Annotated in this window: 105 protein-coding genes, 6 tRNA genes, 4 other RNA genes and 1 riboswitch (1 of these 116 only partly in view); of the genes, 66 read left to right on the top strand and 49 right to left on the bottom strand. The window is 57.2% G+C overall.

Features of this window, described 5'->3' with window-relative positions; translation table 11 throughout:
- Nucleotides 1-197: the 5' portion of a citrate synthase gene (locus ABEH87_RS08055; protein WP_346575517.1), read on the bottom strand. 1,087 nt of this gene lie to the left of the window's left edge; 197 of the gene's 1,284 nt are visible here — the first part of the coding sequence; it begins with the start codon at nt 195-197; its stop codon lies off the left edge, out of view.
- A 634-nt stretch (nt 198-831) separates the two neighbouring features.
- On the opposite strand from ABEH87_RS08055, the gene sdhC reads away from it, so the two are divergent.
- From sdhC to ABEH87_RS07910, 29 genes are all read left to right on the top strand, one after another.
- Nucleotides 832-1,221: a succinate dehydrogenase cytochrome b556 subunit gene (gene sdhC / locus ABEH87_RS08050; protein ID WP_346575515.1), complete on the top strand. Its 390-nt coding sequence runs from the start codon at nt 832-834 to the stop codon at nt 1,219-1,221.
- The gene (gene sdhD / locus ABEH87_RS08045) at nt 1,215-1,562 is read left to right on the top strand and encodes a succinate dehydrogenase membrane anchor subunit (RefSeq protein ID WP_346575513.1); all 348 of its coding nucleotides are present in this window, start codon (nt 1,215-1,217) and stop codon (nt 1,560-1,562) included. Before sdhC ends, sdhD begins: the two co-directional genes overlap by 7 nt.
- Nucleotides 1,562-3,328, top strand: a complete 1,767-nt coding sequence (gene sdhA, locus ABEH87_RS08040) for a succinate dehydrogenase flavoprotein subunit (RefSeq protein WP_346575511.1) — start codon at nt 1,562-1,564, stop codon at nt 3,326-3,328. The genes sdhD and sdhA overlap by 1 nt, the downstream gene beginning before the upstream one ends.
- Before the next feature lie 15 nt (nt 3,329-3,343).
- On the top strand, nt 3,344-4,060 hold the full coding sequence (locus ABEH87_RS08035; protein ID WP_346575509.1) for a succinate dehydrogenase iron-sulfur subunit: 717 nt from the start codon (nt 3,344-3,346) through the stop codon (nt 4,058-4,060).
- A 234-nt stretch (nt 4,061-4,294) separates the two neighbouring features.
- Nucleotides 4,295-7,102 (top strand): 2-oxoglutarate dehydrogenase E1 component, encoded by a 2,808-nt coding sequence (gene sucA, locus ABEH87_RS08030; protein ID WP_346575507.1) that lies wholly within the window; start codon nt 4,295-4,297, stop codon nt 7,100-7,102.
- Between the two features lie 13 nt (nt 7,103-7,115).
- The gene (gene odhB / locus ABEH87_RS08025; RefSeq protein WP_346575505.1) at nt 7,116-8,333 is read left to right on the top strand and encodes a 2-oxoglutarate dehydrogenase complex dihydrolipoyllysine-residue succinyltransferase; all 1,218 of its coding nucleotides are present in this window, start codon (nt 7,116-7,118) and stop codon (nt 8,331-8,333) included.
- A 97-nt stretch (nt 8,334-8,430) separates the two neighbouring features.
- The gene (gene sucC, locus ABEH87_RS08020; protein WP_062748462.1) at nt 8,431-9,597 is read left to right on the top strand and encodes an ADP-forming succinate--CoA ligase subunit beta; all 1,167 of its coding nucleotides are present in this window, start codon (nt 8,431-8,433) and stop codon (nt 9,595-9,597) included.
- On the top strand, nt 9,597-10,469 hold the full coding sequence (gene sucD, locus ABEH87_RS08015; RefSeq protein WP_062748464.1) for a succinate--CoA ligase subunit alpha: 873 nt from the start codon (nt 9,597-9,599) through the stop codon (nt 10,467-10,469). Before sucC ends, sucD begins: the two co-directional genes overlap by 1 nt.
- A gap of 626 nt (nt 10,470-11,095) precedes the next feature.
- Nucleotides 11,096-12,664: a cytochrome ubiquinol oxidase subunit I gene (gene cydA / locus ABEH87_RS08010; protein WP_346575503.1), complete on the top strand. Its 1,569-nt coding sequence runs from the start codon at nt 11,096-11,098 to the stop codon at nt 12,662-12,664.
- Nucleotides 12,665-12,679: 15 nt separating this feature from the next.
- Nucleotides 12,680-13,819, top strand: a complete 1,140-nt coding sequence (gene cydB / locus ABEH87_RS08005) for a cytochrome d ubiquinol oxidase subunit II (RefSeq protein ID WP_346575501.1) — start codon at nt 12,680-12,682, stop codon at nt 13,817-13,819.
- A 15-nt stretch (nt 13,820-13,834) separates the two neighbouring features.
- Nucleotides 13,835-13,948, top strand: coding sequence for a cytochrome bd-I oxidase subunit CydX (gene cydX / locus ABEH87_RS08000; protein ID WP_346575499.1), 114 nt, complete (start codon nt 13,835-13,837; stop codon nt 13,946-13,948).
- Complete coding sequence (ybgE, locus tag ABEH87_RS07995) at nt 13,948-14,241, top strand: cyd operon protein YbgE (RefSeq protein WP_346575497.1); 294 nt, start codon at nt 13,948-13,950, stop codon at nt 14,239-14,241. Before cydX ends, ybgE begins: the two co-directional genes overlap by 1 nt.
- A gap of 239 nt (nt 14,242-14,480) precedes the next feature.
- Nucleotides 14,481-14,885: a tol-pal system-associated acyl-CoA thioesterase gene (ybgC, locus tag ABEH87_RS07990; protein ID WP_346575495.1), complete on the top strand. Its 405-nt coding sequence runs from the start codon at nt 14,481-14,483 to the stop codon at nt 14,883-14,885.
- Nucleotides 14,886-14,890: 5 nt separating this feature from the next.
- Nucleotides 14,891-15,568: a Tol-Pal system protein TolQ gene (tolQ, locus tag ABEH87_RS07985; protein ID WP_171148735.1), complete on the top strand. Its 678-nt coding sequence runs from the start codon at nt 14,891-14,893 to the stop codon at nt 15,566-15,568.
- A gap of 13 nt (nt 15,569-15,581) precedes the next feature.
- Complete coding sequence (gene tolR / locus ABEH87_RS07980; protein ID WP_062748479.1) at nt 15,582-16,010, top strand: colicin uptake protein TolR; 429 nt, start codon at nt 15,582-15,584, stop codon at nt 16,008-16,010.
- A gap of 29 nt (nt 16,011-16,039) precedes the next feature.
- Complete coding sequence (gene tolA / locus ABEH87_RS07975; protein WP_346575493.1) at nt 16,040-17,296, top strand: cell envelope integrity protein TolA; 1,257 nt, start codon at nt 16,040-16,042, stop codon at nt 17,294-17,296.
- A gap of 107 nt (nt 17,297-17,403) precedes the next feature.
- Nucleotides 17,404-18,696 carry a Tol-Pal system beta propeller repeat protein TolB gene (gene tolB, locus ABEH87_RS07970; RefSeq protein ID WP_346575491.1) on the top strand — a complete coding sequence of 431 codons (1,293 nt, stop codon included), beginning with the start codon at nt 17,404-17,406 and terminating at the stop codon, nt 18,694-18,696.
- Nucleotides 18,697-18,740: 44 nt separating this feature from the next.
- The gene (gene pal, locus ABEH87_RS07965) at nt 18,741-19,259 is read left to right on the top strand and encodes a peptidoglycan-associated lipoprotein Pal (RefSeq protein ID WP_062748485.1); all 519 of its coding nucleotides are present in this window, start codon (nt 18,741-18,743) and stop codon (nt 19,257-19,259) included.
- A 9-nt stretch (nt 19,260-19,268) separates the two neighbouring features.
- Nucleotides 19,269-20,072: a cell division protein CpoB gene (cpoB, locus tag ABEH87_RS07960; protein ID WP_346575489.1), complete on the top strand. Its 804-nt coding sequence runs from the start codon at nt 19,269-19,271 to the stop codon at nt 20,070-20,072.
- Nucleotides 20,073-20,236: 164 nt separating this feature from the next.
- Nucleotides 20,237-20,312, top strand: a tRNA-Lys gene (locus tag ABEH87_RS07955).
- Nucleotides 20,313-20,324: 12 nt separating this feature from the next.
- Nucleotides 20,325-20,438: non-coding RNA, RtT sRNA (locus ABEH87_RS07950), on the top strand.
- A 46-nt stretch (nt 20,439-20,484) separates the two neighbouring features.
- Nucleotides 20,485-20,560, top strand: a tRNA-Val gene (locus ABEH87_RS07945).
- A 4-nt stretch (nt 20,561-20,564) separates the two neighbouring features.
- Nucleotides 20,565-20,640, top strand: a tRNA-Lys gene (locus ABEH87_RS07940).
- Between the two features lie 12 nt (nt 20,641-20,652).
- Nucleotides 20,653-20,766: non-coding RNA, RtT sRNA (locus ABEH87_RS07935), on the top strand.
- A gap of 38 nt (nt 20,767-20,804) precedes the next feature.
- A tRNA-Lys gene (locus tag ABEH87_RS07930) sits at nt 20,805-20,880 on the top strand.
- A 12-nt stretch (nt 20,881-20,892) separates the two neighbouring features.
- Nucleotides 20,893-21,006: non-coding RNA, RtT sRNA (locus ABEH87_RS07925), on the top strand.
- Nucleotides 21,007-21,059: 53 nt separating this feature from the next.
- Nucleotides 21,060-21,135 (top strand) — tRNA-Val (locus tag ABEH87_RS07920).
- Between the two features lie 4 nt (nt 21,136-21,139).
- A tRNA-Lys gene (locus ABEH87_RS07915) sits at nt 21,140-21,215 on the top strand.
- Between the two features lie 31 nt (nt 21,216-21,246).
- Nucleotides 21,247-21,370: non-coding RNA, RtT sRNA (locus tag ABEH87_RS07910), on the top strand.
- A 341-nt stretch (nt 21,371-21,711) separates the two neighbouring features.
- Here the strand turns inward: ABEH87_RS07910 and ABEH87_RS07905 are convergent.
- A complete protein-coding gene (locus ABEH87_RS07905; protein WP_346575487.1) occupies nt 21,712-23,169 on the bottom strand; it encodes an AlkA N-terminal domain-containing protein in 1,458 nt (485 codons plus the stop codon).
- 167 nt (nt 23,170-23,336) lie between these two features.
- On the opposite strand from ABEH87_RS07905, the gene ABEH87_RS07900 reads away from it, so the two are divergent.
- The 3 genes from ABEH87_RS07900 (at nt 23,337) to pnuC (ending at nt 25,787) form a co-directional block, all read left to right on the top strand.
- The gene (locus ABEH87_RS07900; protein ID WP_346575485.1) at nt 23,337-23,843 is read left to right on the top strand and encodes a methylated-DNA--[protein]-cysteine S-methyltransferase; all 507 of its coding nucleotides are present in this window, start codon (nt 23,337-23,339) and stop codon (nt 23,841-23,843) included.
- A 156-nt stretch (nt 23,844-23,999) separates the two neighbouring features.
- A complete protein-coding gene (gene nadA, locus ABEH87_RS07895) occupies nt 24,000-25,061 on the top strand; it encodes a quinolinate synthase NadA (protein ID WP_346575483.1) in 1,062 nt (353 codons plus the stop codon).
- 27 nt (nt 25,062-25,088) lie between these two features.
- Entirely contained in the window at nt 25,089-25,787 is a 699-nt protein-coding gene (pnuC, locus tag ABEH87_RS07890; protein WP_346575481.1) for a nicotinamide riboside transporter PnuC, read from the top strand.
- 54 nt (nt 25,788-25,841) lie between these two features.
- Here pnuC and zitB read toward each other — a convergent pair whose 3' ends face one another.
- From zitB to ABEH87_RS07870, 4 genes are all read right to left on the bottom strand, one after another.
- Nucleotides 25,842-26,774 carry a CDF family zinc transporter ZitB gene (zitB, locus tag ABEH87_RS07885; RefSeq protein WP_346575479.1) on the bottom strand — a complete coding sequence of 311 codons (933 nt, stop codon included), beginning with the start codon at nt 26,772-26,774 and terminating at the stop codon, nt 25,842-25,844.
- On the bottom strand, nt 26,755-29,883 hold the full coding sequence (locus tag ABEH87_RS07880) for an ATP-binding protein (RefSeq protein ID WP_346575477.1): 3,129 nt from the start codon (nt 29,881-29,883) through the stop codon (nt 26,755-26,757). The genes zitB and ABEH87_RS07880 overlap by 20 nt, the downstream gene beginning before the upstream one ends.
- Nucleotides 29,880-30,470, bottom strand: a complete 591-nt coding sequence (locus ABEH87_RS07875; protein WP_346575475.1) for a response regulator transcription factor — start codon at nt 30,468-30,470, stop codon at nt 29,880-29,882. Before ABEH87_RS07875 ends, ABEH87_RS07880 begins: the two co-directional genes overlap by 4 nt.
- A gap of 115 nt (nt 30,471-30,585) precedes the next feature.
- Entirely contained in the window at nt 30,586-30,921 is a 336-nt protein-coding gene (locus tag ABEH87_RS07870; RefSeq protein ID WP_346575473.1) for a YbgS-like family protein, read from the bottom strand.
- A gap of 290 nt (nt 30,922-31,211) precedes the next feature.
- Here ABEH87_RS07870 and aroG point away from each other — a divergent pair, with 290 nt between their 5' ends.
- A complete protein-coding gene (gene aroG / locus ABEH87_RS07865; RefSeq protein ID WP_346575471.1) occupies nt 31,212-32,264 on the top strand; it encodes a 3-deoxy-7-phosphoheptulonate synthase AroG in 1,053 nt (350 codons plus the stop codon).
- 139 nt (nt 32,265-32,403) lie between these two features.
- Here aroG and gpmA read toward each other — a convergent pair whose 3' ends face one another.
- The 6 genes from gpmA to modE form a co-directional block, all read right to left on the bottom strand.
- Entirely contained in the window at nt 32,404-33,156 is a 753-nt protein-coding gene (gene gpmA / locus ABEH87_RS07860; RefSeq protein WP_346575469.1) for a 2,3-diphosphoglycerate-dependent phosphoglycerate mutase, read from the bottom strand.
- 157 nt (nt 33,157-33,313) lie between these two features.
- Entirely contained in the window at nt 33,314-34,345 is a 1,032-nt protein-coding gene (galM, locus tag ABEH87_RS07855) for a galactose-1-epimerase (protein ID WP_346575467.1), read from the bottom strand.
- Nucleotides 34,339-35,487, bottom strand: coding sequence for a galactokinase (gene galK, locus ABEH87_RS07850; RefSeq protein ID WP_346575465.1), 1,149 nt, complete (start codon nt 35,485-35,487; stop codon nt 34,339-34,341). The genes galM and galK overlap by 7 nt, the downstream gene beginning before the upstream one ends.
- A gap of 2 nt (nt 35,488-35,489) precedes the next feature.
- Nucleotides 35,490-36,533, bottom strand: a complete 1,044-nt coding sequence (galT, locus tag ABEH87_RS07845; RefSeq protein ID WP_346575463.1) for a galactose-1-phosphate uridylyltransferase — start codon at nt 36,531-36,533, stop codon at nt 35,490-35,492.
- A gap of 289 nt (nt 36,534-36,822) precedes the next feature.
- Entirely contained in the window at nt 36,823-38,292 is a 1,470-nt protein-coding gene (gene modF / locus ABEH87_RS07840; protein WP_346576186.1) for a molybdate ABC transporter ATP-binding protein ModF, read from the bottom strand.
- A 73-nt stretch (nt 38,293-38,365) separates the two neighbouring features.
- Entirely contained in the window at nt 38,366-39,145 is a 780-nt protein-coding gene (gene modE, locus ABEH87_RS07835; RefSeq protein WP_346575461.1) for a molybdenum-dependent transcriptional regulator, read from the bottom strand.
- 152 nt (nt 39,146-39,297) lie between these two features.
- Between modE and ABEH87_RS07830 the strand changes: the two genes are divergently transcribed.
- The 4 genes from ABEH87_RS07830 (at nt 39,298) to modC (ending at nt 42,147) form a co-directional block, all read left to right on the top strand.
- Entirely contained in the window at nt 39,298-39,462 is a 165-nt protein-coding gene (locus ABEH87_RS07830) for an AcrZ family multidrug efflux pump-associated protein (protein ID WP_346575459.1), read from the top strand.
- A gap of 167 nt (nt 39,463-39,629) precedes the next feature.
- On the top strand, nt 39,630-40,403 hold the full coding sequence (modA, locus tag ABEH87_RS07825; protein ID WP_346575457.1) for a molybdate ABC transporter substrate-binding protein: 774 nt from the start codon (nt 39,630-39,632) through the stop codon (nt 40,401-40,403).
- Entirely contained in the window at nt 40,400-41,089 is a 690-nt protein-coding gene (gene modB / locus ABEH87_RS07820; RefSeq protein WP_346575456.1) for a molybdate ABC transporter permease subunit, read from the top strand. The genes modA and modB overlap by 4 nt, the downstream gene beginning before the upstream one ends.
- On the top strand, nt 41,089-42,147 hold the full coding sequence (modC, locus tag ABEH87_RS07815) for a molybdenum ABC transporter ATP-binding protein ModC (protein ID WP_346575455.1): 1,059 nt from the start codon (nt 41,089-41,091) through the stop codon (nt 42,145-42,147). The genes modB and modC overlap by 1 nt, the downstream gene beginning before the upstream one ends.
- Here modC and ABEH87_RS07810 read toward each other — a convergent pair whose 3' ends face one another.
- Nucleotides 42,148-42,966: a pyridoxal phosphatase gene (locus ABEH87_RS07810; protein ID WP_346575454.1), complete on the bottom strand. Its 819-nt coding sequence runs from the start codon at nt 42,964-42,966 to the stop codon at nt 42,148-42,150.
- Nucleotides 42,967-43,109: 143 nt separating this feature from the next.
- Between ABEH87_RS07810 and pgl the strand changes: the two genes are divergently transcribed.
- Nucleotides 43,110-44,105, top strand: a complete 996-nt coding sequence (pgl, locus tag ABEH87_RS07805; RefSeq protein WP_346575452.1) for a 6-phosphogluconolactonase — start codon at nt 43,110-43,112, stop codon at nt 44,103-44,105.
- A gap of 144 nt (nt 44,106-44,249) precedes the next feature.
- Here the strand turns inward: pgl and ABEH87_RS07800 are convergent, their stop codons facing one another.
- From ABEH87_RS07800 to bioA, 4 genes are all read right to left on the bottom strand, one after another.
- Entirely contained in the window at nt 44,250-44,720 is a 471-nt protein-coding gene (locus ABEH87_RS07800; protein WP_346575450.1) for a kinase inhibitor, read from the bottom strand.
- Between the two features lie 55 nt (nt 44,721-44,775).
- Nucleotides 44,776-45,456, bottom strand: coding sequence for a type 1 glutamine amidotransferase domain-containing protein (locus tag ABEH87_RS07795; protein ID WP_346575448.1), 681 nt, complete (start codon nt 45,454-45,456; stop codon nt 44,776-44,778).
- A complete protein-coding gene (locus ABEH87_RS07790; RefSeq protein WP_346575446.1) occupies nt 45,453-46,499 on the bottom strand; it encodes an NADP-dependent oxidoreductase in 1,047 nt (348 codons plus the stop codon). The genes ABEH87_RS07795 and ABEH87_RS07790 overlap by 4 nt, the downstream gene beginning before the upstream one ends.
- 85 nt (nt 46,500-46,584) lie before the next feature.
- Nucleotides 46,585-47,877 (bottom strand): adenosylmethionine--8-amino-7-oxononanoate transaminase, encoded by a 1,293-nt coding sequence (gene bioA / locus ABEH87_RS07785; protein ID WP_346575444.1) that lies wholly within the window; start codon nt 47,875-47,877, stop codon nt 46,585-46,587.
- Nucleotides 47,878-47,966: 89 nt separating this feature from the next.
- On the opposite strand from bioA, the gene bioB reads away from it, so the two are divergent.
- The 4 genes from bioB to bioD are packed head-to-tail and all read left to right on the top strand — an operon-like array spanning nt 47,967 to nt 51,552.
- The gene (gene bioB / locus ABEH87_RS07780; protein ID WP_346575442.1) at nt 47,967-48,998 is read left to right on the top strand and encodes a biotin synthase BioB; all 1,032 of its coding nucleotides are present in this window, start codon (nt 47,967-47,969) and stop codon (nt 48,996-48,998) included.
- Nucleotides 48,998-50,149 (top strand): 8-amino-7-oxononanoate synthase, encoded by a 1,152-nt coding sequence (gene bioF / locus ABEH87_RS07775; protein ID WP_346575440.1) that lies wholly within the window; start codon nt 48,998-49,000, stop codon nt 50,147-50,149. Before bioB ends, bioF begins: the two co-directional genes overlap by 1 nt.
- The gene (gene bioC, locus ABEH87_RS07770; protein WP_346575438.1) at nt 50,133-50,891 is read left to right on the top strand and encodes a malonyl-ACP O-methyltransferase BioC; all 759 of its coding nucleotides are present in this window, start codon (nt 50,133-50,135) and stop codon (nt 50,889-50,891) included. The genes bioF and bioC overlap by 17 nt, the downstream gene beginning before the upstream one ends.
- Nucleotides 50,884-51,552, top strand: a complete 669-nt coding sequence (bioD, locus tag ABEH87_RS07765; protein WP_346575436.1) for a dethiobiotin synthase — start codon at nt 50,884-50,886, stop codon at nt 51,550-51,552. Before bioC ends, bioD begins: the two co-directional genes overlap by 8 nt.
- 66 nt (nt 51,553-51,618) lie before the next feature.
- Here bioD and ABEH87_RS07760 read toward each other — a convergent pair whose 3' ends face one another.
- The gene (locus tag ABEH87_RS07760) at nt 51,619-52,335 is read right to left on the bottom strand and encodes an ATP-binding cassette domain-containing protein (RefSeq protein WP_346575435.1); all 717 of its coding nucleotides are present in this window, start codon (nt 52,333-52,335) and stop codon (nt 51,619-51,621) included.
- A 914-nt stretch (nt 52,336-53,249) separates the two neighbouring features.
- On the opposite strand from ABEH87_RS07760, the gene uvrB reads away from it, so the two are divergent.
- Complete coding sequence (gene uvrB, locus ABEH87_RS07755; RefSeq protein WP_346575434.1) at nt 53,250-55,274, top strand: excinuclease ABC subunit UvrB; 2,025 nt, start codon at nt 53,250-53,252, stop codon at nt 55,272-55,274.
- Nucleotides 55,275-55,384: 110 nt separating this feature from the next.
- Here uvrB and yvcK read toward each other — a convergent pair whose 3' ends face one another.
- Entirely contained in the window at nt 55,385-56,293 is a 909-nt protein-coding gene (gene yvcK / locus ABEH87_RS07750; RefSeq protein ID WP_346575432.1) for a uridine diphosphate-N-acetylglucosamine-binding protein YvcK, read from the bottom strand.
- Nucleotides 56,294-56,458: 165 nt separating this feature from the next.
- Nucleotides 56,459-56,595: riboswitch (molybdenum cofactor riboswitch) on the top strand.
- Here yvcK and moaA point away from each other — a divergent pair.
- The 6 genes from moaA to ABEH87_RS07720 all read left to right on the top strand — a co-directional run bounded on the left by moaA (nt 56,586) and on the right by ABEH87_RS07720 (nt 60,411).
- Nucleotides 56,586-57,572: a GTP 3',8-cyclase MoaA gene (moaA, locus tag ABEH87_RS07745; protein WP_346575430.1), complete on the top strand. Its 987-nt coding sequence runs from the start codon at nt 56,586-56,588 to the stop codon at nt 57,570-57,572. It overlaps the preceding riboswitch by 10 nt.
- A gap of 14 nt (nt 57,573-57,586) precedes the next feature.
- On the top strand, nt 57,587-58,102 hold the full coding sequence (moaB, locus tag ABEH87_RS07740; RefSeq protein WP_346575428.1) for a molybdenum cofactor biosynthesis protein B: 516 nt from the start codon (nt 57,587-57,589) through the stop codon (nt 58,100-58,102).
- Nucleotides 58,103-58,588: a cyclic pyranopterin monophosphate synthase MoaC gene (gene moaC, locus ABEH87_RS07735; RefSeq protein ID WP_346575426.1), complete on the top strand. Its 486-nt coding sequence runs from the start codon at nt 58,103-58,105 to the stop codon at nt 58,586-58,588. It begins immediately after the preceding gene.
- Nucleotides 58,581-58,826 carry a molybdopterin synthase sulfur carrier subunit gene (moaD, locus tag ABEH87_RS07730; protein ID WP_346575424.1) on the top strand — a complete coding sequence of 82 codons (246 nt, stop codon included), beginning with the start codon at nt 58,581-58,583 and terminating at the stop codon, nt 58,824-58,826. The genes moaC and moaD overlap by 8 nt, the downstream gene beginning before the upstream one ends.
- A 1-nt stretch (nt 58,827) precedes the next feature.
- Nucleotides 58,828-59,286 (top strand): molybdopterin synthase catalytic subunit MoaE, encoded by a 459-nt coding sequence (gene moaE, locus ABEH87_RS07725; protein ID WP_346575422.1) that lies wholly within the window; start codon nt 58,828-58,830, stop codon nt 59,284-59,286.
- A 36-nt stretch (nt 59,287-59,322) separates the two neighbouring features.
- Nucleotides 59,323-60,411 (top strand): DUF1615 domain-containing protein, encoded by a 1,089-nt coding sequence (locus tag ABEH87_RS07720; protein WP_346575421.1) that lies wholly within the window; start codon nt 59,323-59,325, stop codon nt 60,409-60,411.
- A gap of 193 nt (nt 60,412-60,604) precedes the next feature.
- Here the strand turns inward: ABEH87_RS07720 and ABEH87_RS07715 are convergent, their stop codons facing one another.
- Complete coding sequence (locus tag ABEH87_RS07715) at nt 60,605-62,551, bottom strand: methyl-accepting chemotaxis protein (RefSeq protein WP_346575419.1); 1,947 nt, start codon at nt 62,549-62,551, stop codon at nt 60,605-60,607.
- A 248-nt stretch (nt 62,552-62,799) separates the two neighbouring features.
- Here ABEH87_RS07715 and ABEH87_RS07710 point away from each other — a divergent pair, with 248 nt between their 5' ends.
- Entirely contained in the window at nt 62,800-63,510 is a 711-nt protein-coding gene (locus ABEH87_RS07710; protein ID WP_346575417.1) for a Bax inhibitor-1/YccA family protein, read from the top strand.
- Between the two features lie 72 nt (nt 63,511-63,582).
- On the opposite strand, the gene ABEH87_RS07705 is transcribed toward ABEH87_RS07710, so the two are convergent.
- The 3 genes from ABEH87_RS07705 to ABEH87_RS07695 are packed head-to-tail and all read right to left on the bottom strand — an operon-like array spanning nt 63,583 to nt 66,535.
- Nucleotides 63,583-64,533, bottom strand: coding sequence for a lysylphosphatidylglycerol synthase domain-containing protein (locus tag ABEH87_RS07705; RefSeq protein ID WP_346575415.1), 951 nt, complete (start codon nt 64,531-64,533; stop codon nt 63,583-63,585).
- The gene (clsB, locus tag ABEH87_RS07700) at nt 64,533-65,777 is read right to left on the bottom strand and encodes a cardiolipin synthase ClsB (protein ID WP_346575413.1); all 1,245 of its coding nucleotides are present in this window, start codon (nt 65,775-65,777) and stop codon (nt 64,533-64,535) included. Before clsB ends, ABEH87_RS07705 begins: the two co-directional genes overlap by 1 nt.
- Nucleotides 65,774-66,535, bottom strand: a complete 762-nt coding sequence (locus ABEH87_RS07695) for an endonuclease/exonuclease/phosphatase family protein (protein ID WP_346575411.1) — start codon at nt 66,533-66,535, stop codon at nt 65,774-65,776. Before ABEH87_RS07695 ends, clsB begins: the two co-directional genes overlap by 4 nt.
- A gap of 181 nt (nt 66,536-66,716) precedes the next feature.
- Here ABEH87_RS07695 and ABEH87_RS07690 point away from each other — a divergent pair, with 181 nt between their 5' ends.
- A complete protein-coding gene (locus ABEH87_RS07690; RefSeq protein ID WP_346575409.1) occupies nt 66,717-67,106 on the top strand; it encodes a YbhQ family protein in 390 nt (129 codons plus the stop codon).
- Nucleotides 67,107-67,142: 36 nt separating this feature from the next.
- On the opposite strand, the gene ABEH87_RS07685 is transcribed toward ABEH87_RS07690, so the two are convergent.
- A complete protein-coding gene (locus ABEH87_RS07685) occupies nt 67,143-68,285 on the bottom strand; it encodes an MFS transporter (protein ID WP_346575407.1) in 1,143 nt (380 codons plus the stop codon).
- A gap of 271 nt (nt 68,286-68,556) precedes the next feature.
- On the opposite strand from ABEH87_RS07685, the gene rhlE reads away from it, so the two are divergent.
- Together rhlE and dusC are read left to right on the top strand one after the other, a co-directional pair.
- Nucleotides 68,557-69,999, top strand: coding sequence for an ATP-dependent RNA helicase RhlE (rhlE, locus tag ABEH87_RS07680; protein ID WP_346575406.1), 1,443 nt, complete (start codon nt 68,557-68,559; stop codon nt 69,997-69,999).
- 56 nt (nt 70,000-70,055) lie between these two features.
- Complete coding sequence (gene dusC, locus ABEH87_RS07675) at nt 70,056-71,024, top strand: tRNA dihydrouridine(16) synthase DusC (protein WP_346575404.1); 969 nt, start codon at nt 70,056-70,058, stop codon at nt 71,022-71,024.
- 73 nt (nt 71,025-71,097) lie between these two features.
- Here dusC and ppk2 read toward each other — a convergent pair whose 3' ends face one another.
- Nucleotides 71,098-72,015: a polyphosphate kinase 2 gene (gene ppk2, locus ABEH87_RS07670; RefSeq protein WP_346575402.1), complete on the bottom strand. Its 918-nt coding sequence runs from the start codon at nt 72,013-72,015 to the stop codon at nt 71,098-71,100.
- A 14-nt stretch (nt 72,016-72,029) separates the two neighbouring features.
- Entirely contained in the window at nt 72,030-73,631 is a 1,602-nt protein-coding gene (locus ABEH87_RS07665; RefSeq protein WP_346575400.1) for an inorganic phosphate transporter, read from the bottom strand.
- Nucleotides 73,632-73,828: 197 nt separating this feature from the next.
- On the opposite strand from ABEH87_RS07665, the gene ABEH87_RS07660 reads away from it, so the two are divergent.
- On the top strand, nt 73,829-74,857 hold the full coding sequence (locus tag ABEH87_RS07660; RefSeq protein WP_346575399.1) for a transporter: 1,029 nt from the start codon (nt 73,829-73,831) through the stop codon (nt 74,855-74,857).
- A 360-nt stretch (nt 74,858-75,217) separates the two neighbouring features.
- On the opposite strand, the gene ABEH87_RS07655 is transcribed toward ABEH87_RS07660, so the two are convergent.
- The 7 genes from ABEH87_RS07655 to ABEH87_RS07625 all read right to left on the bottom strand — a co-directional run bounded on the left by ABEH87_RS07655 (nt 75,218) and on the right by ABEH87_RS07625 (nt 84,335).
- Nucleotides 75,218-76,375: a L,D-transpeptidase family protein gene (locus ABEH87_RS07655; protein WP_346575397.1), complete on the bottom strand. Its 1,158-nt coding sequence runs from the start codon at nt 76,373-76,375 to the stop codon at nt 75,218-75,220.
- 181 nt (nt 76,376-76,556) lie between these two features.
- Nucleotides 76,557-78,374 (bottom strand): glycoside hydrolase family 15 protein, encoded by a 1,818-nt coding sequence (locus tag ABEH87_RS07650; RefSeq protein ID WP_346575395.1) that lies wholly within the window; start codon nt 78,372-78,374, stop codon nt 76,557-76,559.
- A 67-nt stretch (nt 78,375-78,441) separates the two neighbouring features.
- Nucleotides 78,442-79,209 carry an FCD domain-containing protein gene (locus ABEH87_RS07645; protein ID WP_346575393.1) on the bottom strand — a complete coding sequence of 256 codons (768 nt, stop codon included), beginning with the start codon at nt 79,207-79,209 and terminating at the stop codon, nt 78,442-78,444.
- A gap of 13 nt (nt 79,210-79,222) precedes the next feature.
- Nucleotides 79,223-80,038: an ATP-binding cassette domain-containing protein gene (locus ABEH87_RS07640; protein ID WP_346575391.1), complete on the bottom strand. Its 816-nt coding sequence runs from the start codon at nt 80,036-80,038 to the stop codon at nt 79,223-79,225.
- A complete protein-coding gene (locus ABEH87_RS07635; RefSeq protein WP_346575389.1) occupies nt 80,035-81,804 on the bottom strand; it encodes a dipeptide/oligopeptide/nickel ABC transporter permease/ATP-binding protein in 1,770 nt (589 codons plus the stop codon). Before ABEH87_RS07635 ends, ABEH87_RS07640 begins: the two co-directional genes overlap by 4 nt.
- Entirely contained in the window at nt 81,801-82,748 is a 948-nt protein-coding gene (locus tag ABEH87_RS07630) for an ABC transporter permease (RefSeq protein WP_346575387.1), read from the bottom strand. Before ABEH87_RS07630 ends, ABEH87_RS07635 begins: the two co-directional genes overlap by 4 nt.
- Before the next feature lie 15 nt (nt 82,749-82,763).
- Nucleotides 82,764-84,335 (bottom strand): ABC transporter substrate-binding protein, encoded by a 1,572-nt coding sequence (locus ABEH87_RS07625; RefSeq protein ID WP_346575386.1) that lies wholly within the window; start codon nt 84,333-84,335, stop codon nt 82,764-82,766.
- Between the two features lie 149 nt (nt 84,336-84,484).
- Between ABEH87_RS07625 and ABEH87_RS07620 the strand changes: the two genes are divergently transcribed.
- On the top strand, nt 84,485-85,138 hold the full coding sequence (locus ABEH87_RS07620) for a DUF1028 domain-containing protein (RefSeq protein WP_346575384.1): 654 nt from the start codon (nt 84,485-84,487) through the stop codon (nt 85,136-85,138).
- A gap of 74 nt (nt 85,139-85,212) precedes the next feature.
- Here the strand turns inward: ABEH87_RS07620 and ABEH87_RS07615 are convergent, their stop codons facing one another.
- Entirely contained in the window at nt 85,213-85,782 is a 570-nt protein-coding gene (locus ABEH87_RS07615; protein WP_346575382.1) for a DedA family protein, read from the bottom strand.
- Nucleotides 85,783-86,014: 232 nt separating this feature from the next.
- Here ABEH87_RS07615 and ABEH87_RS07610 point away from each other — a divergent pair, with 232 nt between their 5' ends.
- A complete protein-coding gene (locus ABEH87_RS07610) occupies nt 86,015-86,602 on the top strand; it encodes a Yip1 family protein (RefSeq protein WP_346575380.1) in 588 nt (195 codons plus the stop codon).
- A 169-nt stretch (nt 86,603-86,771) separates the two neighbouring features.
- A complete protein-coding gene (pbpG, locus tag ABEH87_RS07605; RefSeq protein WP_346575378.1) occupies nt 86,772-87,725 on the top strand; it encodes a D-alanyl-D-alanine endopeptidase in 954 nt (317 codons plus the stop codon).
- A gap of 59 nt (nt 87,726-87,784) precedes the next feature.
- Here pbpG and ABEH87_RS07600 read toward each other — a convergent pair whose 3' ends face one another.
- Nucleotides 87,785-88,312, bottom strand: coding sequence for an N-acetyltransferase family protein (locus tag ABEH87_RS07600; protein ID WP_346575376.1), 528 nt, complete (start codon nt 88,310-88,312; stop codon nt 87,785-87,787).
- 175 nt (nt 88,313-88,487) lie between these two features.
- Here ABEH87_RS07600 and ABEH87_RS07595 point away from each other — a divergent pair, with 175 nt between their 5' ends.
- Entirely contained in the window at nt 88,488-90,920 is a 2,433-nt protein-coding gene (locus ABEH87_RS07595) for a DUF3772 domain-containing protein (protein WP_346575374.1), read from the top strand.
- Between the two features lie 97 nt (nt 90,921-91,017).
- Here the strand turns inward: ABEH87_RS07595 and dld are convergent, their stop codons facing one another.
- The gene (gene dld / locus ABEH87_RS07590) at nt 91,018-92,739 is read right to left on the bottom strand and encodes a D-lactate dehydrogenase (protein ID WP_346575373.1); all 1,722 of its coding nucleotides are present in this window, start codon (nt 92,737-92,739) and stop codon (nt 91,018-91,020) included.
- Between the two features lie 187 nt (nt 92,740-92,926).
- On the opposite strand from dld, the gene bglX reads away from it, so the two are divergent.
- From bglX to idi, 4 genes are all read left to right on the top strand, one after another.
- Complete coding sequence (gene bglX / locus ABEH87_RS07585) at nt 92,927-95,224, top strand: beta-glucosidase BglX (protein WP_346575371.1); 2,298 nt, start codon at nt 92,927-92,929, stop codon at nt 95,222-95,224.
- A 46-nt stretch (nt 95,225-95,270) separates the two neighbouring features.
- A complete protein-coding gene (locus tag ABEH87_RS07580; protein WP_346575369.1) occupies nt 95,271-96,137 on the top strand; it encodes an oxygenase MpaB family protein in 867 nt (288 codons plus the stop codon).
- Between the two features lie 238 nt (nt 96,138-96,375).
- Nucleotides 96,376-97,485 (top strand): suppressor of fused domain protein, encoded by a 1,110-nt coding sequence (locus ABEH87_RS07575; protein WP_346575367.1) that lies wholly within the window; start codon nt 96,376-96,378, stop codon nt 97,483-97,485.
- Between the two features lie 130 nt (nt 97,486-97,615).
- Nucleotides 97,616-98,170 (top strand): isopentenyl-diphosphate Delta-isomerase, encoded by a 555-nt coding sequence (idi, locus tag ABEH87_RS07570; RefSeq protein ID WP_346575365.1) that lies wholly within the window; start codon nt 97,616-97,618, stop codon nt 98,168-98,170.
- A 45-nt stretch (nt 98,171-98,215) separates the two neighbouring features.
- Here the strand turns inward: idi and ABEH87_RS07565 are convergent, their stop codons facing one another.
- The 10 genes from ABEH87_RS07565 to ABEH87_RS07520 form a co-directional block, all read right to left on the bottom strand.
- A complete protein-coding gene (locus tag ABEH87_RS07565; RefSeq protein WP_004156777.1) occupies nt 98,216-98,320 on the bottom strand; it encodes a protein YohO in 105 nt (34 codons plus the stop codon).
- A gap of 73 nt (nt 98,321-98,393) precedes the next feature.
- Nucleotides 98,394-98,927 (bottom strand): DUF3833 domain-containing protein, encoded by a 534-nt coding sequence (locus tag ABEH87_RS07560; RefSeq protein ID WP_346576185.1) that lies wholly within the window; start codon nt 98,925-98,927, stop codon nt 98,394-98,396.
- 2 nt (nt 98,928-98,929) lie between these two features.
- Nucleotides 98,930-99,439 (bottom strand): hypothetical protein, encoded by a 510-nt coding sequence (locus tag ABEH87_RS07555; RefSeq protein WP_346575363.1) that lies wholly within the window; start codon nt 99,437-99,439, stop codon nt 98,930-98,932.
- Entirely contained in the window at nt 99,436-99,918 is a 483-nt protein-coding gene (locus ABEH87_RS07550; RefSeq protein WP_346575362.1) for a DUF2878 domain-containing protein, read from the bottom strand. The genes ABEH87_RS07555 and ABEH87_RS07550 overlap by 4 nt, the downstream gene beginning before the upstream one ends.
- On the bottom strand, nt 99,915-101,144 hold the full coding sequence (locus ABEH87_RS07545) for a cyclopropane-fatty-acyl-phospholipid synthase family protein (protein ID WP_346575360.1): 1,230 nt from the start codon (nt 101,142-101,144) through the stop codon (nt 99,915-99,917). The genes ABEH87_RS07550 and ABEH87_RS07545 overlap by 4 nt, the downstream gene beginning before the upstream one ends.
- A gap of 3 nt (nt 101,145-101,147) precedes the next feature.
- Nucleotides 101,148-101,864, bottom strand: coding sequence for a DUF1365 domain-containing protein (locus ABEH87_RS07540; RefSeq protein ID WP_346575358.1), 717 nt, complete (start codon nt 101,862-101,864; stop codon nt 101,148-101,150).
- Entirely contained in the window at nt 101,861-103,126 is a 1,266-nt protein-coding gene (locus tag ABEH87_RS07535; protein ID WP_346575356.1) for an FAD-dependent oxidoreductase, read from the bottom strand. The genes ABEH87_RS07540 and ABEH87_RS07535 overlap by 4 nt, the downstream gene beginning before the upstream one ends.
- A 3-nt stretch (nt 103,127-103,129) precedes the next feature.
- On the bottom strand, nt 103,130-103,846 hold the full coding sequence (locus ABEH87_RS07530) for an SDR family NAD(P)-dependent oxidoreductase (RefSeq protein ID WP_346575354.1): 717 nt from the start codon (nt 103,844-103,846) through the stop codon (nt 103,130-103,132).
- Nucleotides 103,843-104,274 (bottom strand): nuclear transport factor 2 family protein, encoded by a 432-nt coding sequence (locus tag ABEH87_RS07525; RefSeq protein WP_346575352.1) that lies wholly within the window; start codon nt 104,272-104,274, stop codon nt 103,843-103,845. Before ABEH87_RS07525 ends, ABEH87_RS07530 begins: the two co-directional genes overlap by 4 nt.
- A gap of 10 nt (nt 104,275-104,284) precedes the next feature.
- On the bottom strand, nt 104,285-105,016 hold the full coding sequence (locus tag ABEH87_RS07520; protein WP_346575350.1) for a MerR family transcriptional regulator: 732 nt from the start codon (nt 105,014-105,016) through the stop codon (nt 104,285-104,287).
- Nucleotides 105,017-105,166: 150 nt separating this feature from the next.
- Here ABEH87_RS07520 and ABEH87_RS07515 point away from each other — a divergent pair, with 150 nt between their 5' ends.
- The 4 genes from ABEH87_RS07515 (at nt 105,167) to ybiB (ending at nt 109,581) form a co-directional block, all read left to right on the top strand.
- Nucleotides 105,167-105,730, top strand: coding sequence for an XRE family transcriptional regulator (locus tag ABEH87_RS07515; protein ID WP_346575348.1), 564 nt, complete (start codon nt 105,167-105,169; stop codon nt 105,728-105,730).
- Nucleotides 105,727-106,257: a GNAT family N-acetyltransferase gene (locus tag ABEH87_RS07510; RefSeq protein WP_346575347.1), complete on the top strand. Its 531-nt coding sequence runs from the start codon at nt 105,727-105,729 to the stop codon at nt 106,255-106,257. Before ABEH87_RS07515 ends, ABEH87_RS07510 begins: the two co-directional genes overlap by 4 nt.
- A gap of 160 nt (nt 106,258-106,417) precedes the next feature.
- Entirely contained in the window at nt 106,418-108,580 is a 2,163-nt protein-coding gene (gene dinG / locus ABEH87_RS07505; protein ID WP_346575345.1) for an ATP-dependent DNA helicase DinG, read from the top strand.
- A 29-nt stretch (nt 108,581-108,609) separates the two neighbouring features.
- Complete coding sequence (ybiB, locus tag ABEH87_RS07500) at nt 108,610-109,581, top strand: DNA-binding protein YbiB (protein WP_346575343.1); 972 nt, start codon at nt 108,610-108,612, stop codon at nt 109,579-109,581.
- Nucleotides 109,582-109,652: 71 nt separating this feature from the next.
- Here ybiB and ABEH87_RS07495 read toward each other — a convergent pair whose 3' ends face one another.
- The 3 genes from ABEH87_RS07495 to hutH all read right to left on the bottom strand — a co-directional run bounded on the left by ABEH87_RS07495 (nt 109,653) and on the right by hutH (nt 114,185).
- The gene (locus tag ABEH87_RS07495) at nt 109,653-110,807 is read right to left on the bottom strand and encodes a M20 aminoacylase family protein (protein WP_346575341.1); all 1,155 of its coding nucleotides are present in this window, start codon (nt 110,805-110,807) and stop codon (nt 109,653-109,655) included.
- Nucleotides 110,808-110,931: 124 nt separating this feature from the next.
- The gene (gene hutU, locus ABEH87_RS07490; RefSeq protein ID WP_346575339.1) at nt 110,932-112,617 is read right to left on the bottom strand and encodes a urocanate hydratase; all 1,686 of its coding nucleotides are present in this window, start codon (nt 112,615-112,617) and stop codon (nt 110,932-110,934) included.
- A 23-nt stretch (nt 112,618-112,640) separates the two neighbouring features.
- The gene (gene hutH, locus ABEH87_RS07485) at nt 112,641-114,185 is read right to left on the bottom strand and encodes a histidine ammonia-lyase (protein WP_346575338.1); all 1,545 of its coding nucleotides are present in this window, start codon (nt 114,183-114,185) and stop codon (nt 112,641-112,643) included.
- Nucleotides 114,186-114,289: the final 104 nt, after the last annotated feature.

Here is a 114,289-nt window from a genome sequence, read left to right as displayed (position 1 = left end):
ATGCCTTCGTCACCGTCAATATAAGTAATTTTTGATTCGCAGGACGCGGTAGAGGTAAAACCTGGGTCGAAAGTGAAGTACCCTTTCGCACCGAGTGCCCGCACATCAATTTCTTCCGGGCCCAGTGTACCTTTGAGGACATTAAGCTCAATAGGATCTTCGCCATCTAGCGTTAGCGTTGCTTTTTTATCAGCCATTTAACAGTCTCCTTAGCGCCTTATATAGGGATCTTTATCACCGGGAAAGCCACATCTCCCCAGCCTCTTGCCTGGCGCAAAAGGTAATCATCTCTGTGGCATCTTGTTGTGTGCAGGGTACAGAGTGACGGGCGCGTGCCTGGCCGGGATGGCGCAATCCTGATGCGTACCATGGTCGTGTTAAAGATCCGGTCTGAATATAACGGAGTTATAACCAAAACCTGATGCTTTATGAGTCATCACGACCAATGTTACATAACTTGTGCTTAGGGGAAAGTGTATCCCCATAACTTTTGTGCATCATAGAACTTTTATTCGTCCGTTTGTAACAGGAATGTTGAACTTTTGTCAAATCAGATAATTAAAATTGTATGAAATATGAAAACCGTGAAGGGGATCACTGTTCCACTGAAATGTGACCAAAGAGTTTGTAGGGGAATTGTAATGAGATTGTGATCCACCTATACTGCGGCCAGGTCTCCGGAAACACCCTGCAGTAGGAGCCACCCAGCGTTTCATACGCGTCGTTTTTGACACTGGACGTTGCAGTTTTGGTGCCTGGCGCGAATGCTTGCCTTATTAACGCTGTCTGACCCGCCTTCAGGACCGGAGGAAGCAAAATAAGAAAGGCTGTGTGGGCAAAATCGTGAAAAAACAAAGACCTGTCAATTTGGATCTCAGTACGATCCGGTTTCCCTTAACCGCAATTGCGTCCATTCTCCACCGCGTATCCGGCGTGATCACCTTTGTGTCGATCGGGATTCTGCTCTGGTTACTGGGTCTGTCGCTCTCCTCTCCCGAAGGTTTCCTTCAGGCTTCCGCCGTCATGGATAGCTTTATCGCCAAATTTATCATGTGGGGCATCTTAACCGCACTGGCGTACCACATCGCTGGCGGTATTCGCCATATGATGATGGACTTTGGCTTCCTCGGCGAAACTTTAGAAACGGGTAAGTTTTCAGCGCAAATTGCGTTCGTTATCACTGTCGTGCTCTCAATTCTGGCTGGAGTCCTCGTATGGTAAGCAATGCTTCTGCACTGGGTCGCAACGGCATTCATGACTGGCTGCTGCTGCGTGCTGCCGCTATGGTTATGACCCTCTATGTACTGTATATCCTCGGGTTTATCGTGATGTCAGGGACCCTGACCTATGACATCTGGCGCGGATTCTTCTCCTCATCCTTTACGAAAGTGTTCACCCTTCTGACGCTGTTCTCCATTCTGGTGCATGGCTGGATTGGGATGTGGCAGGTACTGACAGACTACATTAAACCACTGGCGCTGCGCATGATGCTGCAGCTGGTGATTGTGGTAGCGCTGCTGGTGTATGCAATTTATGGAACTGTCGTAGTGTGGGGTGCGTGATGAAGTTGCCAGTAAGAGAATTTGACGCCGTTGTGATCGGCGCAGGCGGTGCAGGTATGCGCGCCGCGTTACAGATTTCCCAATCGGGCCAGACCTGTGCCCTGTTGTCAAAAGTTTTCCCGACCCGTTCCCATACCGTGTCTGCGCAGGGCGGTATCACTGTTGCCCTGGGTAATACCCACGACGACAACTGGGAATGGCACATGTATGACACGGTGAAAGGTTCCGATTATATCGGTGACCAGGACGCGATTGAATATATGTGTAAAACCGGTCCGGAAGCGGTGACCGAGTTAGAGCATATGGGCCTGCCATTCTCCCGTCTGGAAGATGGTCGCATTTATCAGCGTCCGTTCGGCGGCCAGTCGAAAAACTTCGGTGGCGAGCAGGCGGCACGTACGGCAGCAGCGGCTGACCGTACCGGACACGCGCTGCTGCATACGCTTTATCAGCAGAACCTGAAGAATAAAACCACTATCTTCTCCGAGTGGTATGCGCTGGACCTGGTAAAAAATGCGGATGGCGCTATCGTCGGCTGTACCGCACTGAACATTGAAGATGGTGAAGTGGTCTACTTTAAAGCGCGCGCCACGGTGCTGGCGACCGGCGGTGCCGGGCGTATTTATCAGTCGACTACTAACGCCCATATTTGCACCGGTGACGGTGTGGGTATGGCGCTGCGCGCGGGTGTCCCGGTGCAGGATATGGAAATGTGGCAGTTCCACCCAACCGGTATCGCCGGTGCGGGTGTGCTGGTCACGGAAGGGTGCCGTGGCGAAGGCGGTTACCTGCTGAACAAGCACGGTGAGCGCTTTATGGAGCGTTACGCGCCGAATGCGAAAGACCTTGCTGGCCGTGATGTTGTTGCCCGTTCGATGATGATTGAGATCCGTGAAGGTCGTGGTTGCGACGGCCCATGGGGTCCGCACATCAAACTGAAACTGGATCACCTGGGTAAAGACGTGCTGGAGTCCCGCCTGCCGGGCATTCTGGAACTGTCGCGTACCTTCGCCCACGTTGATCCGGTGAAAGAGCCGATTCCGGTTATCCCAACCTGCCACTATATGATGGGGGGGATCCCAACGCGGGTTACCGGACAGGCGCTGACCGTTAACGAGCAGGGGCAGGATACTGTGGTTCCTGGCCTGTTTGCCGTCGGTGAAATTGCCTGCGTATCGGTACACGGTTCGAACCGCCTGGGCGGTAACTCGCTGCTTGACCTGGTGGTATTCGGTCGTGCGGCGGGTCTGCACTTGCAGGAGTCAATTAACGAGCAGGGCGCACTGCGTGACGCCACCGAAGAAGAGATCGAGGCGTCGCTGTCTCGCCTGAACCGCTGGAACAACAACGTGACGGGTGAAGACCCGGCTGAATTGCGTAAAGCCCTGCAGACCTGCATGCAGCATAACTTCTCGGTCTTCCGCGAAGGTGATGCGATGGCGAAAGGCCTGGCAGAGCTGAAAGTGCTGCGTGAACGTCTGAAAAATGCCCGTCTTGACGACCGTTCACCGGACTTCAATACGCAGCGTATTGAGTGTCTGGAACTGGACAACCTGATGGAAACGGCGTACGCCACTGCCGTTGCGGCTAACTTCCGTACCGAGAGCCGTGGAGCGCACAGCCGCTTCGACTATCCTGAACGTGACGATGCAAACTGGTTATGTCACAGCGTGTATCTGCCGCAAAGTGAAAGCATGACGCGCCGTGAGGTGAACATGCAGCCGAAACTGCGTGCGGCCTTCCCGCCGAAAGCACGTACTTACTAGTTTGCGGAGATAAACATGAGACTCGAATTTTCCATCTATCGTTACAACCCGGAAGTCGATGATGCTCCGCGTATGCAGGATTATACGCTGGAGTCGGAAGACGGCCGTGACATGATGCTGCTGGACGCGCTGATGCGTCTGAAAGAGAAAGACCCGACGTTAGCGTTTCGCCGCTCCTGCCGTGAAGGCGTGTGTGGCTCTGACGGTCTGAACATGAACGGTAAAAACGGTCTGGCCTGCATTACCCCGGTTTCTGCGCTGGGTAATGGTAAACAGAAAATTGTCATCCGCCCGCTGCCCGGTTTACCGGTGATCCGCGATTTGGTGGTGGACATGGGCCAGTTCTATGCTCAGTATGAGAAGATTAAGCCTTACCTGTTGAATAATGGGCAAAAACCGCCAGCAAGGGAGCACCTTCAGGAACCTGAACAGCGTGAAAAACTGGATGGTTTGTATGAATGTATCCTCTGCGCCTGCTGTTCCACCTCGTGCCCGTCATTCTGGTGGAATCCGGACAAATTTATCGGTCCGGCAGGCCTGCTTGCTGCTTACCGTTTCCTGATTGACAGCCGCGATACCGAAACCGATGCGCGTCTCGACAATCTCAATGATGCTTTCAGCGTATTCCGCTGTCACAGCATTATGAACTGTGTGAGCGTATGTCCGAAAGGGCTCAACCCAACGCGCGCCATCGGCCATATCAAGTCGATGCTGCTGCAGCGGGGCGCTTAACGTAATCATGCCGGGGACCTTCACGGTTCCCGGCAGGTTACCAGGTCATCTTTGTAAGGTGTTTTCGACAGAGCGATGTTGTCGGAAACCCTTTGCAAAGGTTCCCTTACGGGCCGGTCGCTCGTAACGAAGAACCGTACCACGGTAAGCCGTTAACGCGGCGCGGGACTTGCAAAGGTTCCATTAAACAACCACGGCGAACAAAAAAAGCACAAATATGCTTAAGGGATCACAATGCAGAACAGCGCGATGAAACCCTGGCTGGACTCCACCTGGCTGGCCGGCGCGAACCAGTCCTACATAGAACAGCTCTATGAGGACTTCTTAACCGATCCTGACTCTGTCGATGTGGCCTGGAAAACTCTTTTCCAAGAGCTTCCTGGCACTGGGGTTAGACCTGAGCAATTTCACTCCACCACTCGCGAGTACTTCCGCCGTCTGGCGAAAGATGCTTCGCGCTACACCGCCTCCGTCAGCGATCCTGAAACCAATGCTAAACAGGTTAAGGTACTGCAACTGATCAACGCCTTCCGTTTCCGCGGACATCAGCAAGCAAACCTCGATCCGTTAGGCCTGTGGAAGCAGGAAGCTGTTCCTGACCTCGACCCGCTCTATCATGGCCTGAGCGAAGCCGATTTCCAGGAGAGCTTTAACGTCGGTTCTTTTGCCATTGGTAAAGAAACCCTGAAGCTGGCGGATCTGTTTGCTGCTCTGAAGCAAACATACTGCGGTTCGATCGGTGCGGAGTATATGCACATCACCAACACTGAGGAAAAACGCTGGATCCAACAGCGTCTGGAATCGGTGGTAGGGCGGGCTTCTTACTCCGTTGAAGAGAAAAAGGGCTTCCTCAAGCAGCTGACTGCCGCAGAAGGTCTGGAGCGTTATCTCGGGGCTAAATTCCCAGGTGCAAAACGCTTCTCACTGGAAGGTGGCGATGCGCTGGTGCCCATGCTGAACGAGATGATCCGTCACGCCGGTAAGAGCGGTACACGCGAAGTGGTGCTGGGTATGGCGCACCGTGGCCGCCTGAACGTGCTGATCAACGTGCTGGGCAAAAAGCCACAGGACCTGTTCGACGAGTTCTCCGGTAAGCATAAAGAACACCTTGGCACCGGTGACGTGAAGTACCACATGGGCTTCTCGTCTGATGTGGAAACCGAAGGCGGCATGGTTCATCTGGCGCTGGCGTTTAACCCTTCACACCTTGAGATCGTCAGCCCGGTGGTCATGGGGTCCGTTCGTGCCCGTCTCGACCGTCTGGATGAACCTGCCAGCAACAAAGTATTGCCGATTACGATTCACGGTGATGCTGCAGTCATCGGCCAGGGCGTGGTGCAGGAAACCCTGAACATGTCTCAGGCGCGCGGTTATGAAGTAGGCGGTACGGTGCGTATCGTGATCAATAACCAGATCGGCTTCACCACCTCGAATCCTAAAGATGCGCGTTCCACCCAGTACTGTACTGACATCGGTAAAATGGTTCTGGCTCCAATCTTCCACGTTAATGCGGACGATCCGGAAGCCGTTGCCTTTGTTACCCGTCTGGCCCTGGATTTCCGTAACACCTTTAAACGTGACGTGTTTATTGATCTGGTCTGTTATCGCCGTCATGGCCATAACGAAGCTGATGAGCCAAGCGCAACTCAGCCTGTGATGTACCAGAAAATCAAGAAACACCCGACGCCGCGTAAACTGTATGCTGACAAGCTGGAAGCTGAAAAAGTCGCCAGCCTGGAAGATGCCACGGAAATGGTCAACCTGTACCGTGATGCACTGGATGCCGGTGAATGCGTGGTGCCGGAATGGCGCCCAATGAGCCTGCACTCCTTCACCTGGTCACCGTATCTGAACCACGACTGGGATGAAGGCTATCCGGAATCTATCGAACTGAAGCGTTTGCAGGAACTGGCAAAACGTATCAGTACGGTGCCAGAATCCGTCGAGATGCAGTCCCGCGTGGCGAAGATTTATAACGACCGCGCTGAAATGGCTGCGGGTAATAAACCATTCGACTGGGGCGCAGCAGAAAACCTCGCTTATGCCACGCTGGTCGACGAGGGTATTCCATGCCGTCTCTCCGGTGAAGATATGGGGCGCGGGACGTTTTTCCATCGTCATGCGGTTATCCATAACCAGGCGAACGGTTCAACCTATACCCCGCTGCAGCATGTGCATAACGGTCAGGGCATCTTTAAAGTCTGGGACTCCGTCCTGTCTGAAGAGGCCGTACTGGCGTTTGAATATGGTTATGCCACCGCTGAACCGCGCACCCTGACTATCTGGGAAGCGCAGTTCGGTGACTTTGCTAACGGTGCACAGGTCGTGATTGACCAGTTCATCAGCTCTGGCGAACAGAAATGGGGCCGTATGTGTGGCCTGGTGATGCTGCTGCCGCATGGCTATGAAGGCCAGGGCCCTGAGCACTCCTCCGCACGTCTGGAACGTTATCTGCAGCTCTGCGCCGAGCAGAACATGCAGGTCTGCGTACCTTCGACGCCAGCGCAGGTTTATCACATGCTGCGTCGTCAGGCACTGCGCGGTATGCGACGTCCGCTGGTGGTGATGTCTCCGAAGTCACTGTTACGTCATCCACAGGCAGTATCTTCCTTAGAAGAGCTGGCCAGCGGTGCGTTCCAGCCTGCTATCGGTGAAATCGACGCGCTCGACCCGCAGGGTGTCAAACGTGTAGTGCTCTGCTCCGGTAAGGTTTATTACGATCTGCTGGATAAACGTCGTAAGAATGAGCAAACCGACGTGGCGATTGTGCGTATTGAGCAGCTCTATCCGTTCCCGCATAAAGCGGTACAGGATGTTCTGCAGCAGTACTCTCACGTGCATGATTTTGTCTGGTGTCAGGAAGAGCCTCTGAATCAGGGCGCATGGTATTGCAGTCAGCACCATTTCCGCGAAATCGTGCCATTTGGGGCTTCATTACGTTATGCCGGGCGTCCTGCATCGGCATCCCCGGCAGTTGGCTATATGTCCGTTCACCAGCAGCAGCAGCAAGATCTGGTTAATGACGCGCTGAACGTTGAATAATTAAGGAAAAAGAATGAGTAGCGTAGATATCGTTGTTCCTGACCTGCCTGAATCCGTGGCTGATGCCACCGTGGCAACCTGGCACAAAAAACCTGGCGACAGCGTCAAACGTGATGAAGTGCTGGTTGAAATTGAAACCGACAAAGTTATCCTGGAAGTTCCGGCGTCTACCGATGGCGTACTGGAAGCTATCCTCGAAGAAGAAGGCGCGACGGTCGTTTCCCGTCAGGCGCTGGGTCGCCTGAAAGAAGGTAACAGCGGCGGCAAAGAAACGTCAGCGAAAGTGGAAGCAAATGAGTCCACTCCGGCGCAGCGCCAGAGCGCCTCGCTGGAAGAAGAAAGCAACGACGCGCTCAGCCCGGCAATCCGCCGCCTGATCGCTGAACATAACCTTGACGCTGCTGCTATCAAAGGCACCGGTGTTGGCGGTCGTCTGACGCGCGAAGATGTAGAGAAACACCTGGCCAAAGCACCGGCGAAAGGCGCTGAGCCAAAAGCCGCTGCGGCTGCTCCGGCAACGTCACTGGGTAATCGCAGTGAAAAACGCGTACCGATGACCCGTCTGCGTAAGCGCGTCGCCGAGCGTCTGCTGGAAGCTAAAAACAGCACCGCAATGCTGACCACCTTTAACGAAGTCAACATGCAGCCGATCATGGCACTGCGTAAGCAGTATGGTGATGCGTTCGAGAAACGTCACGGCGTGCGTCTGGGCTTTATGTCCTTCTACATCAAAGCCGTTGTCGAAGCGCTGAAGCGTTATCCGGAAGTGAATGCCTCTATCGATGGCGAAGATGTGGTTTATCACAACTACTTCGACGTCAGCATTGCGGTATCCACGCCGCGCGGCCTGGTGACGCCAGTGCTGAAAGACGTTGATGCATTAAGCATGGCCGATATCGAGAAGAAAATTAAAGAGCTGGCGGTGAAAGGACGTGACGGGAAGCTGACCGTTGACGAACTGACCGGCGGTAACTTCACCATCACTAACGGTGGTGTGTTTGGTTCTCTGATGTCTACCCCGATCATCAACCCACCGCAGAGCGCGATCCTGGGCATGCACGCCATTAAAGATCGTCCAATGGCGGTGAATGGTCAGGTTGTTATCCAGCCAATGATGTATCTGGCACTCTCTTACGATCACCGTCTGATCGATGGCCGCGAATCTGTGGGCTATCTGGTGGCGATCAAAGAGCTGCTGGAAGATCCGGCTCGTCTGCTGTTGGATGTCTAAACCCCTGGGATGCGGCATTGAAAGGTGCCGCATCCAGTCCTAATGTGTAGCCGCCTCTGGCAGCTAAATCTTTTCAGACCTGAATGGATAGAACATCATGAATTTACACGAATATCAGGCAAAACAGTTGTTTGCACGGTATGGTTTGCCGGCACCAACCGGTTATGCCTGCACTACACCACGTGAAGCAGAAGAAGCCGCCTCTAAGATTGGCGCTGGTCCGTGGGTAGTGAAATGCCAGGTTCATGCCGGTGGCCGCGGTAAAGCGGGTGGCGTGAAAGTGGTTAACAGTAAAGAAGAAATCCGCGCATTCGCTGAAAACTGGTTGGGCAAGCGTCTGGTGACCTATCAGACTGATGCACACGGCCAGCCGGTAAACCAGATTCTGGTTGAATCAGCGACCGATATCGACCAGGAACTGTACCTGGGCGCGGTCGTTGACCGTGGCACCCGTCGCGTGGTGTTTATGGCCTCGACCGAAGGCGGCGTGGAAATCGAGAAAGTCGCGGAAGAGACCCCGCACCTGATCCACAAAATGGCGCTGGATCCGCTGACCGGACCACAGCCTTACCAGGGCCGTGAGCTGGCCTTCAAACTGGGTCTGACCGGTAAGCAGGTTGGCCAGTTCACCAAGATCTTCATGGGTCTGGCGACGCTGTTCCTGGAGCGCGATCTGGCACTGGTTGAGATCAACCCGCTGGTGATCACCAAGCAGGGCGATCTGGTCTGCCTGGACGGCAAACTGACAGCTGATGGTAACGCCCTGTTCCGTCAGCCTGAGCTGCGTGAAATGCGTGACCCAAGCCAGGAAGACTCACGTGAAGCACACGCTGCGCAGTGGGAACTGAACTACGTAGCGCTTGAAGGCAACATTGGCTGCATGGTCAACGGTGCTGGTCTGGCGATGGGCACCATGGACATCGTGAAACTGAGCGGTGGCCAGCCGGCTAACTTCCTCGATGTTGGCGGCGGTGCAACGAAAGAACGTGTTACTGAAGCCTTTAAAATCATTCTGTCTGATGACGCGGTGAAAGCGGTCTTCGTCAACATCTTCGGCGGTATCGTGCGCTGCGACCTGATTGCTGACGGCATCATCGGTGCAGTGGAAGAAGTGGGTGTTAACGTACCGGTTGTTGTGCGACTGGAAGGAAACAATGCCGAGTTGGGTGCCAAAAAACTGGCAGACAGCGGCCTGAATATTATTGCAGCAACCAGCCTGAGCGACGCGGCGCACCGTGTTGTTGCCGCAGCGGAGGGTAAATAATGTCTATTCTGATTGATAAAAACACCAAAGTTATCTGCCAGGGCTTCACCGGTGGTCAGGGTACCTTCCACTCCGAGCAGGCGTTAGCTTATGGTACGCAGCTGGTTGGCGGTGTCACCCCAGGTAAAGGCGGCACCGAGCATCTGGGTCTGCCGGTCTTCAACACCGTGCGCGAAGCGGTAGAAGCCACTGGTGCTACAGCTTCCGTCATCTACGTTCCGGCTCCGTTCTGCAAAGACGGCATCCTGGAAGCGATTGAAGCGGGTATCAAGCTGATCATCACCATCACTGAAGGCATCCCGACGCTGGATATGCTGACCGTGAAAGTGAAGCTGGATGAAGCCGGTGTGCGTATGATTGGTCCAAACTGCCCTGGCGTTATCACCCCAGGCGCCTGTAAGATCGGCATCATGCCTGGCCACATTCATCAGCCAGGCCGCATTGGTATCGTTTCCCGTTCGGGCACGCTGACCTATGAAGCCGTTAAGCAGACCACCGACATCGGTTACGGCCAGTCTACCTGTGTCGGCATCGGTGGAGACCCGATCCCAGGCTCTAACTTTATCGATATCCTGAAGCTGTTCCAGGATGACCCGCAGACCGAAGCCATCGTGATGATTGGTGAAATCGGCGGTAGCGCTGAAGAAGAAGCCGCGGCGTTTATCAAAGAGTATGTGACCAAGCCGGTGGTCGGTTACATCGCGGGTGTGACTGCGCCGAAAGGCAAGCGTATGGGCCACGCAGGTGCCATCATCGCTGGCGGTAAAGGTACAGCTGACGAGAAGTTTGCTGCACTGGAAGCTGCAGGAGTTAAAACCGTACGCAGCCTGGCTGACATCGGTGAAGCCGTGAAAGCGGTACTGCCGCAGTAACTCACTGCTGTCGCGAGTTTACTGTCGTAAAGGCCACCTGCGGGTGGCCTTTTTCATTTTCATTTGTCACACTTTTTACTGCCGATGCACTAACGTTAAATGACGCTTAAATAGTGCAAAGACTATTTAACGTTAAATTTCACTGCTATTCCCTTCATATTTTAACTTTCCCCTTAATAGCGCATACATTTTTTTAACAAATTCGGTTTGCTACCATAATGTATACGTTTAAAACCTTAATTTAGATCAATAAAAGCAGACTTATTTATTGGGTATATTACTGGAGTGTTTGCCTGTTTTTAGTTTAAATTGCGCTGTGTCAAATTCAGGCTGATATGCCTATCTCATTGAAAATTGATACAACCTGCTAAAAATAATACGGTCGTCACAAAACCCCTTTAAACCTGTGTGTATAAAGGCGTATTATAAAACACGGGATGTCTTTTCGGATCTTCCAACGCTGTTACTTACTATTTTGGTCAAATGAATGAGGTACCCTTTTTGTATCTCAGAGACCACTTTACGGGATAAAGTTTTCATTATTTATTGGGATATCTCCAGGTAATTCTGAGTCTTTTACTCGGATATTCTTCTGTCGGAACCCACTTGCGGAGCAAGGAGTCAAAATGTTTGATATTGTCGAACTGTCGCGATTACAGTTTGCTTTGACTGCTATGTACCATTTTCTGTTTGTGCCACTAACGCTGGGTATGGCGTTTTTACTGGCCATCATGGAAACGGTTTACGTACTGTCTGGTAAACAAATCTATAAAGATATGACAAAGTTCTGGGGTAAGTTATTTGGGATTAACTTTGCTCTGGGTGTGGCAACTGGACTCACTATGGAGTTCCAGTTCGGCACCAACTGGTCTTATTATTCGCACTATGTTGGGGATATTTTCGGTGCCCCGCTGGCCATTGAAGGCTTAATGGCGTTCTTCCTTGAGTCAACTTTTGTCGGGCTGTTCTTCTTTGGCTGGGATCGCCTGGGTAAAGTGCAGCACATGGCGGTGACCTGGCTGGTGGCATTAGGCTCTAACCTCTCCGCGCTGTGGATTCTGGTGGCAAACGGCTGGATGCAGAATCCGGTGGCCTCTGAGTTCAATTTCGAAACCATGCGTATGGAGATGGTCAGCTTCTCCGAGCTGGTGCTGAACCCGGTAGCCCAGGTGAAATTTGTCCACACTGTCGCGGCGGGTTACACCTGTGGTGCCATGTTTATTCTCGGTATCAGTGCTTACTATCTGCTGCGCGGCCGTGATACGGCTTTCGCCAAACGTTCCTTCGCCATTGCAGCCAGCTTCGGCATGGCCGCAATTCTCTCCGTTATCGTACTGGGTGATGAGTCCGGCTATGAAATCGGTGACGTGCAGAAAACCAAACTGGCAGCTATCGAAGCGGAGTGGGAAACACAGCCTGCACCGGCAGCCTTTACGCTGTTTGGTATCCCGGACCAGGAAGCACAGAAAAATCATTACGCTATCCAGATCCCCTGGGCGCTTGGGCTGATTGCCACCCGTTCTGTCGATAAGCAGGTCACCGGCCTGAAAGAGTTGATGGAGCAGCACGAAGTGCGCATCCGTAACGGGATGAAAGCGTATGAACTGCTGCAGGAGTTGCGTACGGGTAATAAGGATCCTGCGGTGCGAACTGCGTTCAACGCAGCAAAACAGGATCTCGGTTATGGCTTACTGCTTAAACGCTATACCCCTGACGTAGCGAATGCCAGCGAGGCCCAGATTCAGCAGGCAGCGAAAGACTCGATTCCAAGCGTTGCTCCGCTCTATTTCTCCTTCCGTATCATGGTCGCCTGTGGCGTGCTGATGTTGCTGATTATCGGTCTGTCATTCTGGTCAGTCATTCGTAACCGCATTGGTAAATGCCCACTCCTGCTGAAATGCGCGCTGTACGGTATTCCACTGCCGTGGATTGCGATTGAATCAGGCTGGTTTGTGGCTGAATACGGTCGTCAACCCTGGGCTATCGGTGAAGTCCTGCCAACGGCAGTGGCTAATTCATCACTGACGGTCGGCGATCTGCTGTTCTCGATGGGATTGATCTGTGGCCTGTATACGCTGTTCCTGGTGGCTGAAATGTATCTGATGTTCAAGTTTGCGCGCCTTGGCCCAAGCAGCCTGAAAACCGGACGTTATCATTATGAACAGTCCAGCATCGCTTCGCAGCCGGTACGATAAGACAGGAGTGCACAAATGTTAACTTATGAACTAATGCGTTTTATCTGGTGGCTGTTGATTGGCATCCTGTGTATCGGATTCGCGATTGCTGACGGCTTCGATATGGGCGTCGGGATGCTGTCGCGCATCCTTGGCCGCAGCGATACCGAACGTCGGGTGATGATCAACAGCATCGCTCCTCACTGGGACGGCAACCAGGTGTGGCTGATTACCGCCGGTGGAGCGCTGTTTGCTGCCTGGCCAACCGTCTATGCCGCCGCCTTCTCTGGTTTCTATGTGGCAATGATCCTGGTACTGGCATCGCTGTTCTTCCGCCCGGTTGGCTTTGACTATCGTTCCAAAATCGAGGATCCGCGCTGGCGTGGCATGTGGGACTGGGCAATCTTTATTGGTAGCTTTGTTCCGCCACTGGTGATTGGTGTGGCCTTCGGTAACCTGCTGCAGGGGGTTCCTTTCCATATTGATACCGACCTGCGTCTGTTCTACACCGGCAACTTCTTCCAACTGCTGAACCCGTTCGGTCTGCTGGCTGGGATCGTCAGCCTGATGATGTTCCTGACTCAGGGAGCTACCTATCTGCAGATGCGTACCGTGGGCGAACTACATTTGCGCGCCCGTATTGCTGCGCAGATTTGTGCGCTGGTAATGATGGTTGGTTTCGTACTGGCAGGTGTCTGGGTGATCTACGGAATTGATGGTTACGTGGTGACCTCCGCACTGGATCATAACGGCCCGTCTAATCCACTGGTGAAAGAAGTCAGCCACCAGGCAGGTGCCTGGATGATGAACTTTAAAAATGCACCGATCCTGTGGACTATTCCGGTACTGGGCGTGGTACTGCCGCTGTTGACTATTCTGTGTTCGCGGCTGGAAAAAGGAGCGTGGGCGTTTGTCTTCTCTTCTTTGACTATCGCCTGTGTGATCCTGACGGCGGGTGTAGCCATGTTCCCGTTCGTTATGCCATCCAGCACGGTGCCAAACGTGAGTCTGACAATGTGGGATGCCACCTCGACCCTGTTGACGCTGAAAGTGATGACGGTAGCAGCGATTATTTTCGTGCCAATCATTCTGGCTTACACAACCTGGTGCTACTACAAAATGTTCGGTCGTCTGACCAAAGAGCAGATTGAAAGTAACAGCCATTCTCTCTACTAAAGAAGGAGCGACAACATGTGGTATTTTGCCTGGATCCTCGGCACCCTGCTGGCCTGTGCCTTCGGTATCATTACGGCGCTGGCGTTAGAGCAGGCTGAAGCGTCGGCTGTGAGTAAAGAGAAACTGTAATGGGGGAGGGCATCGCTCGTCTCTATCAACTCATGGACAAGAGCCTGCTGCGGGCTCTTTCCCTGGTGGCCGCATTAGTGCTGGCGGGGTGCATGTTCTGGAACCCGTCGCGTTTTGCAGCCAACAGCAGTGAGCTGGCTATCTGGCAGGGACTGCTGCTGATGTGGGCAGTCTGTACCGGGGTGATTCACGGTGTCGGATTCCGTCCACGTCGTCTTCGCTGGCGCGGTTTTTTCTCTCCGCTCCCGGCCTTGTTGATAGCGCTCAGTGGCGTCATTTTCTTCTTTATGTAAAACGCGGGAGGCGGGTTCACCTGGCCTCCCGTTTACTCCATCTCCCCACCTGGCTTTTTAAGACCTCTGAATCTATTTTTAGCTGCGTTTTTGTCAATGATTGTCTAACAAATGTGCTGAAATTAGTGAAGTTGTTACCGTTCGATAATTATTTTCATCAGCCTCTGACAACCCATTCCCAATGCAGTAGGTCTTGCGTATAGTAGCAACGTTTTCCTGTAGCATTACCGGGATGTAGAGTGAGTACAACGCTGTTTCGATGGCCGGTTCGCGTCTATTACGAAGACACAGATGCCGGTGGGGTGGTTTACCACGCCAGTTATGTCGCTTTTTATGAACGGGCACGGACTGAAATGTTGCGTCAGCACCATTTTAACCAACAGGCTCTGCTGGAACAGCAGGTGGCTTTTGTCGTGCGTCGTATCACGCTGGATTACCTTGCTGCTGCGCGTCTCGATGATATGCTCGACGTGCAAAGCGAGGTTATTGGCATGACCAGAGCGACCATGACATTTGCGCAACGCATCGTTAATGCAGAAGGCCGTGTGCTCAATGAAGCAGAGGTCCTGATCGCCTGCATCAATCCACATCTAATGAAGCCGATAGCGCTTCCCAAGTCTATTGTCGCGGAGTTCAAGCAGTGACTGACATGAACATTCTTGATTTGTTCCTGAAGGCTAGCCTTCTGGTCAAACTTATCATGTTGATTTTGATCGGATTTTCTATCGCCTCCTGGGCCGTAATCATTCAGCGTACCCGTATTTTGAATGCGGCCACGCGTGATGCGGATGCCTTCGAAGATAAGTTCTGGTCCGGTATCGAACTGTCTCGCCTTTATCAGGAAAGCCAGGCCCGCCGTGATGAACTGGGCGGATCTGAGCAGATTTTCTATGCGGGCTTTAAAGAGTTTGCCCGCCTGCACCGTGCGAACAACCATGCACCGGAAGCGGTAGTGGAAGGGGCGACGCGTGCCATGCGTATTTCCATGAACCGTGAGCTGGAAGCGCTGGAAAACCATATACCTTTCCTTGGTACCGTCGGTTCTATCAGCCCCTACATTGGGCTGTTTGGTACGGTGTGGGGGATCATGCATGCCTTTATCGCGCTGGGCGCGGTGAAGCAGGCCACCCTGCAAATGGTGGCACCGGGTATTGCTGAAGCACTGATTGCAACCGCAATCGGTCTGTTCGCGGCTATCCCTGCGGTTATGGCCTATAACCGCCTGACCCAGCGCGTGAACAAGCTGGAGCAGAACTACGACAACTTCATGGAAGAGTTCACGGCTATCCTGCATCGTCAGGCGTTCTCAAGCGACGTAAGCAAGTAAGTCGGAGGTTAGCATGGCCAGAAGGCGTGGTCGCGGTCGCCGCGACGTTAAGTCCGAGATCAATATCGTTCCGTTGCTGGACGTGCTGCTGGTGCTGTTGCTGATTTTCATGGCAACGGCCCCGATCATCACCCAGAGCGTGGAAGTCGATCTCCCGGACGCTACAGATTCTAAAACCGTCTCCAGCGATGATAATCCTCCTGTGATTGTTGAAGTTGCCGGTGTCGGGCAGTACAGCCTGGTGGTCGATCACGATCGGATGGAGCAGTTGCCAGCGGAACAGGTGGTTGCCGAAGCGCAGCGTCGCATTACGGCCAACCCGAAAACGGTGTTCCTGATTGGTGGAGCCAAAGAGGTTCCTTACGAGGAAATCATCAAGGCGCTGAACTTGCTGCATCAGGCAGGCGTGAAGTCTGTCGGATTAATGACGCAGCCGATTTAATTCATTCGAACCGTTTTTGGGAACCGAGAGTGTCGAAGGCAACCGAGCAAGACGAAAAGTTAAAACGAGCCATAACAATATCAGTTATCTTCCACATTATTCTGGTGGCGGTGCTGATATGGAGTTCGTTTGACGAAAACATCGACGCCAGCGGCGGCGGTGGCGGTAGCGATATAGATGCCGTGATGGTCGATCCTGGCGCGGTCGTAGAACAATACAATCGTCAGCAAAATCAGCAGAGCGACAGCAAACGGGCGGAGCAGCAACGTCAGAAGCAGGCGAAACAGCAGGCTGAAGAGTTGCAGCAGAAGCAGGCTGCCGAGCAGCAACGACTGAAACAGATCGAGAAAGAACGCCTGGAAGCGCAGGAAGAAGCTAAGCAGCAGGCCGCCGATCAGGCTGCCGAGCAAAAACAGGCTGCTGATGCTGCGAAACAGGCTCAGCAGGAGCAGAAGCAGGCAGAAGCGGCGGCGGCGAAAGCCAAAGCCGATGCCAAAGCCCAGGCCGACGCCCAGGCGAAGTCCGCTGCTGACGCCCAGAAGAAAGCCGCAGAAGAGGCAAAAAAAGCCGCCGCTGATGCAAAAAAAGAAGCGGAAGCAGAAGCTAAACAGGCTGCCGCCGAAGCAGCGAAAGTGAAAGCCGCAGCGGATGCCAAAGCTAAAGCAACCGCTGATGCCAAAGCAAAAGCCGCAGCGGACGCTAAAGCCGCTCAGGAAGCCAAAGCACAGGCTGCCGCCGAGGCAAAAGAAAAAGCGGCGGAAGAGGCGAAGGAAAAAGCCGCAGCGGCCGCTAAAGAAAAAGCTGACGCTGCTGCAAAAGCGAAAGCCGATGCCGCAGCAAAAGCCAAAGCAGATGCGGCAGCCAAGAAAAAAGCCGCCGCAGAAGCCGCGAAAGAATCGGGTGATGTCGGCGACTTGCTGGGCGATTTGACCTCAGGGAAAAATGCACCGAAGTCAGGTAAAGCGGCCGGCGGCGGTGGCGCAGCAGGGCAGGGTAACCAGAAGAAATCAGGCGCATCTGGTGCGGCGATTGACAGCTACCTCGGCCAGGTTAAAGGTGCTATTCAAAGTAAGTTTTACGATGCGGATACCTTTGCGGGTAAAACCTGTGATGTTCGCATCAAACTGGCACCGGACGGGTTGTTGATTTCAGCGACCCCAGCCGGTGGTGATGAAGCACTGTGTCAGGCGGCGATCAACGCGGCTCGCACGGCGAAGATCCCAAAACCACCGAGTCAGGATGTCTGGCAGGCGGTAAAAGAAGCGACAGTCGAATTTAAACCGTAAGAATTCGCTAACTGGCGGCATGTTGAACTATGGTACTCATGTCGTACTCTTAGGTTTGTTGATAAGGCTAATTATCGTGGGTGCTACGCCCGGATAAGGGAGAAACAATGAAGCAGGCATTTCGTGTAGCGCTGAGTTTTTTAATGCTGTTTGTCGCGGTTGCGCATGCAGAAGTTCGCATTGAAATTACTCAGGGTGTGAATACCGCGCGTCCTATCGGCGTTGTGCCGTTTAAGTGGGATGGGCCGGGTGCAGCGCCAGAAGATATTGGTGGCATTGTTGCTGCCGATTTACGTAACAGCGGTAAGTTTAACCCGATCGATCGTTCACGTTTACCACAGCAGCCAACCTCTGCTGCAGAAGTGCAGCCTGCTGCATGGACCGCGCTGGGTATTGATGCCGTGGTCGTTGGCCAGGTTCAGCCTGGTGCTGACGGCAGCTACATGGTCTCTTACCAGCTGGTTGATACCTCCGGTAATCCAGGGGCTGTGCTGGCGCAGAATCAGTTTAAAGTGACCAAACAGTGGTTGCGCTATGCGGCGCATACGGCCAGTGACGAAAGCTTCGAAAAACTGACCGGCATTAAGGGCGCATTCCGTACCCGTATTGCTTACGTGGTACAGACTAACGGCGGCCAGTTCCCATATGAACTGCGCGTGTCTGATTACGATGGTTACAACCAGTTCGTGGTTCACCGTTCACCAGAACCTCTGATGTCGCCAGCCTGGTCTCCAGACGGCAGCAAAGTGGCCTATGTGACGTTTGAAAGCGGTAAGTCTGCTCTGGTTATCCAAACGCTGGCTAATGGTGCCATCAGACAGGTGGCTTCGTTCCCACGTCATAATGGCGCACCGGCCTTCTCTCCTGATGGCAGCAAACTGGCGTTTGCGTTATCCAAGACCGGAAGCCTGAACCTGTACGTGATGAACCTGGGTTCTGGCCAGATCAGCCAGGTGACCGATGGTCGTTACAACAGCACTGAACCGACCTGGTTCCCGGACAGCCAGAGCCTGGCGTATACCTCCGACCAGGCTGGCCGTCCTCAAATCTACAAAGTTAGCGCCAGCGGCGGTACTGCCCAGCGTATTACCTGGGAAGGTTCTCAGAACCAGGACGCCGACGTTAGCTCTGATGGCAAATCAATGGTGATGATCAGCACCAACGGTGGCGCTCAACACGTCGCCCGACAAGATCTGGTAACGGGAGCCGTTCAACAATTAACGGACACGTTCCTGGATGAGACGCCAAGTCTCGCACCTAACGGCACAATGGTAATCTACAGCTCTACTCAGGGTATGGGATCCGTATTGCAGTTGGTTTCGACGGATGGGCGTTTCAAAGCGCGTCTTCCGGCAACCGATGGACAGGTCAAATTTCCTGCCTGGTCGCCGTATCTGTGATGCATGTGTAAATATGTATGGCAAACTATAATAGGAATTAAATAATGCAACTGAACAAAGTGCTGAAAGGCTTAATGCTGGCACTGCCAGTAATCGCAGTGGCTGCATGTAGCTCTCACAAGAACAACAACAATGACCAGACCAACGGTATGGGCATGGGTGACGGTTCTAACAGCGGCATGAACAGCGGTAACATGTCTTCTGACGAGCAGGCACGTCTGCAGATGCAAGAACTGCAGAAAAACAACATCGTTTACTTCGGTCTGGACAAGTATGACATCGCTTCTGACTTCGCTCAGATGCTGGATGCGCACGCTAACTTCCTGCGTAGCAACCCATCATACAAAGTGACTGTTGAAGGTCATGCGGATGAGCGCGGTACACCTGAGTACAACATCGCCCTGGGCGAACGTCGTGCTTCAGCTGTTAAAATGTACCTGCAGGGTAAAGGCGTTTCAGCTGACCAGATCTCTATCGTATCTTACGGTAAAGAAAAACCTGCCGTACTGGGTCATGACGAATCAGCGTATGCTAAAAACCGTCGTGCAGTACTGGTTTACTAAGAGAATCACATGATTAGTAGCTTCAGAACTCACCTGTTGAGTCTGTCGTTACTGGTTGGCGTAGCGGCCCCCTGGGCCGCTAATGCCCAGGCAACAATCAGTAACGTTGGCTCCGGCTCGGTTGAAGACCGTGTCACGACTCTTGAGCGTATTTCTAATGCTCAGGCGCAACTCCTCCAGCAGCTTCAGCAGCAACTTTCCGCAAACCAAAACGATATTGACCAGTTACGTGGTCAAATCCAGGAAAATAGCTATCAGCTGAATCAGGTTGTGGAGCGTCAGAAGGGACTTTATCAGCAGATTGATGCGTTGAGCAGCGGCGGTGCGAATGCCGGTGCCGCAGCGGCCTCAGGTGCGGGTGCGGCAGCAGCCGAAACGTCCTCTGATGGCAGCAATGCAGCGGCAGCGCCAGCTGCCGCTGCTGCCCCAACCCAAAGTGGCGATGCAAATACCGACTACAATGCGGCAGTGGCGCTGGTACTGGAGAAAAAACAGTACGATCAGGCGATCGCTGCGTTTCAGGCTTTTGTGAAGAAATACCCGGATTCAACGTTCCAGCCTAATGCGAACTACTGGCTCGGGCAGTTGAATTACAACAAAGGCAAAAAAGACGACGCGGCGTACTATTTTGCCACTGTGGTCAAAAATTACCCTAAATCTCCGAAGAGCGCGGATGCGTTGCTGAAGGTTGGGGTGATCATGCAGGAAAAGGGCGACAAGGCGAAAGCCAAAGCGGTCTATCAACAGGTAATAAAACTGTATCCTAACAGTGACGCTGCTAAACAGGCACAGAAGCGCTCTGCCGCACTTTAATCGGTGTGATTTGAGTCTTTTTCGCCTGAATTCTGGTCTTACCGCGTGAAAGCTAAGCAGTTGAACGACTTATCCTGAAATAGTGGTTGCGCTGGAAATTCAAATCAGTAATATATGCCGCCGTTGCCGGGGGATATGTTAAGAGACGCCAGCAGCACAAAAGTGGGTCGTTAGCTCAGTTGGTAGAGCAGTTGACTTTTAATCAATTGGTCGCAGGTTCGAATCCTGCACGACCCACCACTATTAAGCAGTGAGCGGTGTAAACCGTGAAGGATGAGAACCGTAAAAGGTTCGAGTCGAGCGAAAGCGAGACAACGTTGCGCGAGCAACGGCCCGAAGGGCGAAGTCATCCTGCACGACCCACCACTATTAAGCAGTAAGCGGTGTAAACCGTGCTTTGAAGTTACGATATGGGTGATTAGCTCAGTTGGTAGAGCATCTCCTTTACACGGAGGGGGTCGGCGGTTCGAGCCCGTCATCACCCACCATATCGGGTCGTTAGCTCAGTTGGTAGAGCAGTTGACTTTTAATCAATTGGTCGCAGGTTCGAATCCTGCACGACCCACCACTTCAAAGCTGTAAGCGGTGCAAACCGTGAAGGATGAGAACCGTAAAAGGTTCGAGTCGAGCGAAAGCGAGACAACGTTGCGCAAGCAACGGCCCGAAGGGCGAAGTCATCCTGCACGACCCACCACTTCAAAGAAATAGCAGAGTAAAGATTGACCGCATTGCGGGTCGTTAGCTCAGTTGGTAGAGCAGTTGACTTTTAATCAATTGGTCGCAGGTTCGAATCCTGCACGACCCACCACTATTAAGCAGTAAGCGGTGTAAACCGTGAAGGATGAGAACCGTAAAAGGTTCGAGTCGAGCGAAAGCGAGACAACGTTGCGCGAGCAACGGCCCGAAGGGCGAAGTCATCCTGCACGACCCACCACTATTAAGCGGTAAGCAGTAAGCGGTGTAAACCGTGCTTTGAAGTGACGATATGGGTGATTAGCTCAGTTGGTAGAGCATCTCCTTTACACGGAGGGGGTCGGCGGTTCGAGCCCGTCATCACCCACCATATCGGGTCGTTAGCTCAGTTGGTAGAGCAGTTGACTTTTAATCAATTGGTCGCAGGTTCGAATCCTGCACGACCCACCAATGTAGAAAGGCGCCCTAAAGGCGCCTTTTTGCTATGCGTCAATCGGGCGGGGTTCGAACCTGCCGCAGGTTCGGGTCGAACGACGTGAGACAACGTTGCGTCAGCAACGGCCCGAAGGGCGAGGCGAAGCCGAGTCATCCTGCACGACCCACCAATGTAAGAAGGCGCCCTAAAGGCGCCTTTTTGCTATCTGTAATTTGGGCGGGCTGACCGAAAAAGAAGGTCAGCCCCTACATCAGATCCATGTAGGGGACGACCATTTTTTCCGGTCGTCCCGTGCCGATGATGTGCACCAAATGTAATGAAGGCCATTTTTCCGGTCGTCCCGTGCCGATGATGTGCACCAAATGTAATGACGACCATTTTTTCCGGTCGTCCCGTGCCGATGATGTGCACCAAATGTAATGAAGACCATTTTTTCCGGTCGTCCCGTGCCGATGATGTGCATCAAATGTAATGAAGACCATTTTTCCGGTCGTCCCGGTTTTTTTCCTGTCACACCAGCTTGCCGCTGTGCCAGATATGCATCACCGCATAACTGCGCCACGGGCTCCACATCTGCGAACGGATCTCCGCCTGCTTCGCGCTGATGCCCCCCAGATTATTACGCACCACGACATCCCCCGACGGAAATGCATCCGGCCAGCGCAGCGCGCGCATGGCCAGATATTGTGCCGTCCAGTCGCCAATGCCTGGCAGAGCCAGCAGAGCGGGGATGGTCTGCTCCGGCTGGCTGGCGGCGTCCAGCTGCAACTCTCCCCCGGCGCAGCTGGCTGCCAGTGCCAGAATGCAGCGGGTACGCGCACTGACGATACCCAGGCTGGCAATATCATCAACCGTACACAACGCGACTCTGGTTGGCAGCGGGGAGAGATGCGTCAGCTCAGGAAAGGGCGTAGTGATTTTCTCGCCCAGCGCACTGGCAAAACGACTGCCTAGCGTGGCGGCTGCCTTTACGGTGATCTGCTGGCCGAGGATAGCGCGTACAGCCATCTCGAAACCGTCAAAAGCGCCGGGAACCCGAAGTCCGGGATGGGCCTGCACGGAGGCAAACAGGAGAGGATCCAGGACGAGGTGCTGAGCAATCAGGTCCGGTCGTGCGCTTAAATCGAAAAGATTTCTCAGCCGACGCAGCAGGGCCGGCAGTACCGGGCTGAGTGAGTGGGTAAATTCCACCTGCAGCGCATTCTTTGCACCCCGCTGAGTCACTCTAATCCAGCCGCTGTGCGTCCCCAGACGCACGGTACGGGCATAACTGGTATCATCGACGTGTTCCACGCCCGTCAGTGCGCGCAGCCTCAGAAAGGCCAGCATGGCCTGCCAGTCGTAAGGGGGGCGATAGCTCAACTGCAGCGTCGAGGTATCACTGGCGCATATAGCCTCTTCTGCCAGGTCAGCGTGCTTACGCAGGCGCGAAGGAGACATACGATACTGGCTGCTGAACGCGGCGTTGAAACGGCGCAGGCTGGCAAATCCACTGGCAAAGGCAATCTGCGTGACGGGCAAGCGGGTTTCGCTCAGCAGCTGTTTTGCCAGCAGCAGTCGTCGCGTCTGACGCAGTTCCTGCGGGGAGACACCCAGTTCTTTCTGCACGATCCGACGGAGCTGGCGCAGACTCAGTTGGAACTGTGCGGCAATCTCTTCCAGCGTATCCACCTGCTCAATCAGTCCTTCATCAATTCGCTGCATCAGACGGTCGGCGATCCGCTGGCTGCTATCGACCGGGGCAAGACCGGGAGCCAGCTCTGGCCGGCAGCGCAGGCAGGGGCGGAATGCCGCTTTTTCTGCCGCCTCCGCACTGGCGAAAAACAGGCAGTTCTCGGCGCGCGGCGGTTTCACCGGGCAAACCGGGCGACAATAGATACCGGTTGAGGTCACACCAACGTAAAATACGCCGTCGAAACGTGCATCGCGCGAGGTGAGGGCGCGGTAAGCAGAGGTGGGGTCGATCATGATATTGTCCTGTCGAACGTGAATCACACCAGGTTAGCGTGTCGGCACAGATTGCACTCGCCATTTTCGGCCATCAAACTATATTAACCCGGTGTCCGAAAACGGCCAGCGCTGTCCGGCAGAATGCGCATAATCAGGGCTGAAAAGATCAGGCAAGGAGAGGGAAGATGGCTTTCTGGTTCAAAATGATACAGACCCCGGTGGGGGAACTGAAACTGGTCGCAACGGAGCGCGGTCTGGCGGCGGTGCTGTGGGAAAATGACGATCCTAAACGCGTACGCTTCCTGCCGCAGCAAGAAGACGCGGATAATGCAACGCTGCTGGAAACCGAAAAGCAGCTGCGCGAGTATTTTGCCGGACAGCGGCAGCGGTTCGATCTTACGCTCGACTTTATTGGCACCGATTTTCAGCGCCGGGTCTGGGCCGCGCTGGTCACCATTCCCTTTGGCGAGACGCGCAGCTATGGCGAGATCGCTCGCCAGGTTGGCAGCCCGGCGGCGGTGCGCGCGGTCGGTGCAGCAAATGGCCGTAATCCCATTTCGATTATCGCCCCCTGTCACCGGGTGATTGGGGCTAACGGTAAGCTGACAGGATTCGCCGGCGGGCTGGAAACCAAAGCCTTTCTACTGCGGCTTGAGGGCGGCCAGCTGTGGGCGGAAGCGCCACTGTTTTAACCGGCGTGATATCCCGGAGTGAAAAGTAAAAATCCGGCGACATCGGTTCATTTTTCGGCTATCGTGTTTAGCATATAAAACAAACCAGCCGCAGAGTTGGCACCACAGGGGCCTTCTGCGTTAATCCGGTTAAGTTAAAGAAACGAGAGTCGCCTGATGAGCCTGATGTTTGATCCCGAAGCTGCCGTTTATCCGTTCCCAGCCAAACCGGCCCGCTTAACGACAGATGAGAAGCAGTATTACCGTGAAAAAATCAAACGCCTGCTGAAAGAGCGTGATGCGGTGATGGTGGCGCATTATTACACCGACCCGGAAATTCAGGCGCTGGCAGAAGAGACGGGCGGCTGTGTATCTGATTCGCTGGAGATGGCACGCTTCGGTAGCCAGCATTCTGCCTCCACGCTGCTGGTCGCCGGGGTGCGCTTTATGGGGGAAACGGCCAGCATCCTCAGCCCGGAAAAAACCATTCTGATGCCGACGCTTCAGGCAGAGTGTTCACTCGACCTGGGGTGCCCTATCGAAGAATTCAGCCAGTTTTGCGATGCCCATCCCGACCGCACCGTGGTGGTGTACGCTAATACCTCGGCGGCGGTGAAGGCGCGCGCAGACTGGGTAGTGACGTCCAGTATTGCCGTGGAGCTGATTGAACACCTCGACAGCCTGGGTGAGAAAATCATCTGGGCACCGGACCGTCATCTTGGTCAGTACGTCACGCGCAAAACCGGCGCGGATGTGATCTGCTGGCAGGCTGCCTGCATTGTCCACGACGAGTTTAAAACTCAGGCGCTGCAGCGTATGAAGCTGCTTTACCCACAGGCGGCAGTGCTGGTCCATCCGGAGTCACCGCAGGCGATAGTGGACCTGGCCGATGCCGTCGGTTCGACCAGTCAGCTGATCCATGCCGCACAGACCCTGCCCCACAGACAGATGATCGTTGCCACCGATCGCGGTATTTTTTACAAGATGCAGCAGGCCTGTCCTGATAAAGAGCTGCTGGAAGCCCCCACGGCAGGTGAAGGGGCCTCCTGTCGCAGCTGTGCGCACTGCCCGTGGATGGCGATGAACGGTCTTAAAGCGATCGCCGATGCTCTGGAGCACGGCGGGATCGATCATCAAATCCTTGTCGATGAGACGCTGCGTCAGGCCGCATTGATCCCTTTGAATCGTATGCTAACCTTTGCGGCAGATCTTAAACTGAAGATCAAAGGCAATATGTAACCTGTAAAAATTGAAGGATTTCGCCCTATGGATTTTTTCAGTACCTCGAATATTCTGGTTCATATTCCGCTCGGTGCCGGAGGTTACGATCTCTCCTGGATTGAAGCGATTGGGACCGTTGCCGGCCTGCTCTGTATCTGGCTCGCCAGCCTGGAGAAGATCGTCAACTACGCGTTTGGCCTGCTGAATGTGACGCTGTTTGCGGTCATCTTCTTCCAGATCCAGCTGTACGCCAGCCTGCTGTTGCAGCTGTTTTTCTTTGTCGCCAATATTTACGGCTGGTATGCGTGGAGCCGACAGACCAGTGATAACCAGCAGGCATTAAAAATCCGCTGGCTGCCGCTGCCTAAGCTGCTCGGCTGGGGGGCGGCCATCATCGTGGCGATTGCCCTGATGACACGCTATATCGATCCGGTGTTTGCCTTCCTGACGCAGATTGCCGTTTCACTGATGCAGAATCTGGGCCTGAACGTGGTGATGCCGCAGCTGCAGCCGGATGCCTTCCCGTTCTGGGACTCGTGCATGATGGTGTTGTCGATTGCAGCGATGGTGCTGATGACGCGTAAATACGTGGAGAACTGGCTGCTGTGGGTGGTCATCAACGTGATTAGCGTAATGATTTTCGCCCGTCAGGGCGTCTATGCGATGGCGCTGGAATATGCGCTGTTAACGCTGATCGCGCTGAATGGCTCGTGGTTGTGGATTAAAAGCGCCCGCCAGCGTTGATTGGTGTTTTTCAGCCAGGGGGCGAGCGCAAAAAGCGGTCGCCCCTGTACCGTGTCAGTGGTGGTGATGCGGGTGTGCGCTCCCGCTGCCCCGGATCCAGTGCTCATCACAGTCATCGGCCTCACAGCGCTGATACTCCATCTGTACCGTCGCATGTTCAATCTGATAATGCTGATGCAGATAGTGGTGAATGCGGTGCAGCAGTGCATCATGATCGTGCGGCGGCACAACGTGAACGTGCAGGGTCATCACCGGTTTTTCTCCCACCTGCCATAAATGCACATGATGGATATTACGCACCTCGGGGATGCTGCGCACCAGCGCCCGCTGTAGTTTCACCACGTCGATATGCTGTGGGGCACCTTCCAGCAACTCACGCACGCTCTCTTTCATCAGCGACCAGCCACTGCGCAATACCAGTACGGACACCAGAATCGACAGAATCGGATCAACGGGGGTCCAGCCCGTCAGCAGAATGATGACGGCGGCAATGATGGCTCCGACGGATCCGAGCAGGTCGCCCAGCACGTGCAGGGCGGCAGCGCGCACATTCAGGTTCTTCTCTTCACTGCCGCTGCGCAGCAGCCAGAACGACAGCAGGTTTGCCAGCAGCCCGCCAACAGCAATAATCAGCATCATGCCCCCGGCAACCGGCTGCGGCTGCCAGAAACGTTCCAGCGCTTCCCAGACAATCAGCACGGTGATCGCCAGCAGGGCGATAGCATTGACAAATGCGGCCAGCGTGGTTAAACGCAACAGGCCAAAGGAGTGCTGAGCGGTCGGTTTACGTCGGGAGAACTGGGTTGCCAGCAGCGCCAGCAGGAGCGCAGCCGCATCGGTGAGCATGTGCCCGGCATCGGCCAGTAGCGCCAGCGAGCCGGAGATCAGCCCACCTGCCACCTCCGCCACCATAAAAATAGCCGTAACCGCAAAAGCGGCCAGCAGACGTGAACGATTAGTGTCGGTATCACCGTGGGTGTGAGCCATAAGAATCCATTTGAGTTAATAACTTATTGCTTAAGGATATCAATAAATTTAGCGCAGATTTAGCATCCTGATGAGTTTGTGCCGCAGTGATAATCTGCTGACACAAAACTTCACCCTCCTGGTATCCCAGCAGCAGCCAGCTGCCTTTCATGCGGTGGGCTGCTTTCTCTAAAACCGGCCAGTCTGCCGCCGCTGCCGCCTCAATCAGCGCCTGAGCGTCCCGCTTCAGCGTGTCACTCAGCGTCTGACACAGGCGCTGGAAATAGTGCGAATCATGATGCGCCAGCTGCTGCAGGCGCTGTGACAGGTCGGCAAAGGGAGCCGGGGCATCCGCCTGCAACAGGCCTGCAATATCGCTGAGCGAAACCGGCTTTAACAGCAGATGGTCAGCAACCTGCTGTGCCTGCGGATGGTTGAGGATTTGCGCATCGGCGGAGCACAGCACAATGCGCGTACGATGTGGCTGACCGCGTTCACTGCGGCGCAGAATTTTTGCCAGAGTCAGGCCATCCGGGTGCGGCATGCTGAAGTCGATGAACAGTAAATCCCACTGGCGATGCCTGACTGCATGCAGCAGCTCGCGACCGTCGGAGAAGGTCTCCGCCTGAACGCCGCAGTGCGCCAGCTGCTGCTGCATAACCAGCAGGTTAGTAGGGTGATCATCGACAATAGCCGTTCGTAAATGGCTGACCGTCGCCGCCTGGGGCCGTTCCGGCGACGCGCTGAGCTGCGGGGAGCTGATAATCTGCCACGGCAGCGTGACGCTGACGCAGGTTCCCTCGCCGGGGGCTGAAGTCAGGTCGATCGTCCCCCCCATGCGGCTGACAATCTCACGGCAGATAGACAGGCCCAGCCCACTGCCCTGAACCGAAAGCTGGCGGCCGGAGGGGGTCTGATACCAGGGCTCAAACAGCCGCTGCTGCTCTGCCAAAGGGATCCCGCTGCCAGTATCCGTCACCCGCAAACAGAGCCGGGCCGGGTCGTCCAGGGCGGTGAGTGTCAGGTGGATCTCCCCCTGAGAGGTGAACTTAATCGCATTACCGATCAGGTTGTTGGCGATCTGCTGCAGGCGTTCACCGTCAATCAGCACCCAGGCAGGTAGCGATGACAGCGCGCTGACCCGCAGCTGCGGACCGCTGCGACGCATCAGCGGATGATAAAAAACTTCCATGCGCTTCAGCCAGCTTTCCGGCTCCAGCGGTCGCGGTGCCAGACTGAAGCTGTTGCTCTCAACCCTGGCGTGATCCTGCAGGTCGTTAAGCAGTGTCAGCAGACCCGCGGCGCTGCTGTGGATCAGTGACAAATTATGGCGCTGTGGCTGCTGTGCCACTTCCAGCTCCAGCAGTCCCAGCACGGCCTGCATTGGCGTACGTAATTCGTGGCTGACGGTCGCCAGAAACTGGCTTTTCATCCGGTTTTCCCGCTGGGCGACTTCACGCTCCTGCTCCAGAAGCAGCCGCTCCCGCCGTTCACGTCGCTGTTCCAGATAACGTCTGAACAGCAGGATCAGCAGGAAGGCTATGGCAAACAGCGCGGCCACCAGCACGAACAGTGAAATCGGCCGCATCTCCCCCTGATGACCATCATTAAAGCTTTCCGGCGTACTGCTCCAGTTTTCCCGCAGTCGCTGCCAGCTCTCCGTCGGGATCTGTTGCAGGCTGTTATTCAGCAGCGCACGAAGCAGCGGCTGGTCAGGGGCAATGCCGAGGGTGATCGGCCAGGCGGTATCGCTGGCGGTAAAGCCCAGCTGTATCGTACTGGCATAGCGGCTCTGAATGCGCCAGCGCGCCGACAGCACATTATCGACCAGGGCATCAATCTGACCGCTGGCCAGCGCGTCATACAGACTGGTGGTATCATCGAAAACCTGAGTCTGGCTGCCGGCCGGTAGCAGGCGTGCGGCAATATCGCCGCGCTTTATGCCGATGCGCTTACCGCTGAGATCCTGCCAGCTGCTGATGCCAACAGCCGAAGTACGCAGATAGACGCCCCAGAGTGCGCGCCACACGGGTTGTGTATTGGTCAGCATGGCATCATTACCGGTCAGCGGCAGAGTGAGCTGGATCAGCGCGCGGCCCTGACTCACCAGAGCACCTGCCTGCTGTGCATTACTGACCCAGTAAGGCTGAAAACGCAGTCCGGTCATCTGGCCGATGCTGTTAAGCAGATCGACGCTATAACCCGCAGGCTGGCCGCTGGCATTGCGGTAGCTCCAGGGGTAGTCATCACTGATGGCTGCATAGGCGATCGTCGGGTGCCGGGCAATCCAGCTACGCTCCATCGGCGTCAGGCGCGCGGTATTGCTGTCCTGATAGCGCGGTAACGCACTGCTCCAGCGGCCCTGAATGCCGTTAACTACCTCCATCGGTAGCTGATGAATGGCATTATCCAGCAGCCGGGTGAGTGCCGGGTCACCGCTGACGGCCTGTAGCTGTATGACACCGGGATTCAGCGCAGAGGAGAGCTGATAAATTTCTCCCTGCTGGAGCTGGCCCAGCAGGAAACCGGCGCTGGTTTCATTTGCCACCACATAATCGCTGTGCTGATTGAGCAACCCGGAAAGCGCCTGTAAATCACTGTCTACAATGCGCCACTGGTGCTGACGGGCAAAATCGGGATTCACCCGCGTCAGCGTCTCCCGGCTGACGCTGATGCGGGCGCCGGCAGAGTTAAACATCACCGGGCGCAGATTGTTGCGGTTGCGGTAGATGCGTAGCGGGCTGCTGAACCAGGGCTGAGTGGCGCTGAGCCCCGCAGGAAGGGGCTGTTCGGGTACGCCGAACAGCACATCGACCTGTCCCTGCTGCAACGCCTGAAACATCTCTGGCAGGCGGGTATAGCCCTCTACACTGAAATGCAGGCCGCTGGTCTGCTGTAACGCCACCAGATAATCTGCATTAATCCCATACAGATCGTTACCGACCACCATACTCCAGGGGGAACTGCCGTCGCGCAGAACGCCGACGCGCAGGGTTTTCTCGCCTGAACCCGCCGCCGTCAGCAGCGGCATCATCTCCTGCGGTAAAGCAATACTGCTGATCGGGCGCAGGCTGGGGCTGGCGCTGCCCGCGCACAGCAGCAGAATCAGCAGCAGAAATCCTCTGATCACTGGCGGGACTGCCACAGCTGTGCCAGCTCCACCACCGATTGTGCTCCGGTTTTTTCCATAATGTTTTTTTTATGCGTGCTGACGGTTTTGTTACTGATATTAAGCTGGTCGGCTATTTGCAGGTTGGACTGCCCACGCGCCAGCAGAGCCAGAATCTGCAACTCTTTTGCGGTGAGGGGGTCTGCAGGCATCTCGTCGGGCTGGCGTGGCGGAAAGGCACGCTGACCGCCGAGCACGGCCAGCACGGCTGACAGCAGCTGGTTAAGCGGCTGACGCTTCGCCACGTATCCCGCCGCTCCCGCGGCTTCTGCCAGACGCGGCCAGACGCGCTCTTCCTGAGCCGAGTAGATCACCACCGGAAGCTCAGGGTAAAGACGCTTAATGCGTTTGAGTAACTGAAGGCCGTCGCTATCCGGCAGGCTGATATCCAGGATAACCACATCAATGCTCTTCTGACTCAACAGGCCGAGTGCATCATGTTGATTTTCAGCGGACAGCAGATTGAGCGGAAACGGGGCGTGCAGTAATGCCGCTTCCAGCGCGACCTGTACCAGGGGGTGGTCGTCTATCAGTAACAACGTGGTCATTGAAGGGTCCGAAATCAAACAGGGGAGTCAGGATAGCCGATGAGGTTACTCAAGCAAATAACAATGAAAAAAGGAGAGCATTAGCTCTCCTTCGATAATGTGACGCGTTGACGGATTACTGAGTCGTACCGTCAGTTTTGGTATTGGCGTCAGCCCCAACTTTACTGTTGATATCCGGGCATTTACCGTCTTTACACTGCGCGTTTTTGTTGACTTCATCCGCGCTCATACCGTTACCGTGTTTCATATCTTTGTGTGTACCGGTACCGTCAGTGTGAATTTTGCTGTTGTTGACGTTGTTCGGTGCAATTTTCTCATGGGAGCCCGGCGCTACAGCACCTGCGCTGGCGGCAGCATTAGCCGAACCATTACTGCTGTCATCGGCCATTACCGCACCGCTGCCTAAAGTCATTGCCGCTGTCAGGAATACCATTGCGAACTTATTCATCATTATGCTCCGTTAATTTTATGAATACTGACGAACAAACCAAAACTCCAGGTTTGAGGTATATAAATTTCTGGCAAAATAAAATCTCGCATAGCTGCCACCGTGTAAGCGTTAGTGGCGTAAATGCGTTTTTTTCAAGAGTTAACGTTTAAAAGTGTAGTCGGCATCTTTAGGAAATCAAATCTGCCCGGAGCATTACTCACGAAAGGCGATTTACAGGGCAGGGGAGTCGCGATAAATTGAAGGCGATGCGCCTGGTGTGCAGTATGGCAATGAAATAATCTGGAACTATTATGAATTATCAGAATGATGACTTAAGAATCAAAGAGATAAAGGAACTTTTACCTCCGGTTGCGTTATTTGAAAAATTCCCTGCCACGGACAAGGCGGCTGCCACAGTCTCTTCTGCGCGTCAGGCAATTCATCAAATTCTGAAAAAACAGGACGACCGCCTGCTGGTGGTGATCGGCCCCTGCTCAATCCACGATACCCTGGCTGCCAAAGAGTATGCTTCCCGGCTGCTGACGCTGCGTGAAGAGCTGAAAGACTCGCTGGAAGTGGTGATGCGCGTCTATTTCGAAAAGCCACGCACTACCGTTGGCTGGAAAGGGCTGATCAACGATCCTCATATGGACGGCAGCTTCCAGATCAATGATGGCCTGCGTATCGCGCGCCAGCTGCTGCTGGAAATCAACGATATGGGGCTGCCGGCGGCGGGTGAGTTCCTCGACATGATCACCCCACAGTATGTTGCCGACCTGATGAGCTGGGGTGCCATTGGTGCGCGTACCACGGAGTCTCAGGTCCACCGCGAGCTTTCGTCCGGCCTGTCCTGCCCGGTTGGCTTTAAAAATGGCACCGACGGTACTATCAAGGTGGCGATTGACGCTATCGGCGCGGCCAGCGCGTCGCACTGCTTCCTGTCCGTCACCAAATACGGCCATTCAGCGATTGTTGAAACTGCCGGTAACGAGGACTGTCACATCATTCTGCGCGGCGGTAAAGAGCCTAACTACAGCGCTCACCACGTCAGCGCCGTGAAGGCCGGGCTGGAAAAAGCGGGTCTTGATCCTCAGATTATGATCGACTTCAGCCATGCCAACAGCAGCAAGCAGTTTAAAAAGCAGCTGGAAGTGTCGACGGACGTGGCGCAGCAGATTGCGGGCGGCGACAGCGCAATTATTGGTGTGATGATTGAAAGTCATCTGGTGGAAGGGAATCAGAGTCTGGAAAGCGGCGAGCCGCTGGTTTACGGCAAGAGTGTAACGGATGCCTGCATCGGCTGGAGCGACACCGAAACCGTTCTGCGCCAGCTGGCGGAGGCGGTAAAAGCGCGTCGCGTATAAATAAAAGCGCGCCGCGTGTAAATGAGAAGGGGCGACATGGATATGTCGCCCCTGATTTTTTAGGGTCCAGCCTGTTTATCTATCGGGTGTACCGATATGGGCGCACCGATACGGGCGGACCGAAAAAGAAGGTCCGCCCCTACTTGGACTTGCCCTGGTTTGCTACGGCCGCGGCTTTCGCTGCGATCTCGTCGGCATCACCCAGGTAGTAGTGCTTGACTGGTTTGAAGTTTTCATCGAACTCATACACCAGCGGTACGCCGGTAGGGATGTTCAGTTCGAGGATCTCTTCTTCACTCATGTTGTCCAGGTATTTCACCAGCGCACGCAGGGAGTTACCGTGAGCGGCGATGATCACTTTCTCACCGCTTTTCATGCGTGGCAGAATAGATTCATTCCAGTATGGCAGAACGCGATCGATGGTCAGCGCCAGGCTTTCGGTGGTTGGCAGCTGCTCAGCGCTCAGTGAAGCATAGCGCGGGTCGTGGCCAGGGAAGCGCTCATCGGCACGATCCAGCTCTGGCGGGGTGACCGCAAAACCACGACGCCACTGCTTAACCTGCTCGTCACCGTACTTCTGTGCGGTTTCTGCTTTATCCAGACCCTGCAGCGCACCGTAGTGACGCTCGTTCAGACGCCAGGATTTTTCAACCGGCAGCCATACCTGGTCCACTTCGTCCAGAATGTTCCACAGCGTGTGGATGGCACGTTTCAGCACAGAGGTGTAAGCGAAATCGAAGGTAAAGCCTTCTTTCTTCAGCAGTTGACCGGCGGCTTTTGCCTCGGTGCGGCCTTTGTCTGACAGATCAACGTCATACCAACCGGTGAAACGGTTTTCGTTGTTCCACTGGCTTTCGCCGTGACGTACCAGAACCAGCTTAGTTACAGCCATAGCTTAACTCCTTAATAACTTTACGTTTCTATGATAATGGTGACCGGTAAACTGCCGGAAGCGACGACACGGCAATTTTAATGTGCATTACCATAGCTGAATTCTGCGCAGCGCGTAAGCCCGTAACCGTCGCGATGCGCGATTTTCATGCGCGTAATCAAACCGCCGTCAGTTGATAACGGGTGACTGACTGATACGATTCACCCGGCTGCAGCCAGCAGTCAGGCTGCGGCCACTCGGGATGGTTAGGCGAGTCGGGTAAGAATTCACTCTCCAGAGCGATCCCCTGAAAAGCAGTATAGACGCCCTGCTCGCGGGCCGGAGTGCCTTCCAGATAATTCCCGCTGTAAAGCTGTAATGCCGGGGCGCTGGTGAAAACGTTAAGCTGTAATTTACCGTCAGCAGACCACAGCGTGGCCGCAGGGCGATCTGCCGTGCTGTTCAGCAGATAAGCGTGATCGTAGCCTTTCACCGCGCGCTGGTCTTCATCCTGCAGGAAATCCTGCGCGACCGTTTTTGCCTGACGGAAATCGAAGCTGGTCCCCTCAACTGCTTTCAGTGGTGCATTCGGAATGCCCTCACTGTCAACGGGCAGATAACGGTCGGCGTTTAACTGCAAACGGTGCTGACGCGCATCGCCGTGTTCGGCATCGAGGTTAAAGTAGGCATGGTTCGTCAGGTTAACCGGGCAGGCTTTGTCCACGGTGGCGTCGTAGTGAATCGACAGCGTGTTGTCGTCGTCCAGATGGTAGCGCAGCGTCACCAGCAGCGTGCCGGGGAAGCCCTGATCGCCGTCCGGTGAATCAAGGCGATATTCCACTTCGCTGTCGCTCTGGCAGACAATCTGCCAGCGGCGGTGGTGGAAGCCCTCCGGGCCACCGTGCAGCTGGTGAACACCCTGGTTGGCGGTGAGCGCGATGTGCTGACCGTTATGCTCCAGCTGCGCGCGAGCAATACGGTTGGCATAGCGGCCGACCGTCGCCCCCAGATAAGCTGACTGTTGCAGGTAGTCCGACGGCGTGGCGCAGCCGAGCAGCGCTTCACGCACGTGGCCGTCCCCCATCGGAACGCGGGCAGAAAGCCAGGTGGCACCCCAGTCCATAAACGTGGCAACCATCCCGTTGCGATTGCGCAGGGTGGTGATACGCCACGGCTGTCCGTCAGGCGCATGAGAGTTCGGTGTCAGCATACGCCCGCTCCTGCTGAAGCTTTACAGACGTAGAACGTCTCTTTAATCCCGGACTTCGCTTCATACTGCTCTGCGACCGCCGCTTTCACTTCATCGACCAGTTCAAACGGCATCAGGGCGACGATGCAGCCGCCGAAGCCGCCGCCGGTCATACGCACGCCGCCGCGTGTGCCAAGGGTCTTTTTCACTATCTCTACCAGCTGATCGATCGGCGGTACGGTGATTTCAAAATCATCACGCATCGAGGCGTGTGACTCAGCCATCAGCACGGCCATGCGCGCCAGGTCGCCGCGCGCCAGCACATCGGCTGCCTCAAGGGTACGGGCGTTTTCTGTCAGCACATGACGCACACGCTTAGCCACCAGCGGGTCGAGATCGTCCTGGCGGGCGTTGAACTGGCTCAGTTCCACATCACGCAGCGAGGTTTTACCGAAGAACTGTGCTCCGGCTTCGCACTGCTGGCGGCGCGTATTGTATTCGCTGCCTACCAGGCTGCGGCGGAAGTTGGAGTTGATAATCACCACCGCGATATCGGCCGGCATCGGTACCGGACGCGTGCTCAGGGTGCGGCAGTCGAGCAGCATGGCGTGATCTTTTTCACCCAGCGCCGAAATCAGCTGATCCATGATGCCGCAGTTACAGCCGACAAACTGGTTCTCAGCTTCCTGGCCGTTAACCGCAATGGCCGCGCCGTCCAGCGGCAGTTCATACAGGTGCTGGAATACGGTGCCGACCGCCACTTCAAGCGAGGCGGAAGAGCTCAGCCCTGCGCCCTGCGGCACGTTGCCGCCGATCACCATATCCACGCCGCCAAAATCTGGCGCGCGCTTCAGCAGGTGTTTCACCACGCCGCGCACATAGTTTGACCACATCTGGTCCGGGTGGCTGACGATCTCCTCGTCCAGCGAGAAGACATCCTGCTGATTCTCATAGTCGGCGGCAATCACCCGAACCTGACGGTCGCTGCGTTTCGCACAGGCGATCACCGTCTGATAATCAATGGCGCAGGGCAGGACAAAGCCGTCGTTGTAGTCGGTATGTTCGCCGATCAGATTGACACGACCCGGTGCCTGAAGTGTATGGGTCGGGACATAGCCAAAAGTGGTGGTGAAAATCTGTTGGGTGGTGGTCTGTAAGCTCATGGTTATTCCGCCTCACGGAAATGAATATCGCTGACGGCGCGCAGGCGCTCTGCGGCCTGCTCCGGCGTTAAGTCACGTTGGGTTTCAGCCAGCATTTCATAGCCGACCATAAATTTACGCACTGTCGCTGAACGCAGCAGTGGCGGATAGAAGTGGGCGTGCAGCTGCCAGTGGTCGTTAGCATCGTCGTTAAACGGCGCACCGTGCCAGCCCATGGAATACGGGAAAGAGCACTGGAACAGGTTATCGTAGCGGCTGGTGAGCTTTTTCAGCGCCACGGCCAGATCGTCTCGCTGTGCGTCGCTGAGGTCAGGCAGACGCTTAACCGCGGCTTTCGGCAGCAGCAGCGTTTCGAACGGCCACGCTGCCCACCACGGCACGACGGCGACCCAGTGCTCGGTTTCCACCACGGTACGGCTGCCATCGTTCAGTTCACGTGCGGCGTAATCCACCAGCATGGGGGAACCCTGTTTCGCGAACCAGGCACGTTGCAGGTCGTCTTCACGTTTTGCTTCGTTAGGCAGGAAGCTGTTGGCCCAGATCTGGCCGTGCGGGTGCGGGTTAGAGCAGCCCATCGCTGCGCCTTTATTTTCAAATACCTGCACCCACGGATAGTGCTGACCGAGTTCGGCGCTCTGTTCCTGCCAGGTTTTCACCACGTCCACCAGACCGGCAAGCGTCAGTTCGGGCAGCGTTTTACTGTGATCCGGAGAGAAACAGATCACCCGGCTGGTACCGCGCGCGCTTTCGCATCGCATCAGCATATCGTCACTGTCTGGCGCATCCGGCGTATCCGTCATCAGCGCGGCAAAGTCGTTAGTGAAAACGTAAGTGCTGGTGTAATCGGGATTTTTATCCCCGGTCACGCGGGTATTCCCGGGACAGAGGAAGCAGTCAGGATCGTGTGCAGGCAGTTTTTCCTGCGACGCGGTTTCCTGCGCACCCTGCCACGGTCGTTTGGCGCGGTGAGGGGAAACCAGAATCCACTGATCGGACAGCGGGTTATAGCGACGGTGAGGGTGATCGACCGGATTAAATTTCTGCATGTAGAGTCCTGATAACCTGGTTTATGCATCGTTGAGCTGAAAGAAAAATAGCACAATGCGCGCGCGGAAAGCGTGATCAAGTCTGTATAAATGGAATCGTTTACACAAGCTGAAAAATCCGAAGTATCAATAAAAATAGCGCATGGATAGCAGAATATCAGACGGGGTGAAGGAAATAATGGTAGCGGTTACATTTTCATTGCGGGATGACCGGAAAAGAAGGTCAGCCCCTACACCAATCGCGTAGGGGGCGACCCTTTTTTCCGGTCACCCCGTGTTTAACGAATAATTACAACCTGTCCTGGCGATAGCGGTATCCGTCGCCCTCCGGCACAAAGCTCAGGCGGTGGGTGATGCACTGCGGGGCATCCTCAGCGTGGTGGGAAACAAACAGCAGCTGGGTGCGGCCTTCACCGATTAGCACATCGACAAAGCGGCGAACCAGCAGGCGGTTAATCGGGTCCAGCCCCTGCAGCGGCTCATCGAGGATCAGCAGCGCCGGATGTTTGACCAGCGCACGGGCGATCAGCACCAAACGCTGCTGACCCCATGAGAGATCGTGGAACGGGGAATCCGCCACGGCCCCGCTCATGCCCAGCAGCGCCAGCCACTGCCTGGCCAGTGCCTGCTGACGGTCAGATACCGCCTGGTAAATACCAATCGAGTCAAAGAAGCCGGAGATCACCACATTGCGCACGCTGCTGCTGACGCGATAATCAAGGTGCAGGCTGCTGCTGACATAACCGATATGCTGCTTGATATCCCAGATGGTTTCTCCGCTGCCACGGCGGCGGCCAAACAGCGTCAGGTCGTTGCTGTAGCCCTGCGGGTGGTCGCCCGTCACCAGGCTGAGAAGCGTGGATTTCCCGGCGCCATTGGGGCCCACGATTTGCCAGTGCTGACCGCGTTCCACCTGCCAGCTGAGATGATCCAGGATAGGGCGATCGTCATACGATACCACGCCATCGCGCAGCGTAATCAGCGGCGCGTCATCAGCCAGAGCGGGAAGGGCGCTGGCATCGTCGGCTTCCGGTAGTGTCATCCCTGCCAGCTGTTCGCTGTGTGCCAGCTGGGCCACCAGTGCCTCCGCGAGGATGGCTTTGCGCTCGCCGGTATGGGTGAGAGTGCACTCTGCCAGCACGCCCACCCGGTCGATGAAATCGGGAATGTCATCAAAGCGGTTAAGCACCAGCACCAGCGTGATGCCCTGCTGTTGCAGGATGCCCAGTACACTGGCGAGATTAGCGCGCGATGCCACATCCAGCCCGTCAAACGGTTCATCAAGGATCAGCAGGTCCGGCTGAGCCATCAGCGCCTGACAGAGCAGCGTTTTGCGCGTTTCCCCGGTGGAAAGATACTTAAAGCGGCGCGTCAGCAGGTGTCCGATGCCAAACTGCGCGGCAAGCTGCTGGCAGCGGGCATCGTCGCGAACCGTTTCCTCGATGATTTGACGGGCAGTCAGGCCGGTATCGTCTTCATCAGCACTGAGCAAATCGGTGTTGTTGCGCTGCCATTCGTCGGCAACCAGCTTTTGTAGCTGCTCCAGCGACAAACGGATGGGGCGCCGAAACTGGTTTTCAACCTGGCCTTTCGACGGCAGCAGTTCACCGGACAGGGCGCGGGCCAGCGAGGACTTGCCGCTGCCGTTGGCGCCGACAAAAGCCCAGCTCTCACCAGCGGTGAGGGTCAGGTCGTGCAGGTTAAGTGTTCGGGTATCGCTCAGGCGAAAGATGCCTTGCGTAATTTGCAATGTTGCCATCATATCTTCCATTTTTTGCAATCCAGATTATTAGGGCCTTCGCGCCTGGCAATGTCAAACCTGCCCGCAGGATTCAGAGCAGCGTCGCGATGATGGCGCGATCGGCATTGAAATATGCTGTCACCGCCGCGCCCGGCTGGAGTTTTTGCTGCGCAATCTGTTGATTATCCACGGTAGCACACAGGGTTTCTCCGCCGCTCAGCGCAATCAGGATCTCGCTGTGTGTTTCCCCCTGTTCAATCTGAGTGACGGTGCCGGGCAGCTGGTTATCCGCCTGCGCACTCCCGCTGCTTACTGCAATCCACGGTGCTTTAATCAGTACCAGCACCTCTTTACCGCTCTGCAGCTGGAGGCGATTGGCGCTCTGTTCGGTCAGCGCCACCTGAATCTGCGTGAGGCCGTCGGCCAGCAGGACCGTGACATGCTGCTGCACCGGCTGGCTGTCGCGGGCGACAATGGTGCCGAAGAACTGATTGCGGGCGCTGGTTTGCAGCGAAAAACGTGCAATGGCTCCCAGCAGACTGCCGAGCGGGGCGTCGTCCTGCAACACATCAAATGCTTTTTGCTGAATTTGCTCCAGCAGGCCATAAAGCTGGATCAGGCGCTCGCCCCAGGCCGTGACGACTGCACCCCCGCCGCCCTTGCCGCCGGTGGCGCGATCGACCAGGGGGCGGTCAGCCAGCTGGTTCATCTCGTTTATCGCATCCCAGGCACTTTTATAGCTGATACCCGCCAGCCTGGCTCCCTGACTGATGGAGCCGCTCGCTTTTATCTGGCGCAGCAGCTCAATGCGGCGGGGGTCGGCAAACAGCCGCTGCTGTAATTTCAGGATCAGGGAAATGTCAGCCTGCATAAGAACTCCGGTCAGTCGGGTCAAAACGCCGATTGTATCAGTTGATACCTTTCGTGCGCGGCGAATAAAATGCGCACGAAGGCACAAAAGGTCAGTGCTTTCTTAGCGACTATCGCTACAATGGCTTCTTTGTTCAGTAAGATGAGGTTTCCATGCTGGAGTTACTGAAGGGCCTGGCCGTTGCCATTATCATGGTGCCAATCGTCATGGCGATTATCCTCGGTCTGATCTGGGGCCTGGGTGAAGTATTTAACGTTATTTCCAAAATTGGTCACCGTGATGACCAGCCGGCGAAAAAAAACCGCATCGCCCAGTAAGACACCACACGCCATTCTAAACGCCCGGATTTCCGGGCGTTTGCTTTTGTATTCTCTGCTCCCCTCTCGCCGTTAAACTTCTCACAAAAGATGCCGATAATGACGGTTACAGATCCCGGTTTATCGTTATATCATTCAGTACATAACGAACCCACTGGAGAGAACACATGTCTGTAAAATGGAATCACTGGCTGGCCGCCACGGCCATCACCCTGAGCGTCGGCGGTCACGCCGTGGCAGCGGAAAAAGTCACCGTCTTTGCTGCCGCATCACTGACCAATGCCCTGCAGGATATTGCCAGCCAGTATGAGAAGGGGAAGACGGTGAAGATCGTCTCTTCCTTTGCCTCATCCTCAACGCTGGCGCGCCAGATTGAGCAGGGCGCACCAGCGGATCTGTTTATCTCTGCCGACCAGCAGTGGATGGATTATGCGATTGAGAAGAAAACCATTGATGATGGCAGCCGGGTGACGCTGCTGGGTAACAATCTGGTGCTGGTGGCACCTGCGTCCAGTCAGCCGCAGGCGGTGACTATCAGCAAAGACACTGACTGGAAAAGCCTGCTGAAAGGCCAGCGCCTGGCCGTGGGGGACCCCGATCATGTTCCGGCCGGGATTTATGCCAAAGAAGCGCTACAGAACCTGGGCGCCTGGCAGCAGCTCTCTCCGCTGATGGCGCGCAGCAACAGTGTACGTGCGGCGCTGGCGCTGGTCGAACGCGATGAAACGCCTTACGGTATCGTGTATGGTTCCGACGCGGTAGCCAGTAAAAAAGTGACCGTGGTTGGCACGTTCCCGGAAGCGAGCCACAAGCCCGTGGAGTATCCGATGGCGATAGTGAAAGACCATAGCAACGCCAGCGTGAGCGCTTTCTACAACTACCTGAAAGGGCCGGAAGCGGCGGCCGTATTCAGACAATATGGATTTGCACCCAAGAGATGATCCTCAGTGAGCCCGAATGGCAGGCGGTTGAATTAAGCCTGAAAGTGTCCGTGGCTGCGGTCGCCTGTAGTCTGCCATTGGGGATCCTGATGGCGTGGCTGCTGGTGCGCCGTCAGTTCCCCGGCAAAACCCTGCTCGACAGCATTATCCATTTACCACTGGTGCTGCCGCCGGTGGTGGTCGGCTATTTGCTGCTGCTGGGATTCGGGCGGCGCGGGTTGATTGGTGAATACCTGTATGACTGGTTTGGTTTCAGCTTTGCTTTCAGCTGGCGCGGTGCGGCCCTGGCCTCGGCGGTGATTGCCTTCCCGCTGATGGTGCGCGCCATTCGTCTGGCGCTGGAGGCGGTGGATACCCGGCTGGAACAGGCCGCTCATACCCTTGGTGCCGGGCGATGGCGGGTGTTTTTTACCATCACGCTGCCGCTGACGCTGCCCGGTATTATTGCCGGAACGGTGCTGGCATTTGCCCGTTCGCTGGGCGAGTTCGGTGCCACCATCACCTTCGTGTCTAATATTCCGGGCGAGACGCGCACGCTGCCGTCTGCCATGTATACGCTGATTGAAACGCCGGGCGCAGAGGGAGCGACCGCACGTCTGTGCGTGATAGCTATCCTGCTGGCGCTGGTTTCCCTGCTCCTTTCCGAATGGCTGACCCGCTGGGGTCGTAAGCGTTTAGGTCTCTGATGCTGATCCTTGATTTTACCCAACAGCAGGGCGATCACACCCTGACGGTCAGGGCCAACGTGCCTGCCAGCGGCGTGACGGCTATTTTCGGCGTCTCCGGTGCCGGTAAAACCTCACTGATTAATGCTATCGGCGGGCTGACCGTGCCACAGCAGGGCAGCATTACGCTTAACGAGCGGGTGCTGAGCGATACCGTCACGGGGATCTGGCTGCCGCCGGAGAAGCGGCGCATTGGCTACGTCTTCCAGGATGCCCGCCTGTTCCCGCACTATCGGGTACGCGGCAATCTGGAATATGGCATGGTGAAAAGCATGCGCCCACAGTTTGATGCTCTGGTGCAGCTACTGGGCCTGGAGGCGCTGCTTGACCGCTTCCCCTGGTCACTTTCTGGCGGTGAAAAACAGCGCGTGGCGATTGGCCGCGCGCTGCTGACCGCGCCGGAAATCCTGCTGATGGATGAACCGCTGGCTTCCCTTGACCTGCCGCGCAAACGCGAGCTGCTGGACTGGCTGCAAAAACTGGCCCGCCAGGTTGCGACGCCGATCCTTTATGTCAGTCACAGTCTGGATGAGCTGCTGCATCTGGCCGATAACGTGATGGTGCTGGACCAGGGGCAGGTCAAAGCGTTTGGCTCGCTGGAGCGTGTCTGGGGCAGCAGTGCCATGCGTCCGTGGCTGCTGAAAAGCGACCAGAGCAGCATTCTGCGCGTGCAGGTGCTGGAACAGCATCCGCACTATCAGATGACGGCCCTGTCGCTGGGTGACCAGCACATTTGGGTGAACCGGGTTGATGCTCCTCAGGGCACACCGTTGCGTATCCGCATTCAGGCGGCAGATGTGTCGCTGGTGCTGAAGCCGCCGGTCAACAGCAGCATCCGTAACATCATTCCTGCTCAGGTGGCTGAACTACTGGAGATCGACAATCAGGTTGAAGTGAAACTGCTGGTGGGGCAAAGCGAGCTGTGGGCGCGAATTACGCCCTGGGCCCGCGATGAACTGATGATAAAACCGAATATGTGGCTGTTTGCTCAAATCAAAAGCGTCTCAATCACCACCTGATTACAGCACTTCCTGGTAGATAGTGTCGGCAATTCCGGTCTCCAGGTTCGTGCCAATCACGCGTTTCGCCCGCGCTTTAATCGCATCGTCAGCGTTGCCCATCGCCACGCCCAGACCGACGGTTTCCAGCATACTCAGGTCGTTATAGTTATCACCAAAGGCGATAACCTCACTCATCTGATAGCCATTGGCGGCCACCCACTGCGCCAGACGTTTGCCTTTGCTGTTGCCCGCTTTGGCAATATCCACCTGATCGTGCCAGGACCATTCGCAGGCGAGGCCCATCTCCGCTTCGACTTTTTCTGCGAACTGTTGCAGCGCGGCGGTGTCAGCATGAGACAGGGCAAACTTCCAGATAGCATGCGCATGGTTTGCTGCGTCACTCAGGCTGTCAACCTGTAAGAAGGTCGGACGCTGTGCTTCCGGCAGCGACAGCCCCCAGTTGATCGTGCGCGTCACATGGCCGGTTTCGGTCTGATACAGCATGGCATCATCAACGTACAGCAGGCCGTGGATCCCTGCACTACCGAGCATCTCAATCACGCGCAGCGCCTGATCTTTCGGCAACGGGTCACTGTCTAAAACCTTTTTCGCCTGATAATCATACAAATAAGTGCCATTACAGCAGATTGCAGGTGTATCCAGCGCCAGTGCCTGATAAAAAGGATGGATGGCCACATGATGGCGTCCGGTCACGATCAGGATTTTGATGCCAGCCTGCTGCGCTTTTTTGAGCGCTTCCAGCGATTCTGGCAGTATGGTTTTGGTCGGGGTTAACAGCGTGCCGTCCAGATCGAGGGCGATGATGCGATAGCTCATAACAGTTTCCGTGGCTCAAAAGAAGTCAATAAGTGTACACCTTGTGACGTCAGCCACAAAACTGGCGGTGCAAAGAGAGAGCATAATCCGATGATAAGGGTGAAGAGCCACTTACCGATTCCCGTTCAGAACAAGGAGCATTCATGAAACAAGTTGTTTATACCGCCAGTCCAGAGAGCCAGCAGATCCACGCCTGGCAGCTGAATAACGATGATGGCGCATTAACGCTGTTGCAGGTGGTGGATGCACCAGGTCAGGTGCAGCCGATGGTGGTCAGCCCGGACAAAAAGTTTCTCTATGTCGGCGTGCGTCCGGATTTTCGCGTAGTGGCTTATCGCATTGATGGCGAAGGGAAACTGAAAGAAGCGGGCCATGCGCCTCTGGCCGGCAGCCCGACGCACATCTCGACCGACCGTCAGGGGCGTTTTATTTTTGTCGGTTCCTACAATGATGCTTTCGTCAGCGTCAGCCCGATCGGTGCCGATGGCCTGCCGGGCGCGCCGGTTCAGACGATAAATGGTCTGGACGGCTGCCACTCCGCCAATATTGACCTGAACAATCAGACGCTGTTTGTTCCCGCGCTGAAGCAGGACCGCATCGCGCTGTTCAGCCTGTCTGACAGCGGTGAACTGACGCCGCGTGCGCAGTCTGAGCTGAAAACCAAAGCCGGTGCCGGTCCGCGTCATATGGCGTTCCACCCGAATCAGCGTTACGCCTACTGCGTCAACGAACTGGACAGCACCGTTGACGTCTGGGATTTAACCAAAGGGGACGTAGAGAAAGTACAGAGCGTGGATATGATGCCGGAAGGCTTCAGTGAAACCCGCTGGGCTGCGGATATTCATATCACCCCGGATGGCCGTCATCTGTACAGCTGTGACCGCACCGCCAGCATCATTACCACGTTCAGCATCAGCGCTGAGGGGGCATCCCTGAGCGTTGAAGGCCATCAGCCAACAGAAACTCAGCCGCGTGGCTTCAATATTGATAACAGCGGTCAGTATCTGGTTGCAGCCGGACAGAAATCTCACCATATCGGGGTGTACAAAATCACCGCCGATCGCGGACTGTTGCAGCCGCTGGCACGCTATGCGGTAGGGCAGGGGCCAATGTGGGTGGTGGTACACCAGCTGGATTAACTGGCTGACCGGAAAAGAAGGTCAGCCACTACAAGAAAACAAGGTCAGCCACGACACGAAAAGAAGGTCAATCCCTACGCGAAAATGACATCTCGCGTAGGGGGCGACCTTCTTTTTTGGTCGCCCTGCCTGTGTCACGTATCTTTAAGAATACATCGCCGTAATAGACGCGCTGCCCAACGTATGGAAATGCACGTTGAAACCTACCATCGCGCCGCTGGCGTTCTCATCCACTTCCAGCTTTTCTACATCGATAGCGTGTACGGTAAAGATATAACGGTGGGATTCTCCTTTCGGAGGAGCCGCACCGCCGTAGCCTGCGCTGCCGAAGTCTGTGCGCGTCTGCACTGAACCCGCTGGCAGGTCTGCCTGACCTGAGCCGGTCGCGAGTTCGCGTGTGTCTGCGGGCAGATTCGCCACTACCCAGTGCCACCAGCCGGAGCCGGTAGGGGCATCGGGGTCATAGCAGGTGACAACAAAACTTTTGGTCCCTGCGGGAACATCATCCCACGCCAGATGCGGTGACAGGTTATCGCCCTGATAGCCCATCGCATTCAGCACGTGGCGCTCGGGCAGTTTGTCGCCGTCTTTGAAATCCTGGCTCACTAGTTTCATTCCATCTCCTTAACCTCCAGACTTAAGGCAAGCTCAAGTCCAGGTTAACAACGTATTATTGATGAAGTAACTTGAGCAGCTCTTCGGCTGCCGCAGCGGAAGAGGCCGGATTTTGCCCGGTGACCAGGTGGCCATCGGTCAGCACGAAAACGCCCCAGTCGTCGGTGCGTTCAAACTGACCGCCGAGTTTTTTCAGCTCGTCTTCCACCAGGAAAGGTACCACATCCGTCAGGCCTACGGCCTCTTCTTCGCTGTTGGTAAAACCGGTCACGCGTTTACCGGCGACCAGCGGCGTACCGTCAGGTTTTTTGGTGTGACGCAGCACCCCAGGCGCATGGCAGACGGTGCCGACAGGCTTGCCGTTGGCGAACAGCGTTTCTATCAGCTGAATGCTGGTCGCATCTTCTGCCAGGTCCCACAGTGGCCCGTGGCCGCCGGGATAGAACACCGCATCAAAATCGCCAGCATCGATGGCATCAAGCCGCTGGGTATTGGCCAGCGCCTGCTGTGCAGCGATGTCGTTGCGAAAGCGTTCGGTGTCGCTGGTCTGCGCATCGGGTGCGTCGCTGACCGGGTCAAGCGGCGGCTGTCCGCCGGCGGGAGAGGCCAGCACAACGTTGATCCCGGCATCGCGGAAAACATAATACGGCGCAGCAAACTCTTCCAGCCAGAATCCGGTTTTCTTTCCGGTATCACCCAGCTTGTCGTGCGATGTCAGTACCATTAACAGTTTCATTGCGGTTTATCTCCTGCGACACGTACCACGACTTTGCCAAAGTTTTTGCCCTGCAGCATACCAATCAGAGCCTCCGGCGCGTTATCCAGCCCGTCGATAATATCTTCGCGGAATACCAGACGATCTTCCGCAACCCACTGACTCATCTGGCGGAAGAACTCATCAAAGCGGTGGCCGTAATCCTGGTTGATAATAAAGCCTTCCACGCGCAGGCGTTTGCGCAGGATCGCGCTTTGCAGCTGCGGCAGGCGGTCCGGGCCGTCACTCACGCCGGTGCTGTTATAGTCAGCGATCAGCCCACACACCGGGATACGCCCTTTGGTATTCATCAACGGCAGAACGGCATTAAACACCTTGCCTCCCACGCTTTCGAAATAGACGTCAATGCCGTCGGCACAGTGGCGGCTGAGCTGAGCGGCCAGGTTGTCATCACGGTGGTCAAGGCAGCGGTCAAAGCCCAGCACCTCTTCGGCATAGCGGCACTTCTCTGCCCCGCCGGCGATCCCGACAACATGGCAGCCTTTGAGTTTGGCAATCTGACCCACGAGCGAGCCCACTGCGCCAGTTGCGGCGGCAACCACCACGGTTTCCCCGGCCTGAGGATGACCAATATCCAGCAGGCCCATATAGGCAGTGAACCCAGGCATACCGAGCATGCCCAGCGCCCACGACGGGTGTTTCAGCACCGGGCCACTGAGTTTGACCAGACCTTCCCCGTCAGAGAGGGCAAAATCCTGCCAGCCGCTGTAACCCAGCACCCAGTCGCCCACGGCGAAATCAGCGTGTTCTGAGCGTTCAACCACCGACACGGTTCCGCCACACATCACCTCATTGATGGCGACGGGCGGTACGTAGGAAGGAGCATCGCTCATGCGCCCGCGCATGTACGGGTCAAGCGACAGCCAGACGGTGCGCAGCAGAACCTGACCGCTGGACGGCTGGGGAACATGCTGGGATTCCAGGTGGAAATTGGCTGGTGTCGGCGCACCGTGCGGGCGCGATGCCAGCAACAGCCGACGATTAGTGTGTTTATCTTGTGGCATGTTATCTCCTGATGTGCGGCAGTAAGCCGCAAAAAACCTGGTAAAAGCGTAGCTCATCATCATGATGGCTGCCCGGAGGGTGCCTTCATTTCAGACAATTAAACAGGGCAGGATGTGCTGTGGCGGCGGCAACCGCGTCCGTTAACCGCTTCAGCGCTCCTGGGGCGATCGTGTATGGGGGCATCAGATAAATCAGTCGGCCAAACGGGCGGATCCAGACGCCCTGTTCCACAAAGAACTGCTGCATCGCGGCCATATTCACCGGCCTGTGGGTTTCCACCACGCCAATCGCGCCGAGCACGCGCACGTCAGCCACTTCCGGCTGTGAACTCAGCGGCAGGAGCGCTGTGCGCAGCTGCTGCTCAATGGCGCTGACCTGCCCCTGCCAGTGATTTTCCTGCAGCATGGCAAGGCTTTCCGCCGCCACGGCGCAGGCCAGCGGATTGCCCATAAACGTTGGACCGTGCATAAAGCAGCCCGCCGCACCGTTGCTGATGGTGTCCGCCACCTGGCGGGTGGTCAGGGTCGCCGACAGCGTCATCGTACCGCCGGTCAGCGCCTTGCCCACGCAGAGAATATCCGGGCTGATGTCGGCATGTTCGCAGGCAAACAGCTTACCGGTGCGTCCAAAGCCAGTGGCAATCTCATCGGCGATCAGCAGCAGCTGGTAACGGTCGCACAGCTCGCGCACCCGCTGCAGATAGCGCGGATGGTAAAAGCGCATGCCGCCCGCGCCCTGCACGATGGGTTCAAGGATCACCGCGGCCAACTGGTGATGGTGGGCCGTTATCGCCTGTTCAAGGGCGTCGGCGTCCTGCTCCTGCCACGGCTGGTCAAAGCGCGGTGGGGCCGGCACAAACAGATGTTCCGGCAGATAGCCCTGATACAGGCTGTGCATGGAGTTCTGCGGGTCACACACCGACATCGCCGCAAAGGTATCTCCGTGGTAGCCGTTGCGCAGGGTGAGAAAGCGCTGGCGCTTTTCGCCCCTGGCCTGCCAGTACTGCAGCGCCATTTTCATCGCCACTTCCACCGCCACCGACCCTGAGTCGGCAAGAAAAACGCAGCTCAATGGCGCCGGGGTCATCGTCACCAGACGACGGCACAGTGCCACTGCGGCCGGATGAGTGATCCCGCCAAACATCACGTGCGACATCTGTGCCATCTGTGCCTGGAGTGCCTGATTGAGGCGCGGATGATTGTAGCCGTGGATCGCCGCCCACCACGATGACATGCCGTCTACCAGCTCGCGGCCATCCGCCAGCTGTAATGTCGTTCCCTGCGCCGCCACGACCGGATAGCAGGGCAGCGGCTGGCTCATGGAGGTATACGGGTGCCAGATATGGTCACGGTCGAAGGCGAGATCGTCTGGGGTCATAAAATCACTTGTAAACCAAAAACAAAAAATTTAGTTTACAAGTATAACCAGGCCGTGAAGACAAATGACAGATATTTTTGGAGCAAACAATGGCAACACGTTGGACCCTCACTCAGGCGCAGGCGCTGTTTGATAAGCCTTTTCTCGAGCTGATGTTTGAAGCGCAGCAGATCCATCGCCAGCATTTTGACCCGCGCCAGGTGCAGGTCAGTACGCTGCTGTCGATTAAAACCGGGGCCTGCCCGGAAGACTGCAAATACTGCCCGCAAAGTTCGCGTTATAAAACCGGGCTGGCTTCCGAGCGTCTGATGGAGGTGGAGGAGGTACTCAGTTCGGCGCGCAAAGCCAAAGCGGCCGGGTCCGGGCGCTTCTGCATGGGGGCCGCGTGGAAAAACCCGCACGAGCGCGACATGCCTTATCTCGAGCAGATGGTGCAGGGGGTGAAAGCCATGGGCATGGAAACCTGCATGACGCTGGGCACCCTCAGCCAGCAGCAGGCACAGCGCCTGGCGCAGGCCGGGCTGGATTTTTACAATCACAATCTCGACACCTCGCCGGAGTTTTACGGCAGCATTATCACCACCCGCAGCTACCAGGAGCGGCTGGACACCCTCGGGCAGGTGCGTGATGCCGGTATCAAAGTCTGCTCCGGCGGCATTGTCGGGCTGGGTGAAACGGTCAGCGACCGTGCCGGGCTGCTGGTGCAGCTGGCCAACCTGCCGACGCCGCCGGAAAGTGTCCCGATCAACATGCTGGTCAAAGTGAAAGGCACCCCGCTGGCGGATAACGATGACGTCGATCCGTTCGATTTTATCCGCACCATCGCGGTCGCGCGCATCATGATGCCGCAGTCCCACGTGCGGCTTTCTGCCGGGCGCGAGCAGATGAGCGAACAGACCCAGGCGATGTGTTTTATGGCCGGGGCCAACTCCATTTTCTACGGCTGCAAACTGCTGACCACGCCGAACCCGGAGGAGGACAAAGATCGCGTTCTGTTCCGCAAGCTGGGCCTTAATCCGCAGGACAGCGTGACCGACAGCGGCGATAACGAACAGCAGGAGGCGCTGGCGCTGCAGCTGATGCAGGCTGATACCGACCTGTTTTACAACGCGGCGGTGTAATGAGCTGGTCACAACGTCTGGCACAGTCACTGAGCGCGCGACGCAGCTGCGGCCAGTACCGTCAGCGCCACGCCTGCCAGCAGGGCGACGCGCGCAGCCTGCGGGTAGCGGGGCAGGACTATCTCAATTTTTCCGCTAACGACTATCTCGGGCTGAGCCATGATGCCCGCATCATCAGTGCCTGGCAGCAGGGCGCAGCCCGCTATGGCGTTGGTGCCGGCGGGTCGGCGCATGTCACCGGCTACCGTGTGCCACAGCAGGCGCTGGAAAATGACCTTGCCGACTGGCTGGGCTACGAGCGCGGGCTGCTGTTCATCTCCGGGTTTGCGGCGAATCAGGCAGTGATAGCAGCGATGATGGCGAAAAATGACCGCATCTTCGCGGATAAGCTGTGCCATGCCTCGCTGCTGGAGGCTGCCAGCCTCAGCCCGGCCACGCTGCGCCGCTTTGCACACAACCAGCCTGGCGCTCTGGCGGCACTGCTGGAGAGAGAGACCAGCGGAGAGACGCTGGTGGTAACCGAAGGGATCTTCAGCATGGACGGTGACCGCGCGCCGCTGGCGCAGCTGCACCGGCTGTCTCAGGAGAGCGGGAGCTGGCTGCTGGTGGATGACGCGCACGGCAGCGGCGTCTGCGGCGAGCAGGGGCGCGGCAGCTGCTGGCAGCAGGGCGTGAAGCCGGAACTGCTGATCGTCACCTTCGGCAAAGCGTTTGGCGTCAGCGGGGCGGCACTGCTGTGTGACGATGACACGGCGGAATATCTGCTGCAGTTTGCCCGTCATCTGATCTACAGCACCGCTATGCCTCCGGCGCAGGTCTGCGCACTTCAGTCAGCCCTGCACTGCGTCCGGCAGGGGGACGAGCTGCGCCAGCGGCTGACCGACAATATTCACTACTTCCGCCAGCAGGCACAGGGGCTGTGCTGGAGGCTGGCCGCGTCCGACAGCCCGATTCAGCCCCTGATAATCGGGGAGGAGCAGGCAGCGCTAAGGCTGTCGCAGCGGCTGCGCGAACGCGGCTGCTGGGTCAGTGCGATTCGCCCGCCGACCGTACCACCGGGCACCTCGCGGCTGCGTATCACCCTCAGCGCGGCTCATCAGCGGGATGACATCGATCGGCTTCTGGAGGCGCTGCATGCTGCAGATTGTTGATAAACAGGCGGTGGCGGCTGCTTTTGGCCGCGCCGCGCAGAGCTATAACCAACATGCCGACCTTCAGCGCCAGTGTGGCGAACATCTGATGGCGCTGGCCCGTCCCGCTCACGCACTACAGGTGCTGGACGCCGGCTGCGGCACCGGCTGGTTCAGCCAGCGCTGGCGCAGTGCCGGGCACCACGTTACCGCGCTGGATCTGTCAGAAAAAATGCTCCAGCAGGCAGCACTCAGCCAGGCGGCTGACCGCTATCAGCGCGGCGATATTGAAGCACTGCCGTTTGCCGCAGCCCGCTTCGACCGCAGCTGGAGCAATCTGGCCATCCAGTGGTGCAGCGACTTACCTCAGGCGCTGAAAGAGCTGCGGCGTGTGACGAAGCCGGGCGGGCAGGTGCTGTTCTCCACGCTGCTCGCCGGCTCACTGAATGAGGTGCAGCAAGCGTGGCAGGCGATCGGGGGGCATGCGCCGGTTAATCGTTTTGTCAGCCTGAGCCAGCTGGAGCAGGCGGCGGTCGGAATGCCACTGGCGCTGACCCCGTTCACGCTGACGCTGGCTTTCCCGGACGTTCTCAGCCTGCTGCGTTCGTTAAAAGGCATTGGGGCCACCCATCTGCATCACGGACGCGACGGCCAGACTTTGAGCCGCAGCCGTCTGCAACAGCTGGAACAGGTCTGGCGACGCGATGCGCGTGGCTGCCTGCTGAGCTATCAACTGGTATCAGGAGTGATTGAGTGTGAGTAAACGCTGGTTTGTGACCGGAACGGATACGGAAGTGGGAAAAACCGTGGCCAGCTGTGCGCTGTTACAGGCCGCGCAGCGGGCCGGATATCGCTGCGCGGGCTACAAGCCAGTGGCCTCCGGCTGTGAGATGACTCAGGACGGTATCCGTAACGAAGACGCGCTGGCGTTACAAAAATACAGCGCGGTCAGGCTGCCTTACGGGGTCGTTAATCCGCTGGCATTCCTCGAGCCCACCTCACCGCATATTGTCAGCGCGGAAGAGCGGCGGCCGATTACCGCAGTCCAGCTCTCTGCCGGGCTGGAAGTGATAGCACAGCAGGCCGACTGGGTGCTGACGGAGGGCGCTGGCGGCTGGTTTACCCCGCTGTCAGCCAGCATGACCTTTGCCGACTGGGTGCAACAGGAGCAGCTGCCGGTGATTCTGGTGGTGGGGGTGAAGCTGGGGTGTATCAACCATGCTTTGCTCACCGCTCAGGCAGTTCAGGCGGCAGGGTTAAGACTGGCTGGGTGGATTGCCAACGGCATTCAGCCTGCGGGAAAACGGCACGAGGCATATCTGGACACGCTGAGAAAGCGCATTGACGCGCCGCTGCTGGGGGAGATCCCGCATCTGGCGGAGCGTGATTTTACAGATGTCGGGCGGTTTGTGACGTTGCCCTGATGTTGTCGGGCGGACCCGAACAGAAGGTCCGCCCCTGCGCCTTTCTTGCTGAACGACACGGTGTCATCACACCGTCAGCCACGTATTCACCATACTGTCATCCAGCTGGGCCAGCTTGCCGTGCGCCACATTGCGCCCGCGGTGCAGCAGGAGAAAATAGTCAGCCACGCGGCGGATAAACGACAGGCGCTGCTCCAGCAGTAAAATGGTCATGCCAAAGTCGTGATTCAGACGGTGGATCAGATTGCCCATTTCCTCCTCCAGCCACGGTGACATCCCCTCCGTCGGTTCATCCAGAATCAGGAGTTTCGGCTGCAGGACCAGCGCGCGTGCCAGCGCCAGGTGCTGTTGCTGATCCATGGGCAGCTCGCCGCTGCGCTGATGACGCAGGGAGTAGAGTGCCGGGAACAGATCGTAAACCATCGCCGGGATGGCCCGATGACGCTCCATTCCAGCCCCTGCCAGCAGCGCGATTTGCAGGTTTTCTTCAATCGTCATCTGCGAGAAAATATGACGTCCCTGAGGAACATAGCCAATCCCCAGCGATGCACGTTTTTCCACCGGCTGTAACAGCAGGTCCTGAGGGGGGTTATTGGCCTCCTGCCAGATCATCGAGCCGCTGTTGATGGGAAGGTGCCCCATAATGCAGTTGACCAGCGTGGTCTTTCCCATCCCCTGACGGCCAATAATACCGGTGCAGGTGCCGGGCTGAAGATCCAGGTCAACGTCCCACAGAATGTGGTTTTGCCCATAAAATTGATTGATAGAACGTAAACTGAGCATCTGACACTCTCCTCCAGACAGTTTTCGATTGCACCTGCTGCTTACGCTCTTTGTCGTCTGGCAAACAGTCCGGCGTCTCACCATGATCCGCCAGCGGCTTCGTGCTCCTCGCTCTGGTGTGATGAAAGCGTGAGGCGTATGTCATAGCTTGCAAATAGCAGGCCAGTTCAGAAAAAGGCCAGAAAACTACAGGGTGATAACATTCACGCCGGGGATTGGTCAGCGTTGCTAAAGCTTTTCAATCCGCCAACCCGTCGCTGCACCGGGTCAGTGCCGGGGGAACCCGGCGATGGTGCAACTGCTCTTTAAAAAGGGCAGTGATGAGCTGGGGGCTGGCTAACCCGGTCGGTATAAGAGTGAGCCAACGGTGTATAACTTCGACTTTGCTGCCCGTAACAATGCCCCGGACGCGGTAAAAAAAAAGCAAAAAAAAATATTTGGAGGGCGCCGGGGAGCATGGGGACGATTTATACACATCAGACGTGTCAGGCGCTGAAAACAGTTATCCACTATTCCTGTGGATAACCTTGTGCATTAGAGTCTGAAAACCTCTGTAAGGCGAGAGCGGACGCGGCTTAGGCACGGGTTGCTGCGAAACTCGTCTTGTTGTTAATAGGTAATAAAATCAATTGGTTATTTAAAATCAATACAGATAAATTCCCGGAGGCGATCGCGCCGCGCTTTTGCCAGGGTGGTATTGACAAATGTTAAATAGCCAAACTTTCTGGGGATAAGCTTTTCTGCCCCGATGCGCATTCGTTTGCGCAACGAAAAGCAAAAGTGCAGCGTTGCTATCGGTTGAGGCAGTATGGAAAATAACTGTAATTATATCCAGTCTTTTTTGCTGGCAAAATCGTCATCTCCGAGTAGAATTAGAGTCCGGTTCGCGCACATCTTCATCAGGTAGCCTGTTAATGAGCAAAGTCTTTAAACTCAATTCCGATTTCAAACCTTCCGGCGATCAGCCTGAAGCCATCCGCCGCCTGGAAGAGGGGCTGGAAGACGGCCTGGCGCATCAGACGTTGCTGGGTGTAACCGGTTCAGGCAAAACCTTTACCGTTGCCAATGTGATTGCCGACCTGAATCGCCCGACGATGGTGCTGGCGCCAAACAAAACGCTGGCGGCACAGCTGTACGGTGAGATGAAAGAGTTTTTCCCCGATAACGCGGTTGAATATTTTGTCTCTTACTACGACTATTACCAGCCTGAAGCCTATGTGCCCAGCTCCGACACGTTTATTGAAAAAGACGCGTCGGTCAACGAGCATATTGAGCAGATGCGTCTTTCTGCCACCAAAGCTCTGCTTGAACGGCGCGACGTGATTGTGGTGGCTTCGGTGTCCGCCATCTACGGCCTGGGTGACCCCGACCTCTACCTGAAAATGATGCTGCATCTGACGCGTGGTATGGTCATTGACCAGCGCGCTATCCTGCGGCGCCTGGCAGAGCTGCAATATACCCGTAACGATCAGGCCTTCCAGCGCGGTACTTTCCGCGTTCGCGGTGAGGTTATTGATATCTTCCCGGCAGAATCTGACGATTACGCGCTGCGCGTGGAGCTGTTTGATGAGGAAGTGGAACGACTGTCGATATTCGACCCGCTGACCGGGCAGATTGAATCGGTGATCCCGCGTTACACCATTTACCCGAAAACGCACTACGTCACGCCGCGTGAGCGCATTCTGCAGGCGATGGAGGAGATCAAAGTCGAGCTGGCGGAGCGCAAGCAGGTGCTGCTGGCCAACAATAAGCTGCTGGAAGAGCAGCGCCTCAGCCAGCGCACGCAGTTTGACCTGGAAATGATGAACGAGCTGGGTTACTGCTCCGGTATTGAAAACTATTCGCGCTATCTGTCCGGTCGCGGCCCCGGTGAAGCGCCGCCGACCCTGTTTGACTACCTGCCGGCTGATGGTCTGCTGGTGATTGATGAATCCCACGTGACCATCCCGCAGATCGGCGGGATGTATCGCGGTGACCGGGCGCGCAAGGAAACGCTGGTGGAGTACGGTTTCCGTCTGCCGTCCGCGCTGGATAACCGGCCGATGAAGTTTGAAGAGTTCGAGTCCCTCGCACCGCAGACCATCTATGTGTCCGCCACCCCAGGCAACTATGAGCTGGAGAAATCCGGCGGTGACGTGGTGGACCAGGTGGTGCGTCCTACCGGGCTGCTGGACCCGACGATTGAAGTGCGTCCGGTCGGTACCCAGGTGGACGATCTGCTGTCTGAAATCCGCAAGCGCGTGGTGATCAACGAACGTGTGCTGGTCACCGTGCTGACCAAGCGTATGGCGGAGGACCTGACCGAATATCTTGAAGAGCACGGCGAGCGCGTGCGCTATCTGCACTCGGATATCGACACGGTGGAGCGCGTGGAGATTATTCGCGACCTGCGCCTCGGTGAGTTTGACGTGCTGGTGGGGATTAACCTGCTGCGTGAGGGTCTGGATATGCCTGAAGTGTCGCTGGTGGCGATCCTCGATGCGGATAAAGAGGGCTTCCTGCGTTCTGAACGCTCGCTGATCCAGACCATTGGCCGTGCCGCACGTAACCTTAACGGGAAGGCGATTCTTTACGGCGATAAAATTACGCCATCGATGGCGCGGGCGATCGGCGAGACCGAACGCCGCCGTGAAAAGCAGGAGCAGTACAACCTGGAACACGGCATTGTGCCGCAGGGGCTGAATAAGAAAATTGCCGATATTCTGGAGCTCGGCCAGGGGCTGGCGAAGAACAAAGCGAAGGTGCGCAGCATGAAGGGGCGCAGCATCGTTGAGGACGACCCGGCCTATGTTGATCTGTCACCGAAGGGGCTGCAAAAACGCATTCACCAGCTGGAGGCGCAGATGCAGCAGCACGCGCAGAATCTGGAGTTCGAAGAAGCAGCCCAGGTGCGCGACCAGCTGCATCAGGTGCGTGAGTTGTTTATCGCCGCATCATAATGCACAGGGCCGAGGGTAAAAGCATCGGCCCTGTCTGTTTAGCCCCGGTCTTTTGCGGGGCCCGCCTTTTCCCGTTCGTCCCTTATTGCAGCGTTATCATCGTCCGCCAGTTACACCATCGCCTGCACCGCATGCTCCAGCGCCAGGCGCAGCAGCTGGCGATCATGGCGATATGGGATATCTCCTGCCTCCAGCGGCTCCTGAATAATCAGTCGTCCGTCAATCTGGCTGCTGTCGACTTTGGGCCCCAGCACCAGCGCATCAATCACGCGTTTACCTATCGCTCTCTCCATCATGCTCAGCTTATCGGTCACCGTCAGCTTTGCGGCAGCCGGACTGAGCTCTTTACCCAGGTTGCCGATAAACACCATTGTGGCAGGCGTGCGGCGCAGAGCCTGAGCGATCTCCGGCAGCAGCAGCACTGGCATCAGGCTGGTGTAAAAACTGCCTGGCCCAATCAGGATCAGGTCCGCCTCTGCAATCGCCTCCACCGCCTCGCGCGTCGCGCTCACTGCAGGGGAGAGCATCAGCTCCTGCGGCGGCTTTGTCATCTGGTCGATTTCAGTCTCGCCATACACCAGGTGTCCTTCGTCATCCACGGCGACCAGATCGACCGGCTGTTCCGACATCGGGATGAGAAAGGCATCAACCTTCAGTAAATTGCGGATCAGGTTGATGGCTTCAAAGGGCCGGATACTGAGATGGTCGAGCGCTTTCAGCATCAGATTACCGAGGTTGTGTCCGGCCAGTTCGCCATTCCCGGCAAAGCGGTATTCGAACATGGCTGAAGCCACACTCGGTTCCGCGATTAGCTGGTTGAGGCAGTTACGCATATCACCCCAGGCGATACCCCCTTCCGAACGGCGTATGCGTCCGGTCGATCCGCCATTGTCAGTGGTGGTCACGATTCCGGTCAGGCGGGAGCCCAGTGGGGACAGGGCGGACATCACACGGCCCAGTCCGTGTCCACCCCCTAATGCCACCACGCGGTCGAGGTCAGCTAACGTGCGATTGCGCATAATATCTATCATCATCATTATGAAAGGTTTATGAATATTATTTTACGCTATAGCGCGGCGAAAAGGCCGGGAAAATTCGTTATATATCATAATATACAGCGAAAGGTGATGCTGGTAACCATCGACCTTTAGCGTTAACATTTATCTCATCACGATTTACCGATGTCCGGTAAATCACACTTAAGCCCTGACACCTGTGTCCCGCTGGATATGGTGTCCTGGCCGCAACCCCCGGGTTGCCAGGGTGCAGAAAGAAATGACTGCATCTCCCGTTTATGGAAAGGTGTCACCGGTGCCACAATTTACTGATAACTTCGCGCGCAGGTTTTATTACCTGCGTCTGTCGATCACTGACGTGTGCAATTTTCGTTGCACGTACTGTCTTCCCGACGGCTACAAGCCTCAGGGTGCGAACAATAAAAGCTTCCTGACGCTGGATGAAATCCGTCGCGTCACGCGCGCGTTCGCCGCTGCGGGCACTGAAAAAGTGCGCCTGACCGGTGGAGAACCCTCTATGCGTCGTGATTTCACCGATATCATTGCGGCGGTGCGCGACAACCCCTCTATACGCCAGATAGCCCTCACCACTAACGGCTACCGCCTGCAGCGCGATATCGCGCAGTGGCGGGCCGCCGGCCTGAACGCGCTGAATGTCAGCGTGGACAGTCTTGATGCTCGCCAGTTTCACGCCATCACCGGGCAGAATAAATTTGCCGAAGTGATGGCCGGTATTGACGCCGCTTTTGATGCCGGGTTCAGCAAGGTGAAAGTCAACACCGTGCTGATGCGTGATGTGAATCACCACAGCCTGGACACCTTCCTCGCCTGGGTTCGTGACCGTCCTATCCAGCTGCGCTTTATTGAACTGATGGAAACCGGGGAAGGTGGTGCGCTGTTCCGCAAGCACCATGTCTCCGGCCAGGTGATCCGCGACCAGCTGCTGCAACAGGGCTGGGTGCAGCAGCTGCGTGCGCGCAGTGATGGACCGGCTCAGGTATTCCGTCATGCCGACTATCAGGGCGAAATCGGCCTGATCATGCCCTATGAAAAAGATTTCTGCGCCAGCTGTAACCGTCTGCGTGTGTCGGCCACCGGCAATCTTCATCTCTGCCTGTTTGGCGATGGCGGCGTGCCGCTGCGCGACCTGCTGGCCGATGACAGTCAGCAGGCTGAGCTACAGGCACGCATTGCCGGTAGCCTGACGACGAAAAAAGAGACGCACTTCCTGCATCAGGGCAATACCGGCATCACCCAGAATCTTTCATTTATCGGTGGTTAAGCTAAGGAGTTTTTATGGGTAAAAGCACAATGGATTTTCTTCCCCTTAACGTGGCGGTTTTAACCGTCTCCGACCGTCACACCGCTGATACCGACAGCTCCGGCGACTATCTGCGCGAGGCGCTGGCCGAAGCCGGTCACCACGCGGTCGATCGCGCCATCGTGGCGGATAATCGCTACCGCATCCGCGCCGTCGTCTCCCGCTGGATTGCCAGCAGCGACGTGCAGGTGGTGCTGATTAACGGCGGGACCGGGTTTAACGAAAAAAACTGTACCCCTGAAGCGCTTCTGCCGCTGTTTGATCGTGAAATCGAGGGGTTTGGTGAGCTGTTCCGCATGATTTCCTATGAGGATATCGGCACCGCCACCCTGCAGTCACGGGCGGTCGCCGGAATGGCTAATGAAACGCTGATACTTGCCGTTCCCGGTTCGACCAGCGCCTGTCAGCTCGCCTGGGAACGCATCATCCACGATCAGCTTGATGCCCGTACCCGTCCCTGCAATTTTGTTTCGCATGTGAAGAAGCCGTAAATGTCTCAGTTAACGCATATTAATGCTGCCGGAGAGGCGCATATGGTGGATGTCTCCACCAAACAGGAAACCGTGCGTGAAGCGCGGGCGGAAGCCTACGTGGTGATGCGGCCGGAAACGCTGCAAATGATTATCGACGGCAGCCATCACAAAGGTGACGTGTTTGCCACCGCGCGCATCGCCGGTATTCAGGCGGCCAAACGGACCTGGGAGCTCATTCCCCTGTGCCATCCGCTCCTGCTGAGCAAGGTGGAAGTGACCCTGAGCGCCGAGCCGGAGCATCACCGGGTGCGCATCGAGTCGCTGTGTCGTCTGACCGGGAAAACCGGGGTTGAGATGGAGGCACTGACCGCCGCGTCGGTCGCCGCGCTGACGATTTACGATATGTGCAAAGCCGTGCAAAAAGATATCACCATTGAGCAGTGCCGACTGCTGAGCAAAAGCGGCGGAAAATCCGGCGACTTCCAGGCGGTGGCTCATGATTAACGTGCTGTTTTTCGCCCAGGTGCGTGAGCTGGTGGGCACTGAACGTCTGGAAATGCCCGCTGAATATCCTGACGTTGAAGCGCTGCGCAGTCAGCTGGCGCAGCAGGGCGACCGCTGGGCGCTGGCGCTGGAACCTGGCAAACTGCTGGCGGCGGTCAATCAGACGCTGGTGTCGATGCAGCATCCGGTCCGCGCCGGGGATGAGGTGGCATTCTTCCCACCGGTTACCGGGGGCTGATATGCAAAGCGATACGCGTATTCGCGTCGGCAGCGCCCCCTTCAGCATGAGTGACGAGTATCAGTGGCTGGCGGCGTCTGACCTTGATGGTGCCGTGGTGACGTTTACCGGCAAGGTACGTAACCACAATCTCGGTGATAACGTTAGCGCCCTGAGGCTGGAACACTACCCTGGCATGACTGAAAAGGCGCTGGCAGAGATTGTTGCAGAGGCGCGTCAGCGCTGGCCCATGCAGCGTGTCACGGTGGTCCACCGCATTGGTGAGTTGCTTCCCGGTGATGAAATCGTGCTGGTTGGCGTCAGCGGTGCGCATCGCGGTGCGGCCTTTGACGCTGCCGAATTCATTATGGATCAGTTAAAAACCCGTGCGCCTTTCTGGAAACAGGAAGCGACCCCAGAGGGTGACCGCTGGGTCGCCTCACGCGACAGCGACCATCAGGCCGCTGAGCGCTGGAAATAGCGATCCCACTTGCCTTCACTCTGGCTAAGGACTTTCATGCGTCGTTTTCCCCATCTCACTTTTTTACCGCTGGCTCTGCTGGTGCTGGCGGGCTGTAGCCATCAGACGTCGAAAACATCACCTGCACAGCGTCCGGCCGACGTAAAAAGCCAGATATCGCACCTGCTGCCCGCGCACGTGAAGGACCGTGACGGCTGGGCGAGCGATATTTATGTGGCCTTCAACAGCCAGCAGATAACGCCTGACGTCAGTAACCTGTGCGCGGTGATTGCCGTCACCGGGCAGGAGTCTAACTTCAGTGCCGATGCGACGGTGCCGGGACTGCCGAAAATTGCCTGGGCGGAGATCGATCGCCGCGCCGCACAGCTGCATATCCCGTCATTCCTGGTGCGCACCGCACTGATGATCAACTCCCCCAACGGCAAAAGTTATGCTTATCGCCTTGACCACGTGTCGAGCGAGAAAGAGCTCAGCGCGGTATTTGATGATTTTATTGATATGGTGCCGATGGGGCAGAAGCTGTTTGGCAACCTGAACCCGATTCACACCGGCGGGCCGATGCAGGTCAGCATCGCGTTTGCCGAAGCGAATGCCAAAAGCTACCCTTATCAGGTGGACGGTTCTGTCCGGCGCGAGGTGTTTTCGCGTCGGGGCGGTATGTGGTTTGGCACCCGGCATCTGCTTGGCTATCCGGCAAATTATCCTTCGCCGCTCTACCGTTTTGCTGACTTTAACGCTGGCTGGTATGCCAGCCGCAATGCGGCATTTCAGTCCGCCGTTTCCCGCCTGAGCGGTATCAAGCTGGCGCTGGACGGTGACCTGATTAACTACGGTTCAGAGAGTGCCGGTTCGACCGAGAAAGCGGTCCGCACCATTAAACGGCTGGATTACAGTGACCGCGCGATCCGTCGGGCGCTGGAGAAAGGGGAGAGTATCGACTTCGAGAAAACCGACCTGTGGAAATCCGTTTTTGCTCTGGCTGAAAAAGACGCCGGAAAAAAACTGCCGCGTGAGGTGTTACCGGGGATCAAGCTGGAAAGTCCGAAGATTACGCGAAATCTTACCACCGCATGGTTTGCCCAGCGCGTGAACAGCCGTTATCAGAGTTGTTTGCAGCGTAATTAAAACAGCCGATCGGGAATATGTCAGACAGCGGGCCGATCGGAAAAAAAGATCGGCCCCTACGGATAAAGATTGGTGTAGGGGCTGACCTTTTTTTTCGGTGTAGGGGCTGACCATTTTTTCGGTGTAGGGGCTGACCTTTTTTTTCGGTGTAGGGGCTGACCTTTTTTTTTCGGTCAGCCCGGATCAACCCAATCTATACCGTTTCCAGTTTGAAAATCTGCACGGTCTGCGCCAGCGTTTTCGCCTGGTCTTCCAGCGACGCGGCGGCAGCCGACATCTGCTGAACCAGCGCCGAGTTCTGCTGTGTTGCGCCGTCCATCTGATTCACCGCTACGGTCACCTGGCCAATACCCTGCGACTGCTCATCCGACGCATGCACAATCTCGCCGATAATGGTCTTGACCGAATTCACCGCCTGCGTCATTTCCTGCATGGTTTTCCCGGCGCTCTGCACCAGCGTTACGCCATGATCGACACGCTGCGTGGATTCGCTGATCAGCGCTGAAATATCCTTCACCGCATTGGCGCTGCGCTGGGCCAGATTGCGGACTTCTGCCGCGACCACGGCGAAACCACGCCCCTGTTCCCCGGCGCGTGCGGCTTCAACCGCCGCGTTGAGAGCCAGAATGTTGGTCTGGAACGCAATGCTGTTAATGATGCTGGTGATAGCACCGATTTTTTGCGAGCTTTCGTCAATCTGCTGCATGATCTGCACAACCTGCGACACCAGCTGCTCACCGCGCTGGGCGATGTCGGTGGCATTTTCGGTCAGCGCGGTGGCCTGATGAGCGTTATCGGCGTTATGTTTCACCGTCGCCGTCAGCTGTTCCATACTCGCGGCCGTCTCTTCCAGGGCTGCTGCCTGCTGTTCAGTACGCGAAGCGAGGTCGAGGTTGCCGCTGGCGATCTCTTCAGCGCCCTGACGCACCGAATCGCTGGCCGAGATAATTTCACTGACCATGTTACGCAGCTGATGCTGCATGGTTTGCATGGCGAAGAAAATACTTTGCTGGTCGTTCGCTTTAACCGGGATGGTGGCGCTGAGATCGCCCTCTGCCACGGCCAGCGCGATATCGGCCGCCTGACGCGGTTCCCCGCCGATCGGGGTGGCCACTTTACGGCTGAAGATGATGCCCAGCACGCCACACACCACGGTAATGCTCACCAGCATCATGATCAGCGCGTACATCAGCTGACGGTTAGCGGCGGCCATCACCAGATCGACCGGCGCCACAACGCTGAGATACCAGGAGGTCTGACTGTTGCCGACGGTAACCGGACGCCAGGTTTGCAGCACCTCTTCGCCCAGTACCGGGTCGAAGCGCTGCACCATTTTACTGGTGAATCCGTCCGTTTCGCCTTTGTACTGCTTGCCGGCATCGTCTTTCACCGGGCTGGAAACCACTTTACCCGCGGTGGAAATCAGCATCGCATAGCCGCTGCCTTCCCACGGTTTGATCTTACTGACGCGCTGCTGGAGCGAGGCAAGGGAGATGTCAGAGGTGGTGACCGCTTTTAATTTCCCGTCGTCAATAATCACCGCAGAAACCGACGTCAGCAGGGTTGGAACACCGTTGTAGGCGTAGCTGTAGGGCTCGGTCAGGGTATCGCGTTCGAGTTTACGCGGAACCAGGTAGTAATCCCCCTGGCCCGGCGTCAGGAAGGACCCCATTAAGTGCGCTTTATAGTTGCCGGCCTGATCGCGGTCAACAAAGCGGGCAAAACGTCCTGCCGGCGGGGAGCCTGGCTGGCTGGCAAATTCGGCATCGCGGCCGTCAAACGCATCGGGTTCGAAAACGACCGACATCGACAGGTAGCTGGGGTTAAGCTTCAGCGCATAGATCATCTGCTGTTCGGCTACTGCACGGTCAGTGATGCCGGAAGCGCGCAGACCGACCAGGCTCTGCCCCATGGAGGTGGCAACAGTGCGGGCATAATCCAGCTCATTCTGTACTGCCAGCGCCTGGCTCTGGGCAATTTGTCCGAGATAGTCTTCCGCCAGCTTTCTCTGTTCCTTGCTGGACTGCCAGCTGAGCAGGCCGATAGTTACGCTGAAACCGAGGGTGATCGTCAGCACCCCGGTCAGCAGCATCAGCGTGCGGGTACTCATTTTCTTTTTTGGAACCGACTGACTTTGCATCTGACTTCCCCCGATGTGGCAATAAAGTAATCGCTGTGTGACTTCCTGTAACAAAAAACTCCCTGTGAGCGATCTATCGGCAAAAGTTGCGCGATCTTTATCCGGTGATAGTTTCTTTTCGCAATATATTCAATGCGCAATCAAAGTGCCTGAAAGAGCACAGATGCAGGCTGGCGCAGACGGGGCAGAATGTGCCAGACTGACAGAGAATTTATTCGTTTCTTCATTTACCTGATAAGGGGAGCATCATGGACCGATATCCACGTTCCAGTGATTCGATTGTGCAGCGCGCCAGCACCGGCCTGTCTGTTTATATGGCGCAGGTTTATGGCTGGATGACCTGTGGACTGCTGTTGACCGCTTTTATTTCCTGGTATGCAGCCAATACGCCGCAGGTGATGGAGCTGGTGTTTGCCAACCGCATCACCTTCTTCGGTCTGATTATCGTGCAGCTGGGGCTGGTGTTTGTGCTGTCCGGAATGGTGCATAAGCTCAGCGGTGCCGTGGCGACCGGGCTGTTTATGCTCTATTCCGCGCTGACCGGGTTGACCATGGCCAGCATTTTCCTGGTGTACACCTACTCCTCCATTGCCAGCACTTTCCTGGTCACCGGCGGGATGTTTGGTGCCATGAGCCTGTGGGGCTACACCACGAAACGCGACCTGAGTGGTATGGGCAGCATGCTGTTTATGGCGCTGATTGGTATCGTCCTGGCTTCGCTGGTCAATATCTGGCTGAAGAGCACGGCGCTGATGTGGGCGGTGACCTATATCGGGGTGGTGGTGTTTGTCGGCCTGACGGCGTATGACACTCAGAAGCTGAAAAACATCGGTGAAGGCATTGATGTGGATGATAAAGAGAACCTGCGCCGCTTCTCCATTATGGGGGCGCTGACGCTGTATCTCGACTTCATCAACCTGTTCCTGATGCTGCTGCGTATTTTTGGCAACCGCCGTTAACGGCATGGGCGAACTGTAAAACAAGGTCCGCCCCGATAGCAGGGGCGACCTTCCTTTTCGGTCGCCCCCGGTTTACGCTAAATTTTTGGCCCGCAGCGACTTCGCCCGACTTTCCAGCCACAGGTAGAGCACCAGCGCCAGTAACAGTGGGGCAATAAAGTAGAGCATTCGGTACGCCAGCAGGGCGGCGATAATCGCCCCGTGCGAGATGGACTCCCCCTGCAACAGTGCGAGGAACACCGCCTCCAGGACGCCGATCCCGGCAGGAATATGAATAATCACCCCGGCGATACTGCTGATCAGCAACACCCCCAGCACCTGTGGGAAATCAACCTTCTGCATCAGCAACAGCCAGATAATCGCGCCCATTACCAGCCAGTTCGCGCTGGACACCGCAAACTGAATCAGCGCCATCCGTAGCGAAGGCAGGGCCAGTTTTTGCCCTTTCACGGTCCAGTGACGCCGCTTTGAAAACGCACACAGCGCCAGATAGACCGCCACAAAGGCCAGCAGAGCCATGCCCGTCACGCGCAGCGTACCCGCACCAATAAACCAGCCTTCGGGTACGCTGACCATCCCGGCGCTGAATACCACCCCGGCGACCAGCACATAGCCCAGCCAGTTGGTGGCAATGCTGAGCGAGAAAATGCGCGTAATCGTGCTGCCGTCAAGGCCCAGGCGGGAATAGAGGCGGTAGCGCATTGCCACGCCGCCCACCCAGGTACTCAGCGTCAGGTTAAAGGCATAGCAGATGAAGGACACCAGCATCACCTGGCGTTTTTCCAGCTTATGCCCGCAGTAGGCGCGGCCAATCAGATCGTACAGCCCGTAGGTCAGGTAGCTGACGATGACCAGCGCCACCGATCCGAAAATCGCCACGCGGTTATAGTTCACCACCACCTGCCAGACTTCTTTCCAGTCCACCTGGCGGGCGTAAATGACCAGCAGCACAATCACCGCGATGAAGAACAGCACGGTCAGGACTTTTCGGGTGCGCTTCCAGAGTAAAGAAGAGGTTGCCATCAGGATTTTGCCTCACCATTTTCGGTTTCAATACGATCCTGGGTTTCCATCTCCGGCTGAACCGGGGCGGTAACCTGGGTGAGTTTAGGCGTATGCGCAGGCAGCCAGCCGGCAATTGCCGGAAAGTGGCGCAGGAAATGAAACACCACAATATTTTTGCTGAGCTGCCACCAGTTGCGCTTCGGCAGCTGACTTTCCAGCACCCGCTGGCAGTCGGCTGACAGCAGACCTTCCAGGTTATCGCGTACCTGCTGATTAAAGTCACTGTCGTGGATAATCAGATTGGCCTCCAGGTTCAGCGACAGACTGAGCGGATCCAGATTGCTGGAACCCACGGTAGACCACTGGGTATCCTGTACCGCAATTTTGGCATGCAGCGGGCGACGGCAGTATTCATAGACCTCCACACCGCCTTCAACAAGATAGTTATACAACAGCTCTGCGCCCACTTTGACAATCGGCATATCCGGCTCGCCCTGGACGATAAGCCGTACACGAACCCCACGGCGAGCGGCCTGGCGCATTTCACGCAGCAGGCGATAGCCGGGGAAAAAGTAGGCATTAGCAATGATCACATCCTGCTTCGCGCTCTTCAGCATCTCAATATAGTGCTGTTCAATATCATCACGGTGGCTGTCGTTATCGCGATACACCAGCAGAACCTGCGCATCGCCGGGCGAGGCATTACGCGCCGGGCGGTGCGAACGGTGGTCCCACCAGCGCCGCTGTTTTTGTTCGCTTCCCATCTCCTGCTGAACGTAACGCGCAATATCATCGACGATCGGGCCCTTTACCTGAACCGCGTAGTCCTGCTTGGCCTCAGGACCATAGCTGGCGTTATGTTCGGCGGAATAATTAATCCCGCCGACAAAAGCGATCACGCCGTCAATCACCACGATTTTTCGGTGCAGGCGACGGAAGAGATTGGTGCGCATGCCCATCAGCGGCGGGCGCGGATCGTAGTAGAGGAAACGCACGCCGAGCGACGTCAGGCTATGGACAAATTCGTCTGATAAATCGGGAGAGCCGTAGCCATCCACCATCATCTCGATTTTTACCCCGCGCTCTGCGGCCGCCAGCAGTTCCGCATGCAGCGCCTTGCCAACCTCATCTTCAAACAGGATAAAGGTTTCCAGCAGCAGGCTGTGCTGTGCGCGCTGAATGGCGCCAAATACCTGAGGGAAAAATTCTTCACCGTTTTCCAGCAACCTGATTTGGTTGCCCTCACGCCATTCCATATTCATAGGTGGATCTCCACGGCGAGCGGCGCATGGTCGGAAAGATGCGACCACGGGCGTAACGGGATAGTTTGCGGATGACTGATACCGGCATTACGCACATAGATGCGGTCAAGGCGCAGCAGAGGAAAGCGGGCAGGGAAGGTACGCGCCGGGCGGCCATTCTTGCGGCTGAACACCTCCTCCATTCCCGCTTCCCGCTTAAGAACCTCATTGGCTTTCTGACGCCAGTCGTTAAAATCTCCGGCAATCACTACCGGAGCATCCGCTGGCAGCTCGTTGACCAGTTGACACATCTTTTTCAGCTGCTGTGCACGGTGAGACTCACGCAGGCCGAGATGCACGCAGAGAACGTGCAGTATCACCGCAGAATCCGGCACCTGGATCTGACAGTGTAAAATGCCGCGTTTCTCCGTATCCGGAACCGAGATGTCGCGGTTGTGGTAATCCACGATCGGCAGGCGTGACAGCACGGCGTTACCGTGGTGCCCCTCCGGGTAGATTGCGTTGCGCCCGTAGGCAAAGTCTTTCCACATGGTGTCCGCCAGAAATTCGTAATGTGGGGTTTCGGGCCAGTTATCCACTTTCAATTCGTGCAGAGCATGGCTGCCCATCACTTCCTGTAACAGCACGATATCAGCGCCTGTAGCCCGCACCGCATCGCGCAGTTCGGGCAGAATAAAGCGACGGTTAAAGGCGTTGAAACCCATATGTGTGTTAATCGTCAGGACTTTAAATGAAAATCCTTGCGTTTTTTGTGACATACTAATGACACTACCTTCAGAATTAATGAAGGGTAAAGTGTAGTCTTTGTCACAAAAGTGTGGCGAGATATGCGTTAATTTGCAGTTTATTCCGAAAACTACGTTAGTCTGAGGAAATTCGTTACTGGCCGGTGTCAGTAACCCGCTGGGCAACCTCTGCTGAGGCTGCCGGGAGAAAAGCATGAAATGGTCTAATCGTATTCAGATTGTCACTGGACAAACCTGCGTACATATCGCACTGCACCTGTTGCTGATCGCCGCACTGGTGTGGGGGTGGAAACATCAGGCGCTGCTGCAGGTCAGCATGATTTTACTGGCGATGTATGCCAGCGTATTTGCCGCGATGATACTGACCCAGCGTTTGCCGCGCCTGCGGCGCATTGGCGATTTTCTGGAAGACGTGACCACCACGTACTATTTTGGCGCCGCGATGTTGGTGCTGCTGGTGCTGTCACGGGTTATCCACAATAACCTGCTGCTGTGTGTGGCAGGTGTTGTGATGCTGGCGGGTCCCGCGCTGGTGTCGCTGCTGGTAAAAGAGCGAGCGCAGCCGAGTCAGCGTCCACGCTAAACCCCAACGGGCCACCTCGGTGGCCCGTTGGTTTTATTACTTCTCCGCCTGCGGTTTCAGCCACAGCGTCATCACCAGTAAAACCACCACACCCAGCGCCATCACGCTGAACGCCTGCTGTAAGTCCCCCAATACCTGACGGATTACGCCAGCGAGAAGCGGCATCAGGCTGGCGATCATATAACCACCCCCCTGTACAAACCCCATCAGCTTACCCGCCTGCTGCGGCGTTACCGCATGATCCAGCGTGACAATCAGCGAGAGTGGAAACAGTGCGCCAATCCCCAGGCCCAGTAGCAGTATTGCCAGCAGCGCCAGCGCAGAGGGCGCGATCATCAGGCACATCAGCCCACCCAGCACCAGACCCAGCACGGGTATCAGCAGGTGACGACGGTCGTGAAAACGCGGGATCAGAGCGGCAACCAGCAGCCCGGCGACAACTTCGGTTAGCGTCAGCCCGGCCAGCAGATAGCCGCTGTGCTGAGGTGACCAGCTCTGCTGCACGAAAAAGGGCGGTAGCCAGGCCAGCACCAGAGTATAGGCCCCGGTCCCGATACCGAAATAAACCATCAGCAGCCAGGCCCGGCGGTTGAGCGGGGGAGGGGGAGCCACCGCCAGCGTTTTTTCCGATACCGCCATGTTACCGCAGCGATACCACATCACGGCCGCCAGAAGGGCGGGTAATCCCCACAGCGCCAGCGTATTCTGCCAGCTGATGGCCTGCGCCAGCGGCGCTGCACTGGCCGCTGCCAGCGCGGCACCCCCCATGATAGCCGTCGTATAAAGCCCCATCAGACGACTGCTGTGCTGCGGGTAGTGCTGTTTGATCCAGCCCGGCAACAGGGCCTGCACCAGCGCAATACCAATGCCCGCCAGCAGGGCGGTGGCGATCAGTCCGGCGGGTTGCCACCAGAATCCGCGCAGCGTGCAGGCGGCAGCAATAATCAGCGCCCCCAGCAGCACACCGCGAAAGGTTCCCGGCCAGCGTTGCAGGTAGCTGCCAGCCAGTGCGCACAGCCCCATCGCCATGACCGGCAACATGCTTAACAGACCCGCCGCGCTGCTGGATAAAGCGGTGTCCTGCTGGATGGATGCCAGCAAGGGGCCCGGCAGTGCCAGCACGGGGCGCAAATTAAGACCTAAAAGCAGGAGCGCAATCAGGGGAAGTAACAGCTTCATGGTTAATCCTGGTATGACAAAATGTGTCGTAATGTTAATGCGTGCTGCGATACCGCAAGTGATCGTTTGTGTGCTGTTACAGCCTGTAGCGCATTTTCGGATAACTCGAAAAGAATAACTCCCTGTGGGGCGGGGTGATCTGTTATAATGCCGAGCTTCCGCACCGTGGTTTGTGCTCTCATTCAAGCGTCAGGAATGATCCTGGCGTCAACTCTCCCCCTGGAAACTACACCGCTATGCGGTCAGGGCGGATCCGGAGTCAGTCAACTTTATGTCATTTGATTCTCTCGGCCTTAATGCCGATATTTTGCGCGCTGTTGCAGAACAGGGCTACAACGAGCCGACGCCTATTCAGCGCCAGGCTATCCCGGTAGTGCTTGCGGGCCGCGACCTGATGGCCAGCGCCCAGACCGGTACCGGTAAAACCGCAGGGTTCACCCTGCCACTGTTGCAGCTGTTAAGCAGCAACAACCCGCACCCGAAAGGCCGTCGCCCGGTGCGCGCACTGATTTTAACCCCGACCCGCGAACTGGCGGCTCAGGTGGGTGAAAACGTGCAGGAATACAGCAAATATCTCGATATGCGTTCGCTGGTGGTCTTCGGCGGCGTCAGCATCAACCCGCAGATGATGAAACTGCGCGGCGGTGTTGATGTGCTGGTCGCGACGCCTGGTCGCCTGCTGGATCTGGAGCACCAGAACGCTCTTGACCTGTCTCAGGTTGAGATCCTGGTACTGGACGAAGCGGACCGCATGCTGGATATGGGCTTCATTCACGATATCCGTCGCGTGCTGGCAAAACTGCCTGCTAAGCGTCAGAACCTGCTGTTCTCGGCCACGTTCTCTGATGAGATCAAAACGCTGGCGGAAAAACTGCTGCACAACCCGGAGCAGGTTTCCGTGGCCCGCCGCAACACGGCTTCCGAGCAGGTGACGCAGCATGTGCACATGGTCGATAAAAAGCGCAAGCGCGAGCTGTTATCGTTCCTGATTGGTCGTGATAACTGGCAGCAGGTGCTGGTGTTTACCCGTACCAAGCACGGGGCTAACCATCTGGCCGAGCAGCTGAACAAAGACGGCATCACTGCCGCAGCGATCCACGGTAACAAGAGCCAGGGCGCACGTACTCGTGCACTGAGCGACTTTAAAGAAGGCAAAATCCGCGTGCTGGTGGCGACCGATATCGCTGCCCGTGGCATCGACATCGAAGAGCTGCCACACGTGGTGAACTACGAGCTGCCAAACGTGCCGGAAGACTACGTACACCGTATCGGTCGTACCGGTCGTGCGGCGGCAGTGGGTGAAGCGCTGTCGCTGGTGTGTGTCGATGAGCTGAAGCTGCTGCGTGATATCGAGCGCGTGCTGAAACGTGAAATTCCGCGCATGGCGATCGAAGGCTATGAGCCAGACCCAAGCATCAAAGCAGAACCGATCGTCAACGGTCGCCAGCAGCAGCGTGGCGGAGCCGGTGGCGGCGGTGGACGCGGTCGTGGCGGCCAGGGTCAGGGCCAGCGTAGCAGCAGTGGCGATCGCAGCGCCAGCGGCAACCGCAGCGGTAACGGCGGTGGCGGAAACGGTGGCGAGCGTCGCCAGGGGAATGCCAACGGCAGCAGCACCGGTGCCGCGCGCGGTGCCCGTCCTGAAGGCGGTAACGCTGGCGCACCTCGCGTCAACAAAACCCGTCCGCGCCGTTCTACCCCAAGTAACAACGGCTAATTAACCAGGGGGAAGCGCCCGCTTCCCCCTGTTTTATCACTCTCCACAGGTTGTCCATGCGCGTATTACTTGCCCCGATGGAAGGTGTTCTCGATTCGCTGGTGCGTGAACTGCTGACCGACGTCAACGACTACGATCTCTGTATTACCGAATTTCTGCGGGTAGTGGATGCACTGCTGCCGGTGAAATGCTTCCAGCGCCTCAGCCCCGAACTCGATCATGACAGCCGAACGCCATCAGGCACCCGCGTACGCATTCAGCTACTGGGGCAGTATCCACAGTGGCTGGCAGAAAATGCCGCCCGTGCGGTGGAGCTTGGCTCCTGGGGCGTGGATCTTAACTGCGGCTGTCCGTCGAAAACGGTGAACGGCAGCGGCGGCGGCGCCACGCTGTTAAAAGATCCTGAGCTGATTTATCAGGGGGCGAAAGCGATGCGTGCTGCGGTGCCTGACCATCTTCCCGTCACGGTGAAAATTCGCCTCGGCTGGGATTCAGGTGCCCGTCAGTTTGAAATTGCCGATGCGGTGCAGCAGGCGGGGGCGACTGAGCTGGCGGTTCACGGCCGCACCAAAGAGGACGGCTACCGCGCTGAGGCGATTAACTGGGCGGCGATTGGTGAAATTCGCCAGCGGCTGTCGATTCCGGTGATCGCCAACGGTGAGATCTGGGACTGGCAGAGCGCGCAGGACTGCATGGCAGTAACAGGTTGTGATGCAGTGATGATCGGGCGTGGTGCGCTGAACGTGCCGAATCTCAGCCGGGTGATCAAATACAACGAAGCGCGAATGCCGTGGCCGCAGGTGGTACAGCTGTTGCAAAAATACGTGCGGCTGGAGAAGCAGGGCGACACTGGCCTGTACCACATGGCGCGTATTAAGCAGTGGCTGGGATATCTGCGCAAAGAATACAGCGAAGCGAGTGAACTGTTTATGCAGGTGCGCAGGCAGCAGACCTCGGCCGATATCGCAACAGTGATAGAGGGGCAGGCATGCCTGACCCCTTCACCGTTTTCCTGCAGGGGCTGACCTTCAGCCCTACTGTGCGACATAACCCTTATCAACTCCATCGCGGCACCAATACTGCTGGCCCCTCAGGCGGTTAATACACTTCCGGCACAATCATAGTGTCCGGCACCGGAGTGCGGTGATAGTCCTCACTGCGTTCGCGCGTCGGCAGCGTAATTGGTTTCAGCGCGCTGTCCTCATACGGCACCTGACGTAGTAAATGGCTGATGCAGTTCAGGCGGGCTTTCTTCTTATCCACCCCCTGCACTACCCACCATGGCGCTTCGTCAATATGGGTACGTGCCAGCATAATCTCTTTCGCCTCGGTGTAGTCTTCCCAGCGGCGGCGGCTTTCAAGGTCCATCGGGCTGAGTTTCCACTGCTTCAGCGGGTCGTGGATGCGGCTCAGGAAACGCAGCTCCTGCTCTTCATCGGTAATCGAGAACCAGTATTTCACGATCTGGATGCCGCTGCGGGTCAGCATTTTTTCGAACTCCGGCACGCTGCGGAAAAACTCTTCTACTTCCTGATCGTTACAGAAACCCATCACGCGCTCCACGCCTGCCCGGTTGTACCAGCTGCGGTCAAACAACACCATTTCACCCGCCGCAGGCAGGTGGGCGATGTAGCGCTGAAAGTACCACTGGGTTCGCTCGCGATCGTTAGGGGCGGGCAGGGCGGCCACGCGACAGGTACGCGGGTTCAGGCGCTGGGTAATCCTTTTGATCACCCCGCCTTTACCGGCGGCATCGCGCCCTTCAAAAATGATCACCATGCGGTGACCGGTGCGCATCACCCAGTCCTGCATTTTCACCAGCTCTCCCTGCAGGCGCAGCAGCTCGCGAAAATAGTGTTTACGCCAGGCTTTCTCCCCCTCTTCCATTTTACTGTCGTTACCGAAACGCAGATCGTCCAGCTCCATCTCCAGCTCTTCGTCGTAGCTGTCGTAGAACTCCTGTAACAGGCGGTGGTGGAAAGTTTCAGATGACAGATCATTACCTTGCATTGCCATAAATCATCTCCCGGTTAGAAGTGAGTAAACAGCCAGTAAAGACTGGCCGAAAGTAAAATGGAGACCGGCAGGGTCAGCACCCAGGCCATCATCAGATTGCGCAGCGTTGACATCTGCAGGCCGGAGCGGTTAGCCGCCATGGTGCCCGCTACGCCGGAGGAGAGCACGTGAGTGGTCGAGACCGGCAGCCCGAAGATATCGGCCGCGCCAATGGTGGTCATCGCTACCAGTTCAGCACTGGCACCCTGGGCATAGGTCAGGTGAGTCTTGCCAATTTTTTCACCCACGGTGGTGACAATACGCCGCCAGCCGACCATGGTGCCAAGCCCGAGTGCAATCGCCACCACCACTTTCACCCACCACGGAATGTAGCGGGTGGCATTATCCAGCTCACCTTTGAAGGCCTCCAGGTTGTGCCGGGTCTGCTCCGGGATCTGCACCTTTTCATCGCTTTTAAGATGTTTAATAGCTTCAGAAGCCAGGTACATATCGTTTCGGGTGTTGGAGACTGCCTGTGCGGGAATTTTATCCACCGCGCCGTACTGACGGATCTGTTGACCGATACGCCCGGTCAAATCCGCCAGAGCAGGTAATACGGCCGGAACAAGCGTGCCGGTGCGCACATAGTCGGTCAGGACTTCGCGTGGCGAGATGCTGGAAGCCTGGTCCGGGGTCAGCGCGCGCAGTTCCTGTTGCGTAACGGTCGCCAGTGCGGCTACCTGAGGAATATGGTCTGGCGGGATCGAGCGGTTGAGGGCGTAAGCGATCGGCATGGTTCCGACCAGGATCAGCATAATTAATCCCATGCCTTTCTGACCGTCGTTTGAGCCGTGTGCAAAGGATACGCCAGTACAGGTGAGGATCAGCAGCCCGCGGATCCAGCCAGGCGGCGGCTGATTGCCTTCAGGAGCGGTGTACAGCTCGCGGTTTTTTAACACTTTTTTCATCAGCAGCAGCAGTAGCGCGGCACAGACAAAACCTACAATCGGTGACAGCACCAGCGCATAGCCAATTTTCAGCGCCTGTTCCCAGTCCACGCCGCTGGTGCCGGTACGACCGTGGATCAGCGCGTTTGCCACACCGACGCCAATAATCGAACCGATAAGCGTATGGGACGACGAGGCGGGCAGCCCGAGCCACCAGGTTCCGAGATTCCAGATTATTGCGGAGAACAGCAGGGCATAGACCATGGCGAAACCGCCGCCGGTACCGGCCTGTAAAATCAGCTCGACCGGCAGCAGAGAAATAATGCCAAAAGCGACCACGCCGCTGGAGAGCAGCACACCGAGGAAGTTGAAAAAGCCGGACCACACCACCGCCAGCGTAGGCGGCATTGAGTGGGTGTAAATAACCGTGGCGACAGCGTTAGCCGTGTCGTGAAAGCCATTAACAAACTCAAATCCCAGGGCGATCAGCAACGCCAGTCCCAGTAATAAAAAGGGCACATAGCTGGTGAACGTCGCACCTGAATCGCTGACGTCATTGAATAAATTCACCCCGGCAAAGGCGATGCCGAGGATCAACAGCAACAGAAAGATCATCACTGAACGGCGACTGTTTTTCGGGTAAACGGGGCTGGCGGGCTTGCCCTGTTGTATAGCGGTATTGTCACTCATATAACCTCGCTGGCATCAGCTGCATCGCTGCAGAAATCGGACAGGTGGTAACCACTCTCGGTAATACGCAGGTTGTGTGACAGAACAATGACGCCGGCGCCGGATATTTGCCCCTACAGCGCCACGTGTAACAAAACTGTCATCAGCTTGCGGCAGGATGAATGCATTGCTACAACGGCTCCGACGCGGGTAAAACAATGACGCAACATCTGCCGTTACTGCGGCAAAAACCTGATTTTAGTGATGATGTCTCCGGGCTGATTTATGGCTACCGTTTTACGGCAGGGCAGACGCCGCAAAGCCTGACGGTGCAGCAATCCTGTGAGGCCTGGGAAGGGGGGGCAAAAGAGGGGGGGTTTCTCTGGCTGCACGTTAACCTTAACCATGCTGCTGCGACGCGCTGGCTGAAAACCCATTTCGATGTTGATGAAGATTTCTTCGAAGAGATTCTGCACGGCTCGCACAGTACCCGCATTGAACGCCAGAATGATGCGCTGATGGCGGTACTGAATGATGTGACGTTTGACGCGCGTGAAACCAGTGATGAGAATGCCACGCTGTGGATCTGGTGTCGCGACGGTCTGGTGGTCAGCGCCCGTTTTAAGCCTCTGCGCCTGGTGGAGCGGCTCATTGGCAAACTGGACTCGCTCGGGTTAGCGTCCTCCACTGAACTGCTGGCTCAGCTGCTGGCCGAACAGGAGGATGTGCTGGCGCTGATTGTGCGTCAGTCCAATCAGTATGTTGACCAGATAGAGGAGCGTCTGCTGGGGCAGCATATCAAAAGCAACCGCAGTGAACTGGGGAGGCTGCGCCGGACACTGCTGCGGTTTCAGCGTTTGCTGGCACCAGAACCGGCCGCACTGTTTCGTCTGATTAACCGCCCACCTGGCTGGCTTGATCTGAATGTGGTTCAGGATCTGCGCCAGTTTACCGAAGAGTTTACCGTGGTGCTGAACGACCTGAATGGACTGACAGAGCGTATTCGCCTGTTACAGGAAGAGATTGCCGCGCAGCAGCTGGAACAGAGCAACCGTACCTTATTTACCCTGACGTTAATCACCGTACTGGCCCTGCCGATCAACCTGGTGGCGGGATTCTTTGGCATGAACGTCGGCGGTGTGCCGCTGGCCAATAATCCTCACGGTTTTTTTCTGCTGGTGATGTTGGTAACGATTTTTACCTGTGCTGCAGCCTGGCTGGTGCTGCGTCGGCGGGATAAGGGGTAAAAAACAGGGAAAGGGTTAACGCCTTTCCCGGGTGGAATACTGGTCGGTGGCAATACAACCAGTAATATAGCAGTGAGAACAATAAATATTCTCCAAAACCTATTGTTGTCGAGGGCGTTAACAAGCAATTGCTAACACGCGGATTAAATTAGCGCGATCAGCCTGCTTGTTTGAATCATTTAATGCTGTTTATTCCGGTAAAATCCAGCTTTTAAAGCTAGTGAAGGGTTGATATAACCCTTAATAATTAGGCTTATTCTGTTTTTTGTAGTGAGTTGTGCTGTTTTTTTTGACTGCCAGCAGGCAATAAAAAACCCCTGCACGGGAAAGTGCAGGGGTCAATGCATCACGCGTGCGAAATCAGGATTTCGGCGTGTTATAGATCGGGCCTGGCTGAGTCAGCGCGGGCATGTTCTGCGCTGAGGTTTCGGCAGCGGGTGCTGCCGTTTCGCTGCTGGCTGGAGCGGCAGGGGCGGCAGGAGCAGCAGGAGCAGCAGGAGCAGGAGCATCACCTTCTGGCGTCGTGGCCGGGGCTGCAGGTGCTTCAGCAGGAGCCTGGTCAGGCATCACAACCGGAGCGGAAGGTTCGCTGTCTGCGCCGTTCACTTTTACCGGCATACCAGAACGCGCTTTCAGCGCCTGTTCCATGCTGGTGCTGCTGACGCTGGCGTCTGCAACCACTTTGTTCACGGCGGCAGTCAGTCTCAACGGCACAGGCTCACGGGAGGCAAACTGCTCTTCGGTCTGCGAGAGTGGGTTATGCACTTCCACATAGCGGGAACCGTCCGGCTCAACCGAGGCTTTTACCGGCTGGTCGATAAACTGTACGCGAGTTCCCACCGGGACGTTGTCGAACAGCCATTTGATATCATCCGCACGCAGACGCACACAGCCGTGACTGACGCGCAGGCCGATGCCGAAGTTGGCATTGGTACCGTGAATCGCATACAGGCGGCCGATATACAGTGCATAAAGGCCCATCGGGTTATCCGGGCCAGCCGGGAAGACGGCAGGCATAGATTCACCGCGCGCGGCATACTCTTCATGCATCTTCTTGGTTGGGGTCCAGGTCGGGCCGTCTTTCTTACGCTGAACGGTCGTCGTCCAGTTTATCGGCGTATCTCTGCCCAGCTCACCGATGCCGATAGGCAGAACCACGACGGTTTTGCTGCCTTTCGGATAGTAATACAGACGCATTTCAGCACTGTTGATCACGATGCCTTCACGCGGTGCGTCAGGCAGCAGCAGCTGCTGAGGAATAATCAGCTTGCTGCCCGCTTTCGGCAGGTAAACATCAACGCCTGGGTTAGCTTCCATCACGTTGCTCAGACCCATCTGGTACTGAGCAGCAAAAGCCTCCAGCGGAAGTTTACTGTCTTCCGGAATGGTAATTTCAAGATTTTCACCGATCAGGCGGCTGTTAGCGGCCGGAAGCGGATAAACCACAGCGAAGGCGGATTGGCTAAAAGCCGCAACAGCCAGAATCAGGGTGACGAACGCACGGATGTTCTTTTTCATAGTAATTTCAGGTGTAGCGCCATGTAGACTGTTGATAAACGACCCAATACTGGCCAACTGTGACCGGCTGCACATTATATGTGCATAACGGCCTCAGAAGAAACCAGGATTTTCCTTGTTGAACTATCTTTACGATAAATTGCCGGTAGGAACACTCTTATCTTCCTGAAAAGTACCGTTTTCAGGGTTGCCAGAGTGGATCTTCCCCGCTCAGTTTCCGGTCGAGGAAGAAGGCGGCGCTGATTAATGCCAGATGCGTCAACGCCTGGGGCGTGTTGCCCAGCGCATGTCCGCGACTGTCGAACTCTTCCGCATACAGGCCGAGGTGGTTGGCATACTTCAGCAGCTTCTCAAACTCAAAGTGAGCCTCGTCCAGCCGCCCTGCACGCGCCAGACACTCGACATACCAGAACGAGCAGGCAGCAAAGGCACCTTCTTCGCCCTGCAGACCGTCAGCCGGTGTTTCCGCGACGTTGTAGCGCCGTACCATCCCGTCGCTGACCAGCTTTTCTTTGATCACATCCAGCGTCGCCAGCCAGTCCGGGTCGGTGGCACCGACAAAGCGCACCAGCGGCATCAGCAGCATCGAGGCATCGACGAACTCGCCGTGACGGGTGGCGACGAAATGACCGTTCGGATGCCAGAAGTTTTCCCAGATATCGGCGCGGATGGCGTCGCGGGCCTTGAGCCAGCGTTCAGCAGGCATCGACAGCGATCGCTTTTCTCCCAGGCGCAGGGCGCGATCCATCGCCACCCAGCACATCAGGCGGGAATGCAGAAAATGCTGCGGATCTCCGCGCATCTCCCAGATCCCGGCATCGGTCTGGTTCCAGTTCTCCGCAACGTAGTCAATCATCCGGCTGACGTGGTTCCAGCCGCGCTGAGAGATCGCTTCACCGTATTTATTCGCCAGGTAAATGGCATCCATCAGTTCGCCATAAATATCCAGCTGCGTCTGGTGCCAGGCATCATTGCCGATGCGCACCGGGCGGGAACCGGCATAGCCGGACAGATTCAGCAGTTCGCTTTCATGCAGCTCCGTGCCGCCGTCAATGCGGTACATTATCTGTAATTTCTCGACGTCGCTGTGGCTGTTTTCCACGCAGCGACCCACCCAGTGGGTGAAGTGTTTGGCCTCTTCCACATAGCCGAGACGCATCAGCGCATACATGCTGAAGGAGGCATCGCGGATCCACGAGGCGCGGTAGTCCCAGTTGCGTTCGCCTCCCAGCTCCTCCGGCAAACCAAAGGTGGCCGCAGCGGCAATTGAACCATGCTGCCACGAGGTCAGCAGCTTGAGGGTGATCGCTGAACGGTTCACCATTTCGCGCCAGCGTCCCCGATAGCTGCTATGTGCGCTCCACTTTCGCCAGTAATCCAGCGTTGCCTGAAAACAGCTCAGCGAATTTCCGCTCTCCTCGTCGAGATGCGGGTCCTCATCGGCCCCGAAAATAAACTCGCGGGACTCTCCGGCCTCCAGGGTGAAACGGGCCACGGCGGCGGCATTATCCATCGTGAAATCGACATCACCCGTCAGGCGCAGCGTGGGCTGACCTTCGGCGTGGAAGGTAACCGCACCGGACTGTTGAGTCGCGCGGGTGTCGGCGCGGGCATAATCATGTACCGGGGCGCAGCGCAGGTTAATCGTGGCAGTACCGTGAATGACCTTAATGCGCCGAATGATGCGCGGCTGGCGATCTTCGCGCTGACACACCGGCATGTAGTCGGTGACCTCCACCACACCGAGATCGTCCAGCCAGCGAGTCTGCAGAATGGCGGTATCGGGCAGATAGATCTGCATCCGACGCGCCTCCGGCCAGTCAGGGCTCAGGCTGAACAGTCCGGCTTCGTCACTGTCGAGCAGCGCGCTGAAGACGGAAGGGCTGTCGAGGTCAGGCCAGCAAAAATAGTCGAGGGAACCGTCACGGGCGATCAGGGCACAGGTGCGCAGGTCGCCAATGACACCGTGGTCTTCAATAGGTCGTTTTATCATATTCATGATTTAACTATAGCCGCTGTTTTGACAGACGGAGCGGTAAGCAACGCGCTTGTGAACCCGTGACGTGCTAACTGTCATCGTGTAAAAAACGTTCTTCCAGCGTCGCCTGCAATGTCAGCATCGCCTGTTCGGCATGCTGCATATGGTCACGCATAATACGCTCCACGGCGACGGCATCCTCACGGCGTAAGGCGTCAATCAGCTGGTACTGATATTCAATACCCTGACGGCGATCCACCGGCTGCGGCTGCTGATAAATGTCCTTGCACACCGCCAGATCTTTCAGCAGGCGCTGCAGAAAACGGCAGAAAAAAGCCAGCAGCGGGTTGGTGGAATAGCTGGCAACCACGCTGTGAAAATCAAGCTCGGCCATGCGCTGATCCCAGCGCTCCTGCTCACTGGCGGGCGGATGGTCATAGATGCGGATCAGCTGGTGCAGATGCTGAAAACCCGCTTCGTCAATCTGACCGATGGCGCTGACGGCGACCTGCGGCTCCAGCGTTTTACGCAGGGCATAGATATGGCCAATACTCAGCTCGCGGGTAAACAGATAGTTCGACAGCAGGCTCATAGCGCGCGGCTCCGGCATACTGTCAATAAATGCGCCGCCGCCGGGGCCGGTTCGCGTGCGGATCAGTCCCTGAGCTTCCAGGGCTTTCAGCGCTTCACGGACCGTGCTTTTTCCCGCGGAGAAACGGATCATCAGATCTTTCTCCTGCGGCAGGCGATCGCCGGGGAGCAGGCTGTCATCAACAATACTCTGCTTGATGGCATCAATAATGGTATCGGTTCGCTTGCGCTTTACCGTGTCTGGCGGTGTGGGTGCTGTGGACATAGTCACCTGTGTATCAGAATGTGGGCTGGGCGAGTGGCGGTGTGGTCTGCCAGGCCGGGCGGCTTAACAGCAGCTGGCGGCTGTATTCATGCTCCGGAGCACTGAACAGCTTCTGCGTGGCGGCACACTCGACGATAGTACCAGAATTCATCACCGCCACGCGGTCGGCAATCGATTCCACCACTGCCAGATCGTGACTGATAAACAGATAGGAGAGGTCGAACTGCAGCCGGAGATCCTCCAGCAGCAGCAGAACCTGGGCCTGCACCGAGACGTCCAGCGCACTAACGGGTTCATCCAGTACCAGAATCTGCGCCTCGGCCGCCAGAGCCCTGGCAATCGCCAGGCGTTGCGCCTGGCCACCGGAAAACTCATGCGGATAGCAGTGCAGGGCATCCGCCGGCATATTCACCGCTTCCAGCAGCTGTTGCAGCCGCGGCAGACATTCGCTGGCGCGGTAGCCGCACAGCCGCTGAAGGGGGACGCTGAGGGTCTGCTGAATAGTTTTTCGCGGGTTCAGCGACGCAACCGGGTCCTGAAACACATACTGGATGGTTTTACCCAACGCCTGCGCGCCACGCTGTGACAGGACGCTGACCTCTTCACCCTGAATTTTCAGGCTGCCGCTGGTGGGCGTTTCCAGCCCGACCAGCATGCGGGCGAGGGTACTTTTCCCGCTGCCGCTCTCCCCGACGATGGCCAGGGTTTCCCCCTGCCAGAGATTGAGGCTGATACCTTTCACCGCCTCAACGGCGGCGCTGCGCTGCCACCAGCCGCCCTGACCGTGATAGGTTTTTTTCAGGTTCTGTACTTCAATCACTTTTTTCATACTGTCTCCCGCGCATGGAGTTCACGGATCTGTTGCAGGAAAGCCCGGCCCTGTCCGCGCTGCGGCACGCTGGCAATCAGCCGCCGGGTGTAGTCGTGCTGCGGGTCCTGTAACACGCTAACGGTGCTGCCACTCTCAACGATCTCTCCGTGGCGCATCACGGCCACCCGGTCACACATCTCACTGACGACGGCAAAATCATGGGTAATAAACAGCAGCGCCAGCCCGCGTTTGTGGCGCAGCTCATTCAGCAGCGCGAGGATGCGCGCCTGCACCGTGACATCCAGCGCCGTGGTGGGTTCATCGGCGACAATCACCTGCGGATCGTTGGCCAGTGCGATAGCGATACCTACGCGCTGACGCTGTCCCCCTGACAGCTGGTGCGGCCAGGCATCGAAGCGTTCAGCCGCCTGCTGAATGCCGGTATCTTCCAGCAGGGTAATGGCTTTCGCGCGCGCGGCAGCGGCACTCAGCGGCTGGTGGCACTGAATCGCCTCTACCAGCTGCTGGCCAATACGCATCTGCGGGTGCAGCGACGTCAGCGGGTCCTGAAAAATATAGGCCACGCGCACGCCGCGCCGCTGCTGTATCGCCGCAGGGGAGAGTGACAGCAGCTCTTCATTATTCAGCCAGATACTGCCGCCGGTAATCACGCCGGGCGGTGAGGCAACCAGGCCCATAATTGACAACGCCGTGACGCTTTTTCCGGAACCACTTTCACCAATCAGCCCCAGGCACTCTCCGGCATGCAGATGGAAGCTGACCCCCTTCACCGTTGGCACACGATGCTGTCCACGGCTGAATGCCACCTGTAGATCGACCACTTCCAGCAGCGCATCAGGATGTGCGCGCGCCGGGGTTTGCGTGCGTTCGACGGTCGTCATTGCCTGTGAGCGCAGCAGGGCACCGGACTTCAGGCGCGGGTCCAGCAGGTCACGCACGCCGTCCCCCAGCAGGTTAAAGCCGATCACCAGCAGGAAGATCATCACGCCCGGCACCAGCGCCACATGGGGCGCAATAAACAGCTGGTTACGCCCCTGGCCCAGCATCGATCCTAAATCAGCATCCGGTGGCTGTGTCCCGAGGCCGAGGAATGACAGCCCGGCGGTTTCCAGGATCATCCAGCCGATGGTGGTGGACAGCGTGACCACGATCAGCGGCAGCACGTTGGGCAGCACTTCTGTTAACAGGATCCGGGTATGATTTTTGCCGGAAAGCTGCGCCGCCTGAATAAACTCGCGATCGCGCAGGCCCAGGGTCAGGCCGCGCACGTTACGGGCAAAGAACGGAATATTGACCAGCGCGATGGCATACAGCGCATTCAGCAGCCCCGGCCCCAGTACCGCTACAATCGCCAGCGCCAGTAAAATGTAGGGGAAGGCCATGATCATATCGATCAGACGCATCAGGATGCTGTCGGTACGTCCGGCGGCGTAACCGGCGATCAAACCAATCAACGTGCCGCAGACGGCGGCCAGCAGAGTGGCGCTCAGGCCCACGGCGACGGAAACCCGCGTGCCCCACAGCAGGCGTGACAGCATATCGCGGCCCAGGGCATCGGTCCCCAGCAGGTGGCCCGGCGTCAGCGGTGGTGCCAGCCGCTGGAGCAGGTCAGTGGCGTCGGGATCCGGCAGCGGCAGCAGCGGTGCAATGATGGCAGCCGCCAGGATGACGATCAGCAGTCCCAGACCCAGCGCCGCCAGGCGGTTATTGAGGAGCAGCGACCAGCCGGAGCGGCGCGTGGGGAGCGAGGTCGATACAGTCATGATTTTACCCTCGGGTCGAGACAGGCCTGAACGATGTCGGTCAGCAGATTAATCAGCACGTAGGCAATCGCGGCCACCAGTACGCCACCCTGTACCAGCAGCAGGTCGCGGGTGGAGACAGCTTTTACCAGCATCGCACCCAGCCCCGGCCACTGGAAGACGGTCTCAATATAGACCGCCCCGCCAAGCACAAATCCTGCCTGAATGCCGATGGCGGGGATGACGGAGACCAGCGCGACGCGAAACGCATGACGCCAGATCACCCGACGCTCGCTGACGCCTTTGGCGCGGGCGGTACGAATATAGTCCTGGCGCAGCACCTCCAGCATCGCGGTGCGCGTCAGACGGGCGATCACTCCGGTAGCGACAATCGCCAGCGTGATGGCGGGCAGCGTCAGGTGGTGCAGCAGGTCCAGCGCATCGCCGCCGCCGTAGATAGCAAACATCCCGGAGGCCGGAAACCAGCGCAGGCTGACGGCAAACAGCATAATCATCAGCAGGCCGATCAGGAACGAGGGCAGAGAAATGCCGATTAGTACCAGCAGGGTGATCAGCCTGTCGCCCCAGCCAAACTGGCGTACCGCCGAGGTGACCCCGGCCAGCAGGCCGAAGATCACGCTGAGCAGCAGGGCGCAGCCGCCCAGCAGCAGGGTGGCGCTCAGGCGCTCCAGCACCTCATCAATCACCGGACGGTTCAGCACGTAGGAACGGCCAAAATCACCGTGCAGAAGGTTATTCACCCAATGAAAATATTGCTGCCACAGCGGTTTATCCAGCCCCAGCTCGGCGCTGACGCGCGCCACATTTTCCGGGGTGGCATAGGCACCGAGCAGCGCCTGTGCCGGGTTGCCGGGGATCATCGCCATCAACAGAAAGACAATCAGCGACAGACCGACAATCACCGGGATCACCCCGATCAGTCGCCGCAATAGATAGTTCCACATAGCGCGCGGCCTCCCTCAGGGTTTACTGACCTGATGCAGGATCAGGTTGAAGTTAGGTTGCAGGGCAAAGTTCTGCACCTGTTGGGTGGTCACGGCATTTTGCTTCCAGTTGGCGACAAACAGCCACGGTGCGTCATCGTGAACGATGGCCTGGACCTGGCGATACAGTGCGCCACGTTTTTCCCGATCGCTGGTGCTGCGGGCTTCATCCAGCAGTTTATCGACCTGCGGGTTACTGTAATAACCGGAGTTAAAGCCGCCTTTATCCGGCCAGGCATCACGTCTCAGGGTCAGGAACGGCAGCGTGTCCGGATCATTGGTCATCCATGCCATTTCGGCCATCTGGGTTTGCGGCGTCAGTCCGGCGTTCACTTTTGCCAGATAGGTATTCCACTCCCAGGTCTGGATGGTGACGTTCAGCCCGACGGCTTTCAGATCGGCCTGGATGGCGGTCGCCATCGGGATCGGATCCAGCATGCCCGATCCGCCCTCGGTGACGTAGAAATTCAGCGTGGCACCCTCGGCTCCCGCTTCCTTCAGCAGCGCACGCGCTTTCGCCGGATCGTAAGGGTACGGGCTGACGTCTTTATTCGCGGCCCACGCAAACGCCGACGGGATCGGGCCATCGGCTACCTGTGCCGATCCCTGTAACACGTTGTCGACCAGCGCCTGTTTGTTAACGGCGTAGTTCACCGCCTGACGCACGCGTTTATCGTTAAACGGTTTCTCTTTGTTGTTCAGCAGCAGGAACCAGACGTGAGGGCCGACCGCCTGATGCATGCGGAACTGCGGATTATCAGCAAAGGTTTTCACCGTGTCCGGCGGCACTTCCACCATCGCGTCAATCCCGCCGGACAGCATCTCTGCGGTGCGGGTGTTGCCGTCGGTAATCGGGCGGAACACCACGGCTTCCAGCTTCGGCGCACCGTCCCAGTAGGTTTTATTCGCCGTCAGCACCACGCGCTGATTCGCCTGCCATTCGCCAAAGCGGAAGGCTCCGGTGCCGACCGGGTGACGACCCACGTCTTTGTCATATTTCTTCACCGCAGCCGGAGACACAATCAGCCCGGCAGGCGTGGCGAGATTGGAGAGCAGCGGGGCAAAGGGCTGTTTCAGGGTAAACACCACCGTCTGCGCGTCTGGCGTGGTGATGGTGTCTATTGAGGAGAAGAAGAAACTCAGCGGGAACGGGCCGGTGTGATAGTAAGGATGCTGCTTGTTGAGCATCCGTTCGAAAGTGAATTTCACCGCCTCCGCGTTAAACGGCGTACCGTCGTGGAAGGTCACGCCTGCACGTAGGTGGAACGTGTAGCGCAGGCCGTCCGGGCTGATTTCCCAGCGGCTGGCGAGTGCCGGTTCAACGGACAGTGAGCCGGGGGCATTGCGCACCAGGCCATCGTAAATATTGACCAGAATACGCGAATCGTTTGCGGCGGTGGCCACCTGTGGGTCAAGCGACTGGGGTTCGGCGACCTGGCCTACTACCAGGACGCCGGGGGGCGATTCTGCCCAGGCCTGTGGTGCCAGGGCCAGCAGGCCGAGGCAAACGGAAAGACAGTGCAACCCGGTGCGTAGCGATTTGAACATGGTGGTCCTCGTTAAGCAGAGTGGTCACCGCAGCAGTGTGACATGCGGATGAACAAAGTTTGTCCTGTTTGTTATTTATGCGTATAAATAGCGTTAAGTGCAATAATTTATCCATATAAATTTGATCTGCCTGACAGAAGGAGGGCGTAATGACCTTTTCCATTGTGGCACGGGATGCGCAGAGCGGCGCGCTGGCGGCGGCGACCGCCACGGGCGGGCCTGCGGTGGGGGCGCTGGTGATCCACGGGCAGTCCCGCACGGGGGCGATTGCCACTCAGGCACTGACCAATCCGCTGTATGGCAGCCAGGGTCTGGCGATGCTGGGGTCCGGGTTGAGCGCTGAACAGACGCTGCACCTGCTGCTGAAGGAGGATGAAGAGCGCGAACGGCGTCAGCTGTGTATTATCGATAATGCCGGAGCAACCGCGCACTGGAGCGGAAGCCAGTGCGGGCCGTGGTTTGGCAGCGTGGCGGGGCCACAGCTGGCAGTCGCGGGCAATATGCTGGCCGGAGAACAGGTGCTGCAGGCGATGCAGGACGCGTTTGCATCCGCACAGCACTTACCGCTGGCGGAGCGGATGCTGGCGGCGCTGAATGCGGCCGCACGGGCCGGGGGCGACCGGCGCGGCATTCGTTCTGCGGCGCTGAAAGTGTGGGACCGCCGGGCCTATGCGGATATCGATCTGCGCGTTGACTGGTCGGCAGCGCCGCTGGCGCAGCTGGCGGAGGTGCTGGAGCAGGTGAGGGGAGCGACCTATGCAGATTTTTTCCGCCAGTTACCCGGCGGGCACTCATCCTCCTGACCGTGGATCTGGCGCAGTCTGGATGTCAACCTGAAGGGGGACCTTCTGTTTCGGTCCGCCCGCGAGGTTGACCTTTAGTCCTGATTATTCCTGTTGCGGTGTTTCACTGCCCAGCGCGCGCCCCAGACCACCACCACCGCCAGCAGCAGCCAGAACAGATGTTTGAGATGGTGATCGAGCTGATGCAGCCACGGCGCAATCACCCGACCGCCGAGATAGCCCAGCGAAACAAAAATCACCGCCCACAGCGCGGCACCGATCAGGTTAAACAGCAGGAATTTACGCGGCGACAGCCTGCTGGCTCCGATAATAATCGGCCCGACAATACGTAGCCCGTACATAAAGCGCACGCCAATGACAAACAGTACCGGACGTTTGCGGATCAGGCGGTTAGCGCGGTCAATTTGCTGCTGATGCTTCCTGAAACGTTTGAGGATCGGCTCGCCGTAGCGGCGGCCGACAAAGAACAGTGCGGTATCCCCCAGAACTCCGCCGCACATCGCCACCAGCAGAACCCAGCCATAATTCAGCAACCCTTCGTGGGCCGCGACGCCGCCAAGAAGGGTAAAGGTCTCGCCCTCAGCCAGACAGCCAATAAACAGCGCCCAGTAGCCATACTGGGAAATCAGCGTATTCACATCCATCGGTAAACCGGTACTCCGTATTGTAGTTTTGCCGCTAAGTCTAACCCGTCTGGCAAAACTTGCAGCCTCAGCGCGGGTTTCAGGCTTTATTTTTTATGCGTAATGAAGCGCTTAATGCAATTGCAGGCCGGATGAGGAACAAACCGATGAGGGCCGCTTATACTTGAAGAGATGCCGCCCGGAACAGTGCCTGCTGGCGGTCCGTTGTACAGTTGTACAGAGGAGTGACGCTATGAACCATGTCTGGGGACTGCTTGCGCATCCGGGTCGGGAAATGCGCGATATTAAGCAAGAGAATGAAACCCTCTCGCATCATTACACTCACCACGTGCTGCTGATGGCGCTGATCCCGGTGATCTGCGCCTTTATTGGCACCACGCAAATTGGCTGGGATATTGGCGTTGAGCGCACCATCCCGCTGTCGTTTGCCAGTGCGTTTACGCTGGCGATCCTGTTCTACGCGCTGATCCTGCTGGGGGTGGCGGTGATGGGCCGGGTGATCTGGTGGATGGCGCGTGACTACCCACAGCGCCCGTCGCTCTCCAACTGCCGGGTGTTTGCCGGATATGTGGCGACACCGCTGTTTATCAGCGGGCTGGTCGCGCTGTATCCGCTGGTCTGGCTGTGTGTGCTGGTCGGCGCGCTGGCTCTGGCCTACACTGGCTATCTGCTGTACGTCGGTATTCCACTGTTTCTCAACATTGACCGTGAAGAGAGCCTGCGTTTGTCCGGATCGACGCTGGCCATCGGCATTCTGGTGTTTGAAGTGCTGCTGGCGCTGACCGTGGTGATCTGGGGCTATGGTTATCAGCTATTCTGACCGTCTGTACCGCCGGGAAACCGGCGGTCTGTTGGTAACGCTCAGAAACGAATATCCTGTAGGATAATCCTTAACTTCCGGCGTATTATGCGTGCGCCAGCCCCCGTGATACTGCGGGAAGCGGCGTGTGGCCTCCACACTCCCCATTATCAGCCGTTAAGTCTTCACGATGCCTGCAAAAATTCGTTTGTCTTTATTAAGTGTGGTTCTGCTGTTTTCTGCTCAGGGTGCTGTGAATCAGGCCGATGCCCGAACTCATCAGCCTGCTGTCGCGACGACATCCGCTCAGCCTGAAATTGCCTCTGGCAGTGCCATGATTGTTGACCTGAACACTCAGAATGTGATCTACGCCAGCCATCCGGATCTGGTGCGCCCCATTGCCTCAATTACCAAACTGATGACCGTGATGGTGACGCTGGATGCTCACCTGCCGATGGATGAATTGCTGAGCGTGGATATCAGCCATACGCCTGAAATGCGCGGCGTTTACTCCCGCGTGCGCCTTAACAGCGAAATCAGCCGTAAAAATATGATGCTGCTGGCCCTGATGTCGTCGGAAAACCGTGCGGCTGCCAGCCTGGCACACCACTATCCGGGCGGCTACGACGCCTTTATCCGCGCGATGAATGCCAAAGCGCGTGCGCTGGGCATGAGTAACACGCACTACGTTGAGCCGACCGGGCTGTCGATTAAGAACGTCTCGACGGCGCGCGATCTCAGCAAGCTGCTGATTGCCAGCAAACGCTATCCGCTGCTGGGGGAACTCAGCACCACCCATGAAGATATGGCGACCTTCCGTAACCCGAATTACACCCTGCCGTTCCGTAACACCAATCATCTGGTGTATCGCCCGGACTGGAATATTCAGCTGACGAAAACCGGCTATACCGATGAAGCCGGTCACTGTCTGGTGATGCGTACGGTGATCAATCACCGTCCGGTATCTCTGGTGGTGCTGGATGCGTTTGGCAAATACACCCACTTTGCCGACGCAAACCGCCTGCGTAAGTGGATGGAAACCGGCAAAGTGTCTCCGGTGCCTCCGGCTGCGCTGAGTTATAAAAAGCAGAAGGCCTCACAGTTTGCGGGCAACCGCACGGTCGACGACAGCGCGGCAGATTAATGACGCTGGCGAACGGGTGATTAACCCGTAGGGACGGCCTTCTTTCCCGGTCGTCCCGCTTATAATGCCCGCTGCATCAATAGCGTATCCCGCCATTCACCGTGTTTAAACCCTACGGCGCGGAAGTTGCCTGCTACCTCAAAGCCCAGTTTCTTATGCAGATTGAGTGAACCGGCATTGCGTTCACCGTTGCCGATAATGGCCAGCATCTGGCGAAACGGCCCCTGCTGACAGCGGGCGATCAGCGCGCTCAGCAGGGCGCTGCCGATGCCGCGCCCTCCCATTTCGGCGGCAATATAGACGGAATCTTCGATGGTGAAACGGTAGGCCGGACGCGGGCGATACTGGGTGGCATAACAGTATCCCACCACCTGACCGTCAAGTTCCGCCACCAGCCACGGCAGGTCAAACGAACAGACTTTTTCATAGCGCGCGCTCATCTCGGCTGCGTCAGGCGGCGTTTCTTCAAACGAGCCGCAGCCGTGCAGCACATGCCAGGCATAGATCAGCGTGATAGCGTCAATATCGGCAGTCGTGGCGTCGCGGACTACCGCGGCAGAATGGGGGAGGGACATCGTTAGTTCCATGCGAATTTTCTTATCAACTTGCCACAACCCGGTAGCATGAGGTCATAGAAAATTCTTATGATAACGACCTTATTTTTACATCAAGAATCCTATAGTCCCGGCCAGGCCAAAAGCATAAACTAGCCGGAATTTGACATGCGCCACCCGGCGCTGTCCTGGTATCAGGAACCTGTACATGTCTGGCTTGTTAACTTTTCTCCGTGTTTGTCTGCTGGCGCTGGTGGCGCTATCGCCTCAACTGGTACTGGCTGCAAATAACGATGATGCGCAGCAAAGTGATGCGCCTCCGAAGGTCAATGCATCCGTTGAACTGCCGAAAATGCAGAAGGTGCTGGATAAGATCAAACAGCAGGTTTCCGGTGAGACCAATGACAGTAAGCTGACGGCGCTTAACGATCTGGCGCTGGAGCTGTCAGGCGATGCCGATACCCTGATGCAGGGTATTATTCCGCAGCGTGCGCAGCTACAGGCGCAGCTGGCGGTACTCGGTCCGGCTCCGCAGGCCAACAGCGGCGTGAAAGAGACCGCAGAGGTGACCAGCAAACGTAATAAGCTGGAAAGCCAGAAAGGGAAAATGGATGATCAGATCAAGCAGGCGGAGGCGATAAAAAGCGGAGCGATCAATCTTTCTGCGCAAATCGTTAACCTGCGCCGCGATGCGTTGAAAACCCAGCTGGCGCTGAATGCAGGCAGTATTCTCGGCCCGCGTTTCTGGGCTCCGCTGTTTAACACCCAAAGCGATGACAGCGCGAAAATCAGCGGCTTTGTCGATGAGCTGGCTACGACAGCGGCCCTGTCATGGGATTCCGGCTGGCGCTTTGGCACCCTGGCCTGGCTGCTGGCCGCCGGGCTGGTGGCAACGCTGGGGCGCCGCTATCTGGAGGAGTTCCTCGCCTGGGTGGGCATCCATCATTTGCCGGAGGGCCGTCTGCGCCGGAGTTTCCTGGCTGCCGCGACGGCTGCCACCACGCTCGCGGCGGTGGTGCTGGCGTTTAACTTCCTCGATCAGGCATTTACCCGTCACGATCAGGTCATTGATGATGTGCGTGATTTTGCCGACAAGCTGGTCGGACTCAGTGTTTTCTGCGGCCTGATTGCCGGTTTAGGCCGCGCTTTCCTCTCTACCCGTCGTCCTTCATGGCGTCTGCCGAATATCTCGAATGAAGTGGCGATGGCGTTAAAGCCTTACCCTCCGCTGACGGCCGCGCTGGTCTTTATCTTCCAGACGGTAGAGATTTTTAACAGCAGCGCCAGCACCAGCGTCGGGACTACCATCTTTGCCAACGGTATGACGGCATTGCTGATCGGTGCCACGGCGCTGTCAATCAGTATGCGTACCAACCGCGTTCGCCGCCGCATGATCCTGGAGGGGAATCAGCCGGAAGCGAAATCCACTCTGGTGGGGCTGATTCAAATGGCGCTGACGCTGATTGGCGTGGCGATCATGATCGCCCTGCTTATCGGCTACATTACGCTGGCGCGCTTCCTGAGCTATGAGCTGATCTGGATGGGGATTGTCTTTGGTTCGTTTTATATCTGCACCCAGCTAGTTGCCGACGGCTGTGAAAGCCTGTTCTCAACCAACAACGCCTCCGGCAAGCGAATTCAGACCTCACTGAATATTGATGAGCGCCATCTGGGGCAGGTGGCTGCGGTGCTGGCGGCGATAGGAAAAACCTTCCTGGTACTGGCCGCCGCCATGGCCTTGCTGAATGGCACCTTTGGCAGTTCGACACCGATTGAACTGGTGCAGAAAGCCATAGAGTTCTGGGGCGGCAAGGGCCTTGAGTCGCTGAATATAGTGCCTTCCCATATGGTCAACGCCCTGATCTGCATGGTGGTGGGCATCTGGGTGCTGCGGTCGGTAAAACGCTGGCTGGAGCATGATTTTCTGCCCAAAACCACCATGGACAAGGGGATGCGCCTGTCGCTGATCACCCTGTTCAGCAATATCGGTTTTGTGCTGGTGATCCTGATGACGCTGTCGATTATGGGGCTGCAATGGAACAAGCTGGCGTGGATCGTCAGCGCCCTGTCGGTCGGTATCGGTTTCGGCTTACAGGAGATAGTGAAGAACTTTATTTCCGGCCTGATCCTGCTGACGGAACGCCCGGTAAAAGTGGGCGACCTGGTGAGTATCAGCGGCATTGAAGGCGATATTCGCCGCATCAACGTGCGCGCCACCGAGATCCAGCTCAGCGATAAATCGACGGTGATTGTGCCGAACTCACAGCTGATCTCGCAGAACGTGCGTAACGCCACCATGGGCAACGCGCAGGGGGTGGCGACCATTACGCTGACCTTCCCGCTGGATATTGACCCGCAGCAGGTACGCCAGCTGCTGCTGGAGGTGTACAACGAGAATGAGCGTATTCTGGAAAACCCGGAGCCGTCGGTCACGTTTAAAGATCTGACCTCCACCGGCATTGTGCTGTCGGTCACCGGTAACGTGGCCAGCCCGCGTCAGGTGGGCGGCGCAAAAAGCGACCTGCTGTTTGATATCCTGACCCGTTTACGTAAAGAGGGCGTGATGCTCTCTACACCGCAAACCATGATCATCGAACGCAAGAATGGTCAGATGGTACTGAAGGACGCCCCGGAGGAGTAATTCCCCCGCCCCGTAGGGGGCGACCTTTTTTTCCGGTCGCCCCGCGCGTTTCTGTTCCGGTCGCCCCGTGCGTTTGCGTTTCTGTCGCCCCGCGCGTTTATTTATCGCAACCGCATTCACCCCAGTGCTTCGCTCGCGTGGTTTTTCCAATGCCCGGATTAAACGTGTTGGTCGGGTCAAGCTGCTGGTAAAAGGCCTTCAGCTGCGGTTTCGCCTGATACAGATGGCCGACGTTATGCTCTGCCGGGTACTCTGCGCCGCGGGCGTGCAGAATTTCCAGCATCTTCTCTTTCAGCGCGTGCGCATCCACCCCTTTTTTCACGATGTAATCCTGATGGAATACGTGACACAGGAAGTGGCCGTAATACAGACGGTGGGTGAGGGCGTCGTCAAACTCTGGCGGCAGTTTTTCAAACCAGTCGCGGTCGTTGCGGCGCAGGGCAATATCCAGCGCCAGAATCTCTTCCACTTCCTCATGATGCACGGCGTGATAACGCACGGCCGCACCGGCAGCGGCAAAGCGGTGCAGAAACGCGTGCGCGCCTTCTTTCCCTTCACACTCGAAAAACTCACCTTCGGCATCGTTAAAAAAGGTGTGCAGATAGGCCCGCGCTTCCGCCACGCCCTCACCGGACATTTTCAGCATCAGATGGTGTTCAAAACGGTCGCGATACTGTTTCATGCGGGGCGGCAGATGTGACGGCAGCAGCGCGGCAACTTTTTGCAGCACACGGTCGCTGAAGTGGGGTTTCAGCCATTTGATGCGCGCCAGCAGAGCATCCACACGCCCTTTGAGCGTGAAGAACAGCGGCATTTTGTCGGTGCCGAGTTTATCGATCATCACAAAAGTGTCTTTGCCGTAAGTCTCCGCAATATCAAAAATATCACGGTGCATATACTCTCCGGCCACCGGCAGGTGGGTGAAGCTGGCCAGCATATGGCGGCGCAGCTGGTCGAGCACCGCCGTATCATTGGTGCCAATGTAGAACACCTGCTGGGCACTCTCGCTGGCAAAGGTATCAAGCCGGACCGCGAACAGGGCCAGCTTGCCGGCACAGCCGGAGGCTTCAAACAGGCGACGGGCATCGGCGTTAAAGCGCGACGGTGTGTCGGCATCAACGTCGCGCACCCGTTCTGCATAGTCCGGGTCGGACGCGTGGCGCTGGTCGTGCAGCACATCGCTCTGCTGCCAGCCGTCATCATCCAGCCTGCCGAGGATCTGCTCCGGCGTCATCCCCAGATTGATACCAAGGTGGTTGACCAGCTGCAGCTTACCGCTGGCATCAATCTGTGCGTACAGCGCCATTTCAGTGTAAGCCGGACCGCGTTTGACCAGCGAACCGCCGGAATTATTACAGATGCCGCCGAGTACCGACGCGCCAATACAGGACGAACCAATCACTGAATGCGGCTCGCGGCCCAGCGGCTTCAGGGCTTTCTCCAGCTGATACAGGGTACTGCCGGGAAAGGCCAGCACCTGTTTTCCCTCGTCCAGCAGCTTAATTTTATCCATGCGCAGGGTGCTGATAATCACGATATCGCGCGGATAATCGTTGCCGTTCGGCGTTGAACCTTCGGTCAGCCCGGTATTGGCCGCCTGCATCAGAATAATCACGTCGGCGGCGACGCAGGCCTGTAAAATCCGCCACTGCTCCAGCAAGGTGCCGGGAAACACCACGGCCAGCGCATCGCCTTCGCCCGATCGGAACCCCTTTCGATAACGCTCTGTTTTTTCTGGTTCCGTTAACAGATGGTTGCGGCCCACGATACGGCCCAGTTCAGCGATAAGTTTTTGTCCTGCCTGTTGGGAAGTGTGCATGTCATGTCCTTGTCAGTATCACCGTACTACTTTAGCACTCGCCGCCGGGCAATAAAGTTCCGTCTGAGACCTCTGTGATTCGTGACCTGAAAACTAGCTGCTATTCTCAAGGTGTGACACACTGCATCCATCGGTATCGTGCAGTAAATATCAGATACGCCACAGACACTTGAGAGAAAACCATCAGATGAAATGGATTTGTTCTGTCAGCTTTGCCGTTAGCCTGGCAATTCAGCCAGCGTTCGCCGACGATCTTATCGGCCCACATCAACTTACTCCGCAGGCGCGTGACGCTTTTGTTACCGAACTGCTGAAAAAAATGACCCTGGACGAAAAAATCGGCCAGCTTCGGCTGATCAGCGTCGGGCCGGATACGCCGAAGGAAGCGGTGCGCGATATGATCCATCAGGGTCAGGTTGGCGCGATTTTCAACACGGTGACGCGCCATGATATCCGGGCGATGCAGGACCAGGTGATGCAGCTCAGCCGCCTGAAGATCCCGCTGTTCTTTGCTTATGATGTGATCCACGGCCAGCGTACGCAGTTCCCAATTCCGCTGGCGCTGGCCTCCAGCTGGGACACCGATGCCGTAGCCGAAGTTGGCCGTATTGCCGCCTATGAAGCCGCCGATGACGGGCTGAATATGACCTGGGCACCGATGGTGGATGTCACGCGTGAACCCCGCTGGGGACGCGGCTCAGAAGGCTTCGGTGAAGATACTTATCTGACCTCAGTGATGGGGCGCACCATGGTGCAGGCCATGCAGGGTAAAAGCCCGGCCGATCGCTATTCGGTGATGACCAGCGTGAAGCACTTCGCTGCCTATGGCGCCGTGGAAGGCGGACGCGATTACAACACCGTGGATATGAGTCCGCAGCGCCTGTTCCAGGACTATCTGCCGCCGTATAAAGCGGCGCTGGATGCAGGGAGTGGCGGGGTCATGGTGGCGCTGAACTCACTGAACGGGGTTCCGGCCAGCGCCGACAGCTGGCTGTTAAAAGACGTGCTGCGCGAAGACTGGGGCTTTAAAGGCATCACCATCAGCGACCACGGTGCGATTAAAGAGCTGATTAAACACGGCGTGGCGCGTGACCCGCAGGACGCGGTACGCATCGCGCTGAAGTCCGGCATCGATATGAGCATGAGCGACGAGTATTACAGCAAATACCTGCCGGGGCTGGTAAAAAGTGGTGAAGTCAGTGAGGCCGAGATTGATGACGCGGCGCGCCACGTGCTGAATGTAAAATATGATATGGGGCTGTTCAACGATCCGTACAGCCACTTAGGCCCGGCCGGCAGTGACCCGGCAGATACCAACGCGGAAAGCCGCCTGCACCGCGCAGAAGCGCGCGACGTGGCGCGCAAAAGTATGGTGCTGTTGAAAAACCGCCTGGAGACGCTGCCGCTGAAAAAATCCGGCACCGTGGCGCTGATTGGTCCCCTGGCCGACAGCCAGATCGATATTATGGGCAGCTGGTCTGCGGCAGGCGTGGCGGCACAGTCAGTGACGCTGTTGCAGGGGATGAAAAATGCCACTGCCGGTAAAGCCACGCTGCTGTATACCAAAGGGGCCAACGTCACCGACGATAAAGGGATTCAGGACTTCATCAATCTGTATGAAAAAGCGATGACCGTCGATACGCGTACCCCGCAGCAGATGCTGGATGAGGCGGTGGAAACTGCCAAAAATGCAGATGTCGTGGTGCTGGCGATCGGTGAAGCGCGCGGGATGGCCCATGAGGCGTCCAGCCGCAGCGACCTGACGCTGCCGGAAAGTCAGCTGAAGCTGATTGATGCGGTGAAAGCGACCGGAAAACCGATCGTGATGGTGCTGATGAATGCCCGCGCCCTGACGCTGACCCATCAGGTTCAGCAGGCGGATGCGATGCTGGAAAGCTGGTATGCCGGTACGGAGGGCGGTAACGCCATTGCCGACGTGCTGTTCGGTGACTATAACCCGTCCGGTAAGCTGCCGATGTCCTTCCCGCGTTCAGTGGGGCAGATCCCGATCTATTACAATCACCTGAATACCGGGCGTCCGTATAACTTCGAAAATCCGAACAAGTACACTTCACACTACTTTGATGAGGCTAACGGTCCGCTGTTCCCGTTTGGTTACGGGTTAAGCTATACCCGCTTCACGCTGTCGCCGGTGACAATGTCCGCCAAAACGATGCCACGTAACGGCACGGTGAACGCCAGCGTGACGGTGACCAACAGCGGTAAGCGTGATGGTGCCACCGTCGTTCAGCTCTATCTGCGCGACGAAGTGGCCAGCATCAGCCGTCCGGTGAAAGAGCTGAAGGGCTTCAAGCGCATTATGCTGAAGGCCGGAGAGTCGCAAACCGTGACCTTCCCGATAGACGTCAGCGCGCTGAAGTTCTGGAATGCCAGAATGCAGCAGGTGGCAGAGCCGGGTAAATTCAGCGTGATGATTGGCCTGGATTCAGCGCGTACCGTTGATGCGGAATTTGATTATCTGTAAAGCGGGTCGGGGCGCGGTGCGCCGCGCCCGTTGAATGGGCAAGGACATGGTTAATTTACGCGACAGAATTCAGCAGCAGGTTTTCCGCTTAAACGGCCTGTCGCTGAATGAATTCGACCTGTCACAGCCGCCAGGTGACCCCGGCCTTTACGGACCGGACAGCGTGATCTGGCGGGTACACGGTGACTTCACGTCAATGCTGTGCGGCGGCATCTCCGCGCTTTTGCTACAGATGCTGCACCCGCTGCCGCTGGCGGGCGTCTGGGACCACTCCACCTTTCGCGAAGATATGATGGGGCGGCTGCGGCGTACCAGCCAGTTTATTGCTGTTACTACCTTCGGTAATACGGCCGATGCCCGTATCCTGATCGAGCGCGTGAAACGGATCCATCTGCGTGTGAACGGGGTGGACGCGCACGGAAACCCCTATGCCGCCAGCGATCCTGCCCTGCTTACCTGGGTTCACGTTGCCGAAACGTACTGTTTTCTCGCCGCTCATCTGCGCTATAAAGATCCACAGCTCAGCCTGAGCGAACAGAACCGCTATTACGCCGAAGCTGCACAGGTTGCAGAAGCCCTGGGGGCGGAAAATGTCCCTAAAAGCGTGGATGCAGTTGAGCGCTATTTACAGGCCATGCGGCCGCAGTTGCGCTGCGACGAGCGCACCCGCGAGGTGCTGTCGCTGCTGATGAATGCCCCGGCTCCCAGCTGGCAGGCACGCCCGGCGATGAAAGCGATCCTGCTTGCCGGCGTCGCGCTGCTCCCCGCGTGGGCGCTGCAAGACTTTGGCCTGCATTTTTCCCCACTCAGGCGCCGGGTTATCCACGCCCGTATCCACGTCATTGCCGCCATGCTGCGCTGGGCTATTCGCCGCGGGGCTTTGCAGCGCGCAATGACGCGCGTCGGACGCTAATTTCTTTTCACTATATCGCCTGCGCAACAGTACTGAGATGGACGGGTGATTTCCTGCCTCTGACCCCGACCCGATACCTGTCAGCGTAAAGTCCAGGGGCGGGACAGGCCTCGACCGCTCTGTTTTATGCTGTTGTCGCAGACATTTTGAGACTTTTACCCTTGCCCCGATGTCCCGTAACGCGCCATTCTCATCTATTCTCAAGGGAATGTATCCCTCCACATACCGTCGAGGCGTTATGACACAGCCCTATCAGATTGCTGAAGTGACTAATCAGCAGCAGACGCTTATCGCCATCGTTGAACAGGATGAGCGCACCGCGTATTTCTATATCTGGCCGGCCGAAGAGTTTCGCCAGCAGTATGCCGTGCGCGGCTGCTGGTTGCGTAACCTGCTGCCCGCCCCTTTGCAGGAAGATGTGGCTGCCATGCAGCAGGGAACACCACCGCTGCTGAGCGCAGAGTATTGCCGCACGCTGGCCGCCGAGCCGATGCTCGATCCGGCCGGGCTCCAGATCGTCTGGGAGCCGAGCGATGACGGCGCTGCATTATGGTATCAGGGACAGCTGCTGGCGGTGATCCCCGGCTGGAGCCTGTATCAGGATCAGCAGGTGAGTTTTTCCGCCGGCTGCATTAAGGCCAACCGCCTTACCTCGCCGCTGGGTTCTGCCTCCACTAATAAAAATTATGCTGCCGCGCAGCAGCACCGTCAGTTCTGGCGCGAGTGGCATGATGGCCAGCTGTGGGAACCCTTCCAGCAGGAGATGCTGCAATGTTATGAAGCACAGTACGGCGAGTCACTGAAGTATTACTCTATCGACCAGGGTAACTGGCCCCCGATGGCTATTTCGCAGCATTATCATCAGGGCAGCTGGTATTTCCTGACGCTGGGAATGTGTATTCGTCCTATGCCGTGGGTGGATTTCCTGTTTGAAGACCTTGCTCCCGAATACCGGCGCACCGAGCTGGCCATCGCCATCGATGCCGAAGTGATGACGGAAGAGAATGCGGTGCAGATGGCCAGCGCGCTGGCGGGTTTTGCCCATATGCCGTGGGCGCGTCTCAGCTGGCTGGGGGAAGGACACACGCTGGAATCGGCGGTCGCCCCGGTAGGCTTCGAAGGGTTTATTCTTTCGTCCGCGCTGGGGCGTGAGAGCGGTCAGTTCCCGCTGCCAAAACGAGACGGTGAGAAGGTTAATCTGCTGTGGGCCGCGCCGATCACCACGCCGGAACGCGAGTTTGCCCGCACTGAAGAACACGCCGGGCAGGAGCTGATCGCACGGCTGTTGCAGTACGGCAGCGGACATATTTTCCGCGCCCGTCAGCAGGTGGTGAACGTCGAAGAGTGACAGGAGCAATCCCGGCTGCAACGTCGGGATAACATCCTGTCGCCGTTAACGTTACACACAGCACGATTTTGTGCAGATCATTAGCCGTTTCTTATGTCAGAATAGTGACTATCAGTTCTGAGGAGTCGGCATGTCTGCAATTGAAGTTATCCTGGTCGATGATCAGGACCGTCCTACCGGTAAGATGGAAAAAATAGAGGTTCACGAAAAGGGGTTGCTGCATCGTGCGGTGACGGTTTACGTGTTTAACTCTGACCATCAGCTGTTGTTACAGCGCCGCGCCAGTGGGAAGTATCATTGTGGCGGGCTGTGGAGTAACACCACCTGTGGACATCCTTACCCGCATGAGTCTACCCGACATGCCGCCGAGCGTCGTCTGGCCGAAGAGATGGGACTGCATCTGACGCTACAGCCGGTGTTCGAGCTCAGCTATAACCTTCCTCTCAGCAATGGTCTGACTGAGCATGAATACGGTCATGTCTTTTTCGCCATCAGCGATACACCGCCTGACATCAACCCGGAAGAGGCCGACGAATGGTGCTACCGTTCACTGGACGACATTCAGGGTGAAATGGCGCAATACCCGGAGCGGTTTACCCCCTGGTTCCTGCTGACGTTTGCCCGTATTCCGGCGGAATTTGCGCGTTTTATCGGGCAGCAGCAGGTTGCCCGCGTCTGCACATAACCCGCCGTCGCAAATCGCACTGAAACGGGTATTCCGGGCGTCCTGTCAGGAACGAACGATGAAGGTGTATCCGGCCAGCATGACGCCGCCAATACCGCCGAGCGCCATCAGCAGAAAAATAAACACCACACCAATCTTTTGCCAGTTCATAACGTTGCCTGTTTTTTAAATGAGGGCGAAGTATAGCGCTTTCGCCCCAGGGAATTAAGCCAGTGAAGGGGGTTTATTGTGCCGCTGCGGGCTGTTTTGTGAAAAACAACGTGACGCGTGCCACTTCAATACCGAATTTCTTCATTGAGGTGACGTTCATCAGATGGTCAGCATCCTGCTGATAAATCCAGTCATCGAAGTTCAGTTTGTAGCTGCTGTCGTCAGTTTTAACCGTCATGGTATAGCGCCAGTTGAAAGCGTTACCGCTGGCCTGGCCCTTCGCCGTACCGATGATATCGCCCGCCGTACCGACGTAGCTGCCGTCGGCCAGACGACGAATATGCCAGATGCGGGTCTGTTTTTCGCCGTCGTCATAGACGAACTTTTCGTTTAACGTCAGGGTGTCACCGACCACCTGACCCTGGATTGCTACCTCAAAGCGGCGGATCTGCTTGCCGCTGTAGTCCTGCACCATTCCCCAGGCGCGTGATTCACCGTTGAACCAGCTGAAAATATCAATCTTTGGCTGGGCCTGCTGATACTCCTCCAGCGTGGTGCCACAGCCCGACAGTAACAGGCTGCACGTCAGTAACAGGGATTTCCACATCATTAACCTCCGGTCAGTTCCCGACGGATATCGGGGTAAGTCGTATCGGGCGACAGCCAGATATTGAGGAACGCATCACGAAAAGCGGGATCAAAACGCGGCCCGATGGGCTTGATAGCGGACTGAGTGCCTGACGGCTGCCAGTAAAACTGGCCGCCACTGGCATCTGCCTGAAATGCAAGGCGGCTGCCATCGTTGACATTGGGCCAGACGGTCGCCAGCTGTTTCAGCCACTGCTGGCGCTGTTCGCTGCTGCCGGTTTTCTGGGCCTGCCACTGTTCGAGCGTGGCATCCAGCAGCTCCTGACGGCTGATCTCCCGGCGATAGGTGATGATCAGCGCCAGCGGCCACTGCTGCGGCTGCCAGCGTCCACCGGGCGTCAGCAGCTGCGAGTCATAGACGGTAAAGGGTCCCCAGGTCAGCGTGGCCTGGCCAACATTCTGCCAGCGCAGCCAGTCAGCGGCCTGAGTCAGCGGTGTGAACAACAGCAGTAACAGCAGCAGTTTTTTCATACTGATCTCCGCAACAGGCGGCTGACTGCAGGCAGCCAGATCGCCCAGCCAACGGCCATCACGGCCAGTACCAGAGCAGGGGATTGTTGCCAGTGCAGGCCACCCAGCCGCTCACCGATGAAATAGGAAAAGGGCCCACCCAGGGCGCCGATGGCGATCTGCCAGCGTACATTCAGGGCGTAGCGGCTGAGGATCAGCCACCACCAGCAGCTGAACGTCAGCCACAGCGCGACCATCCAGACCGGGAAAGCCTGGCTGCCGCTAAACTGAAACAATCCCAACACCAGCCACAGGCTGTCCATCGCTACACCCGCCAGCGCGACCAGCAGCAGGCGGGGTTTTACCCGGTGAGGGCACAGCAGCCAGGCACTCAGTGCGCCAGCGCTCAGCAGCAGCCAGAGGCGCTCACGCAGCGCAACCGCCAGCCCCCAGTAGATATCGAAGGCGAAGGTCAGCAGCCAGAAGCGCAGGCGACTCATGCGCGCTGCAGCGTCAGTTGAACGGTGCCAATGGTTTGTGCGCGGAAACCCGCCTCGCAGTAACAGAGATAGAACAACCACATACGGCGGAAACGTTCGTCAAAGCGGCCATTCGCCAGCTGTGGCCAGGCGTGGTCAAAGCGTCGCCGCCACAGCTGCAGGGTCTGCGCATAGTCCGGGCCGATCTCCAGCTGGTCGATCTCAGTAAAATCACTGACCTCGCGCATCGTGTTTTGCAGCATGCTGACCGAAGGTAAAAAACCGCCGGGGAAGATATAGCGCTGGATAAAGTCCACGCCGCGCGCGTAGCTGTCAAAACGATCTTCACTGATGGTGATCGCCTGTAAGGCCAGGCGCCCACCCGGTTTCAGTAACTGCTGGCAGCGTTCGATAAACAGCGGGATATAGGCTTTACCCACCGCTTCAATCATCTCAATTGACACGATTTTGTCGTACTGGCCTTTGAGGTTGCGGTAGTCCTCGCACAGTACGGTGACGCGATCGCTCAGCCCGGCGGCAGCAATGCGCTGGCAGCAGTATTGGTACTGCTCGCGCGAAATGGTGGTGGTGGTGACCCGGCAGCCATATTCGCGCGCGGCATATTCGGCCATAGCCCCCCAGCCGCTGCCAATTTCCAGCAGATGATCGTGAGGGGTGAGAGCCAGTTTGACGCACAGGCGTTTCATTTTGGCCTGCTGCGCCTGCTCCAGCGTCATCTCCGGATGCTGGAACCAGCCGCTGGAATAGAGCATCGCCTCATCAAGAAAAGTGGTATAGAAGTCGTTGCCCAGATCGTAATGTGCCGCAATATTGCGTTTCGCCTGGCGCACGTTGTTCCGACGCAGCGCATGACGTAGCTGGTTAAACGGCGCGGTCAGCCAGCTGAGACGAGCTTCGAGTTTATCGGCGACGCGGATATTCTGCGCCAGCGTCAGGATCACCGCGGTTAAATCCGGGGTATCCCAGTCGCCTTCCATATAGGCTTCTGCCGCTGCAATGCTGCCGCCCAGCAGAATGCGGCGATAGGCGCGGGAATGGTGGATAGCCACTTCCGCCTGCAGAGCGGCCTGGGCATCACCGAAAAACTGGGTGCCGAGATGGGGATCGTGCAGGGTGATCCCCGCATCTTTAATCGCATGCAGCAGGGAGAAAATTACCCGGCGCGAAGTGGAGAAGCGTTTACCCGTTTTTTCACGGCGTATCAGGCTGAAATCAGTGCCAGTCATCGGTTATTTCTCCGGCTTGCTGTGGTCATAGACCGGCGCACCTTTGCGCCAAAGTTTCCACGCCTGCCAGTAGATCGCCAGCGCGGTTCGAACGGTCATCATCGGAAAGCGCCAGAGAAAATGGCGCAGCGTTTGCCGGGTAAGCGGCTGGCGACGTAAATGCAGCGTGGCGTCAAACTCCCGCCCCTCGCGGTGGTTCTCAATGTGCACCATCAGGGATTTACCCGGCGGTGTCAGCCGCCAGTGGTACACCATATCCATCGGGTTAAAGGGCGAGACGTGAAACGCTTTTTGCGTGGTTTCGCTGCCGTCGGGTTTCACCGCGTAGGTGTGGCGCTCATTCCACGGCGTATTGCGCACCTCGGCCAGCATCCAGCGCAGAGAATCAGCGGCATCGTACAGATAGTAAAGATTGACCGGATTAAACGAGCAGCCAAAGTAACGCAGCTGCGTCAGCAGCATCACCCGACCGGAGAGCTGCTCGCCGGTCAGCGCGGCAATACGCGCCTGCGCGCGCTGTTTAATGTTGCCTCCGCCGCCGAGAAAATCGTCTTCGCTGAAGCTGGCGGCGCACAGGCGGCTGTTACCAATCCCCAGGCTTTTCAGCTGCGAAAGCTCGTCCAGGTCAATCAGCGGCATAAAAATGCGGTAGCTGAACTGGTGATCCACCGGGGTAAACCGGCGGTGGCGCACGTGGCCGCTGTACAGGACGCTGTTCACAACAGACCTGCCTGATCCATTGCCACGGTGACATCAAGCGCGCTGCGGATACCGTCTTCATGGAATCCGTTATAGCTCCATGCGCCGCAGAACCAGGTGCGGTTAGTACCGTTTAACAGCAGGCGCTGCTGCTGGGTGCGCAGGCACTCAGGGCCAAACTGCGGGTGGTGGTATTCGAAGCGGCCTAATACCTTAGCCGGGTCGATAGCCTGCGTCGGGTTGAGGCTGACGCAGAAGGTGTGCGCCGACTTAATGCCCTGCAAAATATTCATATTGTAGGTGACGCTGGCACCGAGCTGTTCATCGCCTTTTTCACTGTCGTTAAGGCAGTAGTTCCAGCTGGCCCAGGCGGCACGGGCCTTTGGCAACAGCCGGGTGTCGGTATGCAACACCACCTCATTGGCGCGGTAGGGCACACCCGCCAGCATCTCGCTTTCCTGCGGTGAAGCGTCCGACAGCAGCTCTGATGCCTGATCGCTGTGACAGGCGAAAATCACCTGGTCATAGCGTTCCATGCCGCGCGAACTTTCCAGCGTAACGCCGTCGGCATCACGCGTAATACGGGTCACCGGGGTGTTGAGGTATACCTGCATCTGCTGACCGATCAGCTGCATCATGCGACGGATATACTCGCGTGAACCGCCGGGCACCACATACCACTGGGGGCGCTGCGTTAAATCCAGCAGCCCGTGGTGATTAAAGAAGTGCAGGAACTGCGTCAGCGGCATCCGGCGCATCTCACTCAGCGAGGTTGACCAGATAGCGGCCCCCATCGGCAGAATATAGTGCTGGGCAAAGAACTCACTGAAGTCATGGGCCGTCAGGAAGTCGTCAAGACTGCCCTGGTCCTGCTGGTGTTCCAGCCACTGCTTGCCGCAGCGGTTGAAACGCACAATCTCAGCGAGGAAACGGTAAAAAGAGGGCTTCAGCAGGTTGCTGCGCTGGGCGAAAAGGCTGCTGAGCGAGTGGCCGTTATACTCCAGCCCGGTGCGGGCGTTACGCACCGAAAAACTCATTTCAGTCGGCTGGCTTTCCAGCCCGAGTTCAGCGAGCAACGCGAGAAAACGCGGGTAGGTGCGGTCGTTAAACACGATAAACCCGGTATCAATTGCCCAGCGTTGATCTTCCAGCTCCACGTCCACCGTGGCAGTATGACCGCCGAGTGTGCTGCCTGCTTCATAAAGGTGGACGTCTGCGCGTGGGGCTAGTTTCCACGCACAGCTCAGCCCGGCAATACCACTGCCAATAATCGCAACGCGCACAAATCACCTCGCTATTTTCTGCGTTAACAGACGCTGAAGGGCCTGGGGCAACCGCGAAGTCACCCGCAGAATAAAAGCAAACAGTCCGGGGAAGGCGATTTCAGCCTTTCCTTTCTCCAGCCCACGCCGGATAGTGCGTGAGGCCTGTACCACATCGACAATCATCGGCATGGCAAAATCGTTGCGTTTCGTCAGGGGGGTATCCACAAAGCCAGGCAATACCAGGCTGATGCCAATCTGCTGGCGTTTCACATCCTGCGCCAGGCTGCGGGCAAAATAGGCCAGTGCGGCTTTCGATGCGCCATACGCTTCAGCGCGGGGCAGGGCGACCATACTGGCCGTCGACCCCACCAGCGCCACGCGGCTGCCGGGCTGCATTTGCGGCAGCAGGCTGTCCAGGCAGTTCACCGGCCCGCTGAAGTTAGTCAGCATCACCCGGTGGACTTTTTCCGCCTCAACCACGCCATGATCGAGATATTCACAGGTACCCGCGCAGAGAATCGCCAGGTCAACCCGGATGTCGCTAAGTGCGGCCCGCGTCTCAGCCAGGTCGGTGATATCAAACAGGCAAACTTCTATCATTGGGGACTGTGCGGCCAATGCATTTAGACGTTCTTCATTACGGCCGCAGGCCGTGACGTGCCAGCCGTCAGCCGCATAGTCCTGAGCTAATTGCAGACCAATGCCGGAACTGGCTCCGGTAATCAGCACTCGCTTCATGGCTGTAACCTCTTTTTGACCAGACCGATGACGCTGCCCAGCAGCGGAAGTTTCTCGTAGAGCATGGCGCCCATATCGTAGTAATCTCGCTGAAACACCACCTTATCATCGCGAAACTGCAGGTAACTGCTGCCATCCAGCGTCTGATCGGCACCGCGCTGTAGCGACGGGTGGGCATACTCCATACGCCACAGCAGCAGCGCATCGCTGTCAAACTCACGCGTTAAGGTGACGTCGAACCGGCAGTAGCGCATGTTCTGTAACAGGCTGGCGAAATACTGCTCCACGACCGCCAGGCCCTGATGTTCACCTACCGGATCGCTCAGACGCACGTCCGGGTGATAAATCTGCGCCAGCATCGCCAGCCTGTCGCTGTCCAGCGTCTGGTAAAACGTGACTAACTGCTGTAGTGCGACCTGCTGTGACATACCTGCTCCTTTAATCGCCGTGTGAGGTGATGGAGAACCCCTGGGCCTGCCAGTCGGTCATCTGCTCCTGCTGGCGTTTAGTTAAGGCTTTGCCTGTATAAACAAAGAGATGTTGCCCTGGGAACAGCTCCGGTCGCGGTGAGTCAAGCGGTTCAGCCAGCACATCAATGCGCCAGCCCTGCTGGGAAAGCCGCCAGGCCTCCATCCACAGACGCGTCCGGTCGGTAATGCCCCATCCGATCAGCAGCGCATCTTTTCCCGCTTTCTTTCGCGAACCGGTTAAACAGAAGGCAATATAATCAATTAAAGCACCATCTAACAGACTACACATAGCTCGTGCAGTATTTTGTTCTAACCCCAGTCGCTGACGAATAGGTACGTAAACGCGATCGATCAGCGCGTCTGCGGGGTTTTCTTTGCCTGTTGACGCTATTTTTGCCCGCAGCTTTGACGGACGAACCTGACGGAGTACCGCCAGAATCTCTTCCTGAAGGATGAACCATCCATCATCGAAGTTAACGTTTTCGCCTTCGATCAGGGCTTTAACCTTGCCGACCGGAACGCCACTCTCTATCCAGCGTTTGATCTCTTCGATGCGCTCAATATCGTCTTCATCGAACAGACGGTGACCTCCCTCTGTTCGCTGTGGCTTCAGCAGACCGTAACGACGCTGCCAGGCGCGCAGCGTGACCGGGTTAATACCGCAGCGTTCTGCGACGTCTCCGATGCTGTACTGTGCCATGTATTACCTCTTACTCACTTTCGGACCTGTTATCAGCCTAACCAATTACCTCAGCTTGTACAAAGTATTTATTATTGTACAAGTTGAAATGACAAGGATTTACGCTTATATCTCATATAAGAGATTAAATCCCAAATATGAGAAACTACAATGGAACAAACGCCAACAGAACAGCGACTGGCACAACGTCTTGCTGACCTGCGCCTGGAGAAGGGCTGGTCGCTGGAGGCGCTGGCTGAGCTTACCGGGATTAGCCGTGCTTCGCTATCGCGCATTGAACGTGCTGAAACCAGCCCCACCGCCGCACTGCTTAACCGCTTATGTCATGCCTATGGATTGACCATGTCACGGCTGTTAAGCGAAGTGGAGCAGGAAACGATACAGCTGTTGCGGCCCGCTCAGCAAAGCGTCTGGCACGATCGTGAGAACGGCTATCAGCGCCGCACTGTCTCCCCTCCGGCGCAGGCCTTTCAGGCGGAGCTGGTGGAGGCCAGGCTGGCGGCCGGGGCGCGCATTGACTATGACCTGCCGCCGCTTGCCGGGCTGGAGCAGCATATCTGGATACTGGATGGCGTACTGGAGTTTCAGATGGATGACCGCGTATGGCGACTGGAGCAGGGGGACTGTCTGCGCTTTCATCTGTTCGGTCGCACCACCTTCCACGCGCCTGAAGCAACCGGAGCGCACTATGCGCTGGTGGTGGCCCGCCCATGAAAACGATTAACTATCAGTGGCTGGATGCTGCCGGGGCACAGCAGGAGCTGGCGGCACTGTGCAACGTGCTGGACGGCTGCGTGGCGCAGGGCGCGAGTATAGGTTTTGTGAAGCGCGATGCGCAGCAGATGAATCACTTCTGGCAGGATGTCGTTCTCAGTCTGGCCTGCGGCGATAAACAGCTGCTGGTGGCCCGTTGTGAAGAGCGCATTGTAGGCACCGTTATGCTGGTACTGGCGATGCCAGCCAACGGGGTGCACCGCGCCGAAGTGGTGAAACTGCTGGTTCACCCGGACGCGCGTCGCAGCGGGATTGCCCGCGCGCTGATGCAGCAGGCAGAGGCACGCGCCGGTCAGCTCGGGCGCAGCCTGCTGGTGCTGGATACGCGCAGCGGCGACGTGGCGGAACCTCTTTACCGTTCGCTTGGCTGGCAAACCGCCGGGCAGATCCCCGGTTACGCCCGCTCCACCGCCGGAGTGATGGACGCAACCACGGTGATGTATAAGGCGATTGGCCCGGCGGACTGACCCGACGCTGTCCGGATGTGATCTGCAAGACGATTACAGCGTCGCCGCCAGTAAATGACCGGCTGAAACTGCGAGCCTCCTCTGGAGATTAGCGTTTGCAGGCTGACGCCGTCGCCATACTGTGTAAAAATACAGCCTTGTTCAGCAGGAAGTGGTTGTCATGGCGTTAACTGTCGCGTTAAAAACGCAAATTGCCGGGTGGTATAAAGCCCTGCAACAGCAAGTCCCCGATTTTATTCCGCGTGCGCCGCAGCGTCAGATGATTGCTGAAGTGGCCAAAACGCTGGCGGGGGACGATGGCCGTCATCTGGCTATTGAAGCCCCCACCGGGGTGGGGAAGACCCTCTCCTACCTGATTCCGGGCATTGCCGTCAGTCGCGCCGAGGAAAAACCGCTGGTGGTCAGCACCGCCAATGTGGCACTACAGGACCAGATATTCAGCAAGGACCTGCCGCTGCTGAAGAAAATTATCCCCGACCTGAAGTTTACCGCTGCCTTTGGCCGTGGGCGCTACGTCTGCCCGCGTAATCTGTCGGCGCTGGCAACGGACGAAGAAAACCAGGGCGACCTGCTGCTGTTTCTCGACGACGACATGACCGCCAGCAAGGATGAGCGCGCGATCTGCACTGAACTGGAAAAATCACTGAAACGCTACCAGTGGGACGGGCTGCGCGATCACTGTGCTGAGAATATTGAAGATTCGCTCTGGCAACGTCTGAGCACCGACAAAGCCAACTGTCTGGGCAGCAACTGCAACTGGTTTCGCGAATGCCCGTTCTATGTGGCACGGCGTGAGATTGAAGACGCCGATGTGGTGGTGGCGAACCATGCCCTGGTGATGGCGGCTCTGGAAACTGAGTCGGTGCTGCCGCCGCCGAAAAATCTGCTGCTGGTGCTGGATGAGGGCCATCATCTGCCGGATGTGGCGCGCGACGCGCTGGAGATGAGCGGTGAAATCACGCCGGGCTGGACCGTATTGCAGCTCGACCTGTTTTGCCGCCTGGTGGAGCAGTGCCTGGCGCAGTTCCGGCCGAAGCGTCCGCCGCCCCTCAGCCACCCGGACAAATTAAAAGCCCACTGTGAAGAGGTGCGCGAACAGTTGCAGATGTTGTCGCAGATCCTCGGTCTTTACCTGCCGCCGGAAGGTCAGGAGGGGGAGTTCCGCTTTGAGATGGGGCTGCTGCCCGAAGAGATCCTGACGATCTGCGCCCGGCTGTTTAAACTCAGCGATGCGCTGCGCGGGCTGGCGGAAGGCATGATGAACGATCTCAGCGAGAAAAGCGGCCAGTTTGACGTGGTGCGCCTGCACCGCACGTTAATTCAGATGAACCGCGCACTGGGCTGGTTTGAAGCCACCAGCAAGCTGTGGCGGCTGGCCGCCATGGAACAGGCTTCCGGTGCGCCGGTGTCAAAATGGGTAACGCGCGAAGTGCGCGATGGTGCCGCGCACCTGATGTTTCACTGTGCCGGGATCCGCGTCAGCGAACAGCTGGAAAAGCTGCTGTGGCGTAAAATCCCTCACGTGGTGGTGACGTCAGCCACGCTGCGCTCCCTGAACAGCTTTCAGCGCCTGCAGGAGATGTCCGGCCTGAGCGAAAAAGCCGGTGATCGTTTTGTCGCGCTCGACTCGCCGTTTAATCATGTTGCCCAGGGGCAGCTGATTATTCCGCAGATGAAATATGAGCCAATGCTGGCTAACGAAGTGATGCACCTGGCTGAAATGGCGCACTTCTTCCGTCACCAGATTAAACTGGCCGCCCATAAGGGGATTCTGGTGCTGTTTGCCAGCGCCCGTGCGATGCATCAGTTTATTGCCTATCTGCCTGAGCTGCGCCTGATGATGCTGGTGCAGGGCGATAAGCCGCGTCCCGCGCTGGTGGCGCTGCACCGTAAACGGGTAGAGCAGGGAGAAACCAGCGTGCTGGTAGGGCTTCAATCCTTTGCAGAAGGGCTGGATCTGAAAGGTGACCTGCTCTCGCAGGTCCATATTCATAAAATTGCTTTCCCTCCGATAGACAGTCCGGTTATTTTGACCGAAGGGGAATGGCTGAAAAGCCTGAAGCGCTATCCGTTTGAAGTGCAAAGCCTGCCCAGCGCCTCGTTTAATCTCATCCAGCAGGTCGGGCGACTGATCCGCAGCCACGACTGCTTTGGCGAGATTGTCATTTATGACCGGCGGTTGATCAGTAAAAGCTATGGCGCACGCCTGCTGGGCGCGCTGCCGGTGTTCCCGATAGCGCAGCCACCGATGCCGGAAGGCGAGCTGCCGAAAGCCGTCAGCCCGCCCGTGAAGAAAAAGCCCGCATCGCGCCGCCGTCGTTAACCAATATCTGCAACTGACTGAGCATGAGCATGGAATATAACAAAATTATTAAAGAGGTTGGACGCGGTAAGAATCATGCCCGCGACATTGACGCTGAGACCGCCCGCGAACTCTATCGCCGTATTCTGACCGGGCAGGTGCCCGATCTTGAGCTGGGTGCCCTCCTGATTGCCCTGCGTATTAAAGGTGAAGGCGAAGAGGAGATGCCCGGCTTCTACCAGGCGATGCAGGAGCAGATGCCGCGGCTGACGCCACCCGCACATCTGCCGATGCCGGTGGTGATCCCCAGCTATAACGGGGCGCGTCGTCAGGGCAATCTCACGCCTTTGCTGGCACTGCTGCTGTCACGTCTCGGCTTTCCGGTGCTGGTTCACGGCGTGAGCGATGACCCCACCCGCGTCACCAGCGAAGCGGTGTTTGCCGCGCTGGATATGGCCCCGGTGACCTCCTCAGATCAGGCGCAGGCGAAGCTCGACGCCGGTGAGCTGGTGTTTATGACGGTTGGTATGCTGTGTCAGCCGATGGAGCAGCAGCTGGCGCTGCGCTGGCGGATGGGCGTGCGCAACAGTGCGCATACCCTCGCTAAACTGGCCACGCCGTTTGCGGAAGATGCGGCACTGCGCCTGGCCAGCGTCTCGCACCCGGAGTACATCCCCCGCGTGGCGGCATTTTTCAGCGCCATCGGCGGACGCAGCCTGTTACTGAACGGGACAGAAGGTGAGGTGTACGCTAATCCGCAGCGCTGCCCGTCGATCACGCTGATTGCCGGGGAAGAGACAAAGGTACTGCTGGCCCGTCAGGAGGAGACCCCTCTGAGCGGAGACCAGCTGCCTGCGGCAAAAGATGCCGCCACCACGGCCGCGTGGATCCGTCGCTGTCTGGATCGCGAAGTGGCCGTACCGCAGTCGCTGCGCCTGCAAATCGCCTGCTGTTATCTGGCAACCGGACGCGCGGCGGACCTGGATGGCGCGTTAGCCCAGATAGATGCAGCAGGATATTAGCGGGGTCCGGGACGAGCGAAATTGTATGGTGCAGGGGCGGACCCTCTTTTTCGGTCCGCCCACAGCGATGATTAACGCGGCAACAACTGCCTGACCAGCGCACTCCACAGCGCGATGCCGGGGCCAATCAACGCATCGTTAAAATCATAGCGTGCGTTGTGCAGCGGGGCTGAAGGCGTGTCACCGTCGGCTCCCAGCCAGAAATAGGCGCCGGGGCAGGCTTCCAGCATGCAGGCAAAATCTTCCGATGCCATCGATGGATTCACATTCCAGTGCACCTGTTGCGCAGGCAGCAGCGTTAACGCACTGTCGCGCACCTTTGCCGCTTCCTGCGCATGGTTCGCGGTGACCGGATAGTCGGTCTGATAAACAATGCTGCCTTCAATCCCCAGCGGGGCAGTGAAGGTGGTCACGAATTCGTCAATCATCTGGCGAACCCGCACGCGCACATCGGCCTGCAGACAGCGCAGAGTACCGCGCAGAACCACCGTTTCCGGAATGACGTTAATCGCTTCGCCGCCGTTAATCTGCGTAATGCTGACCACCGCTGAAGCCAGCGGTGACAGACGGCGGGCGGGAATGGTTTGTAGCGCCAGAATCAGCTGGGCGGCAGCGACAATCGGGTCGGCGCCGTTTTCCGGCATGGCAGCATGGCAGCTGCGCCCGCGCAGGGTGATTTCGAAAGAGTCCAGCGAAGCCATCATCGCCCCTTCATTCACGGCTACGTGGCCGGCAGGCAGTCCCGGCCAGTTATGCATACCGTAGATAGCATCCATCGGGAACAGGGTAAATAACCCTTCTTCCACCATACGACGTGCGCCGCCGAGATTTTCTTCAGCAGGCTGGAAGACAAAGTGAATCGTGCCGCTAAAACATCGGGTGGTGCTCAGGTGTCTGGCGGTGGCCAGCAGAATCGCGGTATGGCCGTCATGGCCACAGGCGTGCATGCTTCCGGGCCGGGTAGAGCGGTAAGGGACATCGCCCAGCTCGGTGATCGGTAGCGCATCCATGTCCGCGCGCAGGCCAATCGTGGGGCCGGGGCCGTTTTCCAGCGTGCCGACCACGCCCGTCCCTGCCAGCCCGCGATGCACCTGTAACCCCATTGCCGTCAGCGTATCGGCTACCCTCTGAGCCGTCTGGTGTTCCTGATAGCCGAGTTCAGGGTGGGCGTGCAGCATCCTGCGCCAGCCAGTAGCTTCTTCAATCAGCGAAAGGGGAATGGCCATCGGTTACTTCTCCTGTACGGGGCGCTATTCACTTAGCGGGCAGGAAATAAGTTAGCATAAAACAGGGGGCAGGGGGCGGAGGTCAGTGAAAAACGGGCCTGTCAGACAGGCCCGTGGCGGCAGGTTATTTTACCATCGGCAGATTGAGCTCGTGCTGACGGGCGCAGGCTCTGGCAACGTCATAGCCGGCATCCGCATGGCGCATCACGCCGGTTGCCGGATCGTTCCACAGCACGCGGCCAAGGCGCGCATCGGCTTCCGGCGTACCGTCCGCCACAATCACCACGCCAGCGTGCTGAGAGAAGCCCATCCCCACGCCGCCACCGTGATGCAGGCTGACCCAGGTCGCCCCCCCCGCCGTGTTCAGCAGGGCATTGAGCAGCGGCCAGTCGGAGACTGCATCTGAACCGTCCATCATGGCTTCCGTTTCACGATTGGGCGAAGCGACGGATCCGCAGTCAAGATGATCGCGGCCAATAACCACCGGCGCTTTCAGCTCGCCATTGCGCACCATTTCATTAAACGCCAGTCCGGCAAGATGACGTTCGCCCAGACCCAGCCAGCAGATACGCGCCGGTAAGCCCTGGAAGGCAATACGCTCCTGTGCCATATCCAGCCAGCGGTGCAGGTTGGTGTGGTCCGGGAACAGCTCTTTCAGTTTGGCATCGGTCTTGTAGATATCTTCCGGGTCGCCGGAAAGCGCTACCCAGCGGAACGGGCCTTTACCTTCGCAGAACAGCGGACGAATATAGGCCGGGACGAAGCCAGGGAAATCAAAGGCATTTTTCACCCCTTCTTCCAGCGCAACCTGACGGATGTTGTTACCGTAATCGACGGTCGGAATGCCCATATGGCAGAAGTCGAGCATCGCCTGAACATGCACGGCCATTGAGGCGCGGGCGGCTTTTTCCACCGATTTAGGATCGGACTGACGGGCAGACTCCCAGCGTTCCACGTCCCAGCCAGCTGGCAGATAGCCGTTAATCGGGTCGTGCGCGGAAGTCTGGTCGGTCACGATATGCGGCTGCATACCTCCGGCTCTGGCGCGTTTTACCAGCTCGGGCAGAATTTCGGCCGCGTTGCCCAGCAGGCCAACGGAAATGGCGCGTTTCTCTTTATTGGCTTTGTCGATAATTCCCAGCGCTTCATCAATGGTGAAGGCTTTATAATCCAGGTAACGGGTGCGCAGGCGGAAATCAATGCGCGACTCCTGACACTCGACCGCCAGCACCGAAGCGCCGGCCAGTACGCCAGCCAGCGGCTGTGCTCCGCCCATCCCGCCCAGTCCGGCGGTCAGGATCCATTTACCCGCCAGGTCACCGTTGTAGTGCTGGCGGCCGGCTTCAACGAAGGTTTCAAAGGTACCCTGCACAATTCCCTGTGCCCCGATGTAGATCCACGATCCCGCGGTCATCTGGCCGTACATCATCAGACCCGCTTTATCCAGTTCGTGGAAGTGGTCCCAGGTGGCCCAGTGTGGGACCAGATTAGAGTTGGCAATCAGCACGCGCGGAGCATCGGCGTGGGTACGGAATACGCCTACCGGTTTACCGGACTGCACCAGCAGCGTCTCTTCCGGCTGCAACGCTTTCAAAGAGCGCAGGATCTGTTCAAAGCACTCCCAGTTACGTGCGGCTTTACCAATGCCGCCGTAAACCACCAGGTCTTCCGGGCGCTCGGCCACATCCGGGTCGAGGTTGTTCTGGATCATGCGGTAAGCGGCTTCAATCAGCCAGTTGGCGCAGTGCAGCTCACTGCCGTGCGGGGCGCGAATCGTCCGGGCGACGGCTTTGCTTACGGAATCAGTCATGTTCTTTTCCTTATCCAACAGGTTTAACGTGCGCGTGCAGGTTGCAGGGCGGCGATCGCTTCCGGCCAGCTGTCTGCCGCTGCCCACAGGCGCATCTTCTCAATGTCCGGCGCCATCAGGCGGTCTTTTTCCAGATAAGCTACCCGCTCGCGGATGCCTGCCAGCACCTGTTCCAGCAGAGGAGAGCTTTGCAGCGGACGGTGGAAGTCAATGCCCTGTGCGGCGGCCATAGCCTCAATACCGACCACGGCGGCGGTGTTAAAACACATGGCTCCCAGGCGGCGCGCGGCATAGGTCGCCATCGACACGTGATCTTCCTGATTCGCGGAGGTGGGCAGGCTGTCAACGCTGCCGGGGTGGGCCAGCGATTTGTTTTCGGAGGCCAGCGCCGCAGCGGTGACCTGGGCTATCATAAAGCCGGAGTTTACACCGCCGTCGTTGACCAGGAATGGCGGCAGGCCGGAGAGGCCGGAGTCCAGCAGCAGCGCCAGACGGCGTTCAGAGATGGCACCGATTTCCGCCACGGCCAGCGCGATAATGTCGGCAGCAAATGCCACCGGTTCGGCGTGGAAGTTGCCGCCGGAGATCACTTCACCCGTATCGGTAAACACCAGCGGGTTATCGGAGGCGGCGTTGGCTTCAATCTGCAGCACTTTCGCCGCATGGTTCAGGTTATCGAGGCAGGCCCCCATCACCTGTGGCACACAGCGAATGGAGTAAGGATCCTGTACGCGTCCGCAGTGGGTATGTGAATTGAGGATGGCACTGCCTTCCAGTAAGGTGGAAACGGCGGCCGCCACGTCAATTTGCCCCTGCTGGCCGCGTGCCTCATGAATACGAGGGTCGAAGGGTTTGACTGAACCTTTAATCGCTTCCAGCGACAGGGCACCTGCCACCAGTCCGGCGGCAAACACATTTTCCCCTTCGAACAGACCACGCAGCGCCAGCGCGGTGGAGACCTGAGTGCCGTTCAGCAGCGCCAGACCCTCTTTAGGGCCAAGGACAAAGGGTTGCAGACCGGCCAGCGCCAGCCCTTCGGTAGCCGGCATCATCCGGCCTTTGACGCGTACCTCACCTTCCCCCAGCAGCATCAGCGACAGATGTGCCAGCGGAGCCAGATCGCCGGATGCACCGACAGACCCTTTCTCCGGAATGCACGGCATGATACCGGCGTTAAACAGGGCGATCAGTGCATCAACCAGCTCCATACGAATGCCTGAATGGCCGCGCGCCAGGCTGATCACTTTGGTGGCCATAATCACGCGCACCACATCATCCGGCAGCAGATCGCCCAGCCCGACGCTGTGTGACAGCACCAGGTTGCGTTGCAGTTCGGCCAGGCGCTCGGTCGGGATGGTGGTCTGCGCCAGTTTGCCAAAACCGGTGTTGATGCCGTAGGTCACCTTGCCTTCATTGACGATGGCTTCCACCGTGGCGCGTGCCTGCTGAATACGGCTGCGTGACGATTCGTCCAGCGCCAGTGTGACTCCCCCGCGATAAATCGCTTTAAGGGTGGCCAGGTCCACCTTGCCCGGCGTCAGCAGGCAATGATGCGTAGTCAGTGACATGGTATACTCCTGTATAGACAACTTTGGTTGCATGTAGGGATGAAGACGACGCCATGAGTGAATCACATGTGTATAGTCTTGTCTATACAACCAGCAAGAGTTGT

This window comes from Erwinia sp. Eh17-17 (assembly GCF_039675725.1).
In the GTDB taxonomy this organism is placed as follows: domain Bacteria; phylum Pseudomonadota; class Gammaproteobacteria; order Enterobacterales; family Enterobacteriaceae; genus Erwinia.
This window is presented reverse-complemented; position numbering and strand designations above follow the sequence as displayed.

Bases quoted from the DNA above. Each gene is read 5' to 3' on its own strand.
- sdhD (WP_346575513.1), top strand. From the start codon at position 1,215: ATGGTAAGCAATGCTTCTGCACTGGGTCGCAACGGCATTCATGACTGG.
- sdhA (WP_346575511.1), top strand. From the start codon at position 1,562: ATGAAGTTGCCAGTAAGAGAATTTGACGCCGTTGTGATCGGCGCAGGC.
- ABEH87_RS08035 (WP_346575509.1), top strand. From the start codon at position 3,344: ATGAGACTCGAATTTTCCATCTATCGTTACAACCCGGAAGTCGATGAT.
- sucA (WP_346575507.1), top strand. From the start codon at position 4,295: ATGCAGAACAGCGCGATGAAACCCTGGCTGGACTCCACCTGGCTGGCC.
- odhB (WP_346575505.1), top strand. From the start codon at position 7,116: ATGAGTAGCGTAGATATCGTTGTTCCTGACCTGCCTGAATCCGTGGCT.
- sucC (WP_062748462.1), top strand. From the start codon at position 8,431: ATGAATTTACACGAATATCAGGCAAAACAGTTGTTTGCACGGTATGGT.
- sucD (WP_062748464.1), top strand. From the start codon at position 9,597: ATGTCTATTCTGATTGATAAAAACACCAAAGTTATCTGCCAGGGCTTC.
- cydA (WP_346575503.1), top strand. From the start codon at position 11,096: ATGTTTGATATTGTCGAACTGTCGCGATTACAGTTTGCTTTGACTGCT.
- cydB (WP_346575501.1), top strand. From the start codon at position 12,680: ATGTTAACTTATGAACTAATGCGTTTTATCTGGTGGCTGTTGATTGGC.
- cydX (WP_346575499.1), top strand. From the start codon at position 13,835: ATGTGGTATTTTGCCTGGATCCTCGGCACCCTGCTGGCCTGTGCCTTC.
- ybgE (WP_346575497.1), top strand. From the start codon at position 13,948: ATGGGGGAGGGCATCGCTCGTCTCTATCAACTCATGGACAAGAGCCTG.
- tolQ (WP_171148735.1), top strand. From the start codon at position 14,891: ATGAACATTCTTGATTTGTTCCTGAAGGCTAGCCTTCTGGTCAAACTT.
- tolR (WP_062748479.1), top strand. From the start codon at position 15,582: ATGGCCAGAAGGCGTGGTCGCGGTCGCCGCGACGTTAAGTCCGAGATC.
- tolB (WP_346575491.1), top strand. From the start codon at position 17,404: ATGAAGCAGGCATTTCGTGTAGCGCTGAGTTTTTTAATGCTGTTTGTC.
- pal (WP_062748485.1), top strand. From the start codon at position 18,741: ATGCAACTGAACAAAGTGCTGAAAGGCTTAATGCTGGCACTGCCAGTA.
- cpoB (WP_346575489.1), top strand. From the start codon at position 19,269: ATGATTAGTAGCTTCAGAACTCACCTGTTGAGTCTGTCGTTACTGGTT.
- ABEH87_RS07905 (WP_346575487.1), bottom strand. From the start codon at position 23,169: ATGATCGACCCCACCTCTGCTTACCGCGCCCTCACCTCGCGCGATGCA.
- ABEH87_RS07900 (WP_346575485.1), top strand. From the start codon at position 23,337: ATGGCTTTCTGGTTCAAAATGATACAGACCCCGGTGGGGGAACTGAAA.
- nadA (WP_346575483.1), top strand. From the start codon at position 24,000: ATGAGCCTGATGTTTGATCCCGAAGCTGCCGTTTATCCGTTCCCAGCC.
- pnuC (WP_346575481.1), top strand. From the start codon at position 25,089: ATGGATTTTTTCAGTACCTCGAATATTCTGGTTCATATTCCGCTCGGT.
- zitB (WP_346575479.1), bottom strand. From the start codon at position 26,774: ATGGCTCACACCCACGGTGATACCGACACTAATCGTTCACGTCTGCTG.
- ABEH87_RS07875 (WP_346575475.1), bottom strand. From the start codon at position 30,470: ATGACCACGTTGTTACTGATAGACGACCACCCCCTGGTACAGGTCGCG.
- ABEH87_RS07870 (WP_346575473.1), bottom strand. From the start codon at position 30,921: ATGATGAATAAGTTCGCAATGGTATTCCTGACAGCGGCAATGACTTTA.
- aroG (WP_346575471.1), top strand. From the start codon at position 31,212: ATGAATTATCAGAATGATGACTTAAGAATCAAAGAGATAAAGGAACTT.
- gpmA (WP_346575469.1), bottom strand. From the start codon at position 33,156: ATGGCTGTAACTAAGCTGGTTCTGGTACGTCACGGCGAAAGCCAGTGG.
- galM (WP_346575467.1), bottom strand. From the start codon at position 34,345: ATGCTGACACCGAACTCTCATGCGCCTGACGGACAGCCGTGGCGTATC.
- galK (WP_346575465.1), bottom strand. From the start codon at position 35,487: ATGAGCTTACAGACCACCACCCAACAGATTTTCACCACCACTTTTGGC.
- galT (WP_346575463.1), bottom strand. From the start codon at position 36,533: ATGCAGAAATTTAATCCGGTCGATCACCCTCACCGTCGCTATAACCCG.
- modF (WP_346576186.1), bottom strand. From the start codon at position 38,292: ATGGCAACATTGCAAATTACGCAAGGCATCTTTCGCCTGAGCGATACC.
- modE (WP_346575461.1), bottom strand. From the start codon at position 39,145: ATGCAGGCTGACATTTCCCTGATCCTGAAATTACAGCAGCGGCTGTTT.
- ABEH87_RS07830 (WP_346575459.1), top strand. From the start codon at position 39,298: ATGCTGGAGTTACTGAAGGGCCTGGCCGTTGCCATTATCATGGTGCCA.
- modA (WP_346575457.1), top strand. From the start codon at position 39,630: ATGTCTGTAAAATGGAATCACTGGCTGGCCGCCACGGCCATCACCCTG.
- modB (WP_346575456.1), top strand. From the start codon at position 40,400: ATGATCCTCAGTGAGCCCGAATGGCAGGCGGTTGAATTAAGCCTGAAA.
- modC (WP_346575455.1), top strand. From the start codon at position 41,089: ATGCTGATCCTTGATTTTACCCAACAGCAGGGCGATCACACCCTGACG.
- ABEH87_RS07810 (WP_346575454.1), bottom strand. From the start codon at position 42,966: ATGAGCTATCGCATCATCGCCCTCGATCTGGACGGCACGCTGTTAACC.
- pgl (WP_346575452.1), top strand. From the start codon at position 43,110: ATGAAACAAGTTGTTTATACCGCCAGTCCAGAGAGCCAGCAGATCCAC.
- ABEH87_RS07800 (WP_346575450.1), bottom strand. From the start codon at position 44,720: ATGAAACTAGTGAGCCAGGATTTCAAAGACGGCGACAAACTGCCCGAG.
- ABEH87_RS07795 (WP_346575448.1), bottom strand. From the start codon at position 45,456: ATGAAACTGTTAATGGTACTGACATCGCACGACAAGCTGGGTGATACC.
- ABEH87_RS07790 (WP_346575446.1), bottom strand. From the start codon at position 46,499: ATGCCACAAGATAAACACACTAATCGTCGGCTGTTGCTGGCATCGCGC.
- bioA (WP_346575444.1), bottom strand. From the start codon at position 47,877: ATGACCCCAGACGATCTCGCCTTCGACCGTGACCATATCTGGCACCCG.
- bioB (WP_346575442.1), top strand. From the start codon at position 47,967: ATGGCAACACGTTGGACCCTCACTCAGGCGCAGGCGCTGTTTGATAAG.
- bioF (WP_346575440.1), top strand. From the start codon at position 48,998: ATGAGCTGGTCACAACGTCTGGCACAGTCACTGAGCGCGCGACGCAGC.
- bioC (WP_346575438.1), top strand. From the start codon at position 50,133: ATGCTGCAGATTGTTGATAAACAGGCGGTGGCGGCTGCTTTTGGCCGC.
- ABEH87_RS07760 (WP_346575435.1), bottom strand. From the start codon at position 52,335: ATGCTCAGTTTACGTTCTATCAATCAATTTTATGGGCAAAACCACATT.
- uvrB (WP_346575434.1), top strand. From the start codon at position 53,250: ATGAGCAAAGTCTTTAAACTCAATTCCGATTTCAAACCTTCCGGCGAT.
- yvcK (WP_346575432.1), bottom strand. From the start codon at position 56,293: ATGCGCAATCGCACGTTAGCTGACCTCGACCGCGTGGTGGCATTAGGG.
- moaB (WP_346575428.1), top strand. From the start codon at position 57,587: ATGGGTAAAAGCACAATGGATTTTCTTCCCCTTAACGTGGCGGTTTTA.
- moaC (WP_346575426.1), top strand. From the start codon at position 58,103: ATGTCTCAGTTAACGCATATTAATGCTGCCGGAGAGGCGCATATGGTG.
- moaD (WP_346575424.1), top strand. From the start codon at position 58,581: ATGATTAACGTGCTGTTTTTCGCCCAGGTGCGTGAGCTGGTGGGCACT.
- moaE (WP_346575422.1), top strand. From the start codon at position 58,828: ATGCAAAGCGATACGCGTATTCGCGTCGGCAGCGCCCCCTTCAGCATG.
- ABEH87_RS07720 (WP_346575421.1), top strand. From the start codon at position 59,323: ATGCGTCGTTTTCCCCATCTCACTTTTTTACCGCTGGCTCTGCTGGTG.
- ABEH87_RS07715 (WP_346575419.1), bottom strand. From the start codon at position 62,551: ATGCAAAGTCAGTCGGTTCCAAAAAAGAAAATGAGTACCCGCACGCTG.
- ABEH87_RS07710 (WP_346575417.1), top strand. From the start codon at position 62,800: ATGGACCGATATCCACGTTCCAGTGATTCGATTGTGCAGCGCGCCAGC.
- ABEH87_RS07705 (WP_346575415.1), bottom strand. From the start codon at position 64,533: ATGGCAACCTCTTCTTTACTCTGGAAGCGCACCCGAAAAGTCCTGACC.
- clsB (WP_346575413.1), bottom strand. From the start codon at position 65,777: ATGAATATGGAATGGCGTGAGGGCAACCAAATCAGGTTGCTGGAAAAC.
- ABEH87_RS07695 (WP_346575411.1), bottom strand. From the start codon at position 66,535: ATGTCACAAAAAACGCAAGGATTTTCATTTAAAGTCCTGACGATTAAC.
- ABEH87_RS07690 (WP_346575409.1), top strand. From the start codon at position 66,717: ATGAAATGGTCTAATCGTATTCAGATTGTCACTGGACAAACCTGCGTA.
- ABEH87_RS07685 (WP_346575407.1), bottom strand. From the start codon at position 68,285: ATGAAGCTGTTACTTCCCCTGATTGCGCTCCTGCTTTTAGGTCTTAAT.
- rhlE (WP_346575406.1), top strand. From the start codon at position 68,557: ATGTCATTTGATTCTCTCGGCCTTAATGCCGATATTTTGCGCGCTGTT.
- dusC (WP_346575404.1), top strand. From the start codon at position 70,056: ATGCGCGTATTACTTGCCCCGATGGAAGGTGTTCTCGATTCGCTGGTG.
- ppk2 (WP_346575402.1), bottom strand. From the start codon at position 72,015: ATGGCAATGCAAGGTAATGATCTGTCATCTGAAACTTTCCACCACCGC.
- ABEH87_RS07665 (WP_346575400.1), bottom strand. From the start codon at position 73,631: ATGAGTGACAATACCGCTATACAACAGGGCAAGCCCGCCAGCCCCGTT.
- ABEH87_RS07660 (WP_346575399.1), top strand. From the start codon at position 73,829: ATGACGCAACATCTGCCGTTACTGCGGCAAAAACCTGATTTTAGTGAT.
- ABEH87_RS07655 (WP_346575397.1), bottom strand. From the start codon at position 76,375: ATGAAAAAGAACATCCGTGCGTTCGTCACCCTGATTCTGGCTGTTGCG.
- ABEH87_RS07650 (WP_346575395.1), bottom strand. From the start codon at position 78,374: ATGAATATGATAAAACGACCTATTGAAGACCACGGTGTCATTGGCGAC.
- ABEH87_RS07645 (WP_346575393.1), bottom strand. From the start codon at position 79,209: ATGTCCACAGCACCCACACCGCCAGACACGGTAAAGCGCAAGCGAACC.
- ABEH87_RS07640 (WP_346575391.1), bottom strand. From the start codon at position 80,038: ATGAAAAAAGTGATTGAAGTACAGAACCTGAAAAAAACCTATCACGGT.
- ABEH87_RS07635 (WP_346575389.1), bottom strand. From the start codon at position 81,804: ATGACTGTATCGACCTCGCTCCCCACGCGCCGCTCCGGCTGGTCGCTG.
- ABEH87_RS07630 (WP_346575387.1), bottom strand. From the start codon at position 82,748: ATGTGGAACTATCTATTGCGGCGACTGATCGGGGTGATCCCGGTGATT.
- ABEH87_RS07625 (WP_346575386.1), bottom strand. From the start codon at position 84,335: ATGTTCAAATCGCTACGCACCGGGTTGCACTGTCTTTCCGTTTGCCTC.
- ABEH87_RS07620 (WP_346575384.1), top strand. From the start codon at position 84,485: ATGACCTTTTCCATTGTGGCACGGGATGCGCAGAGCGGCGCGCTGGCG.
- ABEH87_RS07615 (WP_346575382.1), bottom strand. From the start codon at position 85,782: ATGGATGTGAATACGCTGATTTCCCAGTATGGCTACTGGGCGCTGTTT.
- ABEH87_RS07610 (WP_346575380.1), top strand. From the start codon at position 86,015: ATGAACCATGTCTGGGGACTGCTTGCGCATCCGGGTCGGGAAATGCGC.
- pbpG (WP_346575378.1), top strand. From the start codon at position 86,772: ATGCCTGCAAAAATTCGTTTGTCTTTATTAAGTGTGGTTCTGCTGTTT.
- ABEH87_RS07600 (WP_346575376.1), bottom strand. From the start codon at position 88,312: ATGGAACTAACGATGTCCCTCCCCCATTCTGCCGCGGTAGTCCGCGAC.
- ABEH87_RS07595 (WP_346575374.1), top strand. From the start codon at position 88,488: ATGTCTGGCTTGTTAACTTTTCTCCGTGTTTGTCTGCTGGCGCTGGTG.
- dld (WP_346575373.1), bottom strand. From the start codon at position 92,739: ATGCACACTTCCCAACAGGCAGGACAAAAACTTATCGCTGAACTGGGC.
- bglX (WP_346575371.1), top strand. From the start codon at position 92,927: ATGAAATGGATTTGTTCTGTCAGCTTTGCCGTTAGCCTGGCAATTCAG.
- ABEH87_RS07580 (WP_346575369.1), top strand. From the start codon at position 95,271: ATGGTTAATTTACGCGACAGAATTCAGCAGCAGGTTTTCCGCTTAAAC.
- ABEH87_RS07575 (WP_346575367.1), top strand. From the start codon at position 96,376: ATGACACAGCCCTATCAGATTGCTGAAGTGACTAATCAGCAGCAGACG.
- idi (WP_346575365.1), top strand. From the start codon at position 97,616: ATGTCTGCAATTGAAGTTATCCTGGTCGATGATCAGGACCGTCCTACC.
- ABEH87_RS07565 (WP_004156777.1), bottom strand. From the start codon at position 98,320: ATGAACTGGCAAAAGATTGGTGTGGTGTTTATTTTTCTGCTGATGGCG.
- ABEH87_RS07560 (WP_346576185.1), bottom strand. From the start codon at position 98,927: ATGTGGAAATCCCTGTTACTGACGTGCAGCCTGTTACTGTCGGGCTGT.
- ABEH87_RS07555 (WP_346575363.1), bottom strand. From the start codon at position 99,439: ATGAAAAAACTGCTGCTGTTACTGCTGTTGTTCACACCGCTGACTCAG.
- ABEH87_RS07550 (WP_346575362.1), bottom strand. From the start codon at position 99,918: ATGAGTCGCCTGCGCTTCTGGCTGCTGACCTTCGCCTTCGATATCTAC.
- ABEH87_RS07545 (WP_346575360.1), bottom strand. From the start codon at position 101,144: ATGACTGGCACTGATTTCAGCCTGATACGCCGTGAAAAAACGGGTAAA.
- ABEH87_RS07530 (WP_346575354.1), bottom strand. From the start codon at position 103,846: ATGAAGCGAGTGCTGATTACCGGAGCCAGTTCCGGCATTGGTCTGCAA.
- ABEH87_RS07525 (WP_346575352.1), bottom strand. From the start codon at position 104,274: ATGTCACAGCAGGTCGCACTACAGCAGTTAGTCACGTTTTACCAGACG.
- ABEH87_RS07520 (WP_346575350.1), bottom strand. From the start codon at position 105,016: ATGGCACAGTACAGCATCGGAGACGTCGCAGAACGCTGCGGTATTAAC.
- ABEH87_RS07515 (WP_346575348.1), top strand. From the start codon at position 105,167: ATGGAACAAACGCCAACAGAACAGCGACTGGCACAACGTCTTGCTGAC.
- ABEH87_RS07510 (WP_346575347.1), top strand. From the start codon at position 105,727: ATGAAAACGATTAACTATCAGTGGCTGGATGCTGCCGGGGCACAGCAG.
- dinG (WP_346575345.1), top strand. From the start codon at position 106,418: ATGGCGTTAACTGTCGCGTTAAAAACGCAAATTGCCGGGTGGTATAAA.
- ybiB (WP_346575343.1), top strand. From the start codon at position 108,610: ATGGAATATAACAAAATTATTAAAGAGGTTGGACGCGGTAAGAATCAT.
- ABEH87_RS07495 (WP_346575341.1), bottom strand. From the start codon at position 110,807: ATGGCCATTCCCCTTTCGCTGATTGAAGAAGCTACTGGCTGGCGCAGG.
- hutU (WP_346575339.1), bottom strand. From the start codon at position 112,617: ATGACTGATTCCGTAAGCAAAGCCGTCGCCCGGACGATTCGCGCCCCG.
- hutH (WP_346575338.1), bottom strand. From the start codon at position 114,185: ATGTCACTGACTACGCATCATTGCCTGCTGACGCCGGGCAAGGTGGAC.